Source organism: Mesorhizobium sp. B2-4-15, from assembly GCF_006658505.1.
Lineage (GTDB): Bacteria > Pseudomonadota > Alphaproteobacteria > Rhizobiales > Rhizobiaceae > Mesorhizobium.
Genome location: NZ_VFUZ01000013.1, coordinates 1 through 113325, shown reverse-complemented (window position 1 = coordinate 113325; position 113325 = coordinate 1). Strand labels below are relative to the sequence as shown.

Here is a 113325-nt window from a genome sequence, read left to right as displayed (position 1 = left end):
TACGCCCTGGGATCCTCGCTGGAGAATTCTCTGGTGATTGGTGACGACAACCGCGTCATCAACATGGGCGGCCTGCGCTACCCCAACGAATTCGTGCGCCACAAGACGCTGGACGCCATGGGCGACCTGGCGCTGGGCGGCGCCCGCTTCATCGGCTGTTTCCGTTCCTATCGCGGCGGCCACAGGCTGAACGCCGCGGCGCTGCGGCGCCTGCTGTCGGACCGCACGGCTTTCGAGATCGTCGAGACGACACGCCGCGAGCGTGGCCGCGCGGCGGAGATGAGCGCCGTCAATGCGCCGCTCTATGCGCCCTGGATGATCTGAATCCCTTAGCTTTTTTCGATTCCCTTGGAGACGGCCGGTGTTGCAGGAATGCACCATCGGCTGGTGAAATCACAGGGATGTCGAGGCTCCGACCGACCGCCACAAAAATGTGCGATTGGCTAGACATAGCGTTGCCCGGCAAGGCGGTTATGGTCTATGGCTGCTGCCGTCGATTAGTGCATGTCGCTCAAAAGTGGGGACCAGTTTTGGGGGAACTGCATGCAACGGGCATTAAAATAACGCCGAAAGGGCGGAATCCAATCATGTTCTTCAAGCGAGTCGGTCAATCGAAAGTGCCGCAGTGGTCTGTTTTTCTGGCGCTTTCGGTGGTTGTTCCATCGCTCTTTCTGTCGGCCTGCATGTCGTCGGAGAAAGATATCGACCTTTCGACCTATGTCGACCATACCGAGCCTGGGGACGTTCTCTACAATCAAGGCCTCGCCAATCTGAATGCCGGGCGGCTGGACGAGGCGAGCAAGAAGTTCGACGCCGTCGACCGCCAGCATCCCTATTCGGAATGGGCCCGCAAATCGATGGTGATGGGCGCGTTCGCCGACTATCGAAAGGGCAGCTACGACGAGGCGATCTCGTCGGCCAAGCGCTACCTGGCGCTTTATCCGTCCACCGATGACGCCCCCTATGCGCAGTACATTATCGGCCTGAGCTACTATCGCCAGATCAAGGATGTGACGCAGGACCAGAAGGAAGCACGCCAGACCGTGCAGACCATGCAGGATCTGGTGACGCGCTGGCCGAATTCGGAATATGTCGAGGACGCCAAGCAGAAGATCCGCTTCGCCAACGACCAGCTCGCCGGCAAGGAAATGCAGATCGGCCGCTATTATCTGGAGCGCCGCGAATACATCGCCGCCGTCAAGCGCTTCCGTACCGTGGTGGAGAATTATTCCAACACGCGTCATGTCGAGGAGGCACTGGCCCGCCTGACCGAAAGCTACTACGCAATGGGGCTCACCTCGGAGGCCCAGACCGCCGCCGCGGTGCTCGGCACCAACTACCCTGACAGTTCATGGTATAAGGATTCCTACAAGCTCCTGCAGAGCAACGGGCTGGCGCCGCGCGAGAATGCCGGGTCGTGGATATCCAAGGCCGGGAAGCTGATCACCGGCGCCTGACCCGCGGTACCCCGGACCGAAGCGTGCATAGCGCGTTTTTTCGGATTGATCCGATGCGCAAACAAAAAGATAGTGCGGCGCTGCGACTCCAATCGGTCGCGTGCCGCTTTGAAGCGCGTCGTGCTTGAACGGATCCATGCGACGCGCTTTAAGTCTTTTGCTTTCGTGCATGTCGTTATCCCAAGACCGGGTCCACTTTTGGGCGGCATGCAATAGGTCCGGGTTCTGATGCTTTCCAGATTGTCGATCCGCGATATCGTCCTGATCGAGAAGCTGGATATCGACTTCCAGCCGGGCCTTTCCGTGCTGACGGGTGAAACGGGCGCCGGCAAATCCATCCTGCTCGATGCCCTATCGCTGGCGCTCGGCGCGCGCGGCGACGCCTCGCTGGTGCGTCATGGCGCGGCACAGGGCCAGGTCATCGCCGTCTTCGATGTGCCGCGCAACCATCCGGTTCGCGCGCTGCTTGCCGAAAACGCCATAGAGGATGATGGCGACGTCATATTGCGCCGTGTGCAAACGGCGGACGGCCGCACGCGCGTGTTCGTCAACGACCAGCCATCCAGCGTGACCCTGATGCGCGATGTCGGCCGCGCGCTGGTCGAGATCCACGGCCAGCACGATGAGCGCGCCCTGGTCGATCCCGGCGCACACCGTGACGTGCTCGACGCATTCGGCGGCCATCTCGGCGTCGTTCGCTCGACCGGCGAGGCCTGGCGGCACTGGCGCGCCGGCGAGCAGGAGCTTTCGCGCCACCGCGCCAAGGTGGCGGCAGCGGCGCGCGAGGCCGACTATCTGCGTGCCGCGGTCGCGGAATTGACCAGGCTCGATCCGCAGCCTGGCGAGGAAACCGAACTTGCCGAACTGCGCGCCCATATGATGCGCGCCGAGAAGATCGCTTCCGAAATCCATGATGCGCAGGATGTGCTGTCGGGCCCGTCCTCACCCTTGCCGCAGCTCGCCAGCCTGCTGAGACGGCTGCAGCGCAAGGCGACGGAAGCGCCCGGCCTGCTCGAGGACGTGGTCAAGTCGCTGGACGAAGCCATGCTGTCGCTCGACGCGGCGCAATCCGGTGTCGAGGCCGCGCTTCGCGCCACTGAATATGACCCGCAAAGGCTGGAGAAAGCCGAGGAGCGGCTGTTCTCGCTGCGCGCGGCGTCGCGCAAGCACAGCGTCGCCGTCGACGACCTGGCGCAGTTGCGCGACACGATGGTTGCCGATCTTGCCGATCTCGATGCCGGCGAGGAGCGGCTGCACGGGCTGGAGAAGCAGGCCGCCGCCGCACGCGAGGCCTATGACATTGCCGCCGCGCAGCTTTCCTCGCTTCGCCATGCGGCGGCCGTCGGGCTGACCAAGGCGGTGATGGCCGAACTGCCGGCGCTGAAGCTCGAACGCGCCGCCTTCATCGTCGAGATGAAGAGCGAGGCCGAGAGCCGCATGGAAGAGGGCATCGACCAGATCGAGTTCTGGGTGCGCACCAATCCCGGCACGCGGCCCGGGCCGATGATGAAGGTCGCCTCCGGCGGAGAACTCTCCCGCTTCCTGTTGGCGCTGAAGGTGGCGCTGGCCGACCGTGGCTCGGCGCCGACGCTGGTTTTCGACGAAATCGACACCGGCGTTGGTGGCGCCGTGGCCGACGCGATCGGCCAGAGGCTGGCGCGCCTGTCGAAGCGCGTGCAGGTGCTGTCGGTCACCCACGCACCGCAGGTGGCGGCGCGCGCGGCGACGCATTTCCTGATCTCCAAATCGGGCAGCACCGACCGCGTGGCGACCGGAATCGCCGAGATGGACAGGACGGCGCGGCAGGAAGAGATCGCGCGTATGCTGGCCGGTGCCACCATTACCGACGAAGCGCGCGCCGCCGCCGAGCGGCTGCTGCGTGAGAACACTACCGCGGCATGAGAATATCCGGCGTCATGGAGCGAGTCAGGATATGGCTCCATCCTGCTGTTCAGCAATGATTTTCCCGAAATCCTGATTTATTGTGACGTGCCATTGTCCAAGGAAGCTTTCCATGTCGGAAAAACCAGTCGATTCGCTCGATGAAAGCGAGGCGGAAGCCGAGCTGAAGCGCCTTGCGGCGGAGATCGCCGAGCACGACCGGCGCTACCATACCGAGGACGCGCCTGTTATCACGGATGCGGAATATGACGCGCTGGCGCGGCGCAACCTCGCCATCGAGGAGCGTTTTCCCGGTCTGGTGCGCGAGGATTCGCCGTCGCGCAGGGTAGGCGCGCCGCCGGCGGAGGGCTTCGCCAAGGTGCGCCACGCCGTGCCGATGCTCAGCCTCGCCAAGGCTTACACCGACGAGGACGTCGCCGATTTCATCGTGCGCGGCCGGCGGTTCTTCGACCGCGACAAGGACCTCGACATCGCCTTCACCGCCGAGCCGAAGATCGACGGGCTATCGGCTTCGCTGCGCTATGAAAAGGGCGTCTTCGTACAGGGCGCGACGCGTGGCGACGGTGCGGTGGGCGAGGACATCACCGCCAACCTCAGGACCATCGCCGATATTCCTGCCAGGCTGAAAGGCTCGGGCTGGCCTGATGTCATCGAGATACGCGGCGAGGTCTATATGACCTATGCCGAGTTCGAGGCGCTGAAGGCACGTTCGGCCGCGGCCGGTGGCCAGGATTACGTCAATCCGCGCAACACGGCTGCCGGCTCACTACGCCAGAAGGATCCTTCCGTCACCGCCAGCCGCAACCTCAAATTCTTTGCCTATGCCTGGGGCTACACCACGGAAGATCCAGCCCCGACCCAGTATGATTCGGTCCAGAAATTCGCCGATTGGGGGTTCAAGATCAGTCCCCTGATGGTGCGGGCGAAGTCGGTCGAGGAACTGGTCGCGCACTATCACCGGATCGAGGAGCAGCGGTCGTCGCTGGGCTATGACATTGACGGCGTCGTCTACAAGGTCGACCAACTCGAATTGCAGCGCCGCTGGGGTTTCGTCACCGGTGAGCCGCGCTGGGCAGTCGCGCACAAATTCCCGGCCGAGCAGGCGATGACGACGGTGGAGAAGATCGACATCCAGGTCGGCCGCACCGGCACGCTGGCGCCAGTCGCACGGCTGGCACCGGTGACGGTCGGCGGTGTGGTGGTCGAGAACGTCACGTTGCACAATGAGGATTACATCAAGGGCTTTGACAGCAACGGTCTGCCGATCCGCGATGGCATCGACGTGCGCATCGGTGATACGGTGGTCATCCAGCGGGCAGGGGATGTGATCCCACAGATCGTCAGCGTCGTCATCGACAAGCGCCCGGCTGATGCCATGCCTTACGAGTTCCCGCATACCTGTCCGGTTTGCGGTTCGCCGGCGACGCGCGAGATCAACGAGAAGACCGGCAAGGAGGATTCGCGCCGCCGCTGCACCGGCGAGCTGATCTGCCCGGCGCAGGCCGTGGAAGGGCTGCGGCACTTCGTGTCGCGCGGCGCCATGGACATAGAAGGCCTGGGCGCTGAAAACATCGACCTGTTCTTCAATTCGGGACTGATCAAGACAGCCGCCGATATCTTCACGCTCCGGGATCGCCGTCCGGCCGTCACCAGGGCGCTGGCCGAGCGGCGCGAGGAGCAGGCCAGGCAGCGCGAGGCGGCGTCCGGCAAGACGCGCAAGAATGTGCGCGGCGTCGAGGACCGCAACTATGAGGGTCTCGACAAGCTGTTCGCGGCCATAGACGCGCGCCGCGAACCGGAACTCGATCGTTTCATCTTTGCGCTCGGCATCCGCCATATCGGCGAGACGACGGCGGCCGTGCTTGCCCGGACCTTCTCGACGATCGAGGAGTTGATCCGCGTCGGCAAGGAGACGGCGGCGGCGGAGGACCCGCACACAGTCTTCCCGTCGATCAACGGCATCGGCGACACAGTGATCGACGCGCTGCGCGATTTCTTCGGCAATGAGCGCAATGACGACGTGCTCGACAAGCTGCTCGAACAGGTCAAGCCAAAGCCGTATATCGTCACGATCTCGACCGACAGCGAGGTCGCCGGCAAGACGATCGTCTTCACCGGTTCGCTGGAGAAGATGACGCGTTCCGAAGCCAAGGCGATGGCCGAACGGCTCGGCGCCAAGGTAGCTGGTTCGGTTTCGGCCAAGACCGATCTGGTGGTGGCGGGACCGGGTGCCGGCTCCAAGCTCAAGCTTGCCAGTGAACTCGGTGTCGAAGTCATCGACGAAGACACCTGGCTGCAGCGGGTCGGCAAGGCGTGATGTCGGGCGAATTCAAAGGGTTCGGTCCAAAGGCCATTCCGTTCCTGAAGGCCCTCGATTTCCACCAGAGCCGGGAGTGGTTCCTGGAGAACCGGGAATTGTTCGAAAAGGAATTGCGCGATCCCCTGGGCGATCTCGTCGAAACGCTGACGCAGCGTTTCTTGGCAGCCGGGCTCGGCCTGCGTGGCGACCGCAAGAAGTCGCTGTTCCGCATCAACCGCGACGTCCGCTTCGCCAAGGACAAGCGGCCCTACAACAGGCATCTCTCCGCGATCCTGTCGCCCGACGGCAGCAAGATGGAGCAAGGCGTGTTCTACGTCCATATCGGGCTGGAGGGTTGCTTTGCCGGTGTCGCCTGGTGGCAGCCGGAGGCGGCGCTTCTGTTGTCGATGCGCCGGGCCATCGAGACATGGCCCGAGAGGTTTCGCGCCATGGTGAAGGCGTTGAACAAGAATGGCCTCGAGCTCGATGCCGAAGGCGGCATGAAACGCACGCCGCGCGGCTTTGAGCACGTCGTGGACAAAGATCTCGTTGCCGCCATCCGCAACCGGCATTTTGTTGTTCGCCACGTCATCGACCCAGCTGGCATCCATGGGCCGGAACTGGTCGAGGAACTCGTCGATTTCACCCTGCGCGCCAAGCCGCTGCTCGACTGGGGCAGGGCGATCGAAGGCAAAATCGCGCAGGATTGAATAGTCGACGCCGCGATCCGGCGATGATTTCCGCTGATCGTTTGGCTCAAGCGAATTCGTGTGACAAGGCGGGGCATGCCACCTACATACCGCCTCTCCCTTTGTTGTTGTGCATGTCCCCAAACCGCCACGCACTTTTGGGCGACATGCATCAGGAGTGGTCGATGGCGACGGACGTGATTTCAGAAAGCGGCGGCAAGAGCGAGTTCTGGCAGGGCGTGCGGCTGTCCATGCCGGTCGTGGTGGCGTCGGCGCCATTTGCCGTGCTGTTCGGAGCGCTTGCCGTCGACCAGGGCTTCTCGGTCTTCGAAGCCTTCCTGATGAGCGCATTGGTGTTCGGCGGCGCCAGCCAGATGGTGGGCATCCAGCTGTTCGGCCAGCATGTCGCGCCATGGCTGATCGTGCTTTCGATCTTCGCCGTCAATTTCCGCCATGTGCTCTATTCCGCCGGGATCGGCCGGCGCATCGCGCACTGGCCCGTCATCCAGCAGGCGCTCGGCTATTTCATCCTTACCGATCCGCAATACGCGGTGGCCGAAGCGCGGGCGCAGTCGGGGCAGACCGTCGGCTTTGCCTGGTATCTGGGGCTCGGCCTGCCGGTCTATCTGTTCTGGATCACCGAAAGCGCGCTCGGCGCGGTGTTCGGCAAGCTCATCCCCGACACGCATGCGCTGGGTATCGATTTCCTGCTGCCGATCTATTTCCTTGGCCTTGTGATGGGGTTTCGCAAGCGGCCGCTGTGGCTGCCGGTGGTCATCGCCAGCGGCTGCGCCTCGATCATCGCCTACAAGACGGTCGGATCGCCCTGGCATGTCTCGATCGGCGCCGTTGCCGGCGTGCTGCTCGCCGTCATCCTGCCGCCGCACCATAGCGGCGTGGGAGAGCAGCCATGAGCACGACATTCTGGATCATCATCGCTGGCGCGATCGCCACTTATCTGACGCGCATCGGCGGGCATCTGGTGATTTCGCGCTTCGAAAACATCCATCCGCGCGTCGAGGCCGGCCTCAATGCGGTGCCGGCGGCGGTGCTGACGACACTGGTGGCGCCGGAACTGTTGAACGCCGGACCGGCCGAATGGGCGGCCCTGGTCGTCACGGCGGTGGTTTCGCTGCGTGGCGGGCTGATGGCGATGTTTCTGGCGGGTGCCGCGGTGCTGATCCTGGCGCGGCAGTTCATCGGATAAGAGCTCTGCCTCGCGATGCTTCCAACGTAGGCGCCGCACCTCATTGCCCTGTCGGGCATTTCTCCCCGTATAGGGACGGGGAGAAAGACGCTGTCATCGACGATTTCGCCAACTGTAGGCGCTGCAAAAAAAAGGCGGCGAGGTTGCGGCCAGCTCCCTTCTCCCGTCACTATGCGGGGAGAAGGTGCCGGCAGGCGGATGAGGGGCAGCGCCAACCTTCCAAGCTGAATATCGGCCGCCTCAAATCTTGGCGTCGTGCGGCAGCGGTGCGGTCGCCTTTTCCAGCCAGGCCAGCGTTTCGCCGTCGAGCATCGGGCCGATTTCGGCCAGCACGCGGGCGTGGTAGGTGTCCAGCCAGTGCAGTTCCTCGCGCGTCAGCAGGTCCGACCGCACCAGCCTGATATCGATCGGCGCCAGCGTCAGCGTCTCGAAGCCGTGCATGGCGATGTCGCCGCCCTCGATCTGTTCTGCCGGCGTCACCAGGATGAGGTTCTCGATGCGGATGCCGTAGGAGCCTTCCTTGTAGTAGCCGGGCTCGTTGGACAGCATCATGCCTTCGAGCAGCTTTTCGGTGCCGGTGCGGGCGATGCGCTGCGGGCCTTCATGCACGGCCAGATACGAGCCGACGCCATGGCCGGTGCCATGGGCGAAGTCACAGCCATGCTTCCACAGCGCCATGCGGGCGACGGCATCGATCTCGGAACCGCGCGTGCCGGCTGGGAAGCGCAGCGTGGAAATGCCGATCAAACCTTTGAGCACCAGGGTGAAGCGTTCGCGCATTTCCTCGGTCGGCTGGCCGATCGGCACGGTGCGGGTGATGTCGGTGGTGCCGTCCTGATATTGCGCGCCGGAATCGAGCAGGAACAATTCGCCGCTTTGAAGCTTGCGGCTGGTGGCGCGCGACACGCGGTAATGCATGATGGCGCCGTTGGGGCCGGCGCCGGAAATGGTGTCGAAAGAGACGTCGCGCAGCGGCATCTGCGTTTCCTCGCCGGTCTGCCGGCGTGTCTCTTCCAGCCTGGTGACGACGGCGATCTCGTCAAGCGAGCCTGGCTTCTGGCGTTCCAGCCAGCACAAGAGTTTTGCCACCGCCGCGCCGTCGCGGCGATGCGCGGCACGCGAGCCGTTGATCTCGGCCTGGTTCTTGGTGGCGCGCGGGATGCGGGCCGGGTCGGGCGCGGCGATCACCGTGCCGCCATTGTCCTCGACCAGCATGCGCAGCCTGTCGGCCGCGAGCACCGGGTCAAGCGCGATCTTCGCGCCACCCCTGGCCAGGGCCACGATCGCCGCTTCGAATTCGACGGGCTCGTGCGGATCGGCGAGTTGCGTGAGATAGGCCGCGACCTGGCGCGAGAATTTGCGCTTGTCCATGAACAGCTGATGGGACCCATCGGCGGCCAGGATGGCGAAGCCGAGCGCCAGCGGCGTGTGCGGCACGTCACCGCCACGGATGTTGAAGGCCCAGGCGATGGAGGAGGGATCGGTCAGCACCGCATGGGTGGCGCCGTCCTTGCCGATCGCCGCCGCCAGCCGCGCCAGCTTGTCCTTGGCGAGCTCGCCGGCAAAGCCGATCGGGTGCAGCTCGACCGGCGTCACGGGCGCCGCGGGCTGGTCCTTCCAGATGACGTCGATCGGGTTTCTGTCGAGCGGCACCAGGACGGCGCCCGTCTTGTCGGCCGAGGCCTGCAGCGCCTTGACCTCGCTGATCGTGTGCAGCCATGGATCGAAGCCGAGCCGCGCGCCCTTGCCGATATTCTCGCGGAGCCAGACGGCGGGCGGGTTGTCGACCAGGCTTTCGATCGAAAAGACGTCGAGGTCGACCTCATTGCGCACCTGCAGCGTATAGCGGCCGTCGACAAAGACGAAGGCGCGGTCACGCAGGACGATGGCGACCCCGGCCGAGCCGCTGAAGCCGGTCAGCCATTTCAGCCGCGCCGAACGGTCGGCGACATATTCGCCCTGATGCTCGTCGGCGCGTGGAACGATGAAGCCGTCCAGGCCATTCGCCGCCAGCCATTGGCGCAGCAGCGCCACGCGCGGCTTGCCGACTGCCGGGTCGCCGGCGGAATCGAAGGTCTGGAACATGATGGGCCTCCTGATGTCAGTTCGACCGTAGCCTATGGACCCGGAAATCGGAATCGGTTTCCGGCTGGCGCAAACTGCTACAGCGTCGCCAGGCTGACAACCGATCGCGCTTGGTCCAGCGGCAGCACGAAGGTCGATGCCGCTGAAACACGCTTTCAGCCGGCAACAGCCGTGCTTTCTCGGTTTGGCATTTGACGCGCCCGATATTCATTGATGCAAAATCGCAACGGGCGTGCGCGGATTGCTTTCCAGCGCCTGCTTGTTTGGTTTCGGCAATCCTCGCGGCTTGTCTCGGGCCGGCGCTTTTCGTAGCGTTGTCATGGGTTTCAGGGGCGATCCAGTCAAATAGATGGCTGGTCGGGGAGATTGCATTACATGAGACATTCGGTTTTTGCAGCGCACGCCAAATGCAAGAGCGAGGCGAACGCGCAGCTTGCGCGTCCATTGCTGGCGTCGACGTCGCTACCGGCTCTGCTGCTAGCCGGAGTTGTAGTGATCGCCATGACGCCACTTATGTCTGGTGGCGCCTCGGCTGAGGATTTCACCCATGGCGCCGGCGGCTGGGGTACGGCTGCGAATTGGACCCCCGCAACGGTTCCAGATGGGGTCGATGCGGTCGCGAACTTCAACCATGATGCGGCGGACCAGGGTGTCTCCTATACCGTCGACCTGTCAGGTGGGCCCTACACGGTGGGGACACTGAACCTCAATGCAACGAGCACCTCTGGCGGCTACCAGTTGGCGAACGGTGTTTTGAATTTCCAGGCCTCTGGCCAGGCCGCCGTTAACGTGGAAACGAACAATTTCGTCACGGATCTGGCGACCAATGCCGGTTTCAACCTGATCTCCGACACCGTTTTCTCGGTTGGTGCCGGTACTCATTTTACGGCGGATGGAGTGATTTCAGGCAGCGGCTTGACCAAGAGTGGCGATGGCTTGCTCACCTTAAATGGGGCAAACACCTATGCTGGCGGTACCACTCTCTATGGCGGCACGCTCAGCCTCGGCAACGATGCCGCCCTCGGGACCGGCCCGCTTACCGCTTTCAATGGAACCGTGATCGATATCCAGAACGGTATTACCGTCAGCAACGATCTATACATCGACATCAGCCAGACCATCAATGTTGGGCCGGGAACAGGCACCTATTCCGGTCAGATTTCGGAATTCGAGGTCGGCACGGTCGTGAAGACCGGTGCCGGTACACTCGTCCTGACCAACTACAACTATTTGAGCGGTGGGGTAAGGATCAGCGACGGCACGTTGCAGGTCACGGCCGATCATGCGGCGGGTTCGGGGCCGATCACCCTGGAGGGCGGCGCGTTGCAGGCAGGTGCCAACCTTAACCTTGCCAATGTCTCGATCCTGTTCGGCGCAACGGGCGGCACCATCGATACAAACGGGTTCGACGTGAGCACCAGCGCGAGCATGGGCGACAATGATGTGCCGACCGGTACCTTCACGAAGACCGGCGCGGGAACGCTGACGGTGAGCGGCTTCGCCAACAACAACACCTATGCCACGGCGACCAACGTTGCCCAGGGCACGCTGAAGGCAGGCGCGGCCAACATTTTCAGCGCCAACAGCGCCTATACGGTTGCCAGCGGTGCCACGCTTTCGCTTAACAATTTCAGCCAGGCAATCGGTTCGCTTGCCGGCGCGGGAACGGTCGATACCGGTTCGGGCACGCTGACGACCGGCGGCATGAATAACGATACGGTGTTTTCCGGCAATCTCACCGGCACCGGCGACCTGACCAAGACGGGAACCGGAACCTTCGAGCTTTCGGGCACCAGTTCGTTCTCAGGCAACACCAAGGCTCAGGCCGGCACGCTTCTGGTCAGCGGCTCCTTGGCCAATTCGGCCGTGGCCGTCGCCAACGGCGCCACGCTGGGCGGCGGCGGCACGATTGGAGCGCTCGACGTCTCCGGCACGGTCGCGCCCGGCAACAATGCAATTGGCACGTTGACAGTCAATGGCACCGCCAAATTCGAGGCCGGCTCCACCTATGCGATGGAACTCAATTCGGCCGTCGTCTCGGATCTGATCGATGTGCATGGCGCCGCCACCATTGCCAGCGGCGCCGGCCTGACGGTGACCAATATTGGACTTGGCGGTCTAGTGGCAGGCACCCGCTACACCGTTCTTGAGGCCAGCAGCGTCACCGGAACCTTCACCTTGGCCGACCCACAGCTCTCCAACTTCGTCAGCCTCACCACCGGTTCCAATGCAACGCAGGCCTATGTCGACGTCACCCAGTCGAAGAGCTTCGGTTCGGCCGGCCTGACGCCGAACCAGATCGCCACCGGCGAGGGGCTGGACAGCGCCGCCGGCAGCCCCCTGGTCAGCGCGATGCTCGCCTTGCCGAGCGACGCGGCCGCGCAGGCCGCCTACGACCAGCTTTCGGGCGAAGTCCATGCCTCGGCCAAGGGCATGCTCGTCCAGGACAGCCACTTCCTGCAGGATGCGGTGACGGCACGCTTGCGTGGCGCTTTCGGCGACAGCGGCAAAACCGCTTCGCTGCCGGTCATGGCCTATGGCCAGGACGGCGTTCAGCCCGTGGCCGCCGACACGGACCGCTTTGCCGTCTGGTCGCAGGGATTCGGCTCCTGGGGCGGCACTGACAGCGATGGCAATGCAGCTGCCTTCGACCGTTCGACGGGTGGCCTGCTGGTGGGCGCCGACGGCCTAGCCGGCAACTGGCGGGTTGGCGTGGTCGGCGGCTACAGCCACACCAGCTTCGATGCCGACGACAGGCACTCCTCAGGCGACAGCGACAATTACCATCTCGGCCTCTATGGCGGGACCAATTGGGGCGCCATCGCCTTCCGTACCGGCGCCGCCTACACCTGGCACCGTATCTCGACGTCGCGGTCGGTCGCTTTCCAGGGCTTCACCGACAGCCTGTCGGCCGATTACGACGCGGGGACCGCGCAGGCATTCGGCGAACTTGCCTACAAGACCGATGCCGGGCCATTTGCCTTCGAGCCGTTCGCCAATCTCGCCTATGTCAATCTGCACACGGACGGTTTCTCGGAGAGCGGTGGCGCCGCGGCGCTGAGCAGCGGCAGTTCGACCACCGACGCGACCTTCACCACGCTCGGCTTCAGGGCCTCGACCGACGTCACCATTGGCGGCGTTGCGGCGACCGCGCGCGGCATGTTCGGCTGGCGCCATGCATTGGGTGAGGCGACGCCGGTGTCGACGGTCGCCTTCGCCGGCGGCGACGACTTCACCATCGCCGGCGTGCCGATCGCCAGGGATGCGATGCTGGTCGAAGCCGGTTTCGACGTGCAGCTGGCGCGCAACGCCACGCTTGGCCTGTCCTATGCCGGACAGTTCGGGCCGGATGCCTTCGACAATGGGTTCAAGGCCAATCTTGGCATCAAGTTCTAATCTGGGCATTAGGACGTCAAGAACCGGCCGGCTGTCTTGCCGGCCTCAATGCTTGAGGTGGATCGTCACCCAGCCTTCGCGGTGCAGGGTGCGCACGTGGCGGAAGTTCTGGCCGACATAGGCCGAGATGACGGCGTCGCGCTGGCGATCGAGAATGCCTGACAGCACGATCGAGCCGCCGAGCGCGATGTGCCCGGCCATTTGCGGGGCCAGCCGCATCAGCGGCCGTGCCAATATGTTGGCGACGATGAGATCGAAGGGTGCGCGCTTGCCGAAGATCGGGTGGTGAAAGCCCGGCGCGGTCACCGTTTCGACGAGCGCCTTGACGTGGTTCAGCCGCGCATTGGCGGCGGCGACCTTCACCGCCACCGGATCGATGTCAGTGGCGAGCACCGGAATATGCGCCAGCTTGGCGACGGCGATCGCCAGCACCGCACTGCCGGTGCCGAGATCGAGCGCGTTGCGCGGCTGTTCGCGGCGCACCACTTTCTCCAGCATTTCGAGGCATCCCGCGGTGGTGCCGTGATGGCCGGTGCCGAAAGCAAGGCCGGCCTCGATCTCGATGGCGAGTTCGCCGCTGTGGCGCTTCCTGCGGTCATGCGCGCCGTGAACGAAGAAGCGGCCGGCGCGCACCGGCTTCAGGCCTTCCAGCGAGCGCGCCACCCAATCGATGTCGGGCAGCTTTTCGCGCTCGACCGGTTTTGACAGAGCGAGGCCGGCGAGAACGTCCTTCACCCGCGCCTCGACCGCGTCTACGTCGCCGTCGGCGTAGAGCGAGACTTCATGGATGTCCTGGTCCTCATCCACCTCCAGCACGGCGATCGGCAGCCCTTCATCCTCGAAGGCCATCTCGAGCGCCGCGAAAATGCGGTCAGCCTCGATCTTTCCGGTGGTGAAATGCAGTCGCGTCTGGGTCATGTGGATTAAGGTCTTCCTTGAGCTTGATCTTGTCCGAAAACCGGTTTTCGGAATCAAGCTCTAGCCCCTGGCGGCAAGACGCTTCAGCTTCTCCACGGCGGTGCTGGCGCTTTCGCCGTAGGCGATCGTGCCGGCAAAGTCGCCCTTGGCGTTCAGCAGCAGCACCGAGGCGGTGTGATCCATGGTGTAGTCGCCGTCGCCGGTGTCGACCTTCTTCCAGTAGATGCCGAAGGATTTGGCCATGGCGTAAACCTTGTCCGGGTCGCCCGATATGCCGACGATGCGGTCGGAGAAGTTGCTGACGTAAGCATTCATGACGGCGGGGGTATCGCGCGCCGGATCGATCGAAACGAAATATGCGTGCAGGTTCTTACCGTCGTCGCCGAGCGTCTTCAGCCAGCCGGAGAGTTCGAAGAGCGTGGTCGGGCAGACCTCGGGGCAGTGGGTGAAGCCGAAGAAGACGACACTGGGCTGCCCCCTGAAGGCGGCCTCGGTGATCGGCGCGCTTTTCTGGTCGACAAGAGTGAACGGGGCTCCGAACGGCTCGCCGCCGTAGTGGCCGCGATACCAGTCGAAGGTCAGCCAACCGATGCCGGCCGCCATCAGGACGAGAATGCCGATCAGGATAGAACGCATCATCAGAAAAGTCCGTCCGCAGAAATCATCGCCGGCGGCTCAGTGCGCGCCGGTGCGACAGTCTTAGCGGTTCGACCTTGCCCAGGCAAAGTGCCGCGTTGCCGCAACCGCATATGGTGTTGAAGCGTCTGCTTGCAAAGCAACCCAACTCGCCCCACCTGAGACCGGCTACTCGAACCGCAGGAGGCTTCCTTGCAAAGACCGATTGGGCCAAAACTGATCGGCGGCGCTCTGGCCGCATGCATTATCCTTGGTGCTGGTGCCGCCATTGCCGAGGAAGTCGGCAAGGTCGGCGTCGACTGGGTCGGCAATGACATCATGATCGACGCGATCAAGGACCCCAAGGTTGATGGGGTGACCTGCCATGTCGCCTATTTCGACCGAAGCATCATCGATAGGCTGCACAAGGGCAACTGGTTCGAGGATCCCAGCGATTCCTCAATCTCGTGCCGCCAGACCGGCCCGATCACCATCGGCGACATCGATATGGGCGAGGGCGGCGAGGAGGTGTTCAAACAAGGCCTCAGCCTGATCTGGAAGAAGCAGGTTGTGAACCGCATCTACGACAAGACCAACGAGACCTTGATCTATCTGTCGCACTCGCGCCAGGTGCAGAACGGCTCCGCGAAGATGTCGGTCACAACGGTGCCGCTCTACGGCCAGAACGTGGTGTGGACCAAGGGCAAGCCGAAATAGGCTGATCGAACTCTTTCCCAGAACTGGCTTGACGGATAATTGGTCCCGCTTGCGGGAACAATTGCTCTGACGTAAAGCCGCGCGTATGGACCGTTCCGAAAACCTCGTCCTGAAAGATCCCGAGCCACGCATCCATCCGACCGCGGAGCTGAAGGCGTGCAAGCTTGGCCGCTATACCTCAATCGGCGAGCGGGTGGTGCTGCGCGAGGTGAGCGTGGGGGATTTTTCCTATTTCGAGCGCCATGCTGAGGCGATCTACACGGGCATCGGCAAATTCTGCTCGATCGCCGCCAACAGCCGCATCAATGCACTGGAGCATCCGATCGAACGCCTGACCCAGCACAAGGTCAGCTATCGGCCAAACGAGTATTTTCGCTGGTTGGGCGTCGATGCCGCATTCCGCGCGCGGCGGCAGGCGAAGGCCGTGGCCATCGGCCACGATGTCTGGATCGGCCATGGAGCGGTGGTCATGCCTGATATCACCATCGGCAATGGCGCCGTCATTGGCGCCAACGCGGTGGTGACTCATGACGTGCCGTCCTACACGATTGTCGCCGGCGTGCCGGCGAAGCCGCTTCGGCCGCGCTTTGCTCCTGAAATCGCGGCGCGGATCGAAGCTCTCGCCTGGTGGGACTGGCCGGTCGAGAAACTCGCCAGGGCGGTTCCCGACATCCAGGCAATGCCGATCGAGGCCTTCCTCGATCGCTGGGAAAACGACGCCGTTTGAACCTGAAGTGATCGTCTGTTTGTATGCCGGTCGGCGCGCTTTCGGGAAACCACGCGCCGCGCCACGGGCTGAAACCCCTTCCGCCATGCGGGGGGTGGCGCGGCGGAAGGGGCTGGAGGTAAACCGCCGTGGAGCGGACGGAACAGGCACTTTTGCCTGCGCGGGTTACCATGACATTGAACCGATAAGGTGTGTTTTTCACCATATGCGCGCGTTGCGTGCATTCAATTGCAGCGGTTGTATTTATTGCCTGCGGGAACCCGAAACGGTCGCCGGTTGTTTCTCATCGCGGCAGCCATTGAGGGAGCTCGACAGATGGAAAAGCTCTTCACCAGGATCGCCAACCGGGTCTCCCACATAGCCGGCCTGTCACCGACATTTGCCGTCTGCTGCCTGGTCGTCGTCATCTGGGCGGCGAGTGGGCCGTTCTTCAATTTCTCGGACACCTGGCAGTTGGTGATCAACACCGGCACGACCATCGTCACCTTCCTGATGGTGTTTCTCATCCAAAACACCCAGAATCGGGACGGCGCGGCGATCCAGGCCAAGCTCGATGAACTGATCCGGGTCAGCGAGGCCCACAACCGCTTCATCGGCATCGAACACCTGACCGAATCCGAGGTCGAGGAAATCCGCGACAAGTGCGAGCAGGCGGCGCGCCGGCACGATGAGAAGATTGCCGCCATGGCCGCAAAGAAGGCCGTGACGCAAAAACGAACTCCGAGAAAGCGCGCGGCCTAAAGACTCGAACTCAATCTTTCATGAAGGCCGCGAACGCATCCTTGTAGTTTGGATGCCAGCGAGACAAAGCGGGGCGGTTTTCGATGATGTCTCCGACGGCCCACGCCATGCGCTTCTCGTCCAGCGGCCGCGCCGTCTCGTTGTCGGGACACAGGATGTAGAAGTCGCCCCTGACCAGCGATTCCAGCATGAAATCGACGACCTGTTCGCCTGTCCAGGCGCCGGTGGGCTTTTCCGTCGCCCCCATGGTGAGGCCGGTATAGGTGAAGCCGGGAATGAGCAGATGCGCCGACAGGCGGGCGCCGGGCTCGTTGCGCAGCGCATGCGCCAGGCCTTCGGTGAATGTCTTAACCCCGGCCTTGGAGACATTGTAGGCAAGGTTGCCGGGTGGTGTGGTGATGCCTTGCTTCGAGCCTGTGTTGACGATGAGGCCCGGTCTGCCTGACGCCAGCATGCGCGGGGCGAACGCTTCCACGCCATGCACGACGCCCCAGAAATTGATATCGAGCAGCCGTTTCCAGGCGTCGCGGTTTTCCCAGGGCTTTCCGGGGTTGTCGCCGACACCGGCATTGTTCATCAGCAGCGAGATGTCGCCGAAGGCGCCGAATGCCCGGTCGGCCAGACGATCGACCTCGTCGGCGTTCGAAACGTCGGCGGCGACCGCAAGCACGGCGTCATTGCCCGCGATCGCGGAGATGGCCCGGGAAGCACCGTCAAGGCGCGCGCCGCCAATGTCGGCGAGCACGATCTTCATTCCCATCAGCGCCAGCCGCCTGGCGGCCGCGAGACCAATACCGCTGGCGGCGCCAGTGATGACGGCGGACTTGCCTGGCTCAAGGGCGGGCAGGGCGGTCTGGACCTCGGTGTCGGGGATCATCGGCGATGGCTTCCTTCTTCGATAGCGCCGAACTTAGCGCCGCGACGGCCTTGCGCAAGTCCTTCGGGCAGCGGCGCTCAAGCCCCATGGCGCACAGTCAAAGTGTCGTTTTCATGCATGTCCTTGTCCCCAAATCGCGGCGCGTTCCCTGACGGGAGAGATGGGTTCGGGTTGACCATGCCGGTCGAGGCTGCGCATGCTGCCCAGGCAAATGGAGGTTTTCGATTGACGGACTGGGTCGCAATTCTGAAGGAGCAGACCGCCACCGGCGACCAGATGGGGCGCGAGGTGCCGCAGATGCTGGCCAATCCCGAAATCACCGAAGCCCAGGTGAAGACGTTGTTTTCAGCGCTGGAAAAACAGGCCGAGTTCGTCGAGAAACTGCGCATGGCGCTGGAAAAGTTTGGCCATGATTTCTCGATCATCAAGGCCGCGGAACGGCTGGAGGAGCGCTATGCCGATCTGGCGGCTGCAGTGGCGGAAAAACTGAAAGAAATGCGCGGCTAAGCAATTCCAGAAAAAGTGCGAAGCGGTTTTCCGTCCGGAATTGCGCCGAACCAAAGAGCAATTCCAGGAAAAGTGCGAAGCGGTTTTCCGTCCGGAATTGCGCCGAACCAAAGAGCAATTCCAGGAAAAGTGGGAAGCGGTTTTCCGTCCGGCATCGCGCCGAGCGATGAGCCCGCGCGTTACTTTTCGAGAACGCGCGAAAAACGCGTGTCCGGTACAAGCCACACCAAGGCGATGGCGACATAGAGCGCCACGCCGATCCACCGGTTGAGGAAGGTAAGCGCGATCGCCGCGAGATAGACGGCGAGGGAAAGCCTTCCCTTGCGGTCCCGGCCGATCGCCTTGGCGAAGGCGGTGTCCGCCCCGTGCAGCCGATGCAGGGTAATGACCAGGATGCCGTAGGCGGCGGCGCACATTGCAAGGTCGAAACCGTAAACCGCGACCGGAACCGTGGCGAAATGGTTCTCGCCCATGAAAGCCGTCGTTACCGGCATCAAGGACAACCAGAACAGCAGATGCAGGTTTGCCCACAGCACGCCGCCATCGACGCGCTGCACGGTGTGGAACATGTTGTGCAGGTTGTTCCAGTAGATGCCGACATTAATGAAGGAGAGCACGTAGCACAGGAAGATCGGCAGTTGCGGCACCAGGGCGGAGAAATCCTCGCCCTCCGGCACCTTCAGGTCCAGCACCATGATGGTGATGATAATGGCCACCACGCCGTCGGTGAATGCCTCGACCCTGCCTTTGCCCATGATCACCGCCCTGCCTAAAAGGAATTGTCGAAAGACAGCAAATTGTTAGCTCATCTGGCCGGTTCGATAAACGGCATGCGACAAATCCTCAACAATGTCAGGGGAACTTTCGCGCCGCCGATGGTGCTGACAGGCATTGGCTACTTGTTGACTTTTCTGCTCCCGGCTCCCCCCTTGTGATGCAGTCTCGCGCCGAAGCAGCCGAACGGCTGGGGCCGCCGCATCACCACCCTCGGCACCATCGCCCGCCGCACAAGCCACGCCCGGACAAGTGCAAGATCGCGCTCGGCTTTTCCTGCAAATAGGATCGGTTGCACCGGATGCCGCACCAACGATAGCGTGGCGGATCGGGGGCGACGGGCCCGACCCGTACCCGTTCCGTCCGGGATTCCTGACTAAGGCTAGGCTCATCATAGTGTCAGGAGCCTACTGGCCGGCCGGAACGTTGGGGGCGAAAACGCGTTGGGATCGCGATCTCCGAAGCGGGTAATGAGGTTGGCCATGGCCTTTCGCGATTTGGCGCCTGGGCAAGAAACGGCTCGCGGCGATGCTCTTGCCATCCCGATCGTCGCCACGATGATCGCCGTGCTGTTTGCCGGCAGCACGGTTCTGACGCCGCTCTATATCCTCTACAAGCAGCAATTCGGCTTTTCACAGATCACGCTGACGTTGATCTACGCGGTCTATGTCTTGGGCAACCTTGGAGCCTTGCTGCTGTTCGGCGGCGTGTCGGATGTTGTCGGGCGCCGGCCCGCCGCCCTCGCGGCGATGATCGTTGCCATCGTCAGCGCGATTGTTTTCCTGTTCTCCGAGAATGTTCTTTCGCTCGACATAGCGCGCATCCTGAGCGGGCTTGGCATCGGTATCGGCGCGGGGACCGGAACCGCGTGGATCGCTGAACTTCTCTCCCGTGCCGACAGGCCGCGCGCCAGCGTGATCGCCACCAGCACCAATTTCCTCGGCCTCGGCTTTGGCGCGCTTGTCTCGGGACTGTTGGCTCAATATGAGCCCTGGCCTTTGCGCCTCGTCTTCGTCACCTATCTCCTGGCGCTCGCAGTGGTGACGATCCTGGTCTGGCGCACCCGCGAAACCGTGGCGAAGCCAGGCAGCCTCAGTCGCATTTCCATACGGCCGCAATTCTCCGTGCCGCAGGAAATCCGCCCGCGCTTTGTTGCGCCGGCGGTTACCGGCTTCGGCGCCATGGCGTTGGTCGGCTTCTACGCGGCAGTGGCGCCAAGCATCCTGGCGCAGCAGCTTCATCAGACCAACCACGCTGTTGCCGGTGCGCTGTTCTTCGAACTGGCGATCGTCGCGGCGGCCAGCATCGTGGTGCTGATGCGCGTGCAGAGCAACAGGGCCATGCTGGCCGCGCTGGGCTTGATGATCCCGAGCGTCCTGCTTGTGGTCGCGGCACAGATATTGGGTTCGATGGCGCTGATGATCGTGGCCACCGCCTGCTGCGGCGTCGTGGCGGCGCTTGGCTACCGGGGCGGCCTGCAGGTGGTGAACGAGATCGCGCCGAAGGATCGCCGGGCGAAAGTCGTCTCCAGCTTCTTCATCTGCTGCTTTGTCGGCAACGCCTTGCCCGTCATCGGCATCGGCATCGTCTCTACCTATGCCGGTTCCGTCGCCGCGAGCCTTGCCTTCGCCGGCATCATCATCGCGTTTGCGCTGGTGGCGCTGGCCTTCGGGGTGAAGCATAGCCGGTAACACGACGCGGTGCCCGGCCTCAGCCGTTCGGCGTCTCAGGCGCCATGTTGGCGCGCTGGCGCGGTATGCCAAGCCCGGTATCCGGCGGCTCGCCCGCTGCCGGCCTGTTCTCGATCATATGGACGGTGCGCCAGCCACCAAAACGGTAATAGGCCGCGGCCAGAACCAGCGAGGTGATCGAACCCGCCGGAAAACTCCACCACAGCGCCTCCTCGCCGATCACACCGCGCATGAAATAGGCAAAGCCGGTGCGCACGACCAGCACGGAGATCACCAGGATGATCAGAGGCGGCATCACGGCACCCGTGGCGCGCACCGTGGCGAACAGCACGATGGTGACGCCGAACAGGATGAACGACCAGGACGCGACATTGTTGATGTGGGCGGCAATGTCGATCGCCGCGCTGTCGCTAGTCAGGAACAGGCTGAGGATCGAGCGGTCGAAGACCCAAAGCAGCGCGACCAGAGCGCCGGTCAGGACGAGATTGAAGCCGACGCCGGAGGCAGCGACGCGGCCGATCCGGTCCCAGCGGCCGGCGCCGACATTCTGCGCCGCCATGGAGGACACCGCGGCCCCGATGGCGAGCGCCGGCATCTGGATGTAAGTCCAAAGCTGTGCGGCGATGCCGTATGCCGCGGCGACCTGCGAACCGTATGAATTGACGATGCCCATCACGGTCAGCGCGGCCGCCGAGATGACGATCATCTGCAAGCCCATCGGCACGCCCTTGAAGACGACGATGCGCAACAGGGTGGGGTCGGGCCGCAGCAGGGCGAGATCGGTGCCGGCCAGCCGCAGCGGATGCTTGCGGACGTAGAGCACGACAAGGATGGCGATCACGCTCACTGTCTGGCCGATCAGCGTCGAGGTCGCCGATCCGGCGATGCCGAGTTCGGGAAACGGGCTGATGCCGCGGATGAGCAGGGGATTGAGCACAATGTCGAGCACGACCGCCAGCGCCATGAAGATGAAGGGCGTGCGCGAATCGCCGGCGCCGCGCAGCACGGTCATGACGAAGGACAGAAGGTTCATCATCGGCACGGCGACGAAGATGATGCGCAGATAGGAACGCGCGAGTGGAAGCGCGTCGGCCGGAGTGCCGAGCGTGCGCAAGATCGCATCGACCCAGATCCAGCCGCAGACCGCGAAAACCACCGATATGAGGAAGAAGAACGTGGCGCTTGTGCCGACGATGCGGCGCGCCTCGGGCAGGTCGCGCGCGCCGACCGACTGCGCCACCAGGATGGTGGCCGCCATGCCGATGCCGAACACCGTGCCCAGGATCAGGAACAGGACGAGGTTGGCGTTGGACGTGGCGGTCAGCGCCGATTCGCCGAGGAAGCGGCCGACCCAGACGGCGTTGATCGACCCATTGAGGGATTGCAGGACGTTGGAGCCGAGGACCGGCAGAGCGAACAGCAGGAGTGTCCGCGGGATCGGACCGCTTGTCAGGTCGCCGGTGCGCCGGCGCGGAGGTATTTTTTCGTCCATGGCGGGAAACTCGGTGAAGGCCTGTCTGTGTCCACTGTGCGATGATTGCAGATTGAACCGGAGAGGTCGATGCAAAGCCGTCCAGGCCGTGGTCAGGCGGGGGAGAAGCGGCCGGATCCGGGAGCCGCCACCTGAAGAGATACGGCGTGGGCCGGAACTGGCAAGTCCAAGGACGGCATGCCGCCCGGCCCACGCAGTCCGCTGGGCGCCCGCGTTTGTTCCGTGGGTCAAGGATACGACGTGACGGCCGCACGGCACGCGGAGTGGAATTCCACAGCCAGCGCGGTCGACCCGGGCGCGCCAAGGGACCCGAAGATGTTGATTCGGGGTCCTTACGATCTGCGGGCGGACGCGCTCGGCGCGCCCGCCCGCACGCGGCATTACTTCTTTGCCAGACCCGGAATCGTGACCTGGTAGACCAGGAACATGGTGTCGACGTCGGCGCCGTCATCTGCCTTGTAGGGTGCCCCGACCTGGAAACCATCCTGGGTAAGGAAGTCGTTGTCATTGGCGACGAACAGGAAGTAGTCGTCGGGCTGCTTCGGATCGAGCACGCTCGCCAGCGACATCGCCTCCCATTTCTCGGAAAGCTCGTTGTGGTCCTTCGTCCCGCCATTGTGCAGGCCGAAGCGGCCGAGCTCGGCAGCGTCGTTGATGTCGATGAACGGCGTCAGCTTGGCCGGCGTCACCGACGGATCGAGCACGCCCTTGGGCGCCACCGGCTTGTCGGCGGCATCGAAGGCGCCGCCGGCGATGTCGGTCGCAGCGGAGACATCGACGATGTTGATCCGGCGGTAGAGCGATGCGTCCCCTTTTGCCAGCCCCTGGCCGTTGCCGCTGTCGCGGGCCAGCATCAGGAACGCCGTGTCCGACAATGCCACGATCTCGCTTTGCGCGGCGACCTTGGTCTTGCCCTTGGCGTCCTTGAACACCGGCAGCGGCACGACATATTCGTGCGCGAGCTTGAGGTGGCCCAGGTCGGAGGCGTCATAGACCAGTGCCCGCGTGTTCTGCCGCGTCGAAGGGGAATCGCCGCCATCCTGCCTGGGCGCCGACTGCAGCACGGCGATCAGGAACTTGCCGTCCGGCGTCATCGCCATGCCTTCCAGGCCCTGGTTGTTCTGGCGGCCGGTCTCGGGATCCTTCGGGTCAGGCTCGGCGGCACCTGGGCCGGGATTGTCCGAGGAGAAATTCGGCGTCCCCTTGCGCATCGGCACAAGAGCGGCAGGCGGCTGGGTCGCCGACATCAGGCGGCCTTGAGCCGAGAAGCGGTAGATGTTCGGGCCATACTCGTCGGAGATGAACATCGAGCCGTCGGGAAGCCGCACGATCGCTTCATCGTCGAGGGCGAGCTTGCCGTTGGTGGCGACAGGCAGCATCGGCATGTTCCCGGCGGCCGGGCGCACATCCGACAGCGGATCAAGGCCAGTGGTATCGGCGCCCTTGTCGTCGGTCAGCAGCATCGTGTCGGCGAGCGTCGCCTTGACGCCAGTCTGCTCCTTGCCGGCGGCGGGTGCCGCGCCCGGCGCGATAGGCGAGAACTCGATCCCGACAGTGTTGACACGCGCACGGTAGTCGGTGGTGCCGCCGACATTGTAGCCGCGATCCGGCAGCAGCCACAGCGAACCCTTGTAGCCGGCCGCGTCACGCGTCCAGCCTGACGTGTCGATCGCCATGCCCGAGCCCGAGCCGAACGTCTCGCCGAACTTGTCGCGCTGTGCGGCCGGTATGCGGCCGACACCGACGAGGCCCTTATTGACGAAGCTGATGCCCGCGACGGTCGCGGTGCCGTCGGCGAGCGCCGGCGTAAGCGCGGTAAAAAGGACCAGCGCGACGCCGAGCGACGCGGTTCGGTGTAGGTGTTTCATGGACAATCCTCTTTGTGACGAAGCATGCCGGAGCGGCCGAAGGACAAAACGGAAGAGGTGCCACATCGATGATGCCGCGCGCGCCTCCCCGGAAGCGATCTAAGGCCTGAACATGATGCTGGCGTGACAGCGCGCCGGCGCATCCCTGCCGGCGTTTTTTATCGATGAAAGGCGGGATAGCGCCCGATCTGCATCGGGCGTATTCGGCGCGCTGGACACTTATGTCCAGTGCATGTATGGTGCCGGCTTCTGACAGATCGGGAGGGAAGGCCTTGAAGCCGCATTATCGCGCAGTGGTCATCGGGGGTGGGGTGGTCGGTGCCTCGGTGCTCTACCATCTGACGCGGTTCGGCTGGTCGGATGTGGCGCTGATCGAGCGCGCCGAATTGACCGCCGGTTCGACCTGGCATGCCGCGGCCGGATTCCATGCGCTCAACGCCGATCCCAACGTGGCGGCGCTGCAGGATTACACGATCAACCTCTACCGCGAGATCGAGGCCGAATCCGGCCAGGATATCGGTTTGCACATGACCGGCGGCGTCAACATCGCCAGCGATCCCGACCGCTGGGAGTGGCTGAGGTCGGCCTGGGCGGTGTTCCAGTCGGTCGGCATCGAAACCGCGCGCTTGGTCACCCCGGAAGAGATCCGGGAAATCTGCCCGATCGTCGATGTCGCCGGCGTGCTCGGCGGCCTGCATGATTCCAACGAAGGCCATCTCGATCCCTACGGCACGACGCATGCCTATGCCGGAGCCGCCAGGAAGCGCGGCGCCGACGTCATCCTGCGCAATCGCGTGGTCGAGCTGAAGTCCCGCGCCGATGGGCTGTGGGACGTCGTCACCGAGCAGGGCACCATCGTCGCCGAGCACGTCGTCAATGCCGGCGGCTTGTGGGCAAAGCAGCTCGGCCGCATGGCCGGCGTCGACCTGCCGGTGACGCCAATGGAGCACCATTATTTCGTTACCGAAGACATTCCCGAGATCGCGGCGCTCGACCGGGAGATCGGCATCGCCGTCGACCTCGACGGCTTTTCCTACCTGCGCCAGGAGCGCAAGGGCGTGCTGCTCGGCGTCTACGAGCAGAATCCGAAGCACTGGAACATGGATGGCGCGCCATGGGACTACGGGATCGAGCTGATCCCGGAAGACATAGACCGTATCAGCCCGGAACTCGCCAAGGCGCATGAGCGCTTCCCATGCCTTGCGACGGCCGGCATCCGCAAATGGGTCAATGGCGCCTTTACCTTCACCCCGGACGGCAATCCGATCGTCGGACCGGTGCGCGGCTTGAAGAACTACTGGGTCGCCTGCGGCGTCATGGCCGGCTTCAGCCAGGGCGGCGGCGTCGGCAAATCGCTGGCCGAATGGATGATTTATGGCGAGCCGCAGGCCGACATCTTCGGCATGGACATTGCCCGCTACGGGGCCTTCGCCGCCAACCGCGAATATCTCAAGCAGACGACGCGCCAGTTCTATTCGCGCCGTTTTGTCATGACCTTTCCCAATGAGCGGCTGCCCGCCGGCCGGCCCTTGAAGCGCCCCGGCGCCTATGACGGCATGGCTGCCGCGGGCTGCGAATGGACGGCGTCCTGGGGGCTGGAAATCCCGGCCTATTTCGCGCCGATGGGGTTTCGCGAGAACACCACGCTCAAGCGCTCCAATGCCTTCGACATCGTCGGCGACGAGGCGCTGCAAGTGCGGCGTGCGGCGGGTCTCATCGATATCTCGGCCTACTCGCGTTACGAGATTTCGGGAGCTGGCGCGCAGGCGTGGCTCGACCGGCTGCTGGCGTGCAGGTTGCCAAAGGCCGGGCAGGCGCGGCTGGCGCCGATGCTTGGGCCGGACGGGCGCTTGAAGGGCGACCTCACCGTGATCAATTGGGGCGGCGGCGACTATTGGCTGATGGGCTCCTACTATCTCCGGGAATTCCACATGCGCTGGTTCGAGGGCCAGGCACGAGAGGACGTTACGGTCACCGACATTTCGGACGCCATGAGCGGCTTCCTGCTGACGGGGCCGAATGCGCGCAAGATCCTGGAACGCACCACGCATCAGGATGTGTCGGCGGCGGCATTGCCGTTCATGGCCTGCGGCGCGTTCGACGTCGGACTGGTGCGGGCGCGGGTTGCCCGCCTGTCCATCGTCGGCGAGCTCGGCTTCGAGATCAGCTGCCCCGTGACCATGCATGCCACACTGCGCGAGACGCTGCTGACCGCCGGCGAGGAGCTTGGTCTGGTGGAGATCGGCTACTACGCGCTCAATGCGCTGCGGCTGGAGAAAAGTTTCGGCATCTGGTCACGCGAGTTCACGCAAGGCTACACGCCTGGGCAGACCGGACTCGACCGCTTCATCGCTTTCGACAAGGGCGATTTCGTCGGCCGCGACGCGGCGCTGAGGGAGCGCGAGGCCGGCGCCTCGCAGCGGATCGTGACGCTGGAGATTGACGCCGTCGATGCCGACGCCAGCGGCTTCGAGCCGGTGTGGCTCGACGGCCGGCGCATCGGCTTCGTCACCTCCGGCGGCTTTGGCTACACGATCGGCAAGAGCGTCGCGCTGGCGTTGGTGGACGACGATTTTGCCGAGGAGGGAACGGCGCTTTCGGTGCACATTGTCGGTGTCGAGCGGCCGGCGCGGGTCATCGCGGCTTCGCCCTACGATCCCTCGGGCAAGGCGATGCGGCAATGAGGAGGATTTTCGATGGTCGATGACGCGGCACGAGACAGCAGGCGCGAACGCCGGCGTGGACGCACAGGCGAGGCCGGCAGCGAGAGCAGCCGCCGGCCCGATTACCGGTCGCTGAAGAACCCGTTCCTGCCGCAGTCGATCTTTTCCGACGATCAGGTCGCCGCGATCCACGACACGGCGCTGCGCGTGCTGGAAGAGCTCGGCATCAAGGTGCTGCTGCCGCAGGCGCGCGACTATTTCGCCCGCGCCGGCGCGCTGGTCGATCCGGACACCGACATGGTGCGCATCGGCCGCGACATGGTGGCGGCGGCGCTGGCCTCCGCGCCGCGATCGATCCATGCCCACGCCGGCGCGCGTGCCCGCGATCTGTCCCTCGAACTGGGTTCGATGACGTTCCTGGCTGGCTCCGGCGCGCCCAACGTCACCGATCTCGTACGCGGCCGGCGGCCCGGCACGCTCGAGGCCTTCGAGGAGTTCATCAAGATGGTGCAGCATTTCGACGTGCTGCACATGCTGGGGCCTTGCGTCGAGCCGCAGGACGTCGACAACCGTTTCCGTCACTATGCCGTCAACCGCGCGCAGCTGACGCTGTCCGACAAGTTCCCCTTCGTCTTCGCGCGCGGCACGCCGCAGGTCGATGACAGTTTCGAGATGGTCAGGCTGGCACGAGGCTTGTCGCGGGACGAATTTCAGTCGAATGCCTGGTGCTATACCGTCATCAACACCAACTCGCCGCGCCAGCTCGACATACCGATGGCGCAAGGCATCATCGATTTCGCTAAAGCGGGCCAGGTCTCGATCATCACGCCGTTCTGCCTGGCGGGCGCCATGGCGCCGATCACGGTGGCGGGCGCGCTGGCGCTGCAGCATGCCGAAGCGCTGGCCGGCCTGACGCTGGCGCAGATCGCGCGGCCCGGTGCGCCGGTCGTCTACGGCTCGTTCTCCTCCAATGTAGACATGAAATCCGGAGCGCCGGCCTTCGGCACGCCGGAGCATGTCAAGGCGACGCTCGGCGCCGGCCAGTTGGCGCGTTTCATCGGCCTGCCTTGGCGGTCCGGCGGCGGCAGTGCCGCCAACATCTCGGACGCGCAGGCGGCGCATGAGACGCAGTTCGCCCTGTGGGGCTCGGTGCTGGCGGGCGCCACCGTCTGCATCCACGCGGCCGGCTGGCTGGAGGGGGGCTTGAGCGTCTCGCTGGAGAAGCTGGTCACCGATGTCGAAGCCTTGCAGACGATCGCCGAACTTTGTGCCGCGACACCCGGCGACAGCGATTCCATCGGCTTCGAGGCGATCGCCGAAGTGCAGCCGGGCGGCCATTTCTTCTCGGCAGGCCACACCATGGCGCGCTACCGCACCGCTTTCTACGAGCCGCTGGTGGCCGACTGGTCGAATTTCGGCAACTGGACACAAAGCGGTTCCAAGAACGCCACCGAACGCGCCACCGGCATCTGGAAACGCATCCTCGCCGATTTCGAGCCGCCGGCAACGGCGGTGGCCACGTCAGGCGTGCTGGACGCGTTCATCGCGCGGCGCACCGAGGAAGGCGGAGCAGCACCGGTGTCGTAAGACACCAGAGATACGAGAAACGCCTGACGGAGTCGCAACTTTCGCTATGTGACCAGTGTCTTGCCATTGGCAATTGGCGCATGCCGTGCAGAAATGACGGATGCGCGAAGCGTTGATCGCATTGGTGATCTTCCTATGCCTGGTGGCGGCGGCGTTCGCCAGCATGGCGATCTGGCCGACATTGCCGGCCAAACATCGCGACGACGACACGAACACCGTGGTTCGGCTCACGGCCAATCTGTTCGGGGTCATGACGTCGCTGATGCTCGGACTGATGATCAACTCGGCCCGGAACACCTACGAATCTATCGACCGCAACGTGCACGCCTATGCGACCGAAATGATCCTTCTCGACCGGTCGCTCCGGCAATACGGGCCTGGGACCGACGTGGTGCGCCAGCCTCTTGGCATCTATGTGCAGCGCGTGACGGGTCAGGACTCGCCGACCCATGAAACGCCAATCGACGCCAACCGGCTATCGGAGCACCTGCTCATTGAGATCGGCAATAGGCTGAGTGCGCTGATACCGGCGGATGACGCGCATAGCGCCTTGCTGCAAGATGCCCGCCAGCATCTGCAGAAGGTGACGGAACTACGTTGGGTTCTGATCGAGCAGTCGGAGAGTACGATCCCCGTGGCGCTGATTGTCATGCTGGTTGCCTGGCTGGTGCTGATCTTCGCCGGTTTCGGCTTCAGGGCACCGCGAAACGCGATCACCATCGGCACCTACGTGGTGTCGGCAGCCATGATTGCCGGGGCGATCTACCTGATCTTCGACATGGATCTGGCATTTTCCGGCCCGATCCAAATATCGACGGCACCGCTGGAGAGGGCGCTGGCCGAATTGCAACGATGATGCGGAACCGGCGCCGTTCCCGGGCATTCACTGGGACTAACCACGGAGGACGACATGGGTTTCGACCAGTATCACGAACCGCCAGAAGAACTGTCGCAGCAAGTGCGGACCTTTGCCCGCATGATCACCTCGCTGATCGAGGAGGCGGAAGCGATAAGCTGGTACGAACAGCGCATGGCGGTGGAGAAGGACCCTCAAGCCAAGGCGATCATGCAGAACGCCCAGAGTGAGGAGTTCAAGCATTTCGGCATGGATCTCGAATTCCTGCTGCGCCAGAAGCTGGACTGGCGGGCGGAACTGAAGGAAATCCTGTTCACGACGGGCGACATCGTGAAGGCCGGCGAGGCGGGCGAGAAGAAGGTGGATTGAGGGCCAGCCGGTTTTACGAGGCTTGCAGAATCCGGCTCACACCGGCAGCACGAACCCGTCCAGCACGCGTTTCTGGCCGGCCTTGTCGAAGTCGATTGTCAGCTTGTTGCCTTCGATGGCCGAAATGTTGCCGTTGCCGAATTTCTGGTGGAAGACGCGGTCGCCGACGCTGAAGGGTGACGGCTTGTCGGCGACGGATTTGGCGACCAGTTCGCCGTCGATGGTGCGGCCTTTCACGCTCGTGCGGCCGGCGCCGTAGCCGGAATCGGTCTCGCCATAGCCGATGCGCTCGACCTGATGGCCGGAGCGCGTGCCCCAATTGCGGTCGGTCGCCTCGGTGCGGTTGGCCTGCGCGCGCTGCCAGCCCGGCGTCGAGTAGGTGTTGGAGAAGGCGCCGGATTTTTCCGTGCCGCCGGCATTGCCGCCGATATTGTCGAAGCGCGAGGCACCGTAGGGATTCTGCCTTCCCGCCCCTTTGCCGCCACGGCCCGACGCGAAGGAGCCGCCGCCATAGGGATTGCCGTAGCCGCCATAGGAGTTGCCGGTTTCGGCGATCTCGACATGGGCCTCGGGCAATTCCTCCAGGAAGCGAGACGGAATGGTCGATTGCCACAGGCCGTGGATGAGGCGGTTGGAGACGAACCAGAGATGCAGGTTCTTTTTGGCCCGCGTCAGGCCGACATAGGCCAGTCGCCGCTCTTCCTCCAGCCCGGAGCGGCCGCCCTCGTCGAGCGCGCGTTGATGAGGAAAGAGGCCTTCCTCCCAGCCGGGCAGGAACACGGTCTCGAATTCGAGGCCCTTGGCCGAATGCAGCGTCATGATGCTGACTGCGTCCTGGTCGGCGTTCTGCTCGGCATCCATGACCAGGGCGACATGTTCGAGGAAGGAGCGCAGCGACTCGTACTCCTCCATCGAGCGGATCAGTTCCTTGAGGTTCTCCAACCGGCCGGGCGCCTCGACCGAACGGTCGTTCTTCCACATGTCGGTGTAGCCGCTCTCTTCGAGAATGGTCTCGGCAAGCTCGGTGTGCGGCTTGTTTTCCAGTGCCTTCTGCCAGCGTTCGAAATTGGCGGCCACTTCGCGCAAAGCGGCGCGGGGCTTCGGCTTCAGCTCGTCGCTTTCGGCGAGCGTCGCCGCAGCCTCCAGCATCGGGATGCGCAGCGCGCGCGCCGTGTCATGGATCTGGCGGATGGTGGCCTCGCCGAGTCCCCGCTTGGGCACGTTGACGATACGCTCGAAGGCAAGGTCGTCGGTGCCGTTGGCAACGACACGGAAGAAGGCCAGCGCGTCGCGGATTTCCATGCGCTCGTAGAAGCGTGGACCGCCGATGACGCGGTAATTGAGGCCGAGCGTGATGAAGCGGTCTTCGAAGGCGCGCATCTGGAAGGAGGCGCGCACCAAGATCGCCATGTCGTTGAGATTGTGCTTCTGGCGCTGGTAGGCCTCGATGGTCTCGCCGATGGCGCGGGCTTCCTCCTCGGAATCCCAGGCCGCGTGAACGTTGACCTTGCCGTCCTCGGGATCGTTGCGGTCGGTGAACAGCGTCTTGCCGAAGCGGCCCTCATTGTGGGCGATGAGGTGGGAGGCGGCGCCGAGGATATGCGCGGTCGAGCGGTAGTTGCGCTCCAGCCGGATGATGGTGGCGCCGGGAAAATCCTTGTCGAAGCGCAGGATGTTGTCGACCTCGGCGCCGCGCCAGCCGTAGATGGATTGGTCGTCGTCGCCGACGCAGCAGATGTTGACGGTGGCCGGGCGCGAGTTTCCCTCCCCCTTGAGGGGAGGGTGGCCGGGCGAAGCCCGGTCGGGTGGGGTCCGCGCGGCAGTGCTCGACGCCCTGGCGGTGCCTTCTGCAGCGACCCCCTCCGCCCGCTTCGCGGGCACCTCCCCCTCGAGGGGGGAGGATTGCGGCCTTTGCGCCAACAGGCGCAGCCACATGTACTGGGCTGTGTTGGTGTCCTGGTATTCGTCTACGAGGATGTATTTGAAGCGCTTGTGGTATTCCTTCAGCACGTCCGGATTGGCGCGGAAGATGCGTATCGGGTGGCAGAGCAGGTCGCCGAAATCGCAGGCATTCAGCGTCCGCAGCCGCTCCTGATAGGCCTTGTAGAGTTCGCGGCCCTTGCCGTTTGCGAAGCTGCGCGCGTCGCCCTCGGCGATATCGGCCGGACCTTGCCCTTTGTTCTTCCAGCCGTCGATCATCTGGGCGAACTGCTTGGCCGGCCAGCGCTTGTCGTCCAGCCCTTCGGCCTGGATCAACTGCTTGATCAGCCGCACGACGTCGTCCGTGTCGAGGATGGTAAAATCGGAACGCAACCCCGCGAGTTCGGCGTGACGGCGCAGCAGCTTCACGCCGATCGAGTGGAAGGTGCCGAGCCAGGGCATGCCCTCGACATTGCCTTCGCCGATCAGGATGCCGATGCGCTGCTTCATCTCGCGCGCGGCCTTGTTGGTGAAGGTCACGGCCAGGATCTGCGACGGGAAGGCCTTGCCGGTGGCGAGGATGTGGGCGATGCGGGTGGTCAGGACGCGCGTCTTGCCGGTACCGGCGCCGGCCAGCACCAGAACCGGGCCCTCGGTGGTTTCCACCGCCAGCCGCTGCTCGGGGTTCAACCCCCTGAGATAGTCGGGCGCGTTGTTATGGCCGCTGCGGGCGGCCATGGCACGCGCGGCAATGCCCGACGGGGCCGAGGGCCGCGCATTGGGTTCGTCGAAAAAGGGCATGTCTTCGGAAAAGCCGGACATCTCCCCCGAATGTAGTGATTCGGTGGCGAAAGACCAGAACTGTCTACGTTTTGTTCCCGGTAAAGTGCCGAGAAGGCCGCTCAGGCCTTGCGGTAGCCGAGAGCGACGAACAATCGCTGCCCTAGCGAACGCGCCTCGTCGGTTATCGCCGCGCCCAGAGCGACCTGCATCTGGTCGTAATAGTGGCTACCGGCAGGTGAGGCCAGGAAAGCTTCGTAAAGTCCGAGATCATCAAGCGACAAGTCGCGATACGCGAAAGCAGTATTTTCCATGATCCGCTTTTCGGCTTTCTCGCGAACGTTACCGGCCTGCTTATGCACCAGTGCCATTATCTGCTGATCCGATAAAGGCTGTCCGGCTGCCGCGAGCATTCCCGAAACCACCGCATAGCTCGCGTTCAGTGTCATTGCTTCAGTCATGTCCACGGCGCTGATATCCTCGATGATTTTCCGGTAGAGCGCGAGCCGCGTCGGATCTCCAGCCTGAAGTTCTGCAAGGATTTTCGGACCCTCGATCTTTCTGCGCTCCAAGGCTTGCGGATCGGAGGCCTGAATCTCCAGGCCTGTGACCCGCTTACCCAACGGCGAAGCGAAGAAAGCCGCCAGATCGGTGAGCTCGGCAGGCTGCAGTTGGCCCGAGATTCGGGCTTCGATGGCTTTCTCCATCTTGTCGGCGTCAAAAGCCCCTTCGGCAGCGGCGGACAAGGCCTCCTTGACCTTTTGCGGCCCCGGCACGGATTTTATGCCGGTGACTACGCTTGGGCCTATCCCGGCCAGCATCTCGTGAAAGCCGTTCGCCTTGTTGATGTCGCTGATTGTCTGCGCCGGCGCGGCCACAGTGCCAGCAATGAGCAGGACGAGGCAGTAGAGCGCAAACGCCATGCGCGTCGAATGCGAAACGAATGACGACATTCTGCTTGCTCCAGGGGAAAGATGACCCATGGAGACTGCTGGAAAACCCGAACGCGGGCAAGATGGATTGCCACCTTGGCGTGTGGGCCAGCTTGACAGGCGGAGCGGGTGAGGGAAAGCTGAACAAAGGGCAGGGACGTTGCCCATGGCCGCCTCACTGGCGAGCAACAGTCGAAGGAGTATCATCTTGGCTGTCACCATCACCTCCCTCATCCTGTTTCTCATCGGCCTGGCGCTCGGCGCGGGCGGCATCTGGTTGGCTTCGCTGGGCGGCAGTTGGTATTACATCGTTGCCGGCCTCGCCTTCCTGATCACCGCCTGGCTGCTCTACCGACGCCGGACCACCTCCCTGTGGCTTTACGCCGCGATCGTGCTCTGCACTTTGGCCTGGGCGGTCTGGGAAACCGGCTTCGACTGGTGGGAACTCGGCCCGCGCGGCGGCATCATCGTGCTGGTGGCGCTGTGGCTTTTGACGCCCTGGGCGAGGCGCGGCCTTGCCGGGCCTGACGGGCGCGCGCCGCTGATCCTGGCCGTGCTGGCATCGCTGGCGGTGGCCGGCTATTCGATGACCGCGGACCCGAAGGACATCGGCGGCGCGCTCGACACCGACAAGGTGATCCCCAATGCCAATCTTGGCGGCGACGTGCCGGCTGGCGAGTGGCACTTCTATGGCCGCACGCAGTTCGGCCAGCGTTACTCGCCGCTCGACCAGATCACGCCGGACAATGTCGCCAATCTGCAGCCGGCCTGGACCTACCGCACCGGCGATGTGAAGGGACCGGACGATATCGGCGAGACCACCTATCAGGTGACGCCGCTTAAGATCGGCGACACGCTCTACATCTGCACGCCGCACAATTTCGCAATCGCCATCGATGCGGCGACCGGCAAGGAGAAATGGCGCTACGATCCCAAGATCAAGCTCGACAAGGACCGCCAGCACCAGACATGCCGCGGCGTGTCCTACTATGCCGATGCCGCCGGGGCCGTCGGCCAGCCTTGCGCAAGCCGTGTCTACCTGCCGACGTCGGATGCGCGGCTGATCGCGCTCGACGCCGCCAATGGGCAGGTTTGTCCGGCCTTCGCCGAGGGCGGCACGCTCAACCTTTTGACCGGCATGCCTTACCCGAAGTCGGGTTACTACTATTCGACCTCGGCACCGCTGATCGCGGGCGGCAAGATCATCGTCGGCGGCGCGGTCAACGACAATTATTCGACGCAGGAACCGTCCGGCGTTATCCGCGCCTATGATGCGAGCACCGGCAAATTGTTGTGGAACTGGGATTCCGGCAATCCGGATCAGATCACGCCGCTGCCGGCCGGCCAGACCTACACCGCCAACTCGCCCAACATGTGGTCGACGCCGAGCGCCGACGAGAAGCTCGGCCTGCTCTATGTGCCGCTCGGCAACCAGACTCCCGACCAGCTCGGCGCCGGGCGCAGCGCCAATGTCGAGAAATTCTCCTCCTCTATCACCGCGCTCGACCTCAACACCGGGCAGTTGAAATGGGTGCGGCAGACCGTGCACCACGACCTCTGGGACATGGACGTGCCGGCGCAACCGAGCCTGATCGACATCACCAAGGGCGACGGGACAGTGGTGCCGGCGCTGGTCGGGCCGACCAAGCAGGGCGACCTCTATGTGCTCGACCGGCGCACCGGCGAACCGATGATACCGGTCAAGGAAATGCCGGCGCCCGGTGGCGCCATCGAAGGCGACCACACATCGCCGACGCAGCCGGCATCGGGCCTCTCCTTCAACCCGCCGCCGCTGACCGATGCCGACATGTGGGGCATCACCATGTTCGATCAGCTGGCGTGCCGGATTGCCTTCCACAAATTGCGCTATGAAGGCCGCTACACGCCGCCCTCCCTGCAGGGATCGCTGATCTATCCCGGCAATTTCGGTGTCTTCAACTGGGGCGGGGTCGCCGTGGACCCGGTGCGGCAGGTGATATTCGGCATGCCGACCTACCTGGCATTCACATCCAGACTTATTCCCCGCGCCGACGTGCCGCCGCCGGGCGACGCGAAGGGCAGCGAGCAGGGGCTGAACCGCAATGAGGGCGCTCCCTACGCGGTGGTCATGGGACCGTTCCTGTCGCCGCTCGGCATTCCCTGCCAGGCGCCGCCATGGGGGTATGTCGCCGGCGTCGATCTCAGGACCGGCGCGGTTGCCTACAAGCACCGCAACGGCACGGTCTACGACATGACGCCGCTGCCGCTGCCCTTGAGGGTCGGCGTGCCCGGTATTGGCGGGCCGATGATCACCGCTGGTGGCGTCGCCTTCCTGGGTGCCGCGGTCGACGACTATCTGCGCGCCTACGACCTGACGTCGGGCAAGCAGCTCTGGCGGGCCCGGTTGCCGGCCGGCGGGCAATCGACACCGATGACCTATACGGTGGCCGACGGACGCCAGTTCGTGGTCATCGTTGCCGGGGGCCACGGCTCGGTCGGCACCAAGCCCGGGGACTATGTGATGGCTTACGCGCTGCCGAAGTAAGGCAGATACCGGACGAGTGATCGGTCAAGTTCTGCCGGAATTGTAGTGCAGGGACTGCGCCAGGGCTGAAATTGCACCTTCTCCCCGTCACACTATACGGGGAGAAGGTGCCGGCAGGCGGATGAGGGGCGGCGCAAAGCTTTCCGAGGGGAACGCCTTAGCCAAGCCCCAGATGGCTCTTCAGGCTCGGGACCGAGCCGAGCACCTCGTTGGTCAAATCGGGACCGGCGGCGGCTTCGGCCTGCTGGACCAGCGTGGCGCCGGCCTTCTGGATCTGCGCCATGTCGAGGCCGGAGGCCTTGAGCGCGGCGAGGCCGTTGACCAGCGCGCCCGCCTTTTCGCCGAGAACGCCGCCAAGCGCGCCCTGCAGTGAGGACAGGAAGCCGCCACCGCCGGCAGGGGCGGCGGCCATGACGTCATATTGGTGGGCAAGGTCATCGGCGCCGGGGATCTTGGCGAAAAACGAGGAGGCGCTGGTGCCATCGGCCTCGTGCTCCAGCACCGAGAAGATGGTTCCGACGACTTTCTCCGTCGTCGCCTGATCGAGGCCTGCCTTCTGGGAAACGGTGTTGACGATATCCTGGACGTTCATGATCTCACCTCATCCTTGGGTTTTCGTGTTTGCCGGATGGCGCTGGCGGCTGCGAACCTTGACCATGGACTTCCAGCTCATGGCGACAACGTTCGCGCGCATCGCCAGGAAGGCGGCTGCGGCAACCATGAAGGCGGTTGCCAGGATCGGCGAGTTCATGGTCATCGGCGTGTTCCTTTCAGATCGGACCATTCAGGACCGTGGCCGCGCCATGGGGAGGCCGGTTCCTCAGTCTCCCCCACTATTGTGGCAGCGCCATCAAGATTTGTCGCCGATGACCAAAATGTGATGATCCCGCCGCTCGCCCATAGCCGCGCAACCGGAGTGTCACCGAGCCGTGACTGGACGATGCGAGGCTCGCCCCTATCTTGCCAACCGCAAGGAAGTCGAGGCATCGAGATCGAGGAGTGCGTCCATGACGACGACATCTGCAAACACTGGAAAACCCGTCGTTACCCAGGCGATGATCGACGCCTATGACGAGTATACCCATCTGACGCTCGATCGCCGGCGCTTCATGGAACAACTGACGAGGCTTGCCGGATCTGGCGCGGCGGCGGCCGCGATCGCGCCGCTTCTGGCCGCCAATTCCGCCCAGGCGGCAATCGTCGCCGAAGACGACCCCCGCGTGAAAGGCGAGGACATCACCTATCCCGGCAACGGCGGCGAAATGAAGGGCTATCTGGTCAAACCGGCAAACCAGACCGGCAAGCTCGGCACCGTCATCATCATCCACGAAAACAGGGGGCTCAACGCGCATATACGCGACGTCGCCCGGCGCGTGGCGTTGGAGGGGTTCGTGGCGCTTGCGCCGGATTTCCTGTCGCCGCTCGGCGGCACACCCGCCGACGAGGACAAGGCGCGTGACATGTTCACCCAATTGGACTCCGCGCAGACCGTGGCCGACGGCGTGGCGACCGTCGCCTTCCTCAAGGCCGACAAGGACGGCAATGGCAAGGTTGGCGTCATCGGCTTCTGCTGGGGTGGCGGTGTCGCGAACATGCTGGCCGTCAACGCGCCCGATCTCGCCGCCAGCGTCGCCTATTACGGCATGCAGCCAAAGGCCGCCGATGTCTCGAAGATCAAGGCCGCGTTGCTGCTGCACTATGCCGGGCTCGACGAGCGCACCAATGCCGGCATCGATGCCTTCAAGAAAGAGCTCGACGCCGCCCATGTCGAGTACACGGTCTATGTCTATGAAGGCGCCAACCATGCCTTCAACAATGACACGTCGGCGGCCCGCTACGACAAAAAGGCGGCCGATCTCGCCTGGGGCAGGACTGTCGCTTTCCTCAAGCAGAAACTGGCATAGCGCGAGTGTCAGGCGGCCGGCCGGGTCACCTGGCTGATGGAGCCGGCTTGTGGAAGGCAACGCCGGCCACCACCAGCGCGATGCCGAGGCAATCCCTGAGGCCGGGAACCTGGCGCAGCACGATGACGCCGATCAGCGTTGCCGTGACCGGCAGCAGCGACAGCATCAGCGCAAAGCTCGAGCGCGGCAGCCGTGACATGGCAAGCTGGTCGCAGATGTAGGGAATGACCGAAGAACAGATGCCGACACCAATGGCTGCAACGAGCAGCGGCGGTGAGAAGAAGGCGGGCAGTGCGTCTCTGAAACCGATCGGCAGCACGACGACGAAGGCGACCGCCATGGCGGCACCGAGGCCCGCTATGCCGTCGCCCGCACCGGCGCGGGCGACGCGGTGGCCAAGAACGATGTAGCCGACAAAGAGAGCGCCGTTGAGGAAGGCCCAGAACAGCCCGACAGGATCGCTGGACCACTTCACGTCGATCAGCAGCAAGGTGCCGCCGACGGCCACGGCCAGAGCGGCCAGGTTGCGAGTGCTTCTGAGGCCGACCAGCGCCACGCCGATGGTGCCGACGAATTCGATCGCCGCCACCAGCGAGATCGGCAGGCGGTCAAGCGCCAGGTAGAACGAACAGTTCATCACCGCCAGGCAGGTGCCGAAGGCCAGCAACAGCAGGCGGGTTGGGCGATCGGCGCGGGCGAAGCTCCGCCATGGGCGCGTCAGCGGCGCAAAAATCAGCGCCGCGGTGGCGATGCGCAGCCATGCCATGCCGAGCACGCCGACATGCGGGAAAAGCAGCACGGCGAAGGCCGGCCCGAGATAGTGGAAGACGGCGCTGACACCGAACCAGACATGCGGCGGCAGTTTTGCCGCCAGACTGCCGGGTGCGTGGCGGCCGAGGGCAGGGCTGGCAGCTGAAGCTTGCGTTTGATCGTCCATCGAAATCAGTATCGCAGGCAGCTTTTCCAGTTTATATGGAGAATGGTCGATTGTCGGGCCATTTTCATCACTGGAAACAAGGAGCTTTCAATGAAGCGCCTTCGAACTGAACATATCGATCTTGATGCGGCCGACATGAAGATCCTGCGCCTCTTGGAAAAGGACGCACGCGCCAGCACGGCGGAGCTTGCGCGCTCGGTCGGCCTGTCGGCGCCCAGCGTCGCCGAGCGCATCAAGCGGCTGCAGGAGAACGGCGTGATCGAAGGCTATTCGGTGAGGATCAATCCCGCGGCCCTTGGGCTGAAGCTGTCGGCGTGGCTGCGCATCCGACCAGTGCCGGGACAATTGTCGGTGGTGGCCGAGATCATCCGTGAGTTGCCCGAAATCGCGCAATGCGACCGGGTGACCGGGGAGGACTGCTTCATCGCCCTGGCACATGTCGGCTCGGTCGCCGAACTCGAACGGGTGATCGATCGCATCATCCCCTATGCGATGACGAACACGGCCATCATCCAGTCGTCGCCGGTGCCCGCGCGTTCGCCTCTGGCGGCGATCCGGCGATCGCCGTGAAATGGCGCGACGGTTATCGGATGTTTCCGCGGGCGGCTGTGACGAACGGCATCAGCCTCGGGCCGGCTCGCCGGCGTCAGGCGTGGCCACGCTTCAGGCGGGCGCGCTTTAAAATGCTGCGCCAGCGGATCATGTCGAACGGGATCGGCTCATTGTTGTTGGCGATGTGGAAGATTTCGTTGTCGACGTTCTTGAGCGAACGCCAGAAATCATAGTCCGTTATGCGCGGATCAGCGGCCAGCCTGTCCACCTCGACCTTGATGTCGGTTTTCATGCACGTCCCTCGAACCGGCTTTGCCCCGCCGCCCGTATCGCAACTCGATGCGGATCGTTTTCGACCGCTCCGCTGAGTCGTTCAACGTCTCAATTGGCTTGTTCCCGTTAAAACCTCGGTAAGGTTAACGCGGGTCCAGAGCCGCTTCAAGCACTGGTGCCAGCGGACATCAGAGGTTCGGCGATTTTGAGTTTCGGGTGTGGCTTTGAAGTCAGATCCGGTCGCCTCGCCGTTCGGGAGCTGGACGGATACCGGCCTCGCCCTACTTGCGCTTGATGCCGATCGAGCGGCCCGCGCGCTCGGGCATGGGCAGGGCCGAATGGGCGGCGCGCATGGCTTCGATCCTGGCCAGCACATCGGCGGGGAAGGGTGCCACCTTCGGCCCCGCCATGTCGACATGCAGCGACAGGGTCTCGGACGTGGCGGCGAGCCAGCCGTCGACATGGCGGATTTCCTGGTAGGCCCTGAGCCGCTTCTCGTCATGGTCGATGAGTTGGAAGGAGACCCTGACCTTGTGGTCCAGATGCAGCTCCTGGACGTAGCAGACATGGACTTCGGCCGTGTAGATGGTGAGCCGCCGCTCTTTCACGTAATCCAGCCCCATGCCCATCGCTTCGAAGGCCTCGTCCGAACAGCGGTCGAACAGGACGTTGTAATAGGCCATGTTGAGATGGCCGTTGTAGTCGATCCAATCCTTCTCGATGTCCATGGGCCTGGAGACGAAGGGGGCGGGGATGGACATCGAAACTTCCTTGTTCTGGTGCTGGACACAGCGTGGCTGGTGAGACTACGCATCCATAATCGCATGACAAGCGTGGGCACTGGTCCATTAGCGGAGGAATTCATGGCTCTGAGCGACCTCAATCCGGTCGAACGCAACGAGGAAGGCATCGCGGCGGTGCTTGGCATCCTCAAGCAGCGGCTGGGCGAGCGCTTCCAGACCGGCCAGGCTATCCGCTCGCAGCATGCGCACACCACCACCTATATTCCGACGCAGGCGCCGGACGGCGTCGCTTTCCCGGAGACCACGGCCGAGGTGCAGGAGATCGTGCGCGCTTGCGCCACGCACCGCGTGCCGGTGATCGCCTTCGGCGTCGGCTCGTCGCTGGAAGGCCATACCAACGCGCCCGGTGGCGGCATTTCGGTCGATACGTCACGCATGAACCGCATCCTTGCAGTCAATCCGCAGGACCTCGACTGCACGGTCGAGCCTGGCGTGACGCGTGAGGATCTGAACCGGCATCTGCGCGACACCGGGCTGTTCTTCCCGATCGATCCGGGCGCCAATGCCTCGCTGGGCGGCATGGCGGCGACGCGGGCCTCCGGCACCAACGCGGTGCGCTACGGAACGATGCGCGAAAACGTGCTGTCGCTGACGGCGGTGATGGCAGACGGCGAGACGGTGACGACCGGCAAGCGGGCGAAGAAGAGCTCGGCCGGCTACGATCTGACGCGGCTGCTGGTCGGTTCGGAAGGCACGCTCGGCATCATCACCTCGCTGACGCTCAAGCTGCAAGGCATTCCGCAGGCGATCTCGGGCGGCGTCTGTCCGTTTCCGAGCGTCGAGGCGGCCTGCAACGCGGTCATCGCGACCATCCAGATGGGCATCCCGGTGGCGCGCATCGAACTGGTCAACGCGCTGCAGATGCGGGCGATGAAGAATTATTCCAAGCTCGACTATCCCGAGAGCCCGTGCCTGTTCGTCGAGTTCCATGGCAGCGACGCCGGCGTCTCCGAGCAGGCCGAAACCTTCGGCATGATCGCCGAAGAGAATGGCGGCGGCCCGTTCCTGTGGACCAGCGTCGCCGAGGAACGCTCCAAACTGTGGAAGGCCAGGCATGACGCCTACTGGTCGTCGTTGACGCTGCGCCCGGGCGCCAAGGGGCTTTCCACCGATGTCTGCGTGCCGATCTCACGCTTTGCCGAATGCGTCACCGAGACAGAAGCCGACATCGCCGAAATGGGATTGATCGCGCCGATCGTCGGCCATGCCGGCGACGGCAATTTTCACGTCTTGGTGCTGATGGATGTGAATGACCCGAAGGAAATCGCGCTGTCGGAGAAATTCGTCGCGCGCCTCAACATGCGGGCGATCGCCATGGACGGAACCTGCACCGGCGAGCACGGCGTCGGCCAGGGCAAGATCGGCTTCCTGCGCCACGAACTCGGCCATGGTGTCGACATCATGCGAACGATCAAGCAGGCGCTCGATCCGCAAAACATCATGAATCCGGGCAAGATCTTGCCGGGCCAAGATCATTAGATGTCGAAACCAGAGGTTTTGCTGCCCATCAAGGTGCCGCCGTTGAGCGCCGGCGCGCCGCTGCCTCATATATTTGCGGATGAAGGCAGGCTGCTCATAGCCTACCTGGCGAACATCCCGGACCCGTCATTCGATGGCACAAACCCACGATCGGTTTCGGCTGCAACCAGCAACCAGACCGTCGTTATACTGGCGGCAGATCCCTATTTGGCTTTGCAATTTGGACCGTCGAACGACGAAACGATCAGTGGGCATCGTTTGCATGGATTGGGTTTGCAGCCCTATTCCGCATTCGAAGTCGAAAATTCATCGTGGATCGGCTCTCTTGAAAGGGCAAATCGGAGTCACTCGTCTCATGCGCCGGAGCTGCTCTCAGGCTATCGGCATTTCATCCTGACGTTCCACGATTCCACGATTGAGTTCGTCGCCGCGAGTTTCTCGACCAGCCTTCATGAGGGGGCGGTCCTCGCCGTGTTGATGGAGGCGGCTGTGAATCCTGCCTCACTTCATGTCGAAGTCGGTTCGCTTTCTCGATAGATTTTGGCGGCGGCGCGATTGATCGATTTGCCCGTCTTGACCGCGCCGCCATTCGGGTCGAGGCTTCCCGTGGCAACCCTGAAAGACGGGTCTGCCGGCTGAGGAGGACTGTCATGGCCATTTCACGCAAGGAAGAAGCCCGCGCCCTGAGCGCCGATGAAAAGGAACTGGTGGAGAAATCGCACCATCCGGCGGTGCAGGATCTTTCCGACGCCGACCTTTCCGGCCTGGTCAAGCTTTTGCGGGAGCGGCGCGACAAGGCGCAGACCGAAGCCCACCGCCGCCGGCGTGAAATACGTGGCAAGGGCGCGCCCAAAGGCGCGGCCGCCTCAAAGGCCGATGGTGGTTCGCAGGTGAAGCTGGCGGTGCTGGCGATGGCCATGCGGCGCCTGAATGGCGAGGCCGAACGACGGCGCCAACTGGCAGCTCGCCTTTCGCTGGTCGGGAATGCTCGCAAGGCGCTGGCCATGAAGCAAAGCGCGGCGGCGGACGGTCCCGCTCACAATTCGCGGACGGCTCACAAGGGCATGCGGGCCGTGGCCAACGAGCGGGCGCCGGAGCTGGTGCGGCCGGCGGAACTTGGCCGCCAGCGCAAGGCGGGCAAGGTAGCGCAGGCCAAGCGCGACGCACGCTAAGGTCTTTTCAATTGTGACTGTCGGCCCGCCACGTTAGCGTGTAGCGGGATTTGCCTCTGCTTGCTCTGGACAAGGCCTGCGGCATCGGGCGCGCCCGCGCGATGTCGTGCTGCCCTGCGGGGTGGAGACGCCCAAAAATCCCTGCTTTGTCCCCGATTTGTTTTCAGATCGTCCGACGCGACCCAACACTGGGTGAATTGCCTCTTTATCGACACGCCGATGCGGGTAGAGTGCGGCAGAATTTCAATCAACTGTTTGGAACTGATGCTCGCACGCCTGTTCGTGATCTTCGGTGGCCTTTTCGTACTGGTGCTGTGCGCGGCGCTGGTGGTGCCGTACTTTGTCGACTGGACCGGCTACCGCGCCGAGTTCGAGCGCGAGGCGAGCGCCATCCTTGGCCGCAAGGTGACGGTGCAGGGCGACGCCACGGCAAGACTGTTGCCGTTCCCTTCGGTGACATTCTCCAACGTCGCGGTCGCTGGCGGCCCGAATGGTCAGCCAGCCATGACCGTCGAGACGTTTTCGATGGATGCGGAACTGGCGCCTTTCCTGCGCGGCGAGGTGCTGATCTTCGACATGCGGCTGGTGCACCCGAAAGCGACAATCGATATTGCCAATGACGGCACGGTCGACTGGGCGATGCGCCCGTCCACGCCGGTCAATCCCGGCCAGATCTCGATCGAGAAGCTGACAGTGACGGAGGGGCAGATCGAACTGCGCCATGCCGCCGGCGGACGCAGCCATATCTTTTCCGAGATCAACACCACCATTTCGGCCAAGTCGCTGGCCGGTCCATGGCGCATGGATGGCACGTTGCGGCTGGATGGGCTGCGCACCACGATCGCGGCATCGACCGGCAAGGCCGAACCCTCCGGACAGATGCGGATCCGGCTGAAGGCCGATCCCGACAGCTATCCGCTGGTGATCGAAACCGACGGCAATGCCGGCATCGTCAATGGGGCCGCCGCCTATTCCGGCCAGTTCAAGATTTCCGGTGCCGACAAGAATTCGGCCCAGTTGCGCGGCAGCGACGGCGAGACGGTGAAGGTCAGCGCCGGCAAGCCAGATCCCGGCTTCCGGCTGAACGGCAAATTCTCGCTCGATCACCAGAAGCTCGGTGTCGACGAATTTCGTTTCGAAACGGGTCCGCTCGACAATCCCTATACCGCCGACGGCAAGGCTTCGGTCGATCTCGGCCAGAGGCCGAGCTTCGCCATCGAGGCCAACGGCGCGCAGGTGCAGTTCGACGAGGCGGTGGGCGCCCAGGCCGGCGCCGGCCTGACGCTGGACCAGCGCATTGCCGGACTGGAGCAGGCGCTGCTCGAACTGCCGAAGCCGACCATCCCCGGCACCGTTGAGGTCAAGCTGCCCGCGGTGGTTGCCGGCGACACGACCGTGCGTGACGTCCATCTTTCCGCCGAACCCGTCGAAGGCGGCTGGTCGGTCAAATCGCTTGCCGCGACCTTGCCCGGCCGCACCACGCTGGAAGCCGACGGCATGCTCAGCGTCGAGGACCATTTCGGCTTCACTGGTTCACTCCTGCTGGCCGTCGCCCAACCTTCCGGCTTTGCCGCCTGGCTGTCAAAGGACGTCGACGAGGCGATCCGCCGTCTGCCGGCCGCCGGCTTCAAGGCCAAGGTCGATCTCTCGGAGAAGCGCCAGGCCTTCAGCGATCTCGAGCTGATCCTGGGCAAGGCGAAGTTTTCCGGACGCATCGATTCGAGCCAGCCCGACGATGCCAGGCCTTCGGTGCTGATGCGGCTCGAGGGCGGTGAGCTCGATGTCGATGGACTGGCGGCCTTCGCCTCGATCTTCGTCAGCGACAAGGGCGCCAACCGCTTTGCCGATCGCGATCTCGATTTTCAGATCAAGGCCGGGCCGGTCAGCGCCGGCGGGTTGACCGCCGACACGGTCGACACGGCGCTCAGGCTGCGCGACGGGTTGCTTGAAGTCGACCGGCTCTCGGTTGGCGGGCTGGCCGGCGCTTCGATCAGCGCCACCGGCCGGATCAAGGATTTTGCGGCAAGCCCGACCGGCAAGCTCGATGCCTCGGTTGTCGCCGTCGACCTGAAGCCGCTGATCGACGTTGCAGCGCAGCATTATCCGGGCAATGCGGTGCTGAAGGGGCTGGCGAGCCGCGCCGCTGCCTATCCGGATCTGTTCCAGGACGCCCGCGTCGACCTTGTAGCGAGCGCCGCCGACAATGGCGACGGCACAACGGGGCTGGCGGTAAGCGGGCAAGGCAAGGCCGGTGGTTCGGCTTTTTCCGCCTCGCTGTCAGGGAAGGGGGCGCCGGACAAACTGCTCGAAGCGCCGGTGACGCTGACTTTCAACGCCAAAAACCCCGATGCCACAACGCTGCTGGCGCTCTACGGCCTGCCGGCGCTGCCGCTCGGCATGTTGGGCGAGGCAAGCACGGATATCCAGGCCAAGGGCACGTTTGGCGGCGGCCTGGCGACGAGTTTCAGCCTCGCCGGCAATGACTTCAAGGCCGGCTTCGAAGGAACTGTCACGGCGACCCCGCAGGGGCCCACCGCAAAGGGCAAGATCAGCCTTGATGCCGCCGACATCGAACCCTGGCTGATGACCGCAGGCATCGGTCTGCCGGGCATGGGGGCTGGCATGTCGACGTCGCTTGCGGCGCAGGGCGATTATGGCAACGGCCTGTTGGTGCTCGACAATGTCAATGGTGCCATCAACGAAGCAGCGGTCTCCGGCGACGTCAACGTCGATGTCAAGGACGGCGCGCCGCATCTGGCCGGCGCGCTGGTGCTCGATGAACTCGACCTCGATCCGTTGGCGGTGGCGCTGTTTGGCGATTCCGCTTTCCTTGCCGACAAGAATCGGGCCGACAAGAGTGGGACCGATAAGAATGGGGCTGACAAAAGCGCGAGCGACAAGGGCGGCGCGTGGCCGGCCGCGCCGTTCAGCCAGAAATCCAGCCTGCCGTTCAGCGCCGACCTCGACCTGACGACGGCGGCATTGGCAGCCGGCCCGTTAGCCACTGCCTATGGCGCCGCCTTTTCACTCAAGCTCGACAAGGAAGGCATCCGTGTCTCCGACCTCAAGGCGAAATACCTGGGCGGCGCGCTGACCGGCCTGTTCGAGTTGAAGAACAATGACGGCACCGGGCTTTTCACCGGCCAGATGAAGCTGGCGGGCGCCGATCTGGCAAACGTGTTGCCGGACGCCGGCATCAGCGGCAATGGCGATTTCTCGACGACGCTGTCGACCAGCGGCAAGTCGGTGGATGCGATGGTCGCTGCCCTGTCGGGTTCCGGCACGGCGACGCTGAGGGGGGTACAGGTCGCCGGCATCAATCCCGATGCGTTCAGCGCGTTCCTTGCCAAGGCGGATGCGATCGGGCGCGATATCGACGCGGCCAAGACCGCCGCCTTTGCGCCTGACATTGCCGCCGATGGCAGCTTTGCCGCCAAGGACGCCGACATCGCCTTCACGGTTGCCGGCGGCACGCTGAGGGCGCCGCCGATCAGTCTCGAGAATCCGGCGGCGACCCTGTCGGCCGACATCACCGCCGATTTCAACGCCAGCACGGTTTCCGCCAAGGGCGCGATCACCTATCGGCCCGGCGACGAGGCGCTGGTCGGCTCCGAACCGGTCATGAATTTTACCGCCGAGGGTCCATTCGGCGCCGTGACGCGGCAGTTCGACAGCGAGCCGCTGGCACAGTTCCTGACCCAGCGCGCGCTGGAAAAGGAGCAGCAGCGCGTCGAAGCGATGCAGGCGGCGCTGCTGGAGAAGCAGCGCCTGCGGCGCGAGGTGCGTTACTACGCGGCGCTGCAGGACGCGCGCGACAAGGCCGCCGAGGAACTGCGCCAGCAGGAGGAAGCGGCCCGCCTGAAAGCCGAGGCGGATGCCAAGGCCAAAGCGGAGGCTGACGCGCAGGCCCAGGCTGAAGCGGATGCGAAGGCGAAAGCCGACGCTGAAGCGAAAGCCAAGGCTGATGCCGACGCCAAGGCCAAGGCCGACGCAGAAGCGAAGGCCGCCGCGGAACAGCAGGCAGCGGACGAGGCCGCCAAGGCGCAGGCCGAGCAGGAACGCCAGAGGGCGGAAGAGGCGATGCGCATCGCCTCGCAGGAAAAGGCCAGGCAAGAAGCCGAGCGCAAGGCCGCGGAACAGGCGTCCAAAGTCCAGCGTGCGCCGTTGCCCGAGGCCAACGACAATCCTCCGGCCAAGCCAAAGGCCAATCCGTTCACGATCGACAATCTGCTCAAGTCGCTGCAGTAGCGCTGCCGCCTTCCCCGCTCGCGCCGAAAGATCAGCGCCGCCGACAACCGGGATTCAACGATGCGATGCGTCTGCGCGCCGTTGGAGATCAGTCCCTCAGGGTGTTCTGGAAGGACTTGAAGGCGGTCGCCGCAGGCTTGGCGGTGAGCTGTTCCTGGAACTTGGCGAAGTCAGCGACTTCCCAGTGCTCCGCGAGTTTGCCATCGGCGATCCGGTAGAACTGAAAGGCGGCGAAATCGACGCGGTTTCCGGTCGCCTTGATGTCCCCGAAATCATGCACCTGGGTGCCGCTGACGCGGTTCATCACCGCCACCCGATCGCCTTCGGCGATGATCTGCTCAATGGTCCAGGTGAAGTCCGGGAAGCTGGCCCTCAGCCCCTGGAGGTAGCTCCGGACGACTTCAATTCCCGAGGTCTGCCCTTCGAGCTTGTCGCCATAGTCCTCCGACACAATGTCGGCGAGCTGACGGAGGTCGCCGGAATTGAACATCTCGAAATAGCGATGCACGATGGCTTTGTTGGCTTCGGAGTCGGACATCAGCGGATCCTTCTTGTAATAGTGAGGCGGCTAAGCATTTTGCGGATTTAGGATATGTTTTGCCGAGGCATCGCCGGCGGCGACTGCCTCATAGGCCTTCACGGCATCATCGAGCGGCCAGGTCTTGACCGGCGACGGTCGCAACGCGCCGCTCTCGAAACCCGGGCGAAGCGCGTTCAGGATCGCCGCGATGTCGACGCCTGTGAGCTTGGCGGTATCAACGCCGATCAAATGTTGCCGATTATGATAGAAATCCATCAGATCGAATTCGACGCGGCGCGAACCGACGCTTGTGATCGCCACCTGACGGCCATCCAGACCGAGCGACTTCATCGCCGGCTCGAAGACCGGCCCGCCGACGGCGTCCAGTACAAGATTCACGCCTTTGTTCTCGGTCAGCGCCGCCACCATGGTGGGCAGGTCCTTGGTTTTCGTGTTGATGAAGATATCCGCTTCGGAATCCTGGCTCATGTTGATGTCGGCGCCGATCACGCGAGCCTTCTTCCAGTGCGCAATCTGGATCGCCGCGCGGCCGACGGCGCCGGACGCGCCGGTGATGAGCACCGTTTCGCCGGCTCGGATATCGCCTGCCACCACGAGCGCGGACCACGCCGTGACAAAGGGGACGCCGATGGCGGCGGCCTGCTCCATCGACAGGTTCGCCGGCATCTCCGAAAGCCAACCTTCCGGTATGGCAACGAACTGGGCGTGGGAGCCGTCGCGGATGATGCCGAATCCGGCGCCGTTGCCCCATACGGACTTGCCCGCCCAACGGCTCGAAGCTGCGACGACCGTCCCGGCATAGTCGCGACCAGGTGTGCGCGGCAACGTTGGGTTAAACACGCCGGAGACAAATTTCACGTCGCTGGGATTGATCGCCGAAGCAGCCACTTTCACCAACGCCTCGCCAGCTTGCGGGACGGGCTTTGCGATGGTCTGAACGCCCAGGACCGAGGGCGGACCAAAGGCCGAAAAGCGAACGGCGCGCATCGTCGTCATCGCCAGTCTCCAGACATGAGAACCTTCACCGGGCAATGTCCCGACGCGGAATTGAAGAGCGATCGAAAGCCGAACTTTTAACCCGCCGATCGCTACAAGCCGGGAGTGAGGTCGTCAGGCAGTAACCATGAGGTCCGGAAGGTGAAACCCGCGGCAGCCTGGCAGCGGGCTTCGCCGTGCCGTCAGGCTCCGCCGTGCGAGCCGAGAAGTTGCCACTCCCACGCCAGACTGGTGCCGGTCGCTCCACCATGGTCCAGTAGGACCTGCGCCAGCGCCGGAACCGTGGATTCCCGCGCCCAATCGCGCTGGAGTTCCGATGCGAACACCATCCAGGTCAGCGGCACGCCGCCGGCCTGGATCATCCGTTGAACGCCACGATCATGCGCTTCCGTGCTGACGCCGCCGGAAGCGTCGGTCACAAAATAGACTTCCCAGCCCTCGCCAAGCGCCTGGATGACGGGGAAAGCGAGGCATATTTCGGTCCAGAGGCCAGCGATGACGACTTTCTTCCGGCCGGTCTTCTTCACCCAGTCGACGCAGGCCTTGTCCTCCCAGGTGTTGATAGTGGTCCGGTCGATCGGCACCTGATCGGGAAACACGTCCTGGATCGCCTTGAGAAGCTCGCCACCGCGATCCTTGATCACCGTTGTCAGAAGTGTCGGCACATTGAAGGCCTTGGCCGCCTTCGCGAGAGCAACCGTGTTGTTGATCATGATTTGCGGGTCGATGTTTCGAACACCCGCAACCTGGAACGCCTGATGGTCGATAAGCACAAGGACGCAATTCTCGGGCGTCAACATCGCCTCGAGACCAACCTTGGGGAATACTGCAGCGGCCATGTAATTTCCTTTTGATGTTTTCGCGGACGGGCCTGCGCCCATCCGCATGGTGATTCAATCTTCAATTCAAGTGATCGAATATCTGGTTCGTACGGGATCAGATTTGACCGCAGTTGCATCAGGCGAACAGTCAGATACGGTCGAGCGTGACGTTCGATGCGATCGACAAGCCGTTACGAGGCGTGTGGATCATCGAACCAAATTGACTGTCTTGCGGCGAGGCCGGCGCTATGCGCCGACTGGAGTCACCAGCGATCCAAGCGCGTCGCGTCTCAACGGATTCAGGCGACCCGTCTCAGGTCTTTGTCTTATGCATGTCGTGTTGCCAAAACCGAACTCACTTTTGGGTGACATGCATTCGCTCGCTATTCCCGGTTCATTTGCTCAATTCGACGTCTGCTGCTCGGGCGACATTGCGCGCTTACGAAAGCGGCGCTTCCCCGTCGTCAGTGAGCCGGGCCGGCGGGTGGAATCTCGTTCGAAAAGCGTGACGCCAAGCTACGCTTCCAGATTGGTGATCGTGTAGCTGACAACCGAAGTGGCTCGGTTGAGCTGGCGCGCCGCGCCCGCGAAACTTCCGACGTCGATCACGGTCAGAAACACTCGCGATTGATCAAACGTTGGCGTGCCGGGATCAGACATGCCGATTTCCTCGAATGGAAGACTCGAAATTTTACGAGTTTCGTACCCTGGGTCAGGGGCGCTACCATTCGCAACAGACGACCCCACCGACTTTAGAGGACCTGGCAAATGACCTATGCGATAATCGGATCTGGCGCCATCGGCCATGCCATCGCCACGCAGTTCGCGCGCCAAGGCATCGATGTGATGGTGGCCAACAGCCGAGGACCGTCGTCGCTCACCGACATGGCACGCGCACTCGGTCCCAACATCAAGCCTGCCACCACTGGTGACGTGGTCCACGCCGATGTGGTGATCCTGGCGATTCCCTTTGGTGCCATTCAGGCGTTCGCCGGGAGCGCGGGTGCGGATTGGAACAACCGCTTGGTGATCGACGCGAGCAACGCGGTCGACTTTCCAGCGTTCAAGCCCGCCGATCTGGGCGGCCGCCTCTCAACCGAAATCGTCGCGGAGGCTTTTCCTGGCGCCCGTGTCGTGAAGGCCTTCAATACGGTCCCGGCGGCAAAGCTGGAAGCGCCGCCAGCGCAGGCGGGCGGACGGCGCGTTGTGGTGTTGTCCGGTGATGACGGCAGCGCGAGGTCCCAGGTTGCCGCTCTGATCGAGCGACTCGGCTATGCGGCGCTTGACCTCGGCACGCTACGGCAGGCCAGTCATCTGCAGCAGTTTGGCGGCACGCTGGTGGCTCAGGATCTGATCAAGCTGGCCTGATCTTGCCATGCACCGAGATAACGCCGCTGGCAACAACGGGGACAGCCGTTGATTTCACGGCATCGGCTGCTTTGGCTGTCCTGCGTCCAACACGCTGCGGCGAAGCCAAGGGATTCGGGTGCCGGGAAATAATCAGTATCGTTCCACCTAAGACCCGAGACGTCACTCGCGGTCCCGATCGAGCAGGCGCCTCAGCATGGGTTCGATGCGCGAGAGCTCGTCGAGATGCGCCGCCGACAGCTCGGCCAGGCAATCGTCGGCGCGCTCCGTCAGCCGCAGCAGCACACGGCGATGGTCGTCCTTGTCCTGATCCCGCACGACCAGTCCCGCCTCGCTAAGACGGTTGACCAGTTCGACGGCGCTGTGGTGGCGGATGCGCAGGCGCTCCGCCAGGTCGCCGACCGTCACCGGTCCGCCGCCCGGATACCCCTTGATCGCCAGCAGTGCCTGATGCTGGCGCGGTGTCAGGCCGGCGTCTTCCGCCTGCAACTGGCTGAATTCGAGAAAGCGGCGGATCAGATAGCGAAACTCGGACAGCCGCTGGTAGTCGGCCTGTTTGATGGCGGGGCGAGGTTTTGCGGGCTGCGTCATGCCAGACATTTGTTCGCTTTCCGGCGAAAGCTCAAACGGATTTCCTGCGAAACCGGCTTGAATAATTATATCGTGTTACGATAGATAGCCAGCCGACAATCCGGCCGACCGTTTCGACCGTGCCGCATATCCCAGACACGGGCCGCCGCCAGGAAGCAAACCACGATGAAGACCCATCAACCCAACCCCGGTCATCTCAGGGATTTCACCACCGATGCACGGGTTCTGTTCATCGCGGCAATTGCCGTTGTGGTCGCCACGGCGGGGCTGTTTGCCGGCATCGTGCTGTTGAAGCTGATCCGGCTCGCCACCAACATAGCCTATTTCGGCCAGTTCTCGCTCGCCGAGCTGAAGCTGCACGACACGCCGCTTGGGCTTGCCGCCGTCATCGTCCCGGTCATCGGTGCGCTGATCATCGGCCTGATGGCGCGTTATGGCAGCGAGAAGATCCGCGGCCATGGCATTCCCGAGGCCATCGAGGCGATCCTGCTCGGACGTTCAAGGCTCGATGCCAAGGTGGCGATCCTGAAGCCGCTGTCGTCGGCGATCTCGATCGGCTCCGGCGGCCCGTTCGGTGCCGAGGGGCCGATCATCATGACCGGCGGCGCCATCGGTTCATTGATCGCGCAGATGCTGCCGGTCAGCGACAATGAGCGCAAGACGTTGCTGGTGGCCGGGGCGGCGGCGGGCATGACCACCGTGTTCGGCACGCCGATCGCCGCGATCATGCTCGCGGTGGAACTGCTTCTGTTCGAATGGACGCCTCGCAGCTTCATTCCCGTTGCGGTTGCCGCGATCATCGCCGAGGTCGAGCGCACTCTGCTGCATCTGCCTGGGCCGATCTTCCCGTTCCAGGGCGGCATGGCGGTCTCGTTCCTTGGCCTTGGCGGCTGGGTTCTGGTCGGCATCTGCGCCGGCCTGCTGTCGGGGCTTTTGACGCAGATGGTCTATGCCTGCGAGGACGGCTTCCAGAAACTGCCCATCCACTGGATGTGGTGGCCGATGCTCGGCGGCCTGGTGGTCGGCATCGGTGGCCTGATCGAGCCGCAGGCGCTCGGTGTCGGCTACGACAATATCGCCGACATGCTCGATGGCCGCACGCTCGCCACCGCGGCACTGCTCCTGCTCGTGGTCAAGGCCATCATCTGGTCGGTGGCGCTCGGTTCGGGAACATCCGGAGGCGTGCTCGCGCCGCTTCTGATCATGGGCGGGGCGATGGGAGCGGTGCTTGCCGGAATTCTGCCTCAAGCGGATCCGGGTTTCTGGGCGCTGCTGGCCATGGCCGCCACGATGGGCGGCACGATGCGCGCGCCGCTGACGGCGACGTTCTTCGCCGTCGAGTTGACCGGCAACACGCATGTGCTGGTGCCGCTGATCACGGCCTGTGCGGCGGCGCACGCCGTGACGGTGCTGCTGATGAAACGTTCGATCCTGACCGAGAAGATCGCCAGAAGAGGACATCATCTGGTTCGTGAATATCGAGTCGATCCCTTCGCGCTGACCAGGGTGCGCGAGGTGATGACCTCGCAGGTCGAGAGCGTGCCGGCGACCATGACGCTGCATGGCGCGGCGGCTTTCCTGACCGCACCGGAAACGCGGCATCCGAGCTTTCCTGTGGTCGATGAGAACAGGCAGGTGCTCGGTCTCATCGATCCGCCGGCAATTCTGCGCTGGCGCCGTGCCGGGAAGCACAGGACGACGACGCTCGGCGACTTGCTTGCCGGAAGCAAGGTGACGCTCGCCTACCCCGACGAATATCTGGAAGGCCTGTCGGACAAGCTGCTGATGGCCAACGTGTCCCATCTGCCCGTGGTCAACCCCGAAAGCCTGCAACTGGTCGGCTATGTCGGCTGGAAGGACCTGATGCGCGTACGGTCGAGGAAACAGGCCGAAGAGCACGACCGCTCGACCTTGCTCGGCTTCGGCACCCGCCGTGGGAAAAAGGCGGACGCGGCCGAGAGCGTCTAGTCTACGCGTTCATTCCGCGCTTGGCCCACTCCAGTACATGGAGCCTGAGCGCCGAGGACAGGTTGGTGTCGCGAGGCCGGGTCTCATCGACTTCGGCGACAAGCGCGGCGAGTGTCAGCTTTCTCTCCGCGGCAATGGCGACGAGATCGTCATAGAAGGGTTTTTCGAGGGAATAGCTGGTGCGGTGGCCGCGAATGGTCACCGAACGCTTTTCGACGACGCTCACGGCCAAAGGCTCATTGTTCGTCCTTGCCGGAGGGGTCGAGGCGATGGCCGGCGATAAATTTCTCGGCCTTGTCGGCAGTCAGCCGGTCGCGCTGCCTGTCCGCCTTGGACCGGCCGTGCAGCGCCCGGTTCTGTTCGGCGACGCGCGCCTTGTCTTCCCGCGTCTTCTGCTTGCGAGCCTGGCGGAGATTGACGATGTCGGCCATGGCGGCGGCCCGCGAGACTATTTCTTGCGGAAGGCGTCGAGCGAAACCACTTCGGCGCCCTTGGTGCCGGCGTCAGCCGCGGCGGGTTTCTTCTCCGGTTCGGCCGGGGCCTTCTTCTCGGCTTTCGGCTTCTTCTCCGTGACGATGGTCAGCGGTTCGGGGGCAGGCTGGGCCGGCTCCTCGTCGGCCTGCGCGTCGGTCTTGACGTCGAATTCGAGCTCGAAATTGACCGATGGGTCATAGAAGCCGCGCACGGCCGAGAACGGGATCTCGAGCTTCTCCGGCACGTCGGAAAACGACAGGCCGACCTCGAAGCCGGTGTCGGTCACCTTCAGGTCCCAGTACTGGAACTGGATGACGATGGTCATCTGCTCGGGATAGCGCTCGCGCAGGCGCGACGATACGCGCACGCCGGGCGCGCCGGTCAGGAAGGTGATGAAGAAGTGGTGATTGCCGGGGAGGCCGGTGCGCGCGACTTCGGCCAGGACCTTGCGCATGACGCCGCGCAACGCCTCCTGGGCCAGAATGTCGTAGCGGATGTGGTCGTCGGCCATGTGGTGGTCGGGTTCCGTTGAATCGTCCGTATAGCTGTAATCAAGCTTGAGCGCGGCGTAAACCGCATATAGACCGCGGCCGCGTCGAAGCGAGGACTATTGGCAACGATTTGATCGGCGAAGCCGGCTTGCATCAATCGCAAATGTTATGCGTTAGCCAGCGCGCTTTGCTTTTTGACGCTGCTTGAGGAAGGGCGCTTGCCGAAAGCACGCAGGAAAGTGCGCACGCCATTTGTCGCCGATTGCACCACCTCGTCCTCGCGCGGCGTGCCGCCGAGCATGAAGGTGGTCTGCAGTTCGGCATTGACCAGGCCGAGGAACTGGCGCGCCGCGACGTCGGGGTCGTCGATCGTCAAATAGCCGCCATAGGCGAGACGAGCGAAGCGTGCGGCGATGGCCGGCCATGTCCTGCCCGGACCCTGTTCGCGCCACTCGGCAAACAGTTCGGGATAGCGCTCGCCTTCGGTCTGGATCAGCTTGCGCAGGAATTTTCCGTCGCGATTGCAGATGCAGTTCTGGTTCAAACGGACCGCAAAGCCGATCAGGTCCGCTTCGAGATCTCCGGGCTGGTCGGGAAAGGTGGCGATGGTGGCGAAGATGCCCGCGTTGCAGCGCTCGGTGAGGTCGCGCACCACGGCCATGAAGAGCTTTTCCTTGTCGCCATGGTGGTTGTAGACGGTCTGGCGCGACACGCCTGCCTCGGCGGCGATCAGGTCGATATTGGCGCCGGCGAAGCCTTCCCGGCAAAACACGCCGGCCGCGGCTTCGACGATCGACAGCCGCTTGGCCTCGTGGCCGCGTGGCGGGAAGGTGTCAGGAGAAACGCCCAATCTCATAAAAATGTATATAGAGATGATTGACGATTTGGACAAGCCTGTCTAAATTTATGGGCATAAGATGAAAGAGATTCGTCCCGAAGCGAATATTTCCGTGCTTGGGGGAGTCGGAATCTCACGGGATGGAACGTCCTAGGGTTACGCGCTGCTTCGGTGCGGCAACCAGATTCGAAAGAAACCAATATCATGAGTCCCAAATTCCTCCGCATCGCGGTCGTGCTCGGCCTGTTGTCCGCCATCGGCCCGTTCGCCATCGACATGTATCTTCCCGCCCTGCCGTCGATCGGCGCGGATCTGCATGCCGGCACCGCCGCCGTGCAGATGAGCCTGCTGATCTTCTTCCTGTCGATGGGGTTTGGCCAGATCGTCGTGGGGCCGATCTCCGACATGGTCGGCCGCAAGCTGCCGCTCTATGGCGGCCTGGCGCTGTTCATGGTCGGTGGCATCGGTTCGGCACTGGCGCCGACCATCGAGTGGCTGATCGCCTTCCGCTTCCTGCAGGGCCTTGGGGCCAGCGCCGGCATGGCCGTGCCGCGCGCCATCGTGCGCGACCTGCACACCGGTAACGAGGCCGCCAAGCTGATGTCGTTGCTGATGCTGGTGTTTTCGGTGTCGCCGATCCTGGCGCCGCTGACCGGCAGCCAGATCATCGAGAATTTCGGCTGGCGCGCCGTCTTCTGGACGGTGACCGGCGCGGCAGCCCTTGCCACTATTTTGCTCGCGACCTCGCTCAAGGAGACGCGGCCGGCGGAAGAACGCGTTGGCTCCTCCTTTGGCACCGCCCTTGCCGGCTACCGCTTCCTCATGGGCGACCGCAACTTCCTTGGCCTGGTGGCGATCGCAGGCTTCGGCATTGCGAGCTTCTTCGTCTATCTGTCGAGCTCATCCTTCATCCTGATCGACCATTACGGGCTGTCGCCTTCGGTCTACAGCGTGTTCTTCTCGATCAACGCGGTGGCCTTCATCGGCATGTCGCAGCTGACGGGACTGCTGGCCGAGCGCTTCGGGCTGCGGCGCGTGGTGCGCGTCGCGGTGACCGGCTATGCGACCACGATGGTGGTGCTGCTGGCGGTGATGGCGACGGGTGTCGACCGGCTCGACGTGATGGCGGCCCTGTTGTTCGTCGGCTACGGCTTCCTCGGCCTGGTCATCCCCACCACTTCGGTGCTGGCCATGGAAGAGCATGGGGAGATCGCCGGCACGGCTTCGGCGCTGATGGGCACGCTGCACTTCGCCATAGGCGCGCTGGCAATGGGCGTTGCCGGCGTGTTCTTCGACGGCACGCCGCTGCCGATGGTCGCCGGCATCACGCTCTGCGCGGTGATCTCGTTCACGCTGGCCAAAGTCACGCTCGGCCGCTCGCGCGAAGCTGTCGAGGCGCCAGCGGAATAAGCAGCCGCAAAAACGCACGAAAAAGGCCGGGTTCGTCCCGGCCTTTTTCATGCCCGCAGAGTGGCCTCCTCAAGGATGAAGCGAACACGATTCTCTACTGGCACAAGCGGCAGAGGCACCAGTTCGTAGCCGAGTTTGGCATAGACGCCAGCCACCGAGTCATGGGTGCGTCTGGCTTCGTCCAGCGTCTGTTTGCGCTCTTCATCCTGTGCGAAGATTTCCGGCCAGGGCGGCGCGACGAAGACACGGCGCGCATAGCGGAATTTCTCCGCCGCATTGACGAGATGATCCGGTACCCGCAGGCCGCAGAGCCTGAGGTAGCCGAGCGTGTCCGGCACGCCGCGATCGAAGAAGACCGGACCGGCCTTGGCGTGCGCGGCATGCCAGGAACGCAGTTCCCATGACAGCATCAGTTCGGCAAAGAGTGCGCGGTCCCGCCAGGGCAGGGCGGGACCGCCGATCGTCATCTGGTCGCGAATGATGCCGCGCCCGGCCTCCGGCGCCGTCGCAAACCCGGCCTGTTTCAGCGCCTCGATCAAAGTGGTCTTGCCGGAGCCCGGGCCGCCGGTCAGCACGAAGAATCGATCGGAATCGTTCTGCATCTTTTTGTCCATTGAGAAGGTACGCGACGCGGCGGCTTCGCGGCCAACGGGGTCGAGCGAAGTCTGGACAGCAAGAGCCTTGCCGTCGTGCGTGGCGCATATTGAGGGAGGGGAGAAGTGGAGGTTTCTGTTGCCAGGTACCTCCGAACCCCGCCTAGAAGTGCGAACCCCTAGGGCTTGATTTGAAGCTATCGCACTGCATTAAGCAGCGAGACGTGCTTCCGCATAGTTGTCGTTGGCAACTATAAGTTTAGCCCGATGACGGTGGTACAATGCCGGGCAAAAGTACGATCTTTACACCTTCGTCGATCCTATTTCGCCCCCAGCAAAAACCGCTCTGTCGTCAACAGCGGCTTTTGGTGGAGGCGCCGGGTACCGCCCCCGGGTCCGAACGGCTTATTTCATCGCCTGTTTATCGCCATAGTCGGTCAAGCCGACAAAACGAATATAGGGGGCGTTTCGCTGAAATGAAAGGCCGCAATGCGGCTTTGTCCCTGTGTCAAATCGCGACGGCAAGGGTTGACTTGGGCACGGTCTCAACCGAAGCTTTGCGGGCGGTGAGGAGTTAACCGACCTAGCGCACAAGTTGCGAAGCGCCACAGCCCTCATCGATCGGATCCGTGGCGCCGACGAGGGGAATTTTGATGGCCGACTATCTTGCGGATGTGAAGAAATACGACGCGGGCGCCAGCGCCGACGCCGTCGAAAAGATCGTCAAACATCTGGGTATTGCGCTGAGGAACCGCGACTCTTCGCTGGTGTCCTGCACCGACCCGAAGGAGCTTGAGCGCGTCAAGGAGAGCTGGGTGGCCAAGAAGCTCGGCGTCAGCGATGGGGCGAAAGCCGATGCCGCGATCGAGAGAACCTGCAAGGCAATGCATGCGGACCACAGCAAGGGCCGGGTGACCTTCTATTATCTGGTGGCCAAGGAACTGGGCAAGCTCGGCTCGCTCTGACGGTCGCTGGTCGGTTACGAAGGGTTGGCGTGGCTGAGCGATTGCTTCAGGTTTGAATTTGCAGTTCTCCGGGCGACGGCGCCGCCCCTCACCTGCCTGCCGGCATCCTCTCCCCGTATAGAGACGGGGAGAGGGAGGCTGCGATTGCCGAATTCGCCAGTTGTCAGCGTTACAAAGAGCGCGCGGCGCTGTAACTAGCCCCTTTCTCCCCGTCACTTTACGGGGAGAAATGCCCGGCAGGGCAATGAGGGGCGGCGCAAACGCTTGGGAAGAGTGGTGGTGCCAGCAACGCTGACATCGTTTTGAGTGTTCGGCCGTCCGTATGGCGGCTATAGTGCATACCCTTCGAATCGAGCCGGAACCAATGCGCCAGTATCTCGACCTCCTGCAGCATGTGCTGGAAAACGGTGCCGATCGCGGCGACCGCACCGGTATCGGCACGCGCTCCGTCTTCGGCTACCAGATGCGTTTCGACCTCTCTCGCGGTTTTCCCGTCACCACCACGAAGAAGCTGCACCTGAAGTCGATCATCCATGAACTCCTCTGGTTCCTGGCCGGCGACACCAACATCAAATACCTGACTGACCACGGCGTGACGATCTGGGACGAATGGGCCGACGAGAATGGCGACCTCGGCCCGGTCTACGGCAAGCAGTGGCGCTCCTGGCCGGATGGCAATGGCGGTTCGATCGACCAGATCGCCAATCTTCTGAAGGAGATACGCCGCAATCCTCAATCGCGGCGGCTGATCGTTTCGGCCTGGAACCCGGCCGAGGTGGAGGCGATGGCGCTGCCGCCCTGCCACTGCCTGTTCCAGTTCTATGTGTCCGAGGGCCGGCTTTCCTGCCAGCTCTACCAGCGTTCGGCCGATATCTTCCTCGGCGTGCCGTTCAACATCGCGTCCTATGCGCTGCTGACCATGATGGTGGCGCAGGTGACCGGGCTGAAGCCGGGCGATTTCGTCCATACGCTCGGCGACGCGCATCTCTATTCCAACCATTTCGAACAGGCGCGCGAACAGCTGCGGCGAACGCCGAGGGCGCTGCCGACGATGTGGATCAACCCGGAGGTGAAGGACCTGTTCGCCTTCCGCTTCGAGGATTTCCGCCTGGAAAACTACGTCGCCGATGCGTCGATCAAGGCGCCGATCGCGGTGTGAGCCACCAGGCTCAGTCGATCCCAACCATCACGTCCGAAGCCTTGATGACGGCGTAAGCTGGCTTGCCCTCCTGGAGCTTGAGGTCGGCCACAGCCTCGTTGGTGATCGAGGCCGTCACGATGGCGTCCCCGCCAATGTCGATCCTGACATGCGAGGTGGTGGCTCCCTTGACGATCTCGATGATCGTTCCCTTGAGGGTGTTGCGGGCACTGATCTTCATTCGGTTAACTCCGTGCTTTTCGCTGTATCCAAACCGGCCCCATGGTAGGTCGGCCCGACGCCCCCGTGCAATGCCGCCGCCGGGTGAAGAGTCTTCCCTTGTTATGTTCAAGCGGATATATCGGTTCGACAGGCCAAGAGCCGATCGGATTTCAAACCAGGGAGAGTTTTCAATGACGCGCAAAGGTTTCGGGTTGAAGGCGATCGCCATTGGCGGGTTTACAGTGGCGTTGATGGCCGCCATGCCGGCAGCACACGCGGAAGGCAAGGTCGTGGTGTTTGCAGCGGCCAGTCTCAAGGATGCACTCGACGCGGTGAACAAGGCCTGCGAAGCCGATGTCGGCGAGGCCGCGACGATCTCCTACGCCGCGAGTTCGGCGCTGGCCAAGCAGATCGAGGGCGGGGCGCCTGCCGATGTGTTCATCTCGGCCGATCTCGACTGGATGAAGTATCTCTCCGACAAGAAGCTGACAAGGCCCAGCACCGAAGTGAAGCTGCTCGGCAACGAGATCGTGCTGGTGGCGCCGAAGGATTCGAAGGTCGAAGCCAAGATCGAGAAGGGGTTCGACCTGGCCAAGCTGGTTGGCGACGGCAAGCTCGCCATGGGTGATTTCAAGGCGGTGCCCGCCGGCAAGTACGGCAAGGCCGCGCTGGAATCGCTCGGCGTCTGGTCGTCGGTCGAGGGCAAGGTGGCGCAAGCCGAGAATGTCCGCGCCGCCCTGAAGCTGGTTTCGACAGGCGAGGCCGCGCTCGGCATCGTCTACGCCACTGACGCGCATGCCGAAAGGGGCGTCAAGGTTGTCGGCACCTTCCCGGAGAATTCGCATCCGCCGATCATCTATCCGGTTGCCCAGACCGCCGACTCGAAGGACAAGGATACGCCGGCCTTCCTGAAGTGCCTGCAGTCGGCCAAGGCCGGCGCGCTCTTCAAGGAGCAGGGCTTCACGGTGCTGACGCCGAGCAACTGAGTTTCGAAAAGGACCTGATGCCTCGACATGAACTGGCTGCTGGACCTCACTCCCGACGAATGGAATGCGGTGCGGCTGTCCATCAAGGTGGCGACCGTGGCAATGCTCGCCAGCCTGCCGCCCGGCATAGCGATCGCGCTGCTGCTTGCCCGAGGCCAATTCTGGGGCAAGACGCTGCTCAATGGCGTGGTTCACCTGCCGCTGATCCTGCCGCCCGTGGTGACCGGCTATCTCTTGCTTTTGACTTTCGGCAAGCGCGGCCCGGCCGGAGCCTTCCTGGCCGAATATTTCGGCCTCGTCTTTTCGTTCCGCTGGACAGGTGCGGCACTCGCCTGCGGCGTCATGGGTTTTCCCTTGATGGTGCGCGCAATCCGGCTGTCGATCGAGGCGGTGGACCGCAAGATGGAAGCGGCGGCGGGAACGCTCGGCGCCAATCCATTGTGGGTGTTCGGCACCATCACGCTGCCGCTGATCCTGCCCGGGCTGATCGCCGGCTCCATCCTCGCCTTCGCCAAGGCGATGGGCGAGTTCGGTGCGACCATCACTTTCGTCTCCAACATCCCCAACGAAACGCAGACGCTGCCGTCGGCGATCTACACCTTCACGCAGGTGCCGGGCGGCGATGAAGGCGCGCTGCGGCTGACGCTGATCTCGATCGTCATTTCGATGGCGGCACTGGTCGCCTCGGAAGTGCTGGCGCGGCGGGTCGGCCGACGAATGGATGTCGAATGAGCGTCCTCGTCGACATCGGCCACCGGCTCGGCGATTTCGCCATCGACGTCCGCTTCGAGAGCGCCGGGCGGCTGACGGCGCTGTTCGGGGCGTCGGGTTCGGGCAAGACGACGCTGATAAACATGATCGCCGGGCTGATCCGGCCCGACAAAGGGCGCATCGAGGTCGAGGGCCGCGTGCTCGTCGACACCGATGCCGGCATTTTCGTGCCGAAGCACAAACGCCGTATCGGCATGGTGTTTCAGGACGCGCGCCTGTTTCCGCATATGAGCGTGATGAGCAATCTGCGCTACGGCCGCTGGTTCACACCGGCAAAGGAGCGCTACGCCGACATGGAGGCCGTTGTCGAATTGCTCGGCATCGGCCCGCTGCTCGGGCGGCGCCCGGCAAAGCTTTCGGGCGGCGAAAAACAACGTGTGGCGATCGGGCGGGCGCTGCTGGCCAGCCCCGGATTGCTGCTGATGGACGAGCCGCTGGCTTCGCTCGACGAGGCGCGCAAGGCCGAGATCCTGCCCTATATCGAGCGGCTGCGCGACGAGACGAAGATCCCGATCGTCTATGTCAGCCATTCGGTCGCCGAAGTGGCGCGGCTGGCCAGCGATGTGGTGATGCTGGCGCAAGGCAAGGTCGTCGCCAGCGGTCCGACCGAGGCCGTCATGCAAAGGCTCGACCTGTTGCCGGTGGAAGAGCGCGGCGAGGGCGGTGCGGTTCTGGATACCAAAGTGCTGCGTCACGACGAGGCTTTCGGCATGACCGTGCTCGGCTCGGCCGCCGGCGAGATCCGCGTGCCGCGTCTTGCAATGAAGCCCGGAGCGCCTGTGCGTATCCGCATTCGTGCCCGCGATGTGATGATCGCGACGGAGAAACCAACGGGCCTGAGCGCGCTCAACATCCTGCCCGGCGTGATCGTCGCGATCAATCCGGGCGAGGGGCCGACAGTCGAGATCGGCATCGATTGCCATGGCGCAACCGTACTGGCCCGGATCACCGAACAGTCGCGGCAGGCGCTGAGGCTGCGGCTTGGCGGCAAGATTTTCGCGGTGGTCAAGACAGTGAGTTTCGACCGCGCCAACACCAGCGCCGGCTTGCCGGTCGAAGCGGATGGCTGACCGCCGGTTGCGATCGCTATATCATTTCGGAATAGCGCTATGGATCGAGAGAGGCTAGTGTGAGGGCGGAGGACAGCACATGCCGTCGCTGAGCTTGCGGATAAATCTCGATCCGGACGGGCGAATCGGTCCGGGCAAGATCGAACTGCTGGAGCACATTGCCACCTTCGGCTCGATCTCAGCCGCCGCACGCGGCATGGAGATGTCCTACAAGCATGCCTGGGATCTGGTCGAGGATATGAACCGGGTGTTCGGCAAGCCGCTGGTTTCGGCGCAGACCGGAGGCCGCAAGGGTGGTGGCGCGCAATTGACGACTGTCGGCCTTGCGGTGGTCAGCCGCTTTCGTGCCATCGAGCGGGCGGCGTCCGCCGCGGCAGCGACGCATATGGATGCGTTGCAAGCGGAGATTGATGCGGGGTAGCGCAATAAGGGAGTAGGCAGTAGGCAGTAGGCAGTAGGGTGGCAGCACCGTTCTCGACCGTCGGAGCTTTTTGTTCGAACAGATGACTTACTTTACTTCGGGAATATCATTGCCTACTGCCTACTGCCTACTGCCTCATTCCGGCTTGCGCAGAAGATAGGTGTCCATGATCCAGCCCTTCTTTCGGCGGGCGCCCTCGCGGACTTTTTCGATCTCGGCGCCGACATCGCCGAGACGGCCGGAGATGATGATCTCGTCCGGCGTGCCGAGATAGGCGCCCCACTGGATGAAGACATCCTTGTCGGCAAGCGTGTTGAAGGCGCATTTGCCGTCGAGCATGACCACCGCCGAGCCGGCATTTTCCGGCAAGCCTTCCTCGGTCAGCCGCCGGCCGGTGGTGATCAGGATGGAATCTCCGATGCGGTTCAGTGCTGTTTTGTGGCTGGCTGCAAGCGCCTGGATGGCTGTGATGCCAGGGATGACCTCCAGTTCGAAGGCGACGTTGCCTCGCACGCTCACCCGCTCGAGGATGCGTAGCGCGCTGTCATAGAGCGAGGGATCGCCCCAGATCAAGAACGCGCCGCAGCCGTCGTCGCCGAGTTCGTCGCCGATCAGGCCTTCATAGATGGCGGCGATGGCTTCGTGCCAGTCGTCGACGGTCGAGCGGTAGGAGGATGTCGGTTCGGCGCGCACCGGCACGTCGAACTCGACCCGGCGTGACTTGGGGTTGGTGACGAAGCGGTCGCATATCTCGCGCCGCAGCTCGGCCAGGTCGTTCTTGTCAGCCCCTTTGTCGGGGATGAACAGCACGTCGGCTCGGTTCAGACCTGATATGGCCTGCACGGTCAGGTGGTCGGGATTGCCGGCGCCGATGCCGATGACGAGAAGTTTGCGCATGGAGCGAACTCCTGCCCGATCGGAACCTGATAGTCCAGACCGGCGTGCCTCGGATGCGGAAGGGCTTTGAAACGCCAGGTCGAAACAGCTAGGGTCATCCCAGGCATTCCAGCCGAGGGGGCTTCGATGTTGCGATATGTTCTGGCAGTAGCGTTGGCGTTTTCAATCGCGCCTGCCTTTGCCAACGACTCGATTGCCGAACTCGGCACCGGCGGCCTGATCCTGTCACGCAGCGACGCCGTGGCGATGCAAAGCGAGGACCTCTTCATCTCGCCGGAAAAGGTGACGGTCGACTACGTCTTCCACAACAACACCGACAAGGACGTTGAAGCGATCGTCGCCTTCCCGATGCCCGACATCTCGGGCGATCCGGAGGAGATGCCGGCGATCCCCGAAAACCAGAGCGACAATTTCCTCGGCTTCGAGGTGACGATCGACGGTGCCCCGGCAACACCGCAGCTCGAACAGAAGGTGTTTGCGCTCGGTATCGACATCAGTGCCGACCTCAAGGCGCAGAATGTGCCGTTCAATCCGTTCGGCGACGCGGCCAAGGCGGCACTGGCGAAGCTGCCGCGGGCGGTTGCCCAAGACTGGGAGAGCCGCGGCATCATCATCGAGGATCCGGAGGCGGACAGCGGCCCGGGCGCTACCCCAGCCTATACACCCTTCTGGCAATTGCGCTCGACCTATTGGTGGCGCTCGACCTTTCCGGCGAACAAGGACGTTCATGTCTCGCACCGCTACAGGCCCAGCGTCGGCGGTACGTCTTCGGTCAGTTTCTTTTACGACGGCAAGTTCCAGGGGCAGTACGCGGCCTACAAGACCCGCTACTGCATGGACGATACGTTCGAGAATGCGGTGCGAAAGGCCGCCAAGGACAATGCGGACGGTTATCCCCGGTATTACGAGCGCCGTATCGCCTATATCCTGACCACCGGCGGCAACTGGGCGGCCGGCAGTATCGGCAAGTTCAAGCTGACAGTCGACAAGGGCAATCCGAAAGCGCTGGTTTCGTTCTGTGGCGACAACGTCAAAAAGATCGGGCCGACGACCTTCGAGATGACGGCGGACGATTTTTATCCCGAGCACGATATCGATATCCTGCTGCTCGAACCGTCGGACAGCAATGGCGGGGATGCGAACTGATGCACATCGCGATCTACGTTGCCATCGCGGAGAATGGCGTGATCGGCCGGGACGGTGGATTGCCCTGGCGGCTCTCCACCGATCTCAAGCGTTTCAAGGCAGACACGATGGGCAAGCCCATCATCATGGGCCGCAAGACCTATGAGGGCATAGGCAGGCCATTGCCGGGCCGGCTGAACATCGTCGTCAGCCGCGACAAGGCCTGGCGCGCCGAGGGCGTCGAGGTGGCGCATACGCTGGAAGCCGCGATTCAGCTGGCAACGGTGCGCGGACGCTGCATGGCTGGCGTGGACGAGGTCTGCGTTGTCGGCGGCGGCGAGATCTATGCCCAGGCGCTGCCGCTGGCCGACCGGCTGCACGTCACCCATGTGCTGGCCGCCGTCGACGGCGATGCGCATTTCCCGCCGATCGATCCGAAATCCTGGCGCGTGGTAAGGACGCAGGATGTTCCGGCCGGCGAAAAGGACAGCCATGCAACACGCTATACGGTTTACGAGCGCCGCCGCGACATACTTTGAAAGACAAAAACGGTATTGAAGGACGACAAAGGGTCGCTACCGGCCCAAAACGGATGAAGTCGCGGCGCATCGCGTTGAAAGCGTGCGGTGGCGTCCCTATAGAAGAACAACTGGATTTGCGCCGCAACGCCGGCGCTTGAGGGAATTCCAAGCGAAAGGACATTCATGCCCTGGAACGACAAGAGTGGCGGAGGCGGCGGCCCTTGGGGGGGCGGCGGCAACAATCAGGGACCCTGGGGGCAGGGGCCAAAGGGACCGAGCGGCCCGCAGGGCTCGCCTCCCGATCTTGAAGACATCATCCGCCGCGGCCAGGACCGGCTGCGGCGCGCGCTGCCTGGCGGCGGTGGCGCCAGTCCGGCCGTGTTCGGGCTGATCGCCGCGGTGTTGGTCGTTCTGTGGGCATTCCAGGCTGTCTATACCGTGCAGCCCGACGAGGTCGCGGTCGAACTGCGCTTTGGCAAGCCGAAGGCCCAACTGTCGCAGCCCGGCCTGCATTTCCATTGGTGGCCGCTTGAAACCGTCGAGACGGCCAAGATTTCCGAGCAGCTCGTCGATATCGGCGGCGGCAACACCAGCGGCAACGGCTTGATGCTGTCGGGCGACCAGAACATCGTCAACGTACAGTTTTCGGTGGCCTATCAGGTCTCCGATCCCCGGGCCTATCTGTTCGACGTCTCCGATCCGGACGGCATGCTGCGGCAGGTCGCCGAAAGTGCCATGCGCGAAGCCGTCGGCCGCAGGCCGGCGCAGGATATCTTCCGCGACGACCGCCAGGGCATAGCGGCCTCGGTGCGCGAGATCATCCAGACGACGCTGGACGGCTACAAGGCCGGCCTGCAGGTCAACGCCATCTCGATCGAGGACGCGGCACCGCCGCGCGAAGTGGCTGATGCCTTCGACGAGGTGCAGCGCGCCGAACAGGACGAGGACAAGTTCGTCGAGCAGGCCAACCAGTATTCCAACCAGAAGCTCGGTCAGGCGCGCGGCGAGGCCGCACAGATCCGCGAAGACGCGGCCGCCTACAAGAACAGGGTCGTGCAGGAAGCCGAAGGTGAGGCGCAGCGCTTCATCTCCGTCTACGACGAATACGCCAAGGCGCCCGATGTGACGCGCAAGCGCCTCTATCTCGAAACCATGGAGAGGGTTCTGAAGGACTCCGGCAAGGTGATCGTCGAGCAGGGCAACGGGCAAGGGGTCGTTCCCTATCTGCCGCTGCCGGCATTGCAGCAGAAGGCGCCTGCACCAGCCACGCCTGGCGCGAACACGGGAGGTACCCGGTGATGGGCAACCGTCTTCCCGTCTTCGTCGTCATCGCGGCGGTTATCCTGTTCCTGATCTATTCGTCGGTTTTCGTGGTCAATGCGCGCCAGCAGGCGCTGGTGCTGCGCTTCGGCGAAATCGTCGACGTCAAGACCGAACCTGGCATCTACTTCAAGGCGCCGTTCTCGTTCTTCGACGCCGACACGGTGCAACTGATCGAGAACCGGGTGCTGCGTTTCGACCTCGACAACATCCGCGTCCAGGTTTCGGGCGGCAAGTTCTACGAGGTCGATGCCTTCATCGCCTACCGCATTTCGGATCCGCGCGTGTTCCGTGCCGCGGTGTCCGGCCAGATCGAACTGGCCGAAGCGCGGCTCAGGACCCGTCTCGACGCCGCCTTGCGCCGCGTCTACGGTCTGCGCGACTTCGAGGCCGCACTCTCCGAAGAGCGCGCGGTGATGATGCGCGAAGTGCGCGATCAGCTCCGGCCCGACGCCACCTCGCTCGGCCTGCAGATCGAGGATGTCCGCATCCGCCGCACCGACCTCACGGCCGAGGTTTCGCAACAGACCTACGATCGCATGAAGGCCGAACGTCTGGCCGAGGCCGAAAGACTCAGGGCACGCGGCAACGAGGCGGCGCAGCGTATCCGCGCCCGCGCCGACCGCGAGGTCGTCGAGATCGTCGCCGAAGCGCAGAAGGAGTCCGAGATCCTGCGCGGTGAAGGCGAGGCCCAACGCAGCGCCACCTTCGCGGACGCCTACAAGCGTGATCCGGCCTTCTTCGATTTCTACCGGTCGATGAACGCCTACGGCACGGCGCTGGACAATACCGGGACGACCATGGTGCTGTCGCCGAGTTCGGAGTTCTTCCGCTACTTCCGCGATCCCGATGGCAAGGAAGGGCCGGCGAAACCAGCGTCGGCGCCTGCCGCGCCTGCCGCGCCGACGACACAACCCAGCACCAGCCAGTAACGGCCGGTGCAGGATTTCTTCGCGGCGATAGGCCTGGTCCTCGTCATAGAGGGCCTGGTCTATGGCGGCTTTCCCGGCTTCGCGAGGAAGCTCGCGGGCGAGGTGCTGTCGATGCCGGAGAATGCGTTGCGGATCGCCGGGCTGGCCGCGGTCGCCATCGGTGTCGGCGTCGTCTGGCTGGTGCGAGGTGGATGAGGCGGCCGGTTTTTCGTCTCGGGCATAACGGAGGATTTATCCTCCGCGGATAGTCCTAGCCGCAAACGTGCCTTATTTTTTGCCAACATGGCGCGACACGGTGTTTTCGCCGTTGCGCTTTCTTTCTCAGAAATACCGGGAGGCCTCTCGATGACATCCACACTGCTTCTGCGCACGGTACGGCGGACGTTCATCGCTGGCACGGCGGCGCTTCTTGTCGGCACCGTCGCCATCCCGTCCTTCGTGACGCCGACATTCGCCAATGACGGGCCTGCTTCGGTGGCCGACCTCGCGGCAGGCCTGCTCGGCGCGGTGGTCAACATCTCGACCTCGCAGACGGTGAAGGGCACGGAAGGTCCCGGTGCCGTGCCGATGCCGCAGCTTCCCGAAGGCTCGCCGTTCCAGGACTTCTTCGACGATTTCTTCAAGAATCGCGGCGGCGGCAAGGACAATAGCGCGCAGAAGGTGCAGTCGCTGGGCTCGGGGTTCGTCATCGACGCCGAACAAGGCATCGTCGTCACCAACAACCACGTGATCGCCGATGCCGACGACATCGAGGTCAATTTCTCCGATGGGGTGACGCTGAAGGCGACGCTGGTCGGCACCGATACCAAGACCGATGTCGCCGTGCTGAAGGTCGATCCGAAAGGCCACAAGCTGACCGCGGTGAAGTTCGGCGATTCCACCAAGATGCGCGTCGGCGACTGGGTGATGGCGGTCGGCAATCCGTTCGGCCTTGGCGGCACGGTCACGGTCGGCATCGTCTCGGCGCGCAACCGCGACATCAACTCCGGTCCCTATGACGACTTCATCCAGACTGACGCCGCGATCAATCGGGGCAATTCGGGCGGACCGCTGTTCAACAGCGCCGGTGAGGTCATCGGCATCAACACGGCGATCATTTCGCCGTCCGGCGGCTCGATCGGCATCGGTTTTTCCATCCCCTCGCAGCTCGCCTCGGGTGTTGTCGACCAGTTGCGCCAGTATGGCGAGACGCGGCGCGGCTGGCTCGGCGTGCGCATCCAGCCGGTGACTGACGATATCGCCGAAAGCCTCGGCATGACCACGGCCAAGGGCGCGTTGGTCGCCGGCGTCATCAAGGGCGGTCCCGTCGACAACGGCACCATCCAGGCCGGTGACGTCATCATCAAGTTCGATGGCAAGGACATACATGAAATGCGCGACCTGCCGCGCGTGGTCGCCGAAAGCCCCGTCGGCAAGGCCGTCGACGTGCTGATCGTGCGCAAGGGTGTCGAGCAGACCGTGAAGGTGACGCTCGGCCGGCTTGAGGATGGTGAGAAGCTCGCAAGCGGTGAGCCGGGCAATACCAATCAGGACAAGGGCGGCGACAAGGCTCCGGCGGTCTCGACCGCCTCGGTGCTTGGCATGACCGTCGGCGAGCTCAACGACGAGACGCGCAAGAAGTTCAGCATCGCCGCCGATGTCTCCGGCGTCGTCATCACCGACGTGGCAAAGGACTCGGCCGCCGCCGAGCGAGGCATCCAGCCGGGCGAGGTGATCACCGAGATCGCGCAGGAATCGGTCGCCACGCCCAAGGATGTCATGGATCGGATCGGCGCGCTGAAGGAGCAGGGGCGCAAGAACGCGCTGCTGATGCTGGCGTCGAAGACCGGTGAACTGCGCTTTGTGACGATCCGGATGGATTGAGCTTTCAATCAAGCGACTTCCAGAAGGCGGCTAACCGGCCGCCTTTTTTCGCGCCCGCCACGCGGCGCGCGAGAGCCGGTAGATCACATGGCGCTTGAGCGCGGGATGGCTGTCGGGAATGCCGGGATGATCGAAATCGGCCGACGGGTCGGTCGTCATGCCGAGGCGTTTCATGACGGCGGTCGAGCGGTGGTTTTCCGCAACGGCGAAGGACACGATCTCGCCGAGGCCGAGCGTCTCGAATCCATAGGCGAGCCACGCCTCGGCGGCCTCGGTGACATAGCCCTTGCCCCAGAATTCGGGCGCCAGCCGCCAGCCGATCTCGATTGTGCCGGCCGGCAGCACGTCCAGATCCTCGGTTCCTGATAGTCCGACAAAGCCGATGCACTGGCCGGTGGCGGCAATCTCGGCCGCGGCGAAGCCATAGCCATCCGCATCGACCCAGGCGCGGACCTGGTCCATCTTGGCGTCCGCCGCGGCGCGGTCGCGGCGGAACGGGAAGAACTCCATGACGCGGTCATCGGAGTTGATGCGATGGAAGAGCTCACGGTCGCGCTCTTCCCAATTGCGCAGGATGAGGCGCTCGGTGCGCATAGGTTTCATTGCACAAACTCTTCCTGACGATAGCCTTGGACATAGAGCAAGGCCGTCAGGTCGCCATGGTCGATGCGGACCTTGGCCTGCGCCGCCACGACCGGCTTGGCATGAAGCGCCACACCGGTGCCGGCGAGGCGGATCATGTCGAGATCGTTGGCGCCGTCGCCAACGGCAATGGCTTCGGCCGGCGTCAATCCCAGGCGCGCCGAAATGTCGATCAGCGCCTCGGCCTTGGCGGCGCGGCCGAGGATCGGCTCGCCAACCAGCCCGGTGAAGCGTCCGTCCTGTTCGAGCAGACGGTTGGCGCGGTTTTCCTGAAAGCCGAGCATATCAGCGATGCGCGTGGTGAAGACCTCGAAGCCACCCGAGATGAGCGCTGTCCAGGCGCCGTTGGCGCGCATGGTCTGGACCAGCGCCCGGCCGCCCGAGGCCAATGTGATGCGGTTGGCGACGATGCGGTCGACGACGGCGGCATCGAGGCCCCTGAGCAGCGCCACGCGTTCGCGCAGCGCCGGCTCGAAGGCGATCTCACCGTTCATCGACCGCGCGGTGATCGACGCGACGTGCTCCTTGACGCCGATCTCGTCGGCCAGTTCGTCGATGCATTCCTGGTCGATCATGGTCGAATCCATGTCGGCGAGGAGGATTTTCTTGCGACGCGTTTCGGCCTGCTGGACGATCACATCGACCGGTTCGGCGGCCAGTACGGTGCGCAGCGCAGCGGTGATATCGGCGGCGTCGGCCGCTTGCGGCAAAGCGAGATCGCAGGCAATCCCTTCTGCCAGCCAGATAACAGTGCTTGCGCCCACCGAGCGCGAGGCCATATTCGCAAGCGACGGCGACAGAGCGCGGTCTGCGGGACGGGAAACAAGCGTGGCAATGAGCGGCATCGAGAATTCCGGCGCGGATGCGGGCGAGGGCCGCGTGAAGAACGCGATCCTGATAGCCGGGCCGACCGCCAGCGGCAAGTCGGCGCTGGCGCTCGACCTGGCCGAGCGCACAGGCGGCGTCATCGTCAACACCGATTCCATGCAAGGCTATTCTGTTCTCGACGTGTTGACCGCGAGGCCGGAGGCGGCCGAGCTTGCACGCGTGCCGCATTTTCTCTACGGGCACGTCCATCCCGGCAGCGCCTATTCCACCGGCGCCTGGCTGCGCGACGTGATGAAACTCATCGACGAGGGAACGCTCTCGCGGAGGCCAATCTTCGTCGGCGGCACCGGCCTTTATTTTCGCGCGCTGGCCGAAGGCATTTCCGAAATGCCCGATATTCCGCAGCGGATCCGCGACCGTTGGCGCCATGAGCTGAAGGAGCAAGGCGCGGTCAAGCTGCACGCCTTGTTGCTGCGCGAGGATTCGAGAGCCGCAATGCAGCTGAAGCCAACCGACAGCCAGCGCATCGTGCGGGCGCTGGAGGTGCTCGACGCCTCCGGCCGATCGATCCTGGACTGGCAGGCCGCGCGCGGTCGCCCGCTCATCGACAGGCAGACGGCCCGTTTCCTGGTCATCGAGTCGGACCGGGCGGCGCTGGTTGATCGCATCGAAAGGCGCTTCGACCAGATGCTGGAAAAGGGTGCGCTGGAAGAGGTCAGGCAATTGGCGGCCCTTCGCCTCGATCCGGATCTGCCGGCGATGAAGGCGATCGGCGTTCGCGAACTGCAGGCCGCGATGGCCGGACAATCCAGCTTTCCCGAGGCGATCGAACGCGCCAAGATCGCAACACGGCAATATGCCAAGCGGCAGGCGACCTGGTTTCGACATCAGCTGGGGCCGGAATGGCAAAGACTGTGCCCGGGTGACGATCTCGAAACCAAGATTTCAACGCTGGTTGCTAATGCAACTTAAAAAGTCGACATCGAGGGAAGGGTTCTCGCCGAAGTTGTTGGAATTAACGCTCCGTAAGTCGGTCCGTGCCATAAGGTCGATGGGTACTTTTCCATCGGGGAGCAGATGCGTTTCCATAAGGCGGAATCCGCTTTCTTCGTCTTTATCTTCGTGATCCTGGCCGCCGGCCTGGTGACGCTGCACGCTTATGGGCTCTTGCAATCCTTCGCCACCGAACTCCATACGGCCTCAGGCCTGGACAAGGTCATCTACCTCAACAAGCTGTTGTTCGCGACGGGCGTGCTGCTTGCGACCGCGCTGTTTTTCGGCATCTTCTTCATCTATCCGCTGATCCGCAAACAGGCGACGGAAGAAGGCAAGCTGCGCGCCATGACGGTTTCACTCAGCGCCCGCTCCGAAACGCTCGAGCATGCCGCCCTGACGGATGGCCTGACCGGCATGCAGAACCGGCGCTATTTCGACGATGCGCTGAAGGAATATCTCGAGGAGTTCCGGCGCATCGAAAAGCCGGTCGGGCTGATGATCCTCGATCTCGACCATTTCAAGCAGGTCAACGACACCCATGGCCACGATGTCGGCGACGAGGTGCTCCGGGCTGTCGCCAACTGCCTCAAGGACATGACACGCTACCACGACGTGGTGGCGCGGTTGGGTGGCGAGGAGTTCGCCGTGGTCACGCCCAACATGGAGGCGGAACTGCTGGCCAAATTCGCCGAGCGCATCCGCAGGGCGATCGCCAACATGTCGGTCCTATCGGGCAATGTCCGGCTCAAGATCACGACCAGCGTCGGCCTTGCCGTGTGGGACCGCAAGGAAACGGCCGAGGAGTTTTACCGTCGCGCGGATCGTCAGCTCTACGAGGCGAAGAGGCAAGGCCGCAACCGCGTCTGCGCTTGAAATCCCATCATTGAATTCGTGAGGCTGGCCGTCTGCCGCTGTTTTCTGCGCTTCCGGTGCTCACGGACTGAATGTCCGCTCCGCTCCGGTTCTCGAAAACAGCACCACCCGGACTCAGCCTGACGAAATCCCTGACGGGATTTACCCAAGACGGCCCACGAAGCAGAACTTGTTGAGGCTTGGTGCGGCTTCCCAGTCGATCGTCCGCGAGCTGCAGGCTCAATCGTTCTGGGGACGCAGGCCGAAGGTCGCGGGTTTGAGGCCGTAGCGCATGTCGAAATCGTCGTCCGACTGGACTCGGGCGGTTGCCGGCTTGCGATAATCAGGATCACCGGCCTGCCGGCCGGAATCGACCACCTCGGCGAAGGGGATCGCCTGCTGCTGTGGCTTCGGCACGTTGCGCAACCGCTCGACGATCGCCACCAGGTCGACATCGTCGCCGCTCTTCGGCGACGCGGTTTCTTCGCGCCTGGACGTGCCGGGGATCAGCTGCGCCGGCAGTCTTTCGAATTTCAGCCGCATCGTCGTCGCCACGCCTTCGCCGAAGGCAATGGCTTCGCGCTGGCCCATCGACGACAGGAAGGCCAGCGTGGAGGCGGACGAGTCGGCGATGGCCGAGCGGATGATCGCCTGGTCCTGCTCGTTGGCGAGCCGCATGGCGAAGAAGGTCGAGCACTGTGACAGGATGGTCGGGTCGAGCTCGCCCGGACGCTGGGTGACGACGCCGAGGTAGCAGCCATATTTGCGGCCTTCCTTGGCGATGCGCGACAGCGCGTGGCGTGTCGGCGCAAAGCCGAGGCGCGCATCGGCCGGCATGTAGCGGTGCGCTTCCTCGCACAGCAGCAGGAGTTGCAGCTTGCCCTCGCTCCACAAAGCAAGGTCGAAGGCCAGGCGCGCCAGCACCGAACAGACGGAGTTGACCACTTCGGAGGGCATGCCGGCCATCTCGAAGCAGGTTACCGGGCGGCCGTGATGCGGCACGCGGAAAATGTTGCCGATCGTCTCGTGGATGGTGTCCTCGATCAGGCGCGAGTTGAACATGAAGCGGTAGCGCGGATCGGCGGCCGCCGATTCGATCCGCGTCTTCAGCGATTTGAGCGTCGGGCGGTCGTTCTTGCTTTCGAGCATGCCCATGCGCTCGTCGATCTGCTTGAGCAGGTCGGCGATGCGGTAAGGCACAGGCGTATCGGCGGTCAGCGCATCGCTGCCGCGCCTGAGATAGGCGCCCGAGCTCGGGTTGCGGTAGAGATTCTTGGCGAGCGGAATGAGATCGCGCAAAGCGTCGATTTCTTCCGGGACCGTTTCACGGCCCCGAAACAGCACTTCGGCGAATTCCTCCAGCCGGAACATCCAGAACGGCAGGTCGAGCGTCTTGGAATCGACCTTGACGCAATATTCGGGCAGCGAGGCCGCGAACTCGTTATGCGGGTCGAGGATCAGGATGCGCAGGTCGGGTCGCGCCGTGATCGATTTGCGCAGCAGCAGCGAGACGGCGGTGGACTTGCCGACGCCGGTGGTGCCGACGATGGCGAAATGGCGCGCCAGCGTGTCGTCGATGGCGATGTTGGCGGCGATCGCCTCGTCCTGTGACAGCGAGCCGATGGTGATGGAATGTCGGCCGGCCAGGTCGTAGACGGCCTGGAGGTCGCGGCTGCGGATGCGATGCGCGACGGCGCCAATGTGTGGATAGGTGGTGATGCCGCGGTCGAAGATTGGCTTGGCGCCGGGTTCGGCCGCGTCGCGGACTTCACCAATCAGCTCGATGCTGACCTCGATGGCGTTCTGGCCCTCATCGCTCCAGGCGCGGTCCGATTTGCCGATGGCATAGACCAGGCCGACGGTTCGCGTCGTGCCCAGATTGATGGAGATCATCTTGCCGACCGTCCACAGGCCGGTGACGGCGCCGTCAATGTCGTCGGCATAGGCGCTTATGGTGGCGCGCGCGCCGTCGCATTGCACGACATTGCCCAGGATGCGCCGTTCGTTCTGCTCTGCGTTGCGGCGCTCCTGCGATGTCGGTCCTCCGACGGAAGCTTCGCGTTCGACATACATGGACAGGCCAATCCCCATTTCCCTGGAACATGGACCCTAGCGGAATGGGGTTAAGGTCGGATGAGGCTGGATGGTGTAAGGAGGATTAAGGGTTTGTTGAAAATTGTCGCAAAATGGCTCTTCTCCATTGTCGGAGTTTCGCTATAACGGACGAATGGATGATATAGCGAACGATATTTCCCAGGGCATCGGCAGGCGAATCCGTACCGAACGGACCATGCGGGACTGGTCATTGGCCGAGCTCGCCGAGCGGTCCGGCGTTTCCAAGGCGATGCTGAGCACGATCGAGCGCGGCATGACCAGCCCGACGGCGACCCTTCTGGTGCGCATCGCGGCGGCCTTCGGCATGACGCTGTCGACCCTCATCGCGCGGGTGGAATTGCAAGGTGGCGGGGTGCTGCGCGAGGCCGACCAGCCGGTGTGGCGCGATCCCGACACGGGCTATGTCAGGCGGCATCTGTCACCGGCCTGCGACATGCCGCTCGAATTGATCAAGGTGCATCTGCCGGCCGGCGCCAGGGTCAGCTTGCCGTCGGCGTCCTACGCCTTCATCAAGCAGCAGATCTGGCTGATTTCCGGCCGGCTCGACTTCACCGAGGGTGATGTGGTGCACAGGCTGGAGCCCGGCGACTGCCTGGCGCTCGGAGCGCCGTCGGACTGCACCTTCCATGCCCTGGAGGCGGGCGCCGACTATCTCGTGGCGCTGGTCAGGGGCTGACATCATGGCAAGACGGCCAAAGCGCTCCCACAATGGGGGGCCGCCGCTTGACGATTACAAGGGGCCGCCATGGGGCAAGGGCGATCCGTATATCTTCCTAGCTTGGCAGGCGGCGCACGCCAAGGCATGGAAGGCGCCGAGCCGGGACGTCATGCTGATGCGCATGGACAAGGCCGAACGGCTGGGCCTGACCTATGAGGAATACACGCTCGAGATACTCGAGCGCGGTCGGCACCTCAGGGAATACGACGCCGAGCGCATCAGCGCCATCAAGGCCGCGCGCAAGCGACGCCGCGTGCGCCATCTCGACTGACGCCGGCACACAACCGAGCCCATTCACCGTTTCCAGAGGACCAGGCATGAATTCCATCGAAATCCGAGCCCTGAGCGCCAGTGCCGAGACGTTGCCTATGCTGACTGACCTGCTGGTCGAGACGGTTGCCGCCGGCGGTTCGGTCAGCTTCATGCATCCGTTGGCGCCCGAGGCGGCAAGCGCATTCTGGGAGCGGTCGCTGGCCGCGGCGGCAAGAGGCGAAAGGATGGTGCTTGGCGCGTGGGATGGCAGAGCCCTGGTCGGCACCGTCACCTTGCTGCTCGACTGCCCGCCCAACCAGCCGCACCGGGCCGAGATCGCCAAGCTGATGACATCGGTCGAATACCGGGGCAGGGGTGTCGGAACGCGTCTGATGAAAGCGGCGGAGCGTTTCGCCGCCGAGACGGGGCGTACGCTGCTGGTTCTGGACACGGCGACCGAAGAAGGTGCTTCGGGCCTCTACGAAAAACTCGGTTTCACTTTGACCGGGGAAATACCGGACTATGCGCTGAAGCCGCATGGTGGGCTGACCGGCACGCTGATCTACTGGAAGCGTATAGGCACTCCGTCGCGGTAGTTCCGCGCCGTCAGGCCGAAGCCGCACTGGAGAGGCGGCTCAGCAACCACCGGCGGAAATCCTGCTCGGCACTGGTCAGGCGCACGGTCGGCGCCCGGGTCAGGAAATGGCCCGAGGTGCTGGAGAGCTCGAAATCGGAAAGTGGCACCAAGGTCCTGTTTTTGAGTGCCGCGTCGACGAGCGGCCGCGACCCCAGAAGCACGCCGGCGCCGGCACTCGCCGCTTCCATCGCGGCGACGAAACTGTCGAAGCGGTGGGATCGCTGGGGGTGGCCGGCCAATCCGGCCGCCGCGAACCATTCCGCCCACATCTCGCGCGCGCCGGCGACCAGAAGCAGCGGCAGGGATGTCCAGTCGGCGGCGCCGGCCAGGGCCGGGCTGGCCACCGGCACAAGCTGCTCGGCCGTCAGCCTGTCGGCCTCGCGTCCGGGAAAGGATCCGTTGCCGAAACGGACGTCGAGCCCGGAGCCCGGCAGGTCGTAGTCGGTCGGGCGATGGATCGTCACCAGATCGAGCTGGATGCGCGGCAGCGCCTCGGCAAGATCAGGCAGCGCCGGGACCAGCACCAGCAAGGCGAAGGAGATCGGCACCCGGATCGAGACGGTCTGGACGGCACGCGGTTCGAACAGTTCCGTCGTGCTGCTGGAGATGGTGGCGAAGGCCGACTGGATGTGCGGCAGATAGGCGGCGCCCTCCGGCGACAGCGCGACACCACGCGCCAGCCGCGAGAACAGACGCGTCTTCAATCGTTCCTCGAGCAGCCGGATATGCTGGCTGACGGCTGCCTGTGTCAGGCCGAGTTCGGCCGCCGCCGCCGTGAAGTTCGACAGTCGTGCCGAGGCCTCGAAACTGCGCAGCCAGTCGAGCGGGAGCAGGGAGGGAATGGGTTTTCGAGCCATTAGCTATTTGCGGTCATTGGCCAAAAAACGATAATTTGAGTTATGCCGTTCGCGCGGTCAACATGCAATCGAAACCCATGGATCGGACCGTGGGCCGTAACGGACAGGAACAGGATTTCCATGTTGACCCACGCGCTGATTGGCGACGACGGCGGAACAATCGAACTCGGCTGGCAGGGCGGGAGGCGCACCCGCTTTCATGCCATGTGGCTGCGCGACAATGCGCTGGACGACAAGACGCGCAGCGCCGGCAACGGCCAGCGCCTGATTACCATCCTCGACATTTCGGCCGACACGAAGATCAGCGCGGCCGCGATCAAGGGCGATGCCCTCGAGATCAGCTTCGTGCCGGAGCAGAAGACCGTCAGCTTTCCGACTGCCTGGTTGAGCGCCAATGCCTACGATCGCGATACGGCGCGCGGGGCTGGCTGGACCGGAGAGGATATTGTGCGCTGGACCAAGGCCAGCATGCAGAACTCGGTCCCGCGCGCCGGCTACGCTGCCGCCAGCCGTGACCGTACAGTCCTGCGCGATTGGCTTTCCGCGGTGAGGACCTATGGCTTTGCCGTGATGGACGGCCTGCCGGCGGAATCCGGGGCATTGTGCAAGGTCTCCGATCTGTTCGGCTATATCAGGGAGACCAACTACGGCCGCTGGTTCGAAGTGCGCGCCGAGGTCAACCCGAACAATCTCGCTTACACCAATCTCGGCCTCCAGGCGCATACGGACAACCCCTATCGCGATCCGGTGCCGACCCTGCAGATCCTGTCCTGCATCGAGAATACGGTGGAGGGTGGGGAATCCAGCGTTGTCGACGGTTTTGCCGTCGCGGCGGCGCTGCAGGCCGAGAACCCTGAAGGCCTCCGGCTGTTGAGTTCCTGTCCGGCGCGTTTCGAATATGCCGGCTCATCCGGCGTTAGGCTGCAATCCAAGCGTCCGATGATCGAGCTTGGACCGGATGGCGAGTTGATCTGCATCCGCTTCAACAACCGCTCGCTGGCGCCTGTCGTCGACGTGCCTTTCGCCGACATGGACGCCTACTATGGCGCCTATCGCCGGTTCGCCAAGCTGATCGAGGATCCGTCCTTCGAAGTGACCTTCAAGCTGGAGGCGGGCCAGGCCTTCATCGTCGACAACACACGGGTCATGCATGCCCGCAAGGCGTTTTCAGGTACGGGCAAGCGCTGGCTGCAGGGATGCTACGCCGACAAGGATGGCCTGTTGTCGACGCTCGCGGCGATCGAGCACGGCTTCAAGGAGGCCGCGGAATGAGCGGCCGGGATTTGAACGCGGCCAACATCGTCGAATTCATCGCCGACATCTTCGAGCGCCGGGGTGCGGAATCCTATCTCGGCGAGCCGGTGACGATGTCCGAACACATGCTGCAGGGCGCCTGGCTGGCGGAGCAGGACGGAGCGCCCGAGGTGCTGGTGGCCGCCGCCCTGCTGCACGACATCGGCCATTACACCAGCGAGTTCGGCACCTATTCTCCCGACGATGTCGAGGACAAGCACCATGACGAGGCCGGCGGCGAGGTGCTGGCGCCATTCTTTCCGCCTGTGATCGTCGAATGCGTCCGGCTGCACGTTGCGGCCAAGCGCTATCTCTGCGCCACCGACCCGACCTATTTCTCCAAGCTGTCGCCGGCTTCGGTGCATACGCTGTCGCTGCAGGGTGGGCCGATGAGCGCCGAGGAGGTGGCCGAGTTCCGCAAGAACCCGTTCCATGAGGAAGCGGTGCGGGTCCGCGTCTGGGACGAGGGCGGCAAGATCGCCAACATGAAGACGCGGGCGTTTCGCGACTATGTGCCCTTGCTGCAGCGCGTCGTGGAAGAGTTCGCGGCCCAAAGGGCGACATAAGGACGAAGCCCGACCCAACCGGGCTTCGTCCCACTCCACCTTTTTGCTTCAGCCCTTGTGGTGGACCTCCTGCAGGCCGTAGACCGGCGTCGGCAAGCCGACCTGACGGGCCTTCAGCTGTAGCGCCAGATATTGCGAATAGTGGCGCGACTGGTGGAGATTGCCGCCGTGGAACCACAATGCTTCCTGCTGGGTCGGCTTCCACATGTTGCGCTGCTCCCCTTCCCAGGGGCCGGGATCCTTGGCGGTGTTGGAGCCAAGGCCCCAGACCTTGCCGACCTTGTCGGCCACGTCCTGCGAGATGAGGTCCGCGGCCCACCCGTTCATCGAACCATAGCCGGTGGCATAGATGACGAGATCGGCGGGCAATTCGGTGCCGTCGGCGAATTTGACGCCGCTCTCGGTCAATTCCTGCACCGCTGCACCTGGCCGGCTTTTGAGCTTGATGGAACCGTCGATGACGAGGTCGCAGGCGCCGACATCGATATAGTAGCCCGACCCCCGGCGCAGGTATTTCATGAAGAGGCCCGAGCCGTCATCGCCCCAGTCGAGCAGGAAGCCGGCCTTTTCCAGATCCGCATAGAACTTCGCGTCACGTTCCTTCATCTGTTCGTAAAGCGGGATCTGGAACTCGTGCAGGATGCGGTAGGGCAGCGAGGCGAAGATCAGGTCGGCCTTGCGCGTCGTCATGCCGTTTTCCACCGCCTGCTCGGAATAGAGCGCGCCGAGCCCGATATCCATCAGCGTATCGGACTTGACGATGTGGGTGGAAGAGCGCTGCACCATGGTCACGTCGGCGCCTGCCTCCCACAGGGCCGCGCAGATGTCGTGAGCGGAGTTGTTGGAGCCGATGACGACGACCTTCTTGCCCCGGTATTTGTCGGGGCCTGGATGGGTCGAGGAATGCTGCTGCTCGCCCTTGAAGATGTCCTGGCCTTTGTATTTCGGCCAATTCGCCTTGCCCGACATGCCGGTGGCCAGCACCAGCTGCTTGGGCTTGAGCACGATCTCCTTGCCGTCGCGTTCGACCACGATGGTCCATTCCCTGGCTTTCTCGTCGTACTTCGCGGATCTGGCGGTCGTGGAGGACCAGTAATTCAGCTCCATCACCTTGGTGTACATCTCAAGCCAGTCGCCGATCTTGTCCTTCGGCGCGAAGACCGGCCAGTTCTTGGGAAAATCGATATAGGGCAGATGGTCGTACCAGACCGGATCATGCAGGCAGAGCGACTTGTAGCGCTTGCGCCAGGAATCGCCCGGCCGCTCGTTCTTCTCGATGATGATGGCCGGTACGCCGAGCTGGCGCAGGCGCGCGCCGAGCGCGATGCCGCCCTGGCCGCCGCCGATGATCACCACATAGGGCTGCTTGCTGTGGCCGAGTTCGGCGACCTCATCGTCACGCTCCTCGCGCCATGATTTCCTGTCCTTGCCGTGGCCATGCTTGGCGCCGAGCGGACGGGTGAAGCCGGCCTTTTCCTCGTGGCCCTTGAGCTCGGCCATGGTGGTGAGCAAAGTCCAGATCAGGTCGCCCTTGAACCGCACCAGGCCGAAGCCGCGCGCCACCTTGGTCTCAAAGGTGATCCAGGCGGTGGTGATGCCGTCCGCCTCGCTCGCCTCCTCGCCTTCGGCCACCTTCCAGTCGCTCGGACCGGTCAGCGCCAGGGTTGCTTTCAGCATGTCGCGGACCTGGTCCTGGCCCTCCATCGTCCTCAGGTTCCAGGTGAAGGTGACGAGATCGCGCCAGTAGCAATCCGCCTGGAAGCAGTTGACCGCCGCGTCGATGTCGCCGGTCTCCAGCGCCTTTCCGAACTTGTCGAGCAGCGCCTGCGCCTTCGTGGTGGGTGTTCTTTCGAGCATGGTTTCTCCTCCGTTTTTCGGTTTCCATGGGCGCCTCCTCCCGGCTCCGCATGTGTGCCTGGAAAATAGCAAGCGGTATGCCAATCATGCTTTCGACACAGGGATCGTAATGAAATCAGAGCCTTAAAATGATCTTGCTGTTGTGACCTGTTGCGTTGCCCGTGGCGTGCGCCATGGCGCGCCACAGGTGACGCAACACTAGTTTGGCGCGTCCACCTGCAGCCGCTTCATGCGGCGATGCACTGTCGTACGGTCGACGCCTAAGCGTCGCGCGGCTTCGGAGATGTTCCAGCCCGCGCCCGCCAGCGCGTCGAGCAGCGCCGCGCGCTCATCCTCGGATGACGGAGCACGCAGCGCAACCAGTTGGGCGGGCGGAGCCGGTGGCGTCAGATATGGCAATGCGAAGTCGGGCAGGTCGGCGGGCTCGATCATCTCGCCCTCGCAAAGCGTTACCCCGAGATCGATGGCGTTTACGAGTTCGCGGATGTTGCCGGGCCAGCGATGTCGGATCAGCGCCAGGCGCGCCGCCGGCGATAGTTTTGCCGGCCGGTCGGCAAGGCGGGCGCGCTGGTCGACGAGCCGGTCCAGCAGCCATTCGAAATCGGTGCGTTCACGCAAAGCGGGCAGTGTCAGCGAGGCGGCGTTCAGCCGGTAGAACAGATCCTCGCGGAAACGTCCCTCGGCCACCAGCTTGCGCAGATCATGATGCGAGGCGGAGATGATCTTGATGTCGACCGGTCGCGGTTCAATGCCGCCGACCGGGATCAGTTCACGCTCGGCGATCACGCGCAGCAGCCGCGATTGCAGGGGATAGGGCATGTCGCCGATCTCGTCGAGGAACAGCGTGCCGCCGTCGGCGCCCTCGATCAGTCCCTTGCGGCCCCTGGCCGCGGCGCCGGTGAATGCACCGGCTGTGTGGCCGAAGAGTTCGCTCTCGATCAGATGCTCGGGGATGGCCGCGCAATTGATGGCGACGAACGGGCCGGGACGCCGCGAGCAGTCGTGCAGCGCGCGGGCGAGATATTCCTTGCCGGAGCCGGTCTCGCCATGGATCAGGACCGGAATGGTCGTGCGCGCCAGCTTCGCGGCGCGCAGTTGCATGGCCGCCATCGCCGGATCGCCACTCGACAGATCGCTGATCGGTTTCGGCACGGCCTCGACGGGCGCGCGGCGTCCGGTTGGCGGCTGCGGCTCGATGGCGTGCGCGAACAGCGCGCTGCCGCTGCGGCCGAAGACCAGCCGCTCCTCGGTTGGGCGCCCGCGTGTCAGATGCGGCAGATCGTCGATGCTCATATCGAGATAGCGTGAAATCGACTGGCCGATCGGCGAAGGCGAGTGTCGCCAGTCGACGCCTCCGGCTTGCGCCAAAAGCAGCGCTCCGCCACGCGTCGTGCCGAGGATGCGGCCCGAGGCGTCGAGCGCGATAGCCGCCTCGGGATCGACATCGAGGAATTCCGGTGATCGGGAAAAGCGCAGCACCCATTCGGAGTGCATCTGCGCCATCAAATTGGCGAGCTCTATGCGCCGCGCCGACGCCGTCACCAGATGCAGCGCGAGGTTCTGGCTGACCTTGGGTTGCGGAGAGCGCAGCAGGGAAATGTCGAGCACGGCTGCGAGGTCGCCATTGGTGTCGAAGATCGGCGCGGCGGTGCAGGAGAGCGGCGTGTGGGTCGTGTCGAAATGGTCGGTCTGGTGGATCGTCATCGCCTCGCCGGTGACGATGCAGGAGCCGACGCCGCAGGTTCCGGTGCGGCTTTCCGACCATTCGGAGCCGAGATAAAGCCCCGCCGTGCGCAACTGGTCCATGAACAGCGGATCGCCGAGGAAATCGACGGTGACGCCCTTGGCGTTTGCCAGCAACAGCACGTAGTTCTGGCCCGCCACCTGCTTGAAAAGCGTCTCCAGGCCGCTGCGGGCGATGGCAATCAGCCGCTCGGATTGTTCGCGATGTTCGCGCAGCTGTGTATCGGGAACGATATAGGCTTCCGTGGGCCGCGTCGGATCGAGCCGGTGGGTGTCCACGCAACGCAGCCAGGACTTGACCACGACATCGTCACGGGCCGACCGCCCGCCGGACAGGACCTGCTCAATCTCACGGATATGCTCCCGTTCGCCAGCCACGTGTCCTCCTCCCAAGGCAACGTTGTCAGCCCGACATAAGACAATGCCTTAGCCGGGCATAAGGCAATGCTTTAGCCCGGCATAAGACAACGTCTTAGCCGGGCATAGTGGTGCCTCGGTGGCATGGGCTCAACTGTACTATGGTAGCGCGTGGCGGAGCCGATCTCACAGGCGAGTGAATTTGCAACATCCCCCATTGACGAGCCCGCGCTTCCGCCCTTATGGTTCGCCACCATGAAAAAGGCACTCATTCTCGTAGGAAGGCGCGTGGGCAAGGCGGTGTAACCGCCGGGCGAAAACCTCCCATGCGCAACACACAGGCTCCCTCGGGGGCCTTTTTTATTGCCTGAAACACGACTAAACGACCAGCAAACGCCAGATGGCGGACAGTACGGGACCAGACCGATGAGCAATGGACAGAACGGGCGACGTGAAATGACGGGCGCCGAAATGGTGGTGCAGGCGCTGAAGGACAATGGCGTCAAGCATGTCTTCGGTTATCCAGGCGGCGCGGTCCTTCCGATCTACGACGAGATTTTCCAGCAGGACGAGGTCGAGCACATTCTGGTCAGGCACGAACAGGGTGCGGGCCACGCCGCCGAGGGCTATGCCCGTTCGACCGGCAAGGCCGGCGTCATGCTGGTGACCTCCGGGCCCGGCGCCACCAATGCGGTGACGCCGCTGCAGGACGCGCTGATGGATTCGATTCCGCTGGTCTGCCTGACAGGGCAGGTGCCGACCTCCTTGATCGGCTCCGATGCGTTCCAGGAGTGCGACACAGTCGGCATCACGCGCCCCTGCACCAAGCACAACTGGCTGGTGAAGGATGTCAACGACCTCGCCGCGACCATCCACGAGGCCTTCCATGTCGCCACGACCGGCCGTCCCGGTCCGGTGGTGGTCGACATTCCGAAGGACGTGCAGTTCGCCAAGGGGTTTTATGTCCCGCCGCAGATCGCGCCGCGCACCAGCTACCAGCCCAAGGTCCAGGGTGATCTGGAGAAGATCAAGGCCGCGGTGGACCTGATGGCCGGTGCCAAGAAGCCGATCATCTATTCGGGCGGCGGTGTCATCAACTCCGGCCCGGAAGCGAGCCACCTGCTGCGCGAACTGGTCGACCTCACCGGGTTCCCGATCACCTCGACGCTGATGGGGCTCGGCGCCTATCCGGCATCGGGCAAGAACTGGGTCGGCATGCTGGGCATGCACGGCACCTACGAGGCCAACATGGCCATGCACGACTGCGACGTGATGGTCTGCATCGGCGCCCGTTTCGACGACCGCATCACAGGGAGGCTCAACGCGTTTTCGCCGAACTCGAAGAAGATCCATATCGACATCGATCCATCCTCCATCAACAAGAACGTTCATGCCGATATTCCTGTTATCGGCGATGTCGGCCGCGTGCTGGAGGACATGGTGCGGCTGTGGCGGGCGACCGCCAAGACCGACAAGAAGGCGCTTTATCCCTGGTGGGAGCAGATCGCCAAATGGCGCGGACGCGACTCGCTGGCATTCAAGATGAACCACGACGTGATCATGCCGCAATACGCCATCCAACGGCTCTACGAACTGACCAAGGACAGGGACACCTACATCACCACCGAGGTCGGCCAGCATCAGATGTGGGCGGCGCAGCACTATCATTTCGAAAAGCCGAACCGCTGGATGACGTCAGGCGGACTGGGCACGATGGGTTACGGCCTGCCGGCCGCACTCGGCGTGCAGATCGCGCATCCCGACGCGCTGGTGATCGACATCGCCGGCGACGCCTCGGTGCAGATGACGATGCAGGAGATGAGTGCGGCGGTGCAGTATGACGCGCCGATCAAGATCTTCATCCTCAACAACCAGTATATGGGCATGGTGCGCCAGTGGCAGCAGCTGCTGCACGGCAACCGGCTGTCGCATTCCTATACCGAGGCGATGCCGGACTTCGTCAAGCTGGCCGAAGCCTATGGCGGCCACGGCATCCGCTGCGAGAAGCCGGACGAGCTGGACGATGCCATCAAGGAGATGATCTCGGTCAGGAAGCCGGTGCTGTTCGACTGCCGCGTGGCGAACCTCGCCAACTGCTTCCCGATGATCCCCTCGGGCAAGGCTCACAACGAGATGCTGCTGCCGGACGAGGCGACCGACGAGGCCGTGGCCAACGCCATCGATGCCAAGGGCAGGGAACTGGTGTAGACGACGAGCCAAGGCAGGGCTTGTCGAAAGAGGCCGTGCGTAAACAAATAATTAGATCAAGAATTTGAGATCCAGGTCATGAACGCACAGCATCTTCAACCCACCGGTTCCGCCTACTTCATCGCCAAGGAAACGGAGCGGCCGGAAAACCACACACTTTCCGTGCTGGTCGACAATGAACCAGGCGTTCTTGCCCGGGTCATCGGCCTGTTTTCCGGGCGCGGCTACAACATCGAAAGTCTCACCGTTTCGGAAACCGAGCACGAAAAACATCTGTCGCGCATCACCATCGTGACGCGCGGCACGCCGCATGTGCTGGAGCAGATCAAGCACCAGCTCGAGCGCATCGTGCCGGTGCACCGCGTGGTCGATCTCACCGTGCGTTCGCACGAATTCGGCCAGGAGCGGCCACTGGAGCGGGAACTGGCGCTGGTCAAGGTTGCCGGCACCGGCGAGGCCCGCGTCGAGGCGCTGCGGCTGGCCGATGCTTTCCGCGCCAGCGTCATCGACGCCAACACCGAGCATTTCATCTTCGAGATCACCGGCAAGGGCTCCAAGCTCGACCAGTTCATCGCCATCATGAAGCCGCTCGGCCTGGTCGAGATCTGCCGCACCGGCGTGGCGGCGATGAACCGCGGCCCGCAGGGAATGTAGGGCGCGCGGTAGCCCGGAAACGCCTTTGCCGAAAAGCATGGCTTGCCACCGCCCGGCGGCTGGCCTTTGGGGGCAGCCGACAAAAGTCAATATTGCTGACCATGTGATCCCGATGTCCCTCGACGCATTCCTCGCTCTGCTGGTCTACGCCTTCGTGACCTCGATCACGCCGGGGCCGAACAATCTCATGTTGCTGGCTTCGGGCGTGAATTTCGGCCTGGTCAGGAGCGTGCCGCATATGCTGGGCATCAGCATCGGCTTTCTTGTCCTGCTGCTTGCAGTGGGTCTTGGTCTCGGCGCGCTGCTGACGGCGTTTCCCGCACTGCACACCGCGCTGAAGATCGCGGGCGCCGTCTATCTGCTCTACCTTGCCTGGAAGATCGCCATGTCGCGTTCGCTCAGCGGCAGGGGAGAGGCAAAGGGGCAGCCGATGCGTTTCATCGATGCGGCGGCATTCCAGTGGGTCAATCCCAAGGCCTGGGTGATGGCGATCACCGCCATGGCCGTCTACAGCAATCCGGAGCACCCGTTCCTCTCGGTGGTGCTGATCTCGGTAGCCTTTACCATCGTCAATCTGCCGAGCGTCTCCGTGTGGGCGGGCTTCGGCACCGCGTTGCGCGGTTTCCTGTCGGATCCGGCGCGGCTGAAATGGTTCAACATCGCCATGGGCGTGCTGCTGGCGGCGACGCTGTGGCCGATGCTGCGGTAAGCACAATCCGGGGGTCGATAGACCCTGATCCGCGGATGCGGCAGCCTGCACAGCGATTGTGCAGTGCACATTAAATCTTCGTAATGCCGTGTTTTGGCCCTTTTCCGCCCAACGCGTGTCCTATCTATTCAGCGAAATTGCGGCAGCGTGCCGTGAAATGAGCTAGAATACGACCACCTGGCTATGGCGTGTCGGACGGAGTGGGCCCCTTGACGATGCGTGGAAAAGTCATTTTTTCGTTGCTGGCAGCCGCCTGTGCAGGCGCGGCGTGGCTCTATGTGTCTCCCGACACGCTGGGCAAGGTCCAGCAGTTCATCGGCGCAAAGCAAGCCGCGGTGGCAGACAAGGCGGCAACCGGCACCCAGACGGCCGACAAGGGTGCGACGGACAAGCAGGCGACGGACAAGCAGGCGGCGGACAAACAGGCGGGAGGCGGCAATGGCGCCCGCTCGGCCTCGATCGTTTCCGCGACCGCGACGACGGCTGATTTCCCGATCCGGCGTTATGCCATCGGCTTCGTCTCCTCTCCCGCCGTGGTCAACATCAACGCGCGCGTCTCCAGCCAGATCGTGTCGATCGAGGTCAAGGATGGGCAGATGGTGAAGGCCGGCGACGTCCTGTTTTCGCTCGACGACCGAGCGCTGAAGGCGCAGCTTGCCAAGGACCAGGCGACGCTCGCCAAGGACCAGGCCCTGCTGACCAGCGCCACGGCCGATCTCACGCGCGCCAAGGATCTCGTGGCCAAGCAGGCCGGCACGCAGCAGACCTATGATCAAGCGCTGGCGGCGCAGAAAGCGGCGGCCGCAACCATCGATGCCGACAAGGCAACGATCGACGCCGATACCGTCCAACTGAGCTATGCCACGATCACTGCGCCGATCGCCGGCAGGCTGGGCGCGGTCAACGTCGCCGTCGGCGATCTCGTCACCGTCAGCAATGGCAACAGCAGCACCGCGACCCCGCTCGTCACCATCACCCAGATCGACCCGCTGCAGGTGAACTTCAATCTGCCGGAAAGCAATCTGGCGCTGCTGCACAAGGCGCTCGCCGATCCGCAGCAAGGGGCGGTGACCCTGACCAAGGACGGCGACCCGAGGCCGATCGGCAAGGGCACGCTCGATTTCGTCGATTCCAGCGTCGATACGGCGTCTGGCACGATCGCCACGCGGGCCAGCATTCCAAACGCCGATCTTTCACTGTGGCCCGGCCAGTATGTGAATGTCGTCCTGGAAGCCGGTATCATGCCGCACATGACATCGGTTCCAACCGTCGCGGTACAGCCCAGCCAGAAGGGACCGTTCGTCTATGTGGTCAAGCCTGACAACACGGTCGAGATGCGACCGGTGCAGGTTGCGCTGACCGAGGGCCAGAACAGCGCCATCAGCGATGGTGTGAAAAGCGGTGAGAAGGTCGTTGTCGAAGGCCAGACGCGATTGAAGAATGGTGCCGCGGTGCATGAAGGCAAGACGGCGGCCGGATCCGGCGACCAGGCCTCACCCAAGGTCGCGCAGGCCGGCAAGGCCGGCGAGGCGGCCAAATGATTTCCGAATTCTGCATCCGCAGGCCCGTCGCTACCCTTCTGATGTCGTTCGCCCTCGTTCTGGGCGGACTGTTTGCCTACAAGTTCCTGCCGGTGGCGGCGCTGCCCAGCGCCGAATTCCCGGTGGTCAACGTCTCGGCCCAGTTGCCCGGCGCCTCACCGGAAACCATGGCGACATCGGTGGCGACGCCGCTGATCAAGCAGTTCGCGACCATCGCCGGCATCGATTCCATTTCGACCACGAACTCGCTCGGCCAGACCTCGATCGCCATCCAGTTCGTGCTCAACCGCAACATCGACGCGGCCGCGGCGGACGTTCAGGCGGCGATCGCGCGCACGCAGAAATCATTGCCGCCGCAGATGACCTCGCCGCCGAGCTATCGCAAGGTCAATCCAGCCGACGCGCCAATCCTTTTGATGTCGCTGGTCAGCGACACGGTTCCGCTCACCGACCTCGACGCTTTCGCGGAAAACGTCATCTCGCCATCGCTGTCGACCATCGACGGAGTGGCGCAGGTCTCGATCTTCGGCCAGCAGAAATATGCCGTGCGCATCCAGATCGATCCGACCGCGCTTGCCGCGCGCGGCATCTCGATCGACCAGCTGCAGGCGGCGATCTCGTCGGCCAACAGCAACACGCCGCTCGGCGTGCTGCAGAACAACAAGCAGCAGCTCACCATCACCGCCAACACGCAGCTGACCAACGCAGCGGGATTTTCCAACCTCATCATCGCCACCAAGAACGGTCACCCCGTGCGGCTGGGTGATGTGACGCGCGTCGTCGATTCGGTGCAGACCACGACGACGGCAAGCTGGTACGACGGTACCCGCGCGATCATCATGGCGGTGCAGCGCCAGCCCGACGCCAACACGGTCGACGTCGTCGACAAGGTCAAGGCGATGTTGCCGTCCTTCCAGGACCAGCTGCCGGCCGCCGCCAACATCAAACTGCTCAATGACCGTTCGACCTCGGTCCGCCAGGCCGTCAACGACGTGCAGTTCACACTGCTATTGACCATCGCGCTGGTGGTCATGGTGATCTTCGTGTTCCTGCGCCGGGTGACGGCCACCATCATCCCGGCGGTGGCGGTGCCGATCTCGCTGATAGCCACGCTCGGCGCGATGTTCCTGTTCGGCTTTTCCATCGACAACATATCGCTGATGGGCCTGACGCTCGCCGTCGGCCTTGTCGTCGACGATGCCATCGTGATGCTGGAAAACATCTTCCGCCACATGGAAGAGGATGGGCTGTCGGCCTTCGACGCGTCGCTGAAGGGCGCGCGCGAAATCGGCTTCACCATCATCTCGATCTCGATCTCGCTGGTGGCGGTGTTCATTCCCGTGCTTCTCATGGGCGGCGTGATCGGGCGCATCTTCAACGAGTTCGCCGTCGTGGTGACGGTTGCCATCCTGGCGTCGATGTTCGTGTCGCTGACGCTGACGCCGATGCTGTGCTCGCGGTTGCTGTCGGTGACCAAGGCCGATCGCCAGGCGCACAGCGCTGGCCACAGGCGCGATCTCGTCACACGCAGCTACGACTGGCTCTTGAGCTTCTGTCTGCGGCACACCTTCCTGGTATTCCTGGTCTTCATCGGCACCGCGGCGGCGTCGGTATGGCTGATCCAGATCTCGCCGAAAGGCTTCTTCCCGCAGGAGGATATCGGCCAGATATCGGTGACGACCATCGCGCGCCAGGACATCTCGTTCGATGCCATGGCCAAGCTGCAAGGGCAGGTGGCCAGCGTCTTCTCGCATTCGCCCTATGTCGACCATGTGGCGTGGTCGGCCGGCAGCGGCAACAATGCGCTCAACCAGGGGCAGCTTTTCGTCCAGCTCAAGGGCAAGGATCAGCGGCCGAACATTGAAAAGGTGCTTTCGGATCTGCGCAAGCAACTGGCCGGCGTGGCAGGCATCGAAACCTACATGCAGCCGGTGCAGAACCTGAGGCTCGGTTCGCGCTCGTCGGCCAGCGCCTACCAGCTCGTGGTTCAGGGCCTCGATACCGTCCAGACCGATATCTGGGCGCAGAAACTGAATGACGCGATGGCGGCCGACCACACGACCTTCACCGACGTAACCAGCGACCTGCAGAACAATTCGCTGCAGGCGTCGCTGGTGGTGGATCGCGACAAGGCCGCCCATCTCGGTATCGATACCGACACGTTGCGCAGCGCCCTCTATGGCGGATTCGGCACCTCCCAGGTTTCGACGATCTTCGGCTCGGCCGACAGCTACGAAGTCATCACCGAGCTCGATCCCAAGATCGAATGGTCGCCCGAGCGCATGCTCGCCATCCAGATGAGGACGGCGAGCGGCTCTCTGGTGCCGCTTGGCGCCTTCGCCCGGGTGGACCGCACGGCCGGTGCCTTGACGGTCAACCAGCTCGGTCAGCTTCCGGCCGTGACCATTTCCTACAACCTGCCGCAAGGCGTGGCGCTCGGCGACAGCGTGACGCGCATCAACGCGCTCAAAGAGCAGATCGGCATGCCGACGGCGATCTCGACCACCTTTGCCGGCACGGCCAAAACCTTCCAGGATTCGCTTGCCAACCAGGGCCTGCTGATCGGCGGCGCGATCCTGACCATCTATATCGTGCTCGGCATTCTGTACGAGAGCTTCATTCACCCGCTCACCATTCTCACCGGCCTGCCATCAGCGGTGCTGGGAGCACTCGTTGCGTTGCGCTTCGCCGGCATGGACCTGTCTGTCATCGCGGTGATCGGCATCCTGATGCTGATCGGCATTGTCAAGAAGAACGGCATCATGATGGTCGACGTGGCGCTGGAGCTCCGACGTGAAGGCATGTCAGCCAGGGATTCCATTCACAAGGCCTGCCTTATGCGTTTCAGGCCGATCATGATGACGACGCTGGCAGCACTTATGGGCACGTTCCCGATCGCGCTTGGCACCGGCGCCAGCGCCGAATTGCGCCAGCCGCTGGGTGTTGCCGTTGTCGGCGGCCTGCTTGCTTCGCAGGCGCTGACGCTGTTCGTGACTCCGGTGATCTATGTCTACATGGAAAATTTCTCGGGCTGGCTGCTCGGGCTCATGCCGAAGCGCAAGGCCGAGTTGCGCCTGGTCGAATCAGGGGATCAGCCCTCGCTGTTCGACGCGGACGACGACGAGCAAGGCGAGCCGCAAAAGGCGGCCGCGGAATAGAGAGTCCGCTCCGTGCCCGCTGGCCCAAGCCGTCTTGCTTGCGGCCGGCGGACTGGAACCGTAATTTGTGGCCATGTCCCATGATCATGACCACGACAACGAACTCGATCCGTTTGCCGCCCGCGTGCGGGCGCTGGAAACCATCCTGACCCGCAAGGGTCTGATCGACCCCGCCGCGATCGACGTCATCGTCGACACCTACGAGACCAAGATCGGTCCGCGCAACGGCGCCAGGGTGGTGGCCAAGGCCTGGACCGACCCTGAGTTCGCCGCCTGGCTGAAAAGCGACGCAACCGCGGCGATCGCATCGCTCTCCTACACCGGGCGGCAAGGCGAACACATGCAGGCGGTGTTCAACACCGGGGATACCCATAACCTCGTCGTCTGCACACTGTGCTCCTGCTATCCATGGTCGGTGCTTGGCTTGCCGCCGGTGTGGTACAAGGCGCCGCCCTATCGGTCGCGCGCGGTTATCGATCCGCGCGGCGTGCTTGAGGAATTCGGGCTGGTGCTGCCGGCCGGGACAAAGATACGCGTCTGGGATTCGACGGCGGAGCTGCGTTATCTCGTGGTGCCGATGCGGCCCGAGGGCACCGAAGGCTGGAGCGAGGAGCGGCTGGCCGGGCTGGTGAGCCGCGATGCCATGATCGGCACGGGGCTGGCCCAAAGAGGCGGTATAAAGGGTGAGCCGGCATGAATGGCCCCCAGGATCTTGGCGGACAGATGGGGTTCGGGCCGGTCGCGCCCGAAAAGGATGAGCCCTGTTTCCATGCTCCGTGGGAGAGGCGGGCGCTCGGCGTCACGCTTTGCGCCGGCGCCATGGGAGCCTGGAACATCGACGAGAGCCGGCACGCACGGGAATCGCTGCATCCGGCCGATTACTATGGCTCCAGCTACTATCAGATCTGGATCAAGGCGCTGGAGACCCTGCTCAAGCGCCATGGTTTCGTCAGTGAGCGCGACCTCGGGGCAGGCGAGGCGATCGATCCGGCGGCGACACCCAAAAGAGTGCTGAAGGCCGAGAATGTGCCGGCCGTGCTGGCCAAGGGCGGTCCGTGTAACCGGCCAGTCGAGACAGCGCCGCGCTTCAAGGTCGGTGATGCGGTGCGGACCAGAAACTTCAACCCGACCGGCCACACCAGGCTGCCGCGCTATGCGCGGGACAAGCAGGGCACGATCGAGGCGGTGCGCGACGGCTTCGTCTTTCCCGACAGCAACGCGCATGGGCGGGGCGAGAATCCGCAATGGGTCTATACCGTGGCCTTCGACGGCACGGAAATCTGGGGCGATGGCGCCGACCCGACGCTGACCGTCTCGATCGATGCCTGGGAGAGCTATCTTGAGCCAGCCTGAGGCGGCGATGCCGGCCGCTGATCTGCCCGCCGGTTTCAACGCGCCCGTTTTCGCCGAGCCCTGGCAGGCCGAAGCCTTCGCCATGACGGTGGCGCTGCACGAGAAGGGCCTGTTTTCGTGGGGCGAGTGGGCACAGGCGCTGTCGGCCGAGGTGAAGAAGCCGGGCGCGGCGGCCGACGGCCATGACTATTACGAGCATTGGCTGGCGGCGCTGGAAAGCCTGCTTGCCTCCAAGGGACTGGCCGCCAAGCCCGATGTCGATGCGATGGCGCAGGCCTGGGAACGCGCCGCGCATGCCACACCGCATGGCAAGCCGATCCTGCTGGAGAACGATCCGCACGCTATCAAGTGACCGCGCGGGCCAACCTATGTTCCCTTTACGTTCTTGTCTGCGCCTGATAGTTTAAAACGCAGGGGAGTTCGCCGCCGGCTGCATCGATGATGGTGGCGGCTATCTTGTCTTTGCCTCGCGAATCCGGTCACACGATCAGATGGAATTTTCACCCCAACAGGACGAGGCGCTGCAGGCCGTCGCCCGCTGGCTCAAGGCCGGCAAGCCGCAGCTGTTCCGGCTGTTCGGCTACGCCGGCACCGGCAAGACGACGCTGGCGCGCTATTTTGCCGAACATGTCGACGGACAGGTGCAGTTCGCCGCCTTCACCGGCAAGGCCGCGCAGGTGCTGCGCTCCAAGGGAGCGGTCAACGCCCGCACGATCCATTCCCTGATCTATAGGCCCAAGGGCGAGGAATCGGTGGCCGACGAGGTGACCGGCAAGACCTCGATGTCGCCGACATTTTCGCTCAACCGGCAAAGCCCGATCTCGCGCGCGAAACTGGTCGTCATCGACGAATGCTCGATGGTCGACGAGCAGCTCGGCCGCGACCTGATGAGTTTTGGCACGCCGATCCTGGTGCTGGGCGATCCAGGCCAGTTGCCGCCGATCTCGGGCGGCGGCTTCTTCACCGATCATGAGCCGGACTTCCTGCTCACCGAAATCCACCGGCAGGCGCGCGACAATCCGATCCTGCGGCTGGCGCTCGACGTGCGCGAGGGACGCGAATTCATGCGCGGCGACTATGGCACGGCGCAGGTGATCGGCAAGGAAGACGTCAACCAGGAACTGGTGCTGAAGGCTGACCAGGTGCTGGTCGGCACCAACCGGACGCGCCGCCGCTACAACCAGCGCCTGCGCGAACTCAAGGGGTTCAACGCCGACTATCCGCAGGCTGGCGACAAGCTGGTGTGCCTACGCAACGATCCCGCCAAGGGGCTGCTCAACGGATCGCTTTGGAAAGTGATGACCTCATCGCGCGAGACGGTGAAGCCTGGCATCAATCTTCTGGTATCGCCGGAAGAGGACGATCCGGACCGCGGTGTCGCCAAAATCAAGCTGCTCAAGGCGGCGTTCGAGGATCCGGACGCCGACATTCCCTGGCAGCAGAAGAAGCGCTTCGACGATTTCGACTATGGTTATGCGCTGACGGTGCACAAGGCGCAGGGCTCGCAGTGGAACGAGATCGTGCTGTTCGACGAAAGCTGGGCCTTCAAGGAAACGCGCCAGCGCTGGCTTTACACGGCCATCACGCGGGCCGCCGAACGGCTGACCATCGTCAGGTAGAAAATCACGATGACGGCTTTTCTCGCGCGCCGACCTGCCGGACCCCGAGCCATTGCCATGCATCGGCTTCTTCCTCGGCCTTGAAATGCCTGAATTCGATGGGTGACGACGAGGGCAGGGCACGTCGTGCGTCCGAAGTCCAGTCCGGACTGCCGATCGCCGCGCACCGGCCTATGTGTTGCACTGCATGGGTTGCGCCCTGTTTGAGGGTCTCGTCGGAGATATCGGCCCAGTCGACGCCATCGTGATCGACCATGCGCACGGCGACGTCGATTCGCTGGTGAAGCGCATAAGCGGCCTCGAGCAGGCCGAAAAGGTTCTCGGCATCGGCTGGTGAAACATGGCCGACGACATCGATGGCGAAAAGGTCGTCGCGGTCGGTATCGATGCGACGGATTGCCGGTACGGATTCAAGAAAATTCAACGGGACGCCTCCTTTCCACAGCAACGTTGTCGTTCTGGAACATCGCAAACCCCCTATCTGTTCCCATCAAAGGCGTTATAGATGCCCGGCGCGAAGAACGCCGCGTCTGGGACGAGGCGCTCCAGATCCTAGTTTTCACGGATGTCAGCCCATGCCCGCAAAGCTCTCCGTCAATCTCAACGCCATCGCCATGCTGCGCAACCGGCGCGACCTGCCATGGCCTGATATGATCGCGCTTGGCCGCATCGCGCTCGCGGCTGGCGCCCATGGGCTGACCGTCCATCCGCGTCCCGACGAGCGTCACACGCGGCGTTCCGACCTGCCCAAGATCAGGGCACTGATCGACGATGAGTTCCCCAAGGCGGAATTCAACATCGAAGGCCATCCAACCGAGGATTTCCTGGCGCTTGTGGAAATGCACCAACCCGAGCAGGTGACGCTGGTTCCCGATGATCCGGCGCAGGCAACCTCCGACCATGGCTGGAACTTCGTGGCCGACGCCGCGTTCCTGTCACCGATCGTCAAGCGGCTGAAGAAGGGCGGTTTCAGGGTGTCGCTGTTTTCCGATGCGGATCCCGCCGGCATCGCGGCCGCGCGTGATACGGGTGCCGACCGGATCGAACTCTATACCGGTCCTTATGGCAGTTATCATTCCGATTCCGCAAAAGCGGCCAAGGAGCTGGAAAGATTGGGGAAAACAGCAGACGCGGCATTTGCTGCCGGCCTTCAGGTCAATGCCGGGCACGACCTGACGGTAGGCAATTTGCCTGACCTTGTCCGACGCATACCGGCATTGTCCGAAGTGTCGATAGGACATGGGTTGACAGCCGACGCGTTGGAGTATGGCATGGCCGGTACGGTGGGTCGGTTCCTGAAGGCCTGCGGGTGGTAGGGATAGCTTCGCTTTGCGGATATTGGCGGCCATGGCGTGCAATTGATATCGTATCGCAGCATGCATGAAGTACCGCGCGCTTGTCAGGGAGTGGTCGATGGACCTTGCCAATCGCGGTAGCGAGGCTGAAACCGTCGAGCAATCGGGTCACCCCGGGGTTGAGCAGCACAGCACCAAGGTTCTGATGCTGGGCGCGCTCGGCGTCGTCTATGGCGATATCGGCACGAGTCCGATCTACGCCTTCCGCGAGGCGCTCCATGCTTCGCCAGGCATCGATACACGGGTTCACGTGCTTGGCGTGCTGTCGCTGATCGTCTGGGCGCTGACGATCATCGTGACCATAAAATATGTTGCCTTCGTGCTTCGTGCCGATAACAAGGGCGAAGGAGGCACGCTCTCGCTGATGTCCTTGGCGCGCAGCGCCTATCCCAAAGGCGCGCGACTGATCCTCGGTATCGGCCTTTGCGGGGCGGCGCTGTTCTTCGGTGATTCGATCATAACGCCGGCCATCTCGGTGCTGTCCGCGGTCGAAGGCCTCGAAGTGGTGACTCCGACATTGGACGCCTATGTCGTGCCGATCACGCTTCTCATCCTGGCAATCCTTTTCTCGGTGCAACGCTTCGGTACCGGAAAGGTGGCGGCGGTGTTCGGGCCGGTGACGGCGTTGTGGTTCCTGGCCATCGGCGTTGCGGGGCTCTATCACCTGATGGATGATCCATCGGTCCTCCTGGCCATCAATCCCTATTACGCGGTTGCCTATCTCGTCAGCACACCCACAGCTGCCTTCGTCACGGTCGGCGCCGTGTTCCTTGCTGTGACCGGGGCCGAGGCGCTCTACGTGGATCTCGGCCATTTTGGACGCAAGCCGATCGTGTTGGCATGGTTTTCCGTGGTTTTCCCCTGCCTGCTGCTCAATTATTTCGGGCAGGGCGCCTTTGTGCTCGCCAATGACGGAAAGCCGACCAATCCGTTCTTCCAGATGCTGCCTGACTGGGCGCTGATGCCGATGGTGGGGTTGGCAACGGCCGCGACGGTCATCGCCAGTCAAGCGGTCATTTCAGGTGCCTTTTCGCTGACCCGCCAGGCTGTGCAGCTCAACCTTCTGCCACGCATCGAGGTACAGCATACGTCCGAAATGCAGCTTGGGCAGATTTATATGCCCCGCGTCAATCTGCTCATCGCGTTGGGGGTGATGCTGCTGGTGGTCGGCTTCGGCAGTTCGAGTTCGCTGGCTTCCGCCTATGGCATCTCGGTGACCGGCGAAATGCTGATGACGACGATCCTGCTGTTCGTGGTGATGCGCAAGATGTGGAAATGGAAGCTGGCGCTCGCCTTGGCGCTGACCCTGCTGTTCGGCATCATCGACAGCGGCTTTTTCCTGGCCAACGTCGTCAAGATCGTCGAAGGCGGCTGGGTCTCGATCACCGTTGCCTGCCTCATGGGCCTGATCATGGGGACGTGGATACGCGGCAGCCGTTACCTCTTCGACAAGACCCGCCGCAACGAGATCCCGCTCGATTTCCTCGCCGGCAATCTGTTGAAGAAGAAGCCGCAGCTGGTTTCCGGCACCGCCGTGTTCCTGACCAGCGATCCGCTCAGCGCGCCAACCGCGCTGATGCACAGCCTGAAGCACTACAAGGTGCTGCACGAGCAGAACGTCATCCTCTCGGTGGTGACGGCGCCGCAGCCGGTGGTGCCCGACAGCGAGCGGGTCAAGATGGAGACGGTCAACGAGCTGTTCATGCGGGTGACACTGACCTTCGGCTACATGGAACAACCCAATATTCCGCGCGCGCTGGCCATCTGCCGCAAGCAGGGCTGGAAGTTCGACATCATGACGACCTCCTTCTTCCTGTCACGGCGTTCGCTGAAAGCCTCGCCCAATTCCGGCATGCCGGTGTGGCAGGACCGGCTGTTCATCGGCCTGGCGCGCACGGCGGCCGACGCGACCGAATATTTCCAGATTCCAACGGGCCGCGTCGTGGAAATCGGCACGCAAGTGGCTATTTAAGGCATATGCGGCAAGTCTTGCTGGCGCCGGCCACGTAGGGTCGGCGGTTGTGGTCCGCGCATGTCGGGTGCCCGGCCGTTTGCCGAGCAGCCCAGCGCTCCCGGCATGGGAGCCATTACGCAGCGGCACTTGATATTGCACTGCAGCAAGCGTAGAGCACCGCGCGCTTATCGGAGTGTCGTCCATGGCCCTTGCCAACCCTGGTAGTGAGGCAGAACCCGTCGAACAGCCGAGCCATTCGGAGATCGAACAACACAGCACCAAGGTGTTGATGCTGGGCGCGCTCGGCGTCGTCTATGGCGATATCGGCACCAGCCCGATCTATGCCTTCCGCGAAGCTCTGCATGCCTCGTCCGGCGGCAATGTTGCCAATCGTGCCGACATTCTCGGCGTGCTGTCGCTGATCATCTGGTCGCTGACGATCACGGTAACAATAAAATACATCATGTTCGTGCTGAGAGCGGATAACCGCGGCGAGGGCGGGGTGCTGTCGCTGATGGCGCTGGCGCGCGGCAGTTTCCCAAAACGTTCGGCTGTCATTCTCGGCATCGGCATCGTCGGTGCCTCATTGTTTTTCGGCGACGCGGTCATCACGCCGGCGATTTCGGTGCTTTCGGCGGTCGAAGGCATGAATGTCGTCACGCCCGCGTTCCAGCCCTACGTCGTGCCGCTCACACTGGTCATCCTTGCCGCGGTGTTCGCGGTACAGCGTTTCGGTACCGGCGGCGTCGGACTGGTCTTCGGCCCGGTGACCGCCGTGTGGTTCCTTGCCATCGGCCTTTCCGGCGTCAACCACATCGTCGCCGACCCGGAAATCCTCTGGGCGATCAGCCCTCATTATATCGCTGCCTTCCTGATCCATTCGCCCGACGTTTCCTTCGTGACGATCGGTGCTGTCTTCCTGGCCGTCACCGGCGCCGAAGCGCTTTACGCCGATCTCGGCCATTTCGGCCGCAAGCCGATCGTGCTCGCCTGGCTGTGGATCGTGTTTCCCTGCCTGCTGCTCAATTATGCCGGACAGGGAGCTTTCGTGCTGGCCAATGGCGGCGTCGTCGGCCATCCGTTCTTCGAAATGAACGAGGGTTGGGCACTGATCCCGATGGTCGTGCTGGCGACCGCTGCGACGGTGATTGCCAGCCAGGCGGTGATTTCGGGCGCTTTCTCGCTGACTAGGCAAGCGGTGCAGCTCAACATGCTGCCGCGTCTGGAAATCCTGCACACGTCGGAAAAGCAGTCCGGCCAGATCTACATGCCGCGTGTCAATCTTCTGCTGGCGCTGGTGGTGATGCTGCTGGTGGTCGGCTTCGGCGAGTCCAGCAGGCTGGCCTCGGCCTACGGCATCTCGGTTACCGGCAACATGCTGGTGACGACGACGCTGCTGTTCGTCATCATGACGCGCATCTGGAAATGGAACCTGTGGCCGGCGATTGGACTGACGGCGCTGTTTGGGCTGATCGACGTCGGGTTTTTTGCCTCCAACATCGTCAAGGTGTTCGAAGGCGGCTGGGCCTCGCTGGTCGTGGCCTTCGCGATCGTGCTGGGAATGTGGACCTGGGTGCGCGGCAGCCGTTACCTCTTCGACAAGACGCGCCGCAACGAGATCCCGCTCGATTTCCTCGCCGGCAATCTGCTGAAGAAGAAGCCGCAACTGGTTTCCGGCACCGCCGTGTTCCTGACCAGCGATCCGCTCAGCGCGCCGACCGCGCTGATGCACAGCCTGAAGCACTACAAGGTGCTGCACGAGCAGAACGTCATCCTCTCGGTGGTGACGGCGCCGCAGCCGGTGGTGCCCGACAGCGAGCGGGTCAAGATGGAGACGGTCAACGAGCTGTTCATGCGGGTGACACTGACCTTCGGCTACATGGAACAACCCAACATTCCGCGCGCGCTGGCCATCTGCCGCAAGCAGGGCTGGAAGTTCGACATCATGACGACCTCCTTCTTCCTGTCACGGCGTTCGCTGAAAGCCTCGCCCAATTCCGGCATGCCGGTGTGGCAGGACCGGCTGTTCATCGGCCTGGCGCGCACGGCGGCCGACGCGACCGAATATTTCCAGATTCCGACCGGACGTGTGGTAGAGATCGGGACGCAGGTGGCGATCTGACGAGCTCGATCATCAAGCGTGGTTTCAGGGGCCTGAACCACTTTGACTTCGGGGTTTAGGCAATTCCGGACGGAAAACCGCACGTACCTCCTGGAATTGCTCTTGACCTGAACAGACGCGGAGGCGGGCATGAGCGGCGAACTGGTGCTTGTCACCGGCGGATCTGGCTTTCTCGGCGCCCACTGCATCCTCGAATTGCTGAAGGCGGGCTACCGCGTGCGCACGACAGTGCGCTCCGCCAAGCGTGAAGCCGATGTCCTGGCCATGATCAAGGCTGGCGGCGCCGAACCGGCCGACAGGCTGTCCTTTGCCATCGCCGACCTCATGAGTGACACTGGCTGGCCGCAAGCGGTGGCCGGCTGCGACTATGTGCTTCATGTCGCTTCGCCATTTCCGCCCGGCGTGCCCAAGCATGAGGATGAGCTGATCGTTCCGGCGCGTGAGGGTGCATTGCGGGTGTTGCGGGCGGCACGGGACGCCGAAGTCAAACGCGTCGTGCTGACCTCATCCTTCGCGGCCATCGGCTATGGCGAGATGCCGCCCGACGGGCGGCCGTTCACCGAGGAGAGTTGGACCGATCCGACGGGCAAGGTCAGCGCTTATGTGAAATCCGAGCGCGCGGCATGGGATTTCATCGCCGCAGAGGGCGGCAGGCTGGAGCTTGCGGCCGTCAATCCTGTCGGAATCTTCGGACCGGTTCTGGGATCGGACCATTCGACCTCCACCGAATTTGTCCAGCGCATGATGAATGGCGCCATGCCGGGGCTGCCGCGCCTGTTCTTCGGCGTTGTCGACGCACGCGACGTGGCGGAACTGCATGTACGTGCCATGACCAATCCCATTGCCAAGGGGCAGCGGTTTCTCGCCGTCGCCGGCGATTTCATGACGGTGCGGGAAATGGCGCAGACGTTGAAAACGCGGCTCGGCGGTGTGGCGGCGCGCGTCTCGACAAGGCAGTTTCCCGATTGGCTGGTCCGGGTGGTCGGACTGTTCAACCCGGAAGTCGCGCAGCTCGTGACCGAATTGGGCAAGGTCAAGAATGCCACCAACGCCAAGGCGGTCAGCATGCTCGGCTGGGCGCCGCGGTCTCGGGAAGACGCGCTGGCGGCGACCGGCGAAAGCCTGATCCGGCTTGGCCTGCTCAAAACATCGAAATAGCGCGGCGGGAAACCGATTCCGATTTCCCGCCGGGCTGAGCGTTCAGCGTTCGATAGAATCGTCGACCTGTTCCAACTCCTTGTTTTTACGCAATCCCGAACGGAAAGCCGCTACGCAATTTTCCTGGAATTGCCATAGCCCGCCAGCACGGACTCGTTGGCCTTCAGGAATTGCTTCAGCGACACCGGCTTGCGGCCTGACAGCGTCTCGACCGAATCCGTGACCATGCCGAGATCGCCGGCGCGGGTGGCGGCATCGAAGGAGACGAGAAGCCGGGCAATCGGGTCCGGCAAGCCCGCCGCCTTCATTCCCTCGGTCAACGCCTCGTCGGACAGTTGCACAACCTCGATCGGCTTGCCGATGACTTCGCTGACAAGCGTCGCGACCTCGGCGACAGTGTAGGCCTGGGGACCGGTCAGTGTGTAGGTCTTGTTCTCACCGTTGCCGGAGGCAAGCCCGGCGGCGATAGCGGCCGCCATGTCGTCGCGTGCGCAATAGGAGATACGGCCGTCGCCGGCCGAGGTATACCAATGTCCGGACGCCAGGATCTGCGGCAGCGCCATAAACAGGTTCTCGGCGTACCAGCCGTTGCGGAAGATCGTGTAGGCGATGCCGGTCGCCTTGATGGCCTGTTCCGTGCCGTAGTGGTCGGGCGCGAAGAGCACGGCCGAACCGGGCTCGGTGTTGGGCAAGGAGGTGTAAAGCAGGTGCTTGACGCCGGCCTGCCTCGCTGCCGCGACCGCTGTGACCTGCTGCGCGCGCCGCTTTCCCTGAATGGCCAATTCGTTGGTCGAGATGATCAGCGCGCGGTCGGCGCCGGCGAAGGCGGTGGGGAGGGATGCCTGATCGTCGAAGTCTGCTGCCCGCACGGTGACGCCGCGCGCGGTGAGATCTGCCAGGCTCGCCGGCGTGCGGGTGGTGGCGATGATCCGGGACGCCGGCACTTTGAAGGTGTCCAGCAGGTGGTTGACGACGCTGCGGCCAAGCTGGCCGGACGCGCCGGTGACGAGAAGGGTTTCGGGCATGGAAGGATCCTGGTTTTGTGCTGAAGGGCGGGATGCTCTTTGGTCTTTCGCAGGTCTCTAAAAGAGACCAGCGCTAAAATAGGAATTGACCCGTCGCCGTAAAGAAGGCAGTTTTTCGGGAGGTAGGCACACGCAGGGAACCAGCCATGGACAGCCGGATCGTCAACCTGAAATCGAAACTGGACATCTACAAAGCGATGACCGGCGGCGGCGATCTTTCCGATTGCCCGGTCAGAGACGTGATCCAGGGTCTTAGTGGCAAATGGAGTTCGCTGCTGATGGCAGCGCTCGCCGAACAACCCTATCGCTTCGGCGAGCTGCGGCGGCTGGTGCCTGATATCTCGCAGCGCATGCTCACCCAGACACTCCATGATCTGCAGCGCGACGGCTACGTGCATCGCGAAGTGTTCCCGACCAAGCCGCCGAGCGTCGAATACAGCCTCACCGATCTGGGCCGGTCGATGTTCGGCGCCTTGCATCAGTTGCTCCAGTGGGCCGAGCTCAACCACGATGCAGTGCGCGAGGCGCGCAAGGGATTTGATGCCGCCCAAGCCTGAACCCGGCTTGCGCCTGACGTAAGCGTAAAAGCGCAAGCTTGCCTTGGCTGCATCCATAGGAGATCGTGCCGCCAGTTGGCGCACGGTGAAGCTTCCCGTCGGCCGGAGGTTGGCTGTCATCGGCGATGCCGCGCATTCGACGAGCCCCCAACCCGGGCAAGGGGCCAACATGGCGCTGCTCGACGCCGCGACCGGCTGGTGGCGACCATCGCGAAGATCCCGCCGGTCCCGCGGTTCCTCGCCTCGATCGTCGCCGGCACGGTGATCGATCCGTTCAGGCGGGCACGGCTGGCCGAAGCGCAGTGGCCTGATCGTTCGCCGGATGATGCTCGACGTCAGCCCAGACGACTGCCCCAGACAAAGGCCAGCGTCGCCAGCACGCCGAGTGCCACGCGAACGAGGTGCAGATTGCCCCATTTGACGATCAGCGGCCTGACCTGCGGATTGTCGGCGCCGACATCCATCGCTTCCAACATCCTGTTGGTTGGCATCATCGCGATCAAGGTCCATGGCCATGGCAGGATGATCAATATCGCGCCAGCCAGGAAAGCGTGTCCGCCGGTCCGCCACCAGGCGACCAGACCAAGGATGCAGGCGATGATGGCGATCGAAGCCTGCATCGCTGCGCCGCGCTTGTAGGAAGGTTGCCATTCCCGCAGCAGCGCCTCGTCATCAAGGCGAAGCCGCGCCGGCTGTTCGGCGACGCTGACATAGATCGCGGCGCCGGCGAAAACGGCGGCTATGGTCAAGGCAAGCAACCCAATCAGCATTTCTCCGCCCCAAGGGTGGCCGACAGCGAAACCGTCCGAATAGAAATTAGGGCTTGCAAGGTCCGGTGCAATACGCCATAGCAATGCCGAACCGTAACGTACGGTACGGATAACCACCCGCTGGCCAGCCTGCCTGCCCGAGGAAAGACCGTGTTGCTGGCAAACGCCGACATCGACAACAGCCAGGCGCTGACGGAGCGGCAGCAGGCCGTCCTCGACGCGGCATTGCGGCTGCTGGTCGAGGAGGGCGACAATCTGACCATGACCGCCGTGGCGCGGCGGGCTAGCTGTTCCAAGGAAACGCTCTACAAATGGTTCGGCGACCGCGACGGCCTGTTGACCGCGACCGTGCAATGGCAGGCGTCGAAGGTGCGGGTCGCTTCAGTCGACGGCAAGGGATTGGACCTTGCGTCGCTGACGGCGAGCCTCGAGCGCTTTGCCTCCGACTGGCTCAGTGTCATTTCAAGCGACACCTCGATCGCCCTGAACCGGGTGGCGGTTGGCCATGCCGGTTCCGGCAAGGACGATCTTGGCGCCGTCGTGCTGGAGAATGGCCGTTTCGCGCTGGCCAGGCGGCTGAAGCCGGTGCTCGAGGCCGGGCGTCAGGCGGGGCTTCTCGAATTTACGGATGCCGAGACGGCTTTCCGTACCTTTTTCGGGCTGGTAGGCCGGGACGTGCAGATCCGTCTGCTGCTCGGCGACCGGCTGGAATTGACTGAGGCGGCGATCGGCGGCGACGCCGCCCGGGCGACGCAGCAGTTTCTCGCTCTTTTCGGAGCAAAAGCCGGGCCGCAAGGCCTTTGATCTTAGAAAACGGGAAGGAAGTAAAATGCGCGTCTATTACGATCGTGATGCCGATCTCAACCTGATCAAGGGGAAGAAGGTCGCCATCATCGGCTACGGCAGCCAGGGCAGGGCGCACGCCCTCAACCTCAAGGATTCCGGCGCCAAGGACATCGCCATCGGTCTCAAGGCCGGCTCGGCGACCGCCAAGAAGGTCGAGGCCGACGGCCTGAAGGTGATGAGCGTGGCCGATGCCGCCAAATGGGCCGACCTGATGATGATGGCGACGCCTGACGAGCTGCAGGCCGACATCTACAAGAACGAGATCGCGCCGAACATTCGCGATGGCGCGGCGATCGCCTTCGCGCACGGCCTCAACGTGCATTTCGGCCTGATCGAGCCGAAGTCGACCGTCGATGTCGTCATGATCGCGCCGAAGGGCCCGGGCCACACGGTGCGCGGCGAATATCAGAAGGGCGGCGGCGTGCCGTGCCTGGTCGCCGTCAACCAGGATGCGTCGGGCAATGCGCTCGACCTGGCTCTGTCCTACGCCTGCGGCGTCGGCGGCGGCCGTTCGGGCATCATCGAGACCAATTTCCGCGAGGAATGCGAAACCGATCTGTTCGGCGAGCAGGTGGTGCTGTGCGGCGGCCTAGTCGAACTGATCCGCGCCGGCTTCGAGACGCTGGTGGAAGCCGGCTACGCTCCGGAAATGGCCTATTTCGAATGCCTGCACGAGGTCAAGCTGATCGTCGACCTGATCTATGAAGGCGGCATCGCCAACATGAACTACTCGATCTCGAACACCGCCGAATGGGGCGAGTATGTCTCGGGTCCGCGCATCATCACCGCCGAGACCAAGGCCGAGATGAAGCGCGTGCTGAAGGACATCCAGACCGGCAAGTTCACCTCTGAGTGGATGCAGGAATACCGCGCCGGCCTGTCGCGCTTCAAGGGGATCCGCCGCATGAACGACAGCCACCAGATCGAGGAGGTCGGCGCCAAGCTGCGTGCCATGATGCCGTGGATCTCGAAGAACAAGCTGGTCGACAAGGCCAAGAACTAAGGGCTTCGCCCAGCGGTCGCAGGTATTTCAGGACCAAGCTGGTTGGAGCCGAGCGATCCATGCTCGATATCAGAAACCAAGAACGGCGCCTCGCGGCGCCGTTTTCATTTCAACCCGGTCGGTCTGGTCGCATCTCATCTGTAGGGCGACCAGCACTGCTGGCGCGGGCCATTGTAGGGCTGGAACGTATTGTCCCAGGCGCGATACGACCGGTACCTGTTATAGCACCACCGGACATGGGCACTCGAGAGCCGGCCCGCACGATAATAGCGGCGCGGCGGCGGCGCATAATAGTCGTAGTTATTGTACAGGCTGCCGAGGCCGAGCCCCAGGCCAAGGCCCAGGATCGCGGCACCCGCGCCATCATCGTAGTAGCCGCCGCGATAGTGGCGATGGCGCCAACGCCAATTGTCGCCGCGATTCCAGTCGCCACGGTTCCAGTTGCCACGATCCCAGTTGCCGCGGTTCCAGTTGCCAGACCGGCGCCATCTCCATTCGTTGTTGAACGTTCCGTTGTTGTTGCCCGCCCAGTCTTCGCGGACCGGCGTGACGGTCGGCGCCGCTGTGCTGGCGGGAATCGACAGGTCCGGCTGCAGGATCGGTCCGGCGGCGGACGGCGCCGTTATGCCGGAGACAATGCCGAGCGCAATCAGCCCGGATTTGATGGTGGAAGAAAAGAGCGAATTCATTGCACTCTCCAAGAGGTACAGGCCCCACGCCTACCCTGGGAATGGAGCCAATGTGGATGTTTGCGTCTGAACGGCGGATGAACGGAAAGGTTCCGTCAACCATGGCGCGAAATGCCGCAGGTCCAAACGATCTGGGCTTGTGGCCCTGCCAGCTTGTTTTCTTCGCCGCTTGCAGGCAAAGGTCACGGCATGTCGCTGCGCCTTGCCACTTTCAATGTCGAGAACCTGATGAACAGGTTCGATTTTTCCGGCTATCGCAATCAGCTCAACGAGGATCGGACGCTGGCGCTGTTCGATATCCAGAGCGAGGCCGAGTACAAGATGCTGGAGCAGGCCCGCGCCATCGCGCAATCAGACGACACGCGCCAGCTGACGGCGCTGGCGATCGCCGCCACCCGGGCCGACATCATCTGCATGCAGGAGGTCGACAACATCGAGGCGCTTAAGGCCTTCGAATACGGCTATCTGTTCAAGATGGTGGGGCAGGGCTACCGCCAGAAATACACCACGTCAGGCAATGATTCGCGCGGCATCGACGTCGCCGTGATGATGCGCAACGAAACCGCGCAGGGACAGCCGATCGAATTCGTGCGCATGACCAGCCATGCCTATGTCACCTACGAGCAGTTCGGGCTGCACACGCCGGAACTCGAGGCGCTCGGCAAGCAGGCCAATGAGCGCATCTTCCGGCGCGACTGCCTTGAAGTCGATATCACCGTGGGCGGTGCGCCGCTGACGCTCTACCTCGTGCATTTCAAGTCGATGGGGCCGCCCCGCAACGGGCTCGACGGTCGCGAGGCGACGATGCCGGTCCGCATCGCCGAGGCGCAAGCGGTGCGCCGCATCATCGAGGAGCGCTTCGGCAAGGAGCACGCCGCCGACAAGCGCTGGGCGATCTGCGGCGACATGAATGATTACCGCCAGCGGGTCAAGATTGCCGGCGATGATGTCGGCGGCTACCGTTTCGAGGTGGTCGACGAGGCCCGGTCCAGCATCGACGTGCTGACGGCTGGCGGCTTCTGCGAGAACGTCGTCGAGCGGCGACCGGAAATGAACCGTTGGACCTTTTACCATACCCGTGGGCCCGAAGAGCGGCATCTCTGCCAGCTCGACTATATCCTGCTCTCCAGGGGACTGGCGGCCAGGAATGCCACCGCCGTTCCCGACATCATCCGCGGTGGCCAGCCCTGGCGCACGATCTTTCCGGCAGGCCAGGAAGTCGAGCGCTTCCCACGCGCCGGCTGGGACCGCCCAAAGGCATCCGACCATTGCCCGGTGGCGATCACACTGGACATGGTTCGATAGGCGGCACTGGGGCTGATACAGATGAGTTTCGACCTGCCGCGCAATGTCATCCTGCCGGTCGATACCATCGACGTCCGGCTCGATCCCGGCCCGCACCCTTTCGCGCGGGACAATGAATGCGCAATCGCCGAAAACTGGCAGCGCGAGATAGCAGCCAATCCGGCGCTGTTCGACGGCACCGTGGTGTTGCTCTCGCAACTTGCCTGGGGCGACAACCGCCTCGTCGGCCGCTGCCATGCGGTCAACTATTCCACCTTCATGCTCTGGCGTAAGCGGCGCGAGAATTCCGGTGCCGAGCACGCCTATGCCCACGCCATGCTGGTGGCCGGCGACAATGCGCTGGTGGCGATCCGTATGGGCGCGAGAACGGCCAGTCCCGGCCGGGTCTATTTCGCCGCCGGCTCGTTCGAGCCGCTCGACTTCCGCGACGGGCAGGTCGATGTCGATCTCAACATGATCCGCGAGGTGCGCGAGGAAACCGGCCTCGACCTGTCGAATGCCGAACGAGGCAAGCGCTACCACGCCCTGTCGACGGCAAGCGGTACGGTGATCTTCCGCCGCTATCACCAGACAGCACCGGCCGACGAGATCGCGCGGCGGATCTCGGCCTTCGTCGCCACTGAAACCGATCCGGAGATCGAGGGGCCGGTGATCATCCGCCATGCCGCCGACCTTCCGGATAGCCTGGCGCCGCACATGAAGCCGCTGGTCGAGTGGCATTTCGAAAGCGGCAAGTAGGATAGTCCTGGCCTTGGTGCCTTCTACTCGTGCCGCAGCGCGTCGATCGGGTCGAGCCTCGCGCCACGCAGCGCGGGAAAGAAGCCGAACACCATTCCGATCAGCGCGGAGAAGCCGACGGCGAGCAGGATGACGGCCGGGCTTGGCGCGAAGGGGATGGTCAGGGTCACCGAGGCGAGGCCGGCCAGTGCCAGGCCGATCAGGATGCCGATGACGCCGCCGAGCAGCGACAGCACCGTGGCCTCGACCAGGAACTGGATGAGGATGTGCTTTTCATGGGCGCCGATGGCGAGCCTGATGCCGATCTCGCGCGTGCGTTCGGTGACCGAGACCAGCATGATGTTCATGATGCCGATGCCGCCGACCAACAGGCTGACGCCGGCCACCGCGCCCAGCATGCCGGTCATGGTGGTGGTGGCGCTGGCCATGGCGTCGGCGATCTGCGTCATGTCGCGGATGGCGAAATCGCTTTCGCGGTCGGGCGTGACGCGGCGCGCGTCGCGCAAAATGTCCTCGACGCGCGGCTGCAACTCGCTGGTCGGCGTGCGGTCGTCCGCGGCGATATAGATGTTGTCGATATCCCGGTTGCCGGCGATGCGACGCTGATAGGCATGCAGCGGCATCAAAACGACATTGTCCTGGTCCTGGCCGAAGCCGGTATAGCCCTTGGGCTCGAGCAGCCCGATGATCTTGCAGGAGGTGCGGTTGACGCGGATGATCTCGCCCTCGGGATCGCCGGCGCCGAAGAATTGCTGGCGCACCGTCTCGCCGATCAGGCACACACCGGTGCCGGAACGGGTTTCGGAATCGCTGAACGGGCGGCCGGACACCAGCTTCCAGTCGCGTGCGTCGAGATAGGCGCTGTCGGTGCCGGTGACGCCCGAAGTCAGGCTCTCGGTGCCGAAAATGACGCGCACCTGTTTCTGCGAGGCTGGCGAGATGGCGCGCGAGCCGGTGAGATGCGCGACCAGCGCCGCCAAGTCCTTCTCGGCCAATGGACGCACTGCCTGGTCGAGCCCGCCCGGGCCGCCAGGACCGGCGGGCCGCCCGGCACGGACGACCAGCAGATTGCTGCCAAGCTTGGAGATATCGGCCTTGACCTTTTGCGTGGTGCCGGAGCCGATGGTCAGCATGGCGATGACGGCGGCCACGCCGATGACGATGCCCAGCAGCGTCAGGAACGAGCGCAGCACGTTGCGGCGGATGGAGCGGAGCGAGAGGCGGACGGTTTCCCAGATCATAGTTAGGCCGTCTCCAGATTCATGGTGTCGGAGGCGACGTGACCGTCCAGGAAGCGGATTGTGCGTTCGGCGTATTCGGCGACATCGGCCTCGTGGGTGACGATTGTGATGGTGAGGCCAAGCTCCTTGTTCAGCTGCGTCAGCAATTCCATGATCTCATGGGTGCGGGCGGTGTCGAGGTTGCCGGTGGGCTCGTCAGCGACCAGAAGGGTCGGCCTGGTGACGATGGCGCGCGCGATCGCCACGCGCTGCTGCTGGCCGCCGGAGAGTTCCGCCGGCGTGTGGTGCTCGCGGCCGACCAAGCCGACCTGGGCCAGCGCCTGCATGGCAAGGTCGCGGCGCTCGCGGGCGGCGACGCCGCGATAGATCAGCGGCAGTTCGACATTCTCCGCCGCGGTGGTGCGCGCCAGGAGATTGTAGCCCTGGAAGACGAAACCGACATGGAGGTTGCGCAACATGGCGCGGCGGTTGCGGTCGAGCCGGCCGGCGTCGACGCCCATGAAGGAATAGGTTCCGGCCGTCGGCGTGTCGAGGCAGCCGATGATGTTCATTGCCGTCGACTTGCCGGATCCGGACGGACCCATGATGGCGACGAATTCACCGCGCCGGATCGCCAGGTCGACGCCGGCCAGTGCGTGCACCCTTGCCTCGCCCTGGCCATAGCTCTTCCAGACCTTGTCGAAGGTGATGAGGGGCGCACCCGCGGCCACGGCTTAGCTCCGCAACTGCGAAGCGGTGATCACCTGTGCGCCTTCCTCAAGGCCCGAGGTGATCTCGGTCAGTTCGCCATCGGTCGAACCGATCTTGACGTTGACCGGATGCGGCCGGCCGTTCTCCAGCACATAAAGCGTGCGCGAGCCGTCGGTGGGGGCCGTTGCCGCCTGACGCTGGCGATTGCCGCCGGGACGCCCCATGCGGCCGGTGAACAGGTCGCTGAGGCTCCAGCCACGCGCGGCCTGTTGCGCCGGGCGGTAGCGGAAGGCGCTGGCGGGTACGGTGAGCACATCCTTGACTTGCCTTGTGACCACCGAAACGGTGGCGGTCATGCCGGGGCGCAGCAGCAACTCGTTATTGTCGACCTCGAGCCGCGCATTGTAGGTGACGACGCCGTCCGTCGTGATCGAGGCATAGGAGATGTCGCGGATCTCGGCATCGAATGGCCGGTCCGGGAAGGCGTCGACGGTGAAGCGGGCATGCTGGCCCGACTTGACCGCGCCGATATCGGCCTCGTCGACCGCCGCCACCAATTCCATGTTCCTCAGATCCGCCGCGATGATGAACAGCACCGGCGCCTGCAGCGAGGAGGCGACCGTCTGGCCCGGGTCGACCGAGCGCGTCAGCACGATGCCGTCGATCGGCGCATAGATGGTGCTGTTGGCAAGATCGGTCTGCTGCGATTTGAGATCCGCGTTGGCGATGGCGAGATTGGCCTGGGTGCTGTCGAGCGTGGCCTTGGAACGGTCGCGCGTCGCGGTCGCCGCCTCCAGCGACTGGTCGGTCGCCATGCCGCGCTTGGTCAGGGCCGCCGCGCGCGCCAGCGCGCTCTCGTTCTCGGCCAGCGTCACCCTTGCATCCTCGACATTGGCGGCCGCCGCCTTGGCCGAGGCCTGCGCCCGCTCGATCTGGACCTGCAGCTTGGCGGTGTCGAGCGCGGCCAGCACGTCGCCCTTCTTCACCTGCTGGTTCTCGTTGACCGAAACCGAGCGTATGATGCCGGAGAGCTGGCTGGAAATGTCGACCTGAGTGAGCGGCTGCAGCTTGCCCGTTGCCGACACCTGGACGGTGAGGTCGGCCTTGGCGGCTGGCACGGTGGTGTAATCGATCCTGGTAGGCGTGCCGGCATACCATTGATAGAGGCCAAGGCCGGCGGCAAGCACGATCAGGGTGAGCAACGCATAGAGCCAGCCACGCCGCCGCGTCTTGCGCAGACCTTGTCTGTCGAGACCGAGCGCCGTCTCGATGGCGGAATCCGATTCCGTCTTTGGCAGATTGACAATCTGGTCCACGCTGGACCCCTATGATGCGTGATGGCCCTATCCGTGCACAGATCAGGCTTGATGGTTCAAATATCAAATTAAATTTCGCCCATGTTGGGATTGAGGCAGAATGCAAACCCGGAATTACTTGCTTTACGACGTGTTTACGACCGAGCGGCTGGCCGGCAACCCGCTGGCCGTTGTGTTGGATTGCAAAGGGCTGGACACGGCCGCGATGCAGGCCATCGCGCGCGAGTTCAATCTGTCCGAAACGGTTTTCGTGCTGCCGCCGGACAACCCCAAGCACCGAAACCGCGTCCGCATCTTCACGCCCGACTATGAAATGCCGTTCGCCGGCCATCCGACTGTCGGGTCGGCCATCGCGCTGGCGGAATTGGAGGGGGAGGGCAGCGCCGGCATTTTCGTGCTGGAAGAGAATATCGGACCGGTGCGCTGCGCCGTCAGCAAGCATGATGGCGCCACCTTCGCCGAGTTCGATCTCGCCAAACTGCCGGAACCGCTGGACCTGTCCGCCGATCCGCAGGCGATCGGCGCCGCGCTCGGGCTGGCGCCACATGAGATCGGTTTCGAGAATCACCGCGTCGCGTTCTGGTCGGCCGGTGTGCCGTATGTGACCATTCCGGTTGCCAACCTCGAAGCGGCGGCCCGCATCCGGCTGGACAACCAGGCCTGGTCGGAACTGGCGCCACGCAAGAGCGAATGGGCCTTCGCCAGTCCCTACGTCTACTGCCGCGAGACCGTGAATCACGAAAGCGCGTTCCATGTCCGCATGATCGTGCCCGGCACGCCTTCCTATGAAGACCCGGCTACCGGTTCGGCGGCGGCGGCCTTTGCCGGCGCCATCATGCATTTCGACGGCCCGACGGACGGGGTTTCGCGGCTGTGGATCGAGCAGGGGCTGGAAATGGGCCGCCCGTCGCGCATCCGCCTGGAACTCAACGTGGAGGGCGGAAAACTGGCCTCCGCGCGCATTGGCGGCAACGCGGTCAAGGTGGCGGAAGGCAAGCTTTTCGTGTGATGTGCCGGGCTTCGCCAAAGGTTCGAGAGACCCTTGGTACGATTTGTCGGGAAATGATTCCGGCAGGGCTGGACAGGATCGGTGTCGGCGGCTATATGCCCGCCAACGCCGGTTTTTGCCGGCCGAGTGGGTGCGTAGCTCAGTTGGTAGAGCAGCTGACTCTTAATCAGCGGGTCCACAGTTCAATCCTGTGCGCACCCACCAAATTCTTCAAAGACTTGGTGGATAGACCTAGTTTTAGGCCAGGGCGAAAAATCTCGTTGACATTTCCGTCGGTTACCGCGCCTGTGTTGCCATCAGCGGGCCAGAGACGGATTTTTCTCTACAGATTCAACGGATTTCCGCGGCTGGTCTCTACGGTCCCTTTGGCGGGTCTCACTGTTTTGACGCGGTCGGTGAGATGATGTGTCAGAAGCAAGGTACGCTGTTGGTCCCACGCATTTGGTAGCTCCGATAGTCGGAACAACCGCTTGCTCGTCAACTCTGTAGGCTGGCGCCCTTCAATGATCGCTTGGCTAATATCTGGGGCTAGGAAGGCAAATCGAAGAACGCGGCTGAGGTCGGAGATGTTCATCCGCTCGCGATCTGCCAAGTCCGCCATCGTTAAGTTGGAACCATCCGTTAGAAGGCCCAACAAGCGCTGAGCCCGCCGGAGCAGATTGATGAGTCCTGTGTCGGGGGCGCGTTGCTGAGAGGCGATTTCGTTGTTCAGCATCAGCGGGGTTTCGATGCCTCGGCGACGAACCGCGATTGGGATGGAGATTGCTTGAGGTGCGGAAACTGCGTCGAGCTCGTCAGAATTCAGGTTAAGCGTCTTAAGCACGCCGACGATGCTCAGTTCGACGGTGACGTACTGAGCGTTGACGACGACTTTCTCGATCAACGCAGATGTTAGAGCTTTCCTTGGCGGTATGGCGCTTCGTCGTCAGTCCAAGCTTCTAGGTTTGGGTCCGGAGGGAACTGAGCGAGCCTAGCTCGAGATAGAGGGTAAACATCCGGCCAACTGTTTCAGCCCTCCACGGGATTGATCACTAGCTTCCTATCTTTGAGGTCGTAGCCCAGCGGCACCCTGCCTCCCATCCACATGCCGAAGCTGACTTCGTTGTCAACTCGATATCTCGAAGTCAGGCTTCGGGTATGAGCGATCAGCTGAAGCAGAGTATCGGTGTGCGAGTGCCGGCGGCACGCCGCCGGGCCAAGCTCAGCCAAGAGGCTCTCGCCGGCAAGATCAACGTAAGCGCTGTTCCGGCGGCACCTTTCGGAGGTCGGCCTGAGCGAGGATGTTGGAGCCTTTGAGGGCTTCGACACA

105 protein-coding genes, 1 tRNA gene, 1 other RNA gene and 2 pseudogenes (1 of these 109 only partly in view) are annotated in these 113325 nt (G+C 63.5%); 68 read left to right on the top strand and 41 right to left on the bottom strand.

All coding sequences use genetic code 11. The features are described from left to right. From lpxC to FJ930_RS17115, 7 genes are all read left to right on the top strand, one after another. Positions 1–324 carry the 3' portion of a UDP-3-O-acyl-N-acetylglucosamine deacetylase gene (gene lpxC / locus FJ930_RS17150; protein ID WP_140743321.1) on the top strand. The gene continues 627 nt to the left of window position 1, outside the view, so 324 of the gene's 951 nt are visible here — the last part of the coding sequence; the start codon falls outside the window, past its left edge; the stop codon is at positions 322–324. Positions 325–587: 263 nt separating this feature from the next. Then, positions 588–1457, top strand: coding sequence for an outer membrane protein assembly factor BamD (locus FJ930_RS17145; RefSeq protein ID WP_141839296.1), 870 nt, complete (start codon positions 588–590; stop codon positions 1455–1457). 228 nt (positions 1458–1685) lie between these two features. Continuing rightward, positions 1686–3359 carry a DNA repair protein RecN gene (recN, locus tag FJ930_RS17135; protein WP_141839292.1) on the top strand — a complete coding sequence of 558 codons (1674 nt, stop codon included), beginning with the start codon at positions 1686–1688 and terminating at the stop codon, positions 3357–3359. 112 nt (positions 3360–3471) lie between these two features. Then, positions 3472–5676: an NAD-dependent DNA ligase LigA gene (gene ligA / locus FJ930_RS17130; protein ID WP_141839290.1), complete on the top strand. Its 2205-nt coding sequence runs from the start codon at positions 3472–3474 to the stop codon at positions 5674–5676. Continuing rightward, the gene (locus tag FJ930_RS17125; RefSeq protein ID WP_141839288.1) at positions 5676–6368 is read left to right on the top strand and encodes a TIGR02453 family protein; all 693 of its coding nucleotides are present in this window, start codon (positions 5676–5678) and stop codon (positions 6366–6368) included. Before ligA ends, FJ930_RS17125 begins: the two co-directional genes overlap by 1 nt. 164 nt (positions 6369–6532) lie before the next feature. Further along, positions 6533–7261 (top strand): AzlC family ABC transporter permease, encoded by a 729-nt coding sequence (locus tag FJ930_RS17120; protein ID WP_140743309.1) that lies wholly within the window; start codon positions 6533–6535, stop codon positions 7259–7261. After that, complete coding sequence (locus tag FJ930_RS17115) at positions 7258–7554, top strand: AzlD family protein (protein WP_140743307.1); 297 nt, start codon at positions 7258–7260, stop codon at positions 7552–7554. Before FJ930_RS17120 ends, FJ930_RS17115 begins: the two co-directional genes overlap by 4 nt. A gap of 240 nt (positions 7555–7794) precedes the next feature. Here FJ930_RS17115 and FJ930_RS17105 read toward each other — a convergent pair whose 3' ends face one another. Further along, entirely contained in the window at positions 7795–9639 is a 1845-nt protein-coding gene (locus FJ930_RS17105; protein WP_141839286.1) for an aminopeptidase P family protein, read from the bottom strand. A 375-nt stretch (positions 9640–10014) separates the two neighbouring features. Between FJ930_RS17105 and FJ930_RS17100 the strand changes: the two genes are divergently transcribed. Next, a complete protein-coding gene (locus FJ930_RS17100; protein WP_141839284.1) occupies positions 10015–13035 on the top strand; it encodes an autotransporter domain-containing protein in 3021 nt (1006 codons plus the stop codon). Positions 13036–13080: 45 nt separating this feature from the next. Here the strand turns inward: FJ930_RS17100 and FJ930_RS17095 are convergent, their stop codons facing one another. After that, a complete protein-coding gene (locus FJ930_RS17095) occupies positions 13081–13953 on the bottom strand; it encodes a 50S ribosomal protein L11 methyltransferase (RefSeq protein WP_141839282.1) in 873 nt (290 codons plus the stop codon). A gap of 60 nt (positions 13954–14013) precedes the next feature. Then, positions 14014–14592 (bottom strand): SCO family protein, encoded by a 579-nt coding sequence (locus FJ930_RS17090; RefSeq protein WP_141839280.1) that lies wholly within the window; start codon positions 14590–14592, stop codon positions 14014–14016. Between the two features lie 189 nt (positions 14593–14781). On the opposite strand from FJ930_RS17090, the gene FJ930_RS17085 reads away from it, so the two are divergent. The 3 genes from FJ930_RS17085 (at position 14782) to FJ930_RS17075 (ending at position 16753) form a co-directional block, all read left to right on the top strand. Then, on the top strand, positions 14782–15285 hold the full coding sequence (locus tag FJ930_RS17085) for a CreA family protein (protein ID WP_141839278.1): 504 nt from the start codon (positions 14782–14784) through the stop codon (positions 15283–15285). Positions 15286–15370: 85 nt separating this feature from the next. After that, positions 15371–16012, top strand: a complete 642-nt coding sequence (locus FJ930_RS17080) for an antibiotic acetyltransferase (protein WP_141839277.1) — start codon at positions 15371–15373, stop codon at positions 16010–16012. A 315-nt stretch (positions 16013–16327) separates the two neighbouring features. Then, entirely contained in the window at positions 16328–16753 is a 426-nt protein-coding gene (locus tag FJ930_RS17075; RefSeq protein WP_141839377.1) for a low affinity iron permease family protein, read from the top strand. Between the two features lie 10 nt (positions 16754–16763). Here the strand turns inward: FJ930_RS17075 and FJ930_RS17070 are convergent, their stop codons facing one another. Next, positions 16764–17630, bottom strand: a complete 867-nt coding sequence (locus tag FJ930_RS17070; RefSeq protein ID WP_141839275.1) for an SDR family NAD(P)-dependent oxidoreductase — start codon at positions 17628–17630, stop codon at positions 16764–16766. A gap of 225 nt (positions 17631–17855) precedes the next feature. Between FJ930_RS17070 and FJ930_RS17065 the strand changes: the two genes are divergently transcribed. After that, positions 17856–18137: a hypothetical protein gene (locus FJ930_RS17065; protein WP_140743289.1), complete on the top strand. Its 282-nt coding sequence runs from the start codon at positions 17856–17858 to the stop codon at positions 18135–18137. Positions 18138–18316: 179 nt separating this feature from the next. Here the strand turns inward: FJ930_RS17065 and FJ930_RS17055 are convergent, their stop codons facing one another. Beyond that, complete coding sequence (locus FJ930_RS17055; protein WP_141839273.1) at positions 18317–18892, bottom strand: TMEM175 family protein; 576 nt, start codon at positions 18890–18892, stop codon at positions 18317–18319. Positions 18893–19393: 501 nt separating this feature from the next. Between FJ930_RS17055 and FJ930_RS17045 the strand changes: the two genes are divergently transcribed. Beyond that, entirely contained in the window at positions 19394–20602 is a 1209-nt protein-coding gene (locus FJ930_RS17045) for an MFS transporter (protein ID WP_141839271.1), read from the top strand. A 19-nt stretch (positions 20603–20621) separates the two neighbouring features. Here FJ930_RS17045 and FJ930_RS17040 read toward each other — a convergent pair whose 3' ends face one another. Both FJ930_RS17040 and FJ930_RS17030 read right to left on the bottom strand, forming a co-directional pair. Next, entirely contained in the window at positions 20622–22094 is a 1473-nt protein-coding gene (locus FJ930_RS17040; protein WP_140743283.1) for an MATE family efflux transporter, read from the bottom strand. Between the two features lie 380 nt (positions 22095–22474). Then, a complete protein-coding gene (locus FJ930_RS17030) occupies positions 22475–23962 on the bottom strand; it encodes an esterase-like activity of phytase family protein (protein WP_140743281.1) in 1488 nt (495 codons plus the stop codon). Between the two features lie 272 nt (positions 23963–24234). On the opposite strand from FJ930_RS17030, the gene FJ930_RS17025 reads away from it, so the two are divergent. From FJ930_RS17025 to FJ930_RS17010, 4 genes are all read left to right on the top strand, one after another. Next, positions 24235–26646, top strand: a complete 2412-nt coding sequence (locus tag FJ930_RS17025) for an FAD-dependent oxidoreductase (RefSeq protein ID WP_141839269.1) — start codon at positions 24235–24237, stop codon at positions 26644–26646. Between the two features lie 12 nt (positions 26647–26658). Next, a complete protein-coding gene (locus FJ930_RS17020; RefSeq protein WP_140743277.1) occupies positions 26659–28212 on the top strand; it encodes a trimethylamine methyltransferase family protein in 1554 nt (517 codons plus the stop codon). 100 nt (positions 28213–28312) lie between these two features. Continuing rightward, positions 28313–29068 carry a DUF4239 domain-containing protein gene (locus tag FJ930_RS17015; RefSeq protein WP_140607978.1) on the top strand — a complete coding sequence of 252 codons (756 nt, stop codon included), beginning with the start codon at positions 28313–28315 and terminating at the stop codon, positions 29066–29068. Positions 29069–29122: 54 nt separating this feature from the next. Beyond that, entirely contained in the window at positions 29123–29437 is a 315-nt protein-coding gene (locus FJ930_RS17010; protein ID WP_140743275.1) for a hypothetical protein, read from the top strand. A gap of 36 nt (positions 29438–29473) precedes the next feature. Here the strand turns inward: FJ930_RS17010 and FJ930_RS17005 are convergent, their stop codons facing one another. Continuing rightward, on the bottom strand, positions 29474–32179 hold the full coding sequence (locus FJ930_RS17005) for a UvrD-helicase domain-containing protein (protein ID WP_141839267.1): 2706 nt from the start codon (positions 32177–32179) through the stop codon (positions 29474–29476). A gap of 80 nt (positions 32180–32259) precedes the next feature. After that, positions 32260–33090: a DUF2059 domain-containing protein gene (locus FJ930_RS17000; protein ID WP_141839265.1), complete on the bottom strand. Its 831-nt coding sequence runs from the start codon at positions 33088–33090 to the stop codon at positions 32260–32262. 187 nt (positions 33091–33277) lie between these two features. Between FJ930_RS17000 and FJ930_RS16995 the strand changes: the two genes are divergently transcribed. Next, a complete protein-coding gene (locus FJ930_RS16995; RefSeq protein ID WP_141839263.1) occupies positions 33278–35593 on the top strand; it encodes a glucose/quinate/shikimate family membrane-bound PQQ-dependent dehydrogenase in 2316 nt (771 codons plus the stop codon). 157 nt (positions 35594–35750) lie between these two features. Here the strand turns inward: FJ930_RS16995 and FJ930_RS16990 are convergent, their stop codons facing one another. After that, complete coding sequence (locus FJ930_RS16990; RefSeq protein ID WP_141839261.1) at positions 35751–36185, bottom strand: hypothetical protein; 435 nt, start codon at positions 36183–36185, stop codon at positions 35751–35753. A gap of 64 nt (positions 36186–36249) precedes the next feature. On the opposite strand from FJ930_RS16990, the gene FJ930_RS30120 reads away from it, so the two are divergent. Together FJ930_RS30120 and FJ930_RS16985 are read left to right on the top strand one after the other, a co-directional pair. Next, positions 36250–36474 carry a hypothetical protein gene (locus FJ930_RS30120; protein ID WP_181763402.1) on the top strand — a complete coding sequence of 75 codons (225 nt, stop codon included), beginning with the start codon at positions 36250–36252 and terminating at the stop codon, positions 36472–36474. 126 nt (positions 36475–36600) lie between these two features. After that, positions 36601–37497, top strand: coding sequence for a dienelactone hydrolase family protein (locus FJ930_RS16985; protein WP_141839259.1), 897 nt, complete (start codon positions 36601–36603; stop codon positions 37495–37497). A 25-nt stretch (positions 37498–37522) separates the two neighbouring features. On the opposite strand, the gene FJ930_RS16980 is transcribed toward FJ930_RS16985, so the two are convergent. Further along, a complete protein-coding gene (locus FJ930_RS16980; protein WP_141839257.1) occupies positions 37523–38434 on the bottom strand; it encodes a DMT family transporter in 912 nt (303 codons plus the stop codon). A 90-nt stretch (positions 38435–38524) separates the two neighbouring features. Here FJ930_RS16980 and FJ930_RS16975 point away from each other — a divergent pair, with 90 nt between their 5' ends. Then, positions 38525–39004 carry an Lrp/AsnC family transcriptional regulator gene (locus FJ930_RS16975; protein WP_141839255.1) on the top strand — a complete coding sequence of 160 codons (480 nt, stop codon included), beginning with the start codon at positions 38525–38527 and terminating at the stop codon, positions 39002–39004. Between the two features lie 76 nt (positions 39005–39080). On the opposite strand, the gene FJ930_RS16970 is transcribed toward FJ930_RS16975, so the two are convergent. Both FJ930_RS16970 and FJ930_RS16965 read right to left on the bottom strand, forming a co-directional pair. After that, positions 39081–39278, bottom strand: coding sequence for a hypothetical protein (locus FJ930_RS16970; RefSeq protein WP_013894716.1), 198 nt, complete (start codon positions 39276–39278; stop codon positions 39081–39083). Between the two features lie 262 nt (positions 39279–39540). After that, complete coding sequence (locus tag FJ930_RS16965; RefSeq protein WP_140743259.1) at positions 39541–40020, bottom strand: thioesterase family protein; 480 nt, start codon at positions 40018–40020, stop codon at positions 39541–39543. Between the two features lie 102 nt (positions 40021–40122). On the opposite strand from FJ930_RS16965, the gene FJ930_RS16960 reads away from it, so the two are divergent. The 4 genes from FJ930_RS16960 (at position 40123) to FJ930_RS16945 (ending at position 46961) form a co-directional block, all read left to right on the top strand. Continuing rightward, entirely contained in the window at positions 40123–41541 is a 1419-nt protein-coding gene (locus FJ930_RS16960; protein WP_141839253.1) for an FAD-linked oxidase C-terminal domain-containing protein, read from the top strand. Then, the gene (locus FJ930_RS16955) at positions 41542–42078 is read left to right on the top strand and encodes a hypothetical protein (RefSeq protein WP_141839251.1); all 537 of its coding nucleotides are present in this window, start codon (positions 41542–41544) and stop codon (positions 42076–42078) included. Positions 42079–42191: 113 nt separating this feature from the next. Further along, positions 42192–42713: a hypothetical protein gene (locus FJ930_RS16950; protein ID WP_141839249.1), complete on the top strand. Its 522-nt coding sequence runs from the start codon at positions 42192–42194 to the stop codon at positions 42711–42713. 264 nt (positions 42714–42977) lie between these two features. Then, positions 42978–46961 carry an AsmA family protein gene (locus FJ930_RS16945; RefSeq protein WP_141839247.1) on the top strand — a complete coding sequence of 1328 codons (3984 nt, stop codon included), beginning with the start codon at positions 42978–42980 and terminating at the stop codon, positions 46959–46961. Between the two features lie 88 nt (positions 46962–47049). Here FJ930_RS16945 and FJ930_RS16940 read toward each other — a convergent pair whose 3' ends face one another. The 4 genes and pseudogenes from FJ930_RS16940 to FJ930_RS16925 all read right to left on the bottom strand — a co-directional run. Then, positions 47050–47499: an ester cyclase gene (locus tag FJ930_RS16940; protein WP_141839245.1), complete on the bottom strand. Its 450-nt coding sequence runs from the start codon at positions 47497–47499 to the stop codon at positions 47050–47052. A 30-nt stretch (positions 47500–47529) separates the two neighbouring features. Further along, entirely contained in the window at positions 47530–48498 is a 969-nt protein-coding gene (locus FJ930_RS16935; protein WP_141839243.1) for a zinc-binding alcohol dehydrogenase family protein, read from the bottom strand. 182 nt (positions 48499–48680) lie between these two features. Beyond that, the gene (locus tag FJ930_RS16930; RefSeq protein WP_141839241.1) at positions 48681–49337 is read right to left on the bottom strand and encodes a hydrolase; all 657 of its coding nucleotides are present in this window, start codon (positions 49335–49337) and stop codon (positions 48681–48683) included. Positions 49338–49838: 501 nt separating this feature from the next. Then, positions 49839–49979, bottom strand: a pseudogene (locus FJ930_RS16925) (LysR family transcriptional regulator); the annotation flags it as partial. Positions 49980–50087: 108 nt separating this feature from the next. Here FJ930_RS16925 and FJ930_RS16920 point away from each other — a divergent pair. Continuing rightward, on the top strand, positions 50088–50687 hold the full coding sequence (locus FJ930_RS16920) for an NADPH-dependent F420 reductase (protein ID WP_140607944.1): 600 nt from the start codon (positions 50088–50090) through the stop codon (positions 50685–50687). A gap of 162 nt (positions 50688–50849) precedes the next feature. Here the strand turns inward: FJ930_RS16920 and FJ930_RS16915 are convergent, their stop codons facing one another. Then, a complete protein-coding gene (locus FJ930_RS16915; RefSeq protein ID WP_141839239.1) occupies positions 50850–51287 on the bottom strand; it encodes a helix-turn-helix domain-containing protein in 438 nt (145 codons plus the stop codon). A 156-nt stretch (positions 51288–51443) separates the two neighbouring features. On the opposite strand from FJ930_RS16915, the gene FJ930_RS16910 reads away from it, so the two are divergent. Then, positions 51444–53246, top strand: coding sequence for a chloride channel protein (locus FJ930_RS16910; RefSeq protein WP_141839237.1), 1803 nt, complete (start codon positions 51444–51446; stop codon positions 53244–53246). Position 53247: 1 nt separating this feature from the next. On the opposite strand, the gene FJ930_RS16905 is transcribed toward FJ930_RS16910, so the two are convergent. The 4 genes from FJ930_RS16905 to FJ930_RS16890 form a co-directional block, all read right to left on the bottom strand. Then, a complete protein-coding gene (locus FJ930_RS16905; protein WP_140743243.1) occupies positions 53248–53472 on the bottom strand; it encodes a ribbon-helix-helix domain-containing protein in 225 nt (74 codons plus the stop codon). 10 nt (positions 53473–53482) lie between these two features. Continuing rightward, positions 53483–53677, bottom strand: a complete 195-nt coding sequence (locus tag FJ930_RS16900; protein ID WP_141839236.1) for a DUF4169 family protein — start codon at positions 53675–53677, stop codon at positions 53483–53485. 17 nt (positions 53678–53694) lie between these two features. Then, a complete protein-coding gene (locus FJ930_RS16895; protein WP_141839234.1) occupies positions 53695–54231 on the bottom strand; it encodes an SspB family protein in 537 nt (178 codons plus the stop codon). A 146-nt stretch (positions 54232–54377) separates the two neighbouring features. Continuing rightward, entirely contained in the window at positions 54378–55067 is a 690-nt protein-coding gene (locus tag FJ930_RS16890; RefSeq protein WP_141839233.1) for a TetR/AcrR family transcriptional regulator, read from the bottom strand. Between the two features lie 186 nt (positions 55068–55253). Between FJ930_RS16890 and FJ930_RS16885 the strand changes: the two genes are divergently transcribed. Further along, complete coding sequence (locus FJ930_RS16885) at positions 55254–56459, top strand: multidrug effflux MFS transporter (protein WP_141839231.1); 1206 nt, start codon at positions 55254–55256, stop codon at positions 56457–56459. 47 nt (positions 56460–56506) lie between these two features. On the opposite strand, the gene FJ930_RS16880 is transcribed toward FJ930_RS16885, so the two are convergent. After that, the gene (locus FJ930_RS16880; protein ID WP_141839229.1) at positions 56507–57061 is read right to left on the bottom strand and encodes an AAA family ATPase; all 555 of its coding nucleotides are present in this window, start codon (positions 57059–57061) and stop codon (positions 56507–56509) included. A gap of 116 nt (positions 57062–57177) precedes the next feature. After that, positions 57178–57538, bottom strand: a transfer-messenger RNA (tmRNA) gene (gene ssrA / locus FJ930_RS16875). 167 nt (positions 57539–57705) lie between these two features. Between ssrA and FJ930_RS16870 the strand changes: the two genes are divergently transcribed. Together FJ930_RS16870 and FJ930_RS16860 are read left to right on the top strand one after the other, a co-directional pair. Then, a complete protein-coding gene (locus FJ930_RS16870) occupies positions 57706–58017 on the top strand; it encodes a DUF2853 family protein (RefSeq protein WP_141839227.1) in 312 nt (103 codons plus the stop codon). 364 nt (positions 58018–58381) lie between these two features. Then, positions 58382–59176: a thymidylate synthase gene (locus FJ930_RS16860; RefSeq protein WP_141839376.1), complete on the top strand. Its 795-nt coding sequence runs from the start codon at positions 58382–58384 to the stop codon at positions 59174–59176. A 10-nt stretch (positions 59177–59186) separates the two neighbouring features. Here the strand turns inward: FJ930_RS16860 and FJ930_RS16855 are convergent, their stop codons facing one another. After that, positions 59187–59396 (bottom strand): molybdopterin-binding protein, encoded by a 210-nt coding sequence (locus FJ930_RS16855; RefSeq protein WP_141839224.1) that lies wholly within the window; start codon positions 59394–59396, stop codon positions 59187–59189. 172 nt (positions 59397–59568) lie between these two features. Here FJ930_RS16855 and modA point away from each other — a divergent pair, with 172 nt between their 5' ends. The 4 genes from modA (at position 59569) to FJ930_RS16835 (ending at position 62625) form a co-directional block, all read left to right on the top strand. Continuing rightward, entirely contained in the window at positions 59569–60363 is a 795-nt protein-coding gene (gene modA / locus FJ930_RS16850) for a molybdate ABC transporter substrate-binding protein (protein WP_141839222.1), read from the top strand. A 27-nt stretch (positions 60364–60390) separates the two neighbouring features. Next, entirely contained in the window at positions 60391–61095 is a 705-nt protein-coding gene (modB, locus tag FJ930_RS16845) for a molybdate ABC transporter permease subunit (protein WP_141839221.1), read from the top strand. Beyond that, positions 61092–62204, top strand: coding sequence for a molybdenum ABC transporter ATP-binding protein (gene modC, locus FJ930_RS16840; RefSeq protein WP_141839219.1), 1113 nt, complete (start codon positions 61092–61094; stop codon positions 62202–62204). The genes modB and modC overlap by 4 nt, the downstream gene beginning before the upstream one ends. A 79-nt stretch (positions 62205–62283) precedes the next feature. Beyond that, positions 62284–62625, top strand: a complete 342-nt coding sequence (locus FJ930_RS16835) for a winged helix-turn-helix domain-containing protein (protein WP_140731937.1) — start codon at positions 62284–62286, stop codon at positions 62623–62625. Between the two features lie 135 nt (positions 62626–62760). On the opposite strand, the gene cobF is transcribed toward FJ930_RS16835, so the two are convergent. Then, positions 62761–63522, bottom strand: a complete 762-nt coding sequence (cobF, locus tag FJ930_RS16830; protein WP_141839218.1) for a precorrin-6A synthase (deacetylating) — start codon at positions 63520–63522, stop codon at positions 62761–62763. Positions 63523–63648: 126 nt separating this feature from the next. Between cobF and FJ930_RS16825 the strand changes: the two genes are divergently transcribed. The 6 genes from FJ930_RS16825 to FJ930_RS16800 all read left to right on the top strand — a co-directional run bounded on the left by FJ930_RS16825 (position 63649) and on the right by FJ930_RS16800 (position 69283). Beyond that, positions 63649–64668: a DUF4424 domain-containing protein gene (locus FJ930_RS16825; protein ID WP_141839216.1), complete on the top strand. Its 1020-nt coding sequence runs from the start codon at positions 63649–63651 to the stop codon at positions 64666–64668. After that, the gene (locus FJ930_RS16820; RefSeq protein WP_141839214.1) at positions 64668–65186 is read left to right on the top strand and encodes a dihydrofolate reductase; all 519 of its coding nucleotides are present in this window, start codon (positions 64668–64670) and stop codon (positions 65184–65186) included. The genes FJ930_RS16825 and FJ930_RS16820 overlap by 1 nt, the downstream gene beginning before the upstream one ends. A gap of 165 nt (positions 65187–65351) precedes the next feature. Next, positions 65352–66467 carry an FtsH protease activity modulator HflK gene (gene hflK / locus FJ930_RS16815; protein WP_141839213.1) on the top strand — a complete coding sequence of 372 codons (1116 nt, stop codon included), beginning with the start codon at positions 65352–65354 and terminating at the stop codon, positions 66465–66467. Next, complete coding sequence (locus FJ930_RS16810; RefSeq protein WP_141839211.1) at positions 66467–67420, top strand: protease modulator HflC; 954 nt, start codon at positions 66467–66469, stop codon at positions 67418–67420. Before hflK ends, FJ930_RS16810 begins: the two co-directional genes overlap by 1 nt. A 6-nt stretch (positions 67421–67426) precedes the next feature. Next, the gene (locus tag FJ930_RS16805) at positions 67427–67615 is read left to right on the top strand and encodes a DUF2065 domain-containing protein (protein WP_140699635.1); all 189 of its coding nucleotides are present in this window, start codon (positions 67427–67429) and stop codon (positions 67613–67615) included. 150 nt (positions 67616–67765) lie between these two features. After that, entirely contained in the window at positions 67766–69283 is a 1518-nt protein-coding gene (locus tag FJ930_RS16800) for a DegQ family serine endoprotease (protein WP_140607892.1), read from the top strand. A gap of 30 nt (positions 69284–69313) precedes the next feature. On the opposite strand, the gene FJ930_RS16795 is transcribed toward FJ930_RS16800, so the two are convergent. Both FJ930_RS16795 and serB read right to left on the bottom strand, forming a co-directional pair. Further along, positions 69314–69886: a GNAT family N-acetyltransferase gene (locus tag FJ930_RS16795; protein ID WP_141839209.1), complete on the bottom strand. Its 573-nt coding sequence runs from the start codon at positions 69884–69886 to the stop codon at positions 69314–69316. Beyond that, complete coding sequence (serB, locus tag FJ930_RS16790; RefSeq protein WP_140743207.1) at positions 69883–70770, bottom strand: phosphoserine phosphatase SerB; 888 nt, start codon at positions 70768–70770, stop codon at positions 69883–69885. The genes FJ930_RS16795 and serB overlap by 4 nt, the downstream gene beginning before the upstream one ends. Here serB and miaA point away from each other — a divergent pair. Both miaA and FJ930_RS16780 read left to right on the top strand, forming a co-directional pair. After that, positions 70760–71725 (top strand): tRNA (adenosine(37)-N6)-dimethylallyltransferase MiaA, encoded by a 966-nt coding sequence (miaA, locus tag FJ930_RS16785; RefSeq protein ID WP_140743442.1) that lies wholly within the window; start codon positions 70760–70762, stop codon positions 71723–71725. The two genes, serB and miaA, sit on opposite strands and share 11 nt — an antisense overlap. 105 nt (positions 71726–71830) lie before the next feature. Further along, positions 71831–72622: a GGDEF domain-containing protein gene (locus FJ930_RS16780; RefSeq protein WP_140743205.1), complete on the top strand. Its 792-nt coding sequence runs from the start codon at positions 71831–71833 to the stop codon at positions 72620–72622. A 219-nt stretch (positions 72623–72841) separates the two neighbouring features. Here FJ930_RS16780 and FJ930_RS16775 read toward each other — a convergent pair whose 3' ends face one another. Further along, positions 72842–74674, bottom strand: coding sequence for an ATP-binding protein (locus FJ930_RS16775; RefSeq protein WP_141839207.1), 1833 nt, complete (start codon positions 74672–74674; stop codon positions 72842–72844). Between the two features lie 154 nt (positions 74675–74828). Here FJ930_RS16775 and FJ930_RS16770 point away from each other — a divergent pair, with 154 nt between their 5' ends. From FJ930_RS16770 to FJ930_RS16760, 3 genes are read left to right on the top strand one after another with little or no spacing between them, the layout of a single operon-like run. Next, the gene (locus tag FJ930_RS16770) at positions 74829–75392 is read left to right on the top strand and encodes an XRE family transcriptional regulator (RefSeq protein ID WP_140743201.1); all 564 of its coding nucleotides are present in this window, start codon (positions 74829–74831) and stop codon (positions 75390–75392) included. Between the two features lie 4 nt (positions 75393–75396). Then, positions 75397–75705 carry a hypothetical protein gene (locus tag FJ930_RS16765; RefSeq protein WP_140743199.1) on the top strand — a complete coding sequence of 103 codons (309 nt, stop codon included), beginning with the start codon at positions 75397–75399 and terminating at the stop codon, positions 75703–75705. A gap of 46 nt (positions 75706–75751) precedes the next feature. Beyond that, positions 75752–76282 (top strand): GNAT family N-acetyltransferase, encoded by a 531-nt coding sequence (locus FJ930_RS16760; RefSeq protein WP_141839205.1) that lies wholly within the window; start codon positions 75752–75754, stop codon positions 76280–76282. Between the two features lie 10 nt (positions 76283–76292). Here the strand turns inward: FJ930_RS16760 and FJ930_RS16755 are convergent, their stop codons facing one another. Beyond that, a complete protein-coding gene (locus FJ930_RS16755; protein ID WP_141839204.1) occupies positions 76293–77180 on the bottom strand; it encodes a LysR family transcriptional regulator in 888 nt (295 codons plus the stop codon). Between the two features lie 120 nt (positions 77181–77300). On the opposite strand from FJ930_RS16755, the gene FJ930_RS16750 reads away from it, so the two are divergent. Next, the gene (locus FJ930_RS16750; protein WP_141839202.1) at positions 77301–78452 is read left to right on the top strand and encodes a gamma-butyrobetaine dioxygenase; all 1152 of its coding nucleotides are present in this window, start codon (positions 77301–77303) and stop codon (positions 78450–78452) included. After that, positions 78449–79039, top strand: a complete 591-nt coding sequence (locus FJ930_RS16745) for an HD domain-containing protein (RefSeq protein ID WP_141839200.1) — start codon at positions 78449–78451, stop codon at positions 79037–79039. Before FJ930_RS16750 ends, FJ930_RS16745 begins: the two co-directional genes overlap by 4 nt. 48 nt (positions 79040–79087) lie before the next feature. Here FJ930_RS16745 and FJ930_RS16740 read toward each other — a convergent pair whose 3' ends face one another. Both FJ930_RS16740 and FJ930_RS16735 read right to left on the bottom strand, forming a co-directional pair. Beyond that, on the bottom strand, positions 79088–80896 hold the full coding sequence (locus FJ930_RS16740) for an NAD(P)/FAD-dependent oxidoreductase (RefSeq protein WP_141839198.1): 1809 nt from the start codon (positions 80894–80896) through the stop codon (positions 79088–79090). Between the two features lie 198 nt (positions 80897–81094). Further along, positions 81095–83017: a sigma-54-dependent Fis family transcriptional regulator gene (locus FJ930_RS16735; RefSeq protein ID WP_141839196.1), complete on the bottom strand. Its 1923-nt coding sequence runs from the start codon at positions 83015–83017 to the stop codon at positions 81095–81097. 405 nt (positions 83018–83422) lie between these two features. On the opposite strand from FJ930_RS16735, the gene FJ930_RS16730 reads away from it, so the two are divergent. From FJ930_RS16730 to FJ930_RS16690, 9 genes are all read left to right on the top strand, one after another. Next, positions 83423–85204 carry an acetolactate synthase 3 large subunit gene (locus tag FJ930_RS16730; protein ID WP_141839194.1) on the top strand — a complete coding sequence of 594 codons (1782 nt, stop codon included), beginning with the start codon at positions 83423–83425 and terminating at the stop codon, positions 85202–85204. Positions 85205–85282: 78 nt separating this feature from the next. Then, the gene (gene ilvN, locus FJ930_RS16725) at positions 85283–85858 is read left to right on the top strand and encodes an acetolactate synthase small subunit (RefSeq protein WP_013894763.1); all 576 of its coding nucleotides are present in this window, start codon (positions 85283–85285) and stop codon (positions 85856–85858) included. A 112-nt stretch (positions 85859–85970) separates the two neighbouring features. Beyond that, positions 85971–86567: a LysE family translocator gene (locus FJ930_RS16720; RefSeq protein WP_140743177.1), complete on the top strand. Its 597-nt coding sequence runs from the start codon at positions 85971–85973 to the stop codon at positions 86565–86567. A gap of 215 nt (positions 86568–86782) precedes the next feature. Continuing rightward, complete coding sequence (locus tag FJ930_RS16715) at positions 86783–88108, top strand: efflux RND transporter periplasmic adaptor subunit (RefSeq protein ID WP_141839374.1); 1326 nt, start codon at positions 86783–86785, stop codon at positions 88106–88108. Beyond that, entirely contained in the window at positions 88105–91266 is a 3162-nt protein-coding gene (locus FJ930_RS16710) for an efflux RND transporter permease subunit (RefSeq protein ID WP_141839192.1), read from the top strand. The genes FJ930_RS16715 and FJ930_RS16710 overlap by 4 nt, the downstream gene beginning before the upstream one ends. Positions 91267–91339: 73 nt before the next feature. Next, positions 91340–91963, top strand: a complete 624-nt coding sequence (gene nthA / locus FJ930_RS16705; protein ID WP_141839190.1) for a nitrile hydratase subunit alpha — start codon at positions 91340–91342, stop codon at positions 91961–91963. Beyond that, positions 91960–92619, top strand: coding sequence for a nitrile hydratase subunit beta (gene nthB / locus FJ930_RS16700; protein WP_141839188.1), 660 nt, complete (start codon positions 91960–91962; stop codon positions 92617–92619). The genes nthA and nthB overlap by 4 nt, the downstream gene beginning before the upstream one ends. After that, positions 92606–92971, top strand: a complete 366-nt coding sequence (locus FJ930_RS16695) for a nitrile hydratase accessory protein (RefSeq protein ID WP_181763401.1) — start codon at positions 92606–92608, stop codon at positions 92969–92971. Before nthB ends, FJ930_RS16695 begins: the two co-directional genes overlap by 14 nt. A gap of 139 nt (positions 92972–93110) precedes the next feature. Beyond that, positions 93111–94238 carry an ATP-dependent RecD-like DNA helicase gene (locus FJ930_RS16690; protein WP_140743167.1) on the top strand — a complete coding sequence of 376 codons (1128 nt, stop codon included), beginning with the start codon at positions 93111–93113 and terminating at the stop codon, positions 94236–94238. A 4-nt stretch (positions 94239–94242) separates the two neighbouring features. On the opposite strand, the gene FJ930_RS16685 is transcribed toward FJ930_RS16690, so the two are convergent. Next, positions 94243–94662, bottom strand: coding sequence for an STAS/SEC14 domain-containing protein (locus tag FJ930_RS16685; protein ID WP_141839186.1), 420 nt, complete (start codon positions 94660–94662; stop codon positions 94243–94245). Positions 94663–94813: 151 nt separating this feature from the next. Here FJ930_RS16685 and FJ930_RS16680 point away from each other — a divergent pair, with 151 nt between their 5' ends. The 4 genes from FJ930_RS16680 (at position 94814) to FJ930_RS16665 (ending at position 100827) form a co-directional block, all read left to right on the top strand. Next, on the top strand, positions 94814–95554 hold the full coding sequence (locus FJ930_RS16680; RefSeq protein WP_141839184.1) for a pyridoxine 5'-phosphate synthase: 741 nt from the start codon (positions 94814–94816) through the stop codon (positions 95552–95554). A 97-nt stretch (positions 95555–95651) separates the two neighbouring features. Next, a complete protein-coding gene (locus tag FJ930_RS16675) occupies positions 95652–97565 on the top strand; it encodes a potassium transporter Kup (protein WP_141839182.1) in 1914 nt (637 codons plus the stop codon). A 184-nt stretch (positions 97566–97749) separates the two neighbouring features. Next, a complete protein-coding gene (locus FJ930_RS16670; protein WP_141839180.1) occupies positions 97750–99669 on the top strand; it encodes a potassium transporter Kup in 1920 nt (639 codons plus the stop codon). 129 nt (positions 99670–99798) lie between these two features. Continuing rightward, complete coding sequence (locus tag FJ930_RS16665) at positions 99799–100827, top strand: aldehyde reductase (protein WP_141839178.1); 1029 nt, start codon at positions 99799–99801, stop codon at positions 100825–100827. Positions 100828–100937: 110 nt separating this feature from the next. Here FJ930_RS16665 and FJ930_RS16660 read toward each other — a convergent pair whose 3' ends face one another. Continuing rightward, positions 100938–101852, bottom strand: a complete 915-nt coding sequence (locus tag FJ930_RS16660) for an SDR family oxidoreductase (RefSeq protein ID WP_141839176.1) — start codon at positions 101850–101852, stop codon at positions 100938–100940. A gap of 146 nt (positions 101853–101998) precedes the next feature. On the opposite strand from FJ930_RS16660, the gene FJ930_RS16655 reads away from it, so the two are divergent. Both FJ930_RS16655 and FJ930_RS16650 read left to right on the top strand, forming a co-directional pair. Then, entirely contained in the window at positions 101999–102409 is a 411-nt protein-coding gene (locus FJ930_RS16655; RefSeq protein WP_141839174.1) for a helix-turn-helix domain-containing protein, read from the top strand. An 82-nt stretch (positions 102410–102491) separates the two neighbouring features. Continuing rightward, positions 102492–102718 (top strand): annotated as a pseudogene (locus tag FJ930_RS16650) (FAD-dependent monooxygenase); the annotation flags it as partial. A 26-nt stretch (positions 102719–102744) separates the two neighbouring features. Here the strand turns inward: FJ930_RS16650 and FJ930_RS16645 are convergent. Continuing rightward, positions 102745–103176 (bottom strand): DUF1772 domain-containing protein, encoded by a 432-nt coding sequence (locus FJ930_RS16645; protein WP_181763403.1) that lies wholly within the window; start codon positions 103174–103176, stop codon positions 102745–102747. A 153-nt stretch (positions 103177–103329) separates the two neighbouring features. Between FJ930_RS16645 and FJ930_RS16640 the strand changes: the two genes are divergently transcribed. Continuing rightward, complete coding sequence (locus FJ930_RS16640) at positions 103330–103983, top strand: TetR/AcrR family transcriptional regulator (protein ID WP_141839170.1); 654 nt, start codon at positions 103330–103332, stop codon at positions 103981–103983. A 25-nt stretch (positions 103984–104008) separates the two neighbouring features. Beyond that, entirely contained in the window at positions 104009–105028 is a 1020-nt protein-coding gene (ilvC, locus tag FJ930_RS16635) for a ketol-acid reductoisomerase (RefSeq protein WP_141839168.1), read from the top strand. 134 nt (positions 105029–105162) lie between these two features. Here the strand turns inward: ilvC and FJ930_RS16630 are convergent, their stop codons facing one another. Then, on the bottom strand, positions 105163–105717 hold the full coding sequence (locus FJ930_RS16630) for a BA14K family protein (RefSeq protein WP_141839165.1): 555 nt from the start codon (positions 105715–105717) through the stop codon (positions 105163–105165). A gap of 189 nt (positions 105718–105906) precedes the next feature. Between FJ930_RS16630 and FJ930_RS16625 the strand changes: the two genes are divergently transcribed. Both FJ930_RS16625 and FJ930_RS16620 read left to right on the top strand, forming a co-directional pair. Further along, entirely contained in the window at positions 105907–107022 is a 1116-nt protein-coding gene (locus FJ930_RS16625; RefSeq protein ID WP_140743145.1) for an endonuclease/exonuclease/phosphatase family protein, read from the top strand. Between the two features lie 21 nt (positions 107023–107043). Continuing rightward, entirely contained in the window at positions 107044–107760 is a 717-nt protein-coding gene (locus FJ930_RS16620) for a hypothetical protein (protein WP_141839163.1), read from the top strand. Between the two features lie 23 nt (positions 107761–107783). Here the strand turns inward: FJ930_RS16620 and FJ930_RS16615 are convergent, their stop codons facing one another. Genes FJ930_RS16615 through FJ930_RS16605 form a run of 3 tightly spaced genes read right to left on the bottom strand, consistent with a single transcriptional unit; the run spans position 107784 to position 111007 of the window. Continuing rightward, positions 107784–109001, bottom strand: coding sequence for an ABC transporter permease (locus FJ930_RS16615; RefSeq protein WP_141839161.1), 1218 nt, complete (start codon positions 108999–109001; stop codon positions 107784–107786). A gap of 2 nt (positions 109002–109003) precedes the next feature. Then, the gene (locus FJ930_RS16610) at positions 109004–109711 is read right to left on the bottom strand and encodes an ABC transporter ATP-binding protein (protein ID WP_141839159.1); all 708 of its coding nucleotides are present in this window, start codon (positions 109709–109711) and stop codon (positions 109004–109006) included. A 3-nt stretch (positions 109712–109714) separates the two neighbouring features. Beyond that, positions 109715–111007, bottom strand: a complete 1293-nt coding sequence (locus FJ930_RS16605; RefSeq protein ID WP_141839157.1) for an efflux RND transporter periplasmic adaptor subunit — start codon at positions 111005–111007, stop codon at positions 109715–109717. A gap of 100 nt (positions 111008–111107) precedes the next feature. On the opposite strand from FJ930_RS16605, the gene FJ930_RS16600 reads away from it, so the two are divergent. Next, positions 111108–112016, top strand: a complete 909-nt coding sequence (locus tag FJ930_RS16600) for a PhzF family phenazine biosynthesis protein (RefSeq protein ID WP_141839155.1) — start codon at positions 111108–111110, stop codon at positions 112014–112016. A 128-nt stretch (positions 112017–112144) separates the two neighbouring features. Next, a tRNA-Lys gene (locus tag FJ930_RS16595) sits at positions 112145–112220 on the top strand. Between the two features lie 118 nt (positions 112221–112338). Here the strand turns inward: FJ930_RS16595 and FJ930_RS16590 are convergent. Beyond that, entirely contained in the window at positions 112339–112899 is a 561-nt protein-coding gene (locus FJ930_RS16590) for a hypothetical protein (RefSeq protein ID WP_141839153.1), read from the bottom strand. A 125-nt stretch (positions 112900–113024) separates the two neighbouring features. After that, on the bottom strand, positions 113025–113325 hold a 301-nt coding region (locus FJ930_RS30230), incomplete at its 5' end, for a hypothetical protein (RefSeq protein ID WP_210245360.1).

Excerpts from the sequence above, each read along its gene's own strand:
- FJ930_RS17015 (WP_140607978.1), top strand. The coding sequence starts at position 28,313 with ATGCGCGAAGCGTTGATCGCATTGGTGATCTTCCTATGCCTGGTGGCG.
- recN (WP_141839292.1), top strand. The coding sequence starts at position 1,686 with ATGCTTTCCAGATTGTCGATCCGCGATATCGTCCTGATCGAGAAGCTG.
- FJ930_RS17145 (WP_141839296.1), top strand. The coding sequence starts at position 588 with ATGTTCTTCAAGCGAGTCGGTCAATCGAAAGTGCCGCAGTGGTCTGTT.
- FJ930_RS16740 (WP_141839198.1), bottom strand. The coding sequence starts at position 80,896 with ATGCTCGAAAGAACACCCACCACGAAGGCGCAGGCGCTGCTCGACAAG.
- FJ930_RS16765 (WP_140743199.1), top strand. The coding sequence starts at position 75,397 with ATGGCAAGACGGCCAAAGCGCTCCCACAATGGGGGGCCGCCGCTTGAC.
- FJ930_RS16945 (WP_141839247.1), top strand. The coding sequence starts at position 42,978 with ATGCTCGCACGCCTGTTCGTGATCTTCGGTGGCCTTTTCGTACTGGTG.
- FJ930_RS16910 (WP_141839237.1), top strand. The coding sequence starts at position 51,444 with ATGAAGACCCATCAACCCAACCCCGGTCATCTCAGGGATTTCACCACC.
- modA (WP_141839222.1), top strand. The coding sequence starts at position 59,569 with ATGACGCGCAAAGGTTTCGGGTTGAAGGCGATCGCCATTGGCGGGTTT.
- FJ930_RS17120 (WP_140743309.1), top strand. The coding sequence starts at position 6,533 with ATGGCGACGGACGTGATTTCAGAAAGCGGCGGCAAGAGCGAGTTCTGG.
- FJ930_RS16655 (WP_141839174.1), top strand. The coding sequence starts at position 101,999 with ATGGACAGCCGGATCGTCAACCTGAAATCGAAACTGGACATCTACAAA.
- modC (WP_141839219.1), top strand. The coding sequence starts at position 61,092 with ATGAGCGTCCTCGTCGACATCGGCCACCGGCTCGGCGATTTCGCCATC.
- FJ930_RS16885 (WP_141839231.1), top strand. The coding sequence starts at position 55,254 with ATGAGTCCCAAATTCCTCCGCATCGCGGTCGTGCTCGGCCTGTTGTCC.
- FJ930_RS17055 (WP_141839273.1), bottom strand. The coding sequence starts at position 18,892 with ATGGGCAAAGGCAGGGTCGAGGCATTCACCGACGGCGTGGTGGCCATT.
- ilvN (WP_013894763.1), top strand. The coding sequence starts at position 85,283 with ATGAACGCACAGCATCTTCAACCCACCGGTTCCGCCTACTTCATCGCC.
- FJ930_RS16930 (WP_141839241.1), bottom strand. The coding sequence starts at position 49,337 with ATGGCCGCTGCAGTATTCCCCAAGGTTGGTCTCGAGGCGATGTTGACG.
- FJ930_RS16965 (WP_140743259.1), bottom strand. The coding sequence starts at position 40,020 with ATGTCCATCCCCGCCCCCTTCGTCTCCAGGCCCATGGACATCGAGAAG.
- FJ930_RS16870 (WP_141839227.1), top strand. The coding sequence starts at position 57,706 with ATGGCCGACTATCTTGCGGATGTGAAGAAATACGACGCGGGCGCCAGC.
- FJ930_RS16920 (WP_140607944.1), top strand. The coding sequence starts at position 50,088 with ATGACCTATGCGATAATCGGATCTGGCGCCATCGGCCATGCCATCGCC.
- FJ930_RS17005 (WP_141839267.1), bottom strand. The coding sequence starts at position 32,179 with ATGTCCGGCTTTTCCGAAGACATGCCCTTTTTCGACGAACCCAATGCG.
- modB (WP_141839221.1), top strand. The coding sequence starts at position 60,391 with ATGAACTGGCTGCTGGACCTCACTCCCGACGAATGGAATGCGGTGCGG.
- FJ930_RS16985 (WP_141839259.1), top strand. The coding sequence starts at position 36,601 with ATGACGACGACATCTGCAAACACTGGAAAACCCGTCGTTACCCAGGCG.
- FJ930_RS17040 (WP_140743283.1), bottom strand. The coding sequence starts at position 22,094 with ATGGACGAAAAAATACCTCCGCGCCGGCGCACCGGCGACCTGACAAGC.
- FJ930_RS17105 (WP_141839286.1), bottom strand. The coding sequence starts at position 9,639 with ATGTTCCAGACCTTCGATTCCGCCGGCGACCCGGCAGTCGGCAAGCCG.
- FJ930_RS17045 (WP_141839271.1), top strand. The coding sequence starts at position 19,394 with ATGGCCTTTCGCGATTTGGCGCCTGGGCAAGAAACGGCTCGCGGCGAT.
- FJ930_RS17125 (WP_141839288.1), top strand. The coding sequence starts at position 5,676 with ATGTCGGGCGAATTCAAAGGGTTCGGTCCAAAGGCCATTCCGTTCCTG.
- FJ930_RS16750 (WP_141839202.1), top strand. The coding sequence starts at position 77,301 with ATGTTGACCCACGCGCTGATTGGCGACGACGGCGGAACAATCGAACTC.
- FJ930_RS30120 (WP_181763402.1), top strand. The coding sequence starts at position 36,250 with ATGGACTTCCAGCTCATGGCGACAACGTTCGCGCGCATCGCCAGGAAG.
- FJ930_RS17090 (WP_141839280.1), bottom strand. The coding sequence starts at position 14,592 with ATGATGCGTTCTATCCTGATCGGCATTCTCGTCCTGATGGCGGCCGGC.
- FJ930_RS16710 (WP_141839192.1), top strand. The coding sequence starts at position 88,105 with ATGATTTCCGAATTCTGCATCCGCAGGCCCGTCGCTACCCTTCTGATG.
- FJ930_RS16720 (WP_140743177.1), top strand. The coding sequence starts at position 85,971 with ATGTCCCTCGACGCATTCCTCGCTCTGCTGGTCTACGCCTTCGTGACC.
- FJ930_RS16980 (WP_141839257.1), bottom strand. The coding sequence starts at position 38,434 with ATGGACGATCAAACGCAAGCTTCAGCTGCCAGCCCTGCCCTCGGCCGC.
- FJ930_RS16670 (WP_141839180.1), top strand. The coding sequence starts at position 97,750 with ATGGCCCTTGCCAACCCTGGTAGTGAGGCAGAACCCGTCGAACAGCCG.
- FJ930_RS16890 (WP_141839233.1), bottom strand. The coding sequence starts at position 55,067 with ATGAGATTGGGCGTTTCTCCTGACACCTTCCCGCCACGCGGCCACGAG.
- FJ930_RS17000 (WP_141839265.1), bottom strand. The coding sequence starts at position 33,090 with ATGTCGTCATTCGTTTCGCATTCGACGCGCATGGCGTTTGCGCTCTAC.
- FJ930_RS17080 (WP_141839277.1), top strand. The coding sequence starts at position 15,371 with ATGGACCGTTCCGAAAACCTCGTCCTGAAAGATCCCGAGCCACGCATC.
- FJ930_RS17010 (WP_140743275.1), top strand. The coding sequence starts at position 29,123 with ATGGGTTTCGACCAGTATCACGAACCGCCAGAAGAACTGTCGCAGCAA.
- FJ930_RS17070 (WP_141839275.1), bottom strand. The coding sequence starts at position 17,630 with ATGATCCCCGACACCGAGGTCCAGACCGCCCTGCCCGCCCTTGAGCCA.
- FJ930_RS17115 (WP_140743307.1), top strand. The coding sequence starts at position 7,258 with ATGAGCACGACATTCTGGATCATCATCGCTGGCGCGATCGCCACTTAT.
- FJ930_RS16680 (WP_141839184.1), top strand. The coding sequence starts at position 94,814 with ATGCCCGCAAAGCTCTCCGTCAATCTCAACGCCATCGCCATGCTGCGC.
- miaA (WP_140743442.1), top strand. The coding sequence starts at position 70,760 with ATGAGCGGCATCGAGAATTCCGGCGCGGATGCGGGCGAGGGCCGCGTG.
- FJ930_RS16665 (WP_141839178.1), top strand. The coding sequence starts at position 99,799 with ATGAGCGGCGAACTGGTGCTTGTCACCGGCGGATCTGGCTTTCTCGGC.
- FJ930_RS16615 (WP_141839161.1), bottom strand. The coding sequence starts at position 109,001 with ATGATCTGGGAAACCGTCCGCCTCTCGCTCCGCTCCATCCGCCGCAAC.
- serB (WP_140743207.1), bottom strand. The coding sequence starts at position 70,770 with ATGCCGCTCATTGCCACGCTTGTTTCCCGTCCCGCAGACCGCGCTCTG.
- FJ930_RS16690 (WP_140743167.1), top strand. The coding sequence starts at position 93,111 with ATGGAATTTTCACCCCAACAGGACGAGGCGCTGCAGGCCGTCGCCCGC.
- FJ930_RS16915 (WP_141839239.1), bottom strand. The coding sequence starts at position 51,287 with ATGTCTGGCATGACGCAGCCCGCAAAACCTCGCCCCGCCATCAAACAG.
- FJ930_RS16835 (WP_140731937.1), top strand. The coding sequence starts at position 62,284 with ATGCCGTCGCTGAGCTTGCGGATAAATCTCGATCCGGACGGGCGAATC.
- FJ930_RS16660 (WP_141839176.1), bottom strand. The coding sequence starts at position 101,852 with ATGCCCGAAACCCTTCTCGTCACCGGCGCGTCCGGCCAGCTTGGCCGC.
- FJ930_RS16620 (WP_141839163.1), top strand. The coding sequence starts at position 107,044 with ATGAGTTTCGACCTGCCGCGCAATGTCATCCTGCCGGTCGATACCATC.
- FJ930_RS16770 (WP_140743201.1), top strand. The coding sequence starts at position 74,829 with ATGGATGATATAGCGAACGATATTTCCCAGGGCATCGGCAGGCGAATC.
- FJ930_RS16975 (WP_141839255.1), top strand. The coding sequence starts at position 38,525 with ATGAAGCGCCTTCGAACTGAACATATCGATCTTGATGCGGCCGACATG.
- nthA (WP_141839190.1), top strand. The coding sequence starts at position 91,340 with ATGTCCCATGATCATGACCACGACAACGAACTCGATCCGTTTGCCGCC.
- FJ930_RS16760 (WP_141839205.1), top strand. The coding sequence starts at position 75,752 with ATGAATTCCATCGAAATCCGAGCCCTGAGCGCCAGTGCCGAGACGTTG.
- FJ930_RS17100 (WP_141839284.1), top strand. The coding sequence starts at position 10,015 with ATGAGACATTCGGTTTTTGCAGCGCACGCCAAATGCAAGAGCGAGGCG.
- cobF (WP_141839218.1), bottom strand. The coding sequence starts at position 63,522 with ATGCGCAAACTTCTCGTCATCGGCATCGGCGCCGGCAATCCCGACCAC.
- FJ930_RS16825 (WP_141839216.1), top strand. The coding sequence starts at position 63,649 with ATGTTGCGATATGTTCTGGCAGTAGCGTTGGCGTTTTCAATCGCGCCT.
- FJ930_RS16755 (WP_141839204.1), bottom strand. The coding sequence starts at position 77,180 with ATGGCTCGAAAACCCATTCCCTCCCTGCTCCCGCTCGACTGGCTGCGC.
- FJ930_RS16775 (WP_141839207.1), bottom strand. The coding sequence starts at position 74,674 with ATGTATGTCGAACGCGAAGCTTCCGTCGGAGGACCGACATCGCAGGAG.
- FJ930_RS16730 (WP_141839194.1), top strand. The coding sequence starts at position 83,423 with ATGAGCAATGGACAGAACGGGCGACGTGAAATGACGGGCGCCGAAATG.
- FJ930_RS16600 (WP_141839155.1), top strand. The coding sequence starts at position 111,108 with ATGCAAACCCGGAATTACTTGCTTTACGACGTGTTTACGACCGAGCGG.
- FJ930_RS16935 (WP_141839243.1), bottom strand. The coding sequence starts at position 48,498 with ATGACGACGATGCGCGCCGTTCGCTTTTCGGCCTTTGGTCCGCCCTCG.
- FJ930_RS16625 (WP_140743145.1), top strand. The coding sequence starts at position 105,907 with ATGTCGCTGCGCCTTGCCACTTTCAATGTCGAGAACCTGATGAACAGG.
- hflK (WP_141839213.1), top strand. The coding sequence starts at position 65,352 with ATGCCCTGGAACGACAAGAGTGGCGGAGGCGGCGGCCCTTGGGGGGGC.
- FJ930_RS16780 (WP_140743205.1), top strand. The coding sequence starts at position 71,831 with ATGCGTTTCCATAAGGCGGAATCCGCTTTCTTCGTCTTTATCTTCGTG.
- FJ930_RS17030 (WP_140743281.1), bottom strand. The coding sequence starts at position 23,962 with ATGAAACACCTACACCGAACCGCGTCGCTCGGCGTCGCGCTGGTCCTT.
- FJ930_RS16860 (WP_141839376.1), top strand. The coding sequence starts at position 58,382 with ATGCGCCAGTATCTCGACCTCCTGCAGCATGTGCTGGAAAACGGTGCC.
- ligA (WP_141839290.1), top strand. The coding sequence starts at position 3,472 with ATGTCGGAAAAACCAGTCGATTCGCTCGATGAAAGCGAGGCGGAAGCC.
- FJ930_RS16795 (WP_141839209.1), bottom strand. The coding sequence starts at position 69,886 with ATGAAACCTATGCGCACCGAGCGCCTCATCCTGCGCAATTGGGAAGAG.
- FJ930_RS17095 (WP_141839282.1), bottom strand. The coding sequence starts at position 13,953 with ATGACCCAGACGCGACTGCATTTCACCACCGGAAAGATCGAGGCTGAC.
- FJ930_RS17020 (WP_140743277.1), top strand. The coding sequence starts at position 26,659 with ATGGTCGATGACGCGGCACGAGACAGCAGGCGCGAACGCCGGCGTGGA.
- nthB (WP_141839188.1), top strand. The coding sequence starts at position 91,960 with ATGAATGGCCCCCAGGATCTTGGCGGACAGATGGGGTTCGGGCCGGTC.
- FJ930_RS16960 (WP_141839253.1), top strand. The coding sequence starts at position 40,123 with ATGGCTCTGAGCGACCTCAATCCGGTCGAACGCAACGAGGAAGGCATC.
- FJ930_RS16630 (WP_141839165.1), bottom strand. The coding sequence starts at position 105,717 with ATGAATTCGCTCTTTTCTTCCACCATCAAATCCGGGCTGATTGCGCTC.
- FJ930_RS16990 (WP_141839261.1), bottom strand. The coding sequence starts at position 36,185 with ATGAACGTCCAGGATATCGTCAACACCGTTTCCCAGAAGGCAGGCCTC.
- FJ930_RS16745 (WP_141839200.1), top strand. The coding sequence starts at position 78,449 with ATGAGCGGCCGGGATTTGAACGCGGCCAACATCGTCGAATTCATCGCC.
- FJ930_RS16715 (WP_141839374.1), top strand. The coding sequence starts at position 86,783 with ATGCGTGGAAAAGTCATTTTTTCGTTGCTGGCAGCCGCCTGTGCAGGC.
- FJ930_RS16810 (WP_141839211.1), top strand. The coding sequence starts at position 66,467 with ATGGGCAACCGTCTTCCCGTCTTCGTCGTCATCGCGGCGGTTATCCTG.
- FJ930_RS16950 (WP_141839249.1), top strand. The coding sequence starts at position 42,192 with ATGGCCATTTCACGCAAGGAAGAAGCCCGCGCCCTGAGCGCCGATGAA.
- ilvC (WP_141839168.1), top strand. The coding sequence starts at position 104,009 with ATGCGCGTCTATTACGATCGTGATGCCGATCTCAACCTGATCAAGGGG.
- FJ930_RS16800 (WP_140607892.1), top strand. The coding sequence starts at position 67,766 with ATGACATCCACACTGCTTCTGCGCACGGTACGGCGGACGTTCATCGCT.
- FJ930_RS16970 (WP_013894716.1), bottom strand. The coding sequence starts at position 39,278 with ATGAAAACCGACATCAAGGTCGAGGTGGACAGGCTGGCCGCTGATCCG.
- FJ930_RS16880 (WP_141839229.1), bottom strand. The coding sequence starts at position 57,061 with ATGCAGAACGATTCCGATCGATTCTTCGTGCTGACCGGCGGCCCGGGC.
- FJ930_RS16895 (WP_141839234.1), bottom strand. The coding sequence starts at position 54,231 with ATGGCCGACGACCACATCCGCTACGACATTCTGGCCCAGGAGGCGTTG.
- FJ930_RS17075 (WP_141839377.1), top strand. The coding sequence starts at position 16,328 with ATGGAAAAGCTCTTCACCAGGATCGCCAACCGGGTCTCCCACATAGCC.
- FJ930_RS16675 (WP_141839182.1), top strand. The coding sequence starts at position 95,652 with ATGGACCTTGCCAATCGCGGTAGCGAGGCTGAAACCGTCGAGCAATCG.
- FJ930_RS16940 (WP_141839245.1), bottom strand. The coding sequence starts at position 47,499 with ATGTCCGACTCCGAAGCCAACAAAGCCATCGTGCATCGCTATTTCGAG.
- FJ930_RS16900 (WP_141839236.1), bottom strand. The coding sequence starts at position 53,677 with ATGGCCGACATCGTCAATCTCCGCCAGGCTCGCAAGCAGAAGACGCGG.
- FJ930_RS16955 (WP_141839251.1), top strand. The coding sequence starts at position 41,542 with ATGTCGAAACCAGAGGTTTTGCTGCCCATCAAGGTGCCGCCGTTGAGC.
- FJ930_RS16820 (WP_141839214.1), top strand. The coding sequence starts at position 64,668 with ATGCACATCGCGATCTACGTTGCCATCGCGGAGAATGGCGTGATCGGC.
- FJ930_RS16855 (WP_141839224.1), bottom strand. The coding sequence starts at position 59,396 with ATGAAGATCAGTGCCCGCAACACCCTCAAGGGAACGATCATCGAGATC.